Genomic DNA, 115343 nt, shown 5'->3' with positions numbered 1-115343 from the left:
ATTTGTCGGTTCCAAGCAGCGATTTATCAAAACTAGTTTTACTAGGACAAAAAGAAAAAACAACTATGACAAAAAACGCTTTCAATTATACATCTTTTTACGAAGAATCAAAGCTATAATGATTTCATCAGGAGGGAATCAAATGAATGAACGGATCCGAAGAATTCTCACACGATTGGTAAAAAAACCCGAGACAAAGATGGCAGAGTTAACCACATCACTTTCTTTAACAAGAAGACAGATTAATTATTCCATTAAGCAATTTAATGAGGAGTTACTTGAAAACGGTTTGCCTCAAATCAGGCGTAATCATATGGGAGATTTTATTATTCCTTTAGAAGTGTTACGAATGATTTCTCTTGAACAAAATAAAGAAGATTCTTCTGCCATGGTTACAATTTTCTCTGAATATGAGCGGATTGCCATCATGTTAAGTTATTTATGTACTAATACCGATTACATTGGCATGGATCATTTTACACAGCTCTTATCGGTAAGTCGCAATACGATTCAAGAAGATTTAAAGAAAGCGAAGCAGTTTGTTAGCAAATACGCCCTGTCCATTCACTATGATCGTCAAAGCGGTTATCAACTGCAAGGATTGGAAAGGAGAATCTTACAACTGCTCTCTGATTTAATTAAGCAGCATTCATTATTTCGTCTTGATGATATTAAAGGAAAATTGGCACCAACTATTCCTGAAGAAGAGGTTGTTCATTTGATACACAACATGGAGCAATTGCTTCATTTAAGGTACTCAGATGAATCTATTGATTATCTGCAATCAGCTGTAAGAATGACCTTGCAACGTGCAACTTCACCGATTGCTTCAAAAGATGAAATGGTACAAATAGAGATTCGAAAAACTCCAGAATATAAAGTTCTGACTATTTTGCTTCAAGATACACCTTGGTCCAGCATGTCTCCTAACTATCTTTCTTGGCTAGCTCTGCTATTTTTGACATCTAATATTTTTGAACGTAAGACGACTCAAGTATTTGATTCAGATAGTGAATTAAGATGTTTGATCAGTGAAATGGTTACAAGTTTTCAAAACCAAACACTAATTATGATTGAAGATAGAGAGGCATTTGAACGTCGGATTTTGGGCCATCTGCGTCCAGCGTGTTTTCGTATAAAATACAATTTGAGCTTGGGTATGTACTCCCTTGATAGCTTAGTTCAAGATAGCAACCATGCAATTTTGAAGGATCTTATGAAGGAGCTGATTGTTCCCACAGAAAACTGGTTAGGCCGAGCGTTTCCAAATGATGAGTTGGCACTTCTATCTTATTACTTTGGTTTTCAATTAATGAGTCCTCGTCAAATAGCAGCGCAATTACCAAGGGCAGTAGTTGTCTGTGCAAATGGGGTTATGGTTTCAAAACTGATGAGAGAAAATTTAAAAAAACTATTTCCCGAGTTGCATTTTTTAGCTTCATTTTCAGTAAGAGATTTTTATAAATTTGGAACGGATTATGACTTGGTTTTTACAACTACTGCATTAAACAGTGAATTACCGCAATTTATTATTGATCCTATCATGACTTATAAGCAGCAGATCAGTCTGCGATACCGTGTGTTAAAAGAGTTAGGATTAAATGAAGTAGACCGCTCAGTTGATGAGTTGTTTTCGGTGATTCGCACATATGCTCAAGTAAATGATACGAAACAACTAAGGGAAGAGTTAGAGTACTTTTTATTGAAGCAAAAGCAAGATTCACCTTTAGAAAATTTTAAAGCGTTACCATCATTGACTGATTATTTGAAACCCGATTTTATAAGAAGAACGTCAGAGAAGCTAACTTGGCAACAAGCAGTGAAATTTGCTTGCCATCCTTTGTTAGAAAATCAGATGATTACAGAGCTGTTTATTCAAGATTGTTTGGATCAAATCGAAGAACAAGGATACGCTGGGTATTTAGGGAGTCAAACGTGTATCCCGCATACAGCACCACAAAATGGCGTGTTAAAAGACGGGATAAGTCTATTGATTGCTGCTGAGCCAATCGCTTTTCCAAACGGTAAAAAAATCCATTTTACTTATCCATTATCGTTTTATGATTTGACGAAACATTTGAAAGCTGTGAATCAGTTAGCAGATATTAGTAATGATTCTACGTTTTTAAATCGTTTGAAGGAAAGTTCAGATACGAAAACAGCTTATCAGCTAATTAGACAAGTGACTTAGGAGGAAAACGATGAAAGTAGAAGATTACCCACGCTTTACGATTATTATGAGGGGTTACACATATGAACAAGCTTATGCAGTTTTAACGGCAATGAGTGGGCTTGAGAAAGAGTTTGCAGTTGAAATCACATTAAACACTTTAGGGGCTCTAGAACATATCAACAAGTTAAGCAAATTATTTGGTGAAACTATTCTCATTGGGGCAGGAACAGTAAGAACGTTACCTGACGCCCAAAAAGCCGTCGCAGCTGGGGCTCGTTTTTTATTAGGTCCCCATTGTTTTACGAAGCAAATAATGGATTTTGCAAGGAAAGAGCAAGTGCTCTCAGTACCGGCGGCAATGAGCCCTTCTGAGATCAATGAGATGTTTACAGATGGAGCGGATATCGTTAAAGTTTTCCCCGCTGCAGTTGTGACACCACGCTTTTTCACAGATGTGCAAGCTCCATTGGGCAAGCTACCTTTGATGGGTGTTGGTGGAATTTCGATTTCTAACGCCAAGGAATATTTTGACCATGGAGCGAGTTATCTTGGTTTAGGTTCCAATCTTTTTCAATCGCAAGACTTGCAAGCTGCTGACCCAGCAAAACTAGCGCTATCACTACAAAAATTAGCAACAGAGATTTAAGGAGGAAAACAAATGGAATTGCAACTGAACGAAAAACTAGTATTTCGAAATATAAAAGCAGGCAGTGATAAAGAAGTCCTTGCTTTTTTAGCGAATGAACTATACCAACGAGGCTATGTCAAAGAAGATTATATCGAAGCAATACAGTTACGCGAGTCCGAATATCCAACCGGTTTACCTTCGACACAGCCCGGCGTAGCAATTCCTCATGCAAATTTTGACTTGGTCAATCAAACAACTTTGGCGATTGCAACCTTAGAAACAGCTGTAGGGTTTCGCAATATGGAAGATAATCAAGTCATTTTACCTACTAAAATCGTTATCATGATGGCCATCGGTGAACCGCACGGCCAAGTGGAGATGTTACAAAAGATTGTCAGTATTATTCAAGATGAGCCACTTCGTGAACAAATGACGGCGGCGAATTCGGATCTAAAATTGCTAACATTATTAAAAAAGGCGATAGCCTAAAAAATAGGAGGAAATGAAAATGAAAAGAATTTTAATTGCTTGTGGGAATGGGATTGCGACTTCAACCGTAGTAGCATCAAAAGTGAAGGATTATCTGAATGAACATGGTGTTGAGGCTTCCACAACCCAAACCAAACTGATGGAAGTACCTAGTAAAGTTCAAGACTATGACTTGTTAGTGACAACTGGTCAATTTGAAGGTCAGACTGGTGAAGTTCCTGTGGTAAAGGGAATGCCTATTTTAACGGGAATTGGTTCTGAACAAACTATGGAAGAAATTTTGAATTATTTAAAATAAAAAAATTTAAGGAGAAAAAAGAATGAATTATGTAATGAATGTATTCAATTTCTTTATTGACGCTGGTCCTACAGTGATGCTTCCTGTCATTATTACAATTATCGGCATGATTTTCGGTTTGAAAATCTCAAGAGCATTTAAGTCTGGGCTAACACTAGGAATCGGATTTGCAGGGATTCGTCTGATTCTGGATTTTATGACAACCAATGTCGGACCAGCAGCCCGTGCTATGGTAGAGCGGACCGGCGTACAGCTGGATGCCTTGGACGTAGGATGGGGCTCAATCGCGGCGGTTACTTGGGCATCTCCAATTATTGCACTGCTTATATTTGCTATATTGATCGTTAATATCATCTTGTTGGTTCTCAAAAGAACTCAAACGTTGGATGTTGATATTTGGAATTATCATCATATGGCTATTGTTGGTGTAATGGTTTATTTTGTGACTAAGAACGTAGCGTTAGGTGTGGGCGCATCAGTTGTAATGGCAATTGTCACATTTAAAATGTCTGATTGGTCACAGCCTTTGGTTGAAGATTTTTTTGGAATTCCAGGGGTTTCATTACCCACGGTTTCAGCCTTATCTTCTTTAGTAATTGCATGGCCGTTAAACTGGCTTTTAGACCGCATTCCTCTTTTTCGAAATTCCAAGTTTACCATTAAGGATGCACAAAAATATTTGGGCTTCTTTGGGGACTCTATGATTATGGGCGGTGTCATAGGTATCGCAATCGGCTTTTTAGCTGGCTATGATATCACTCAGATTCTTCAATTAGGGGTTAGTATGTCTGCTGTCCTTGTTCTGATACCAAAAATGACCTCTCTTTTTATGGAAGGATTAATGCCTATTTCAGACGCAGCGCAAAAATGGTCTCAGAAGAAATTTAAAGGTCGCCGTTTATTTATTGGACTAGATGCAGCGGTTGTTGTGGGCAATCCAGATGTTATAACAACTGCACTGATTATTATTCCTTTAACAATTGCTATGGCTTTGGTCTTACCCGGAAATCGTGTGTTACCATTTGCCGATTTAGCTGTAGTTCCATTTCGAGTAGCAATGGTTGTTGCATTGACTAGAGGAAACTTGCTGAAAAACATTATTATCGGTTTAGTTGTCACAGCCTCTTTGCTTTGGTGTGGAACAGTCACTTCACCTATTCTAACCGAAATAGCCAAACAGGTAGGGATTGATCTTGGGTCCAGTGCCATGCTTATTTCTTCTTTTGCAGCAACTTCAATGATTCAAAGTTACCTGGTTTTCATTGCATTCACCTATGAACCGATGATTGGTATTCCAGTTCTTCTTCTAGGATTTGGCGGTGTATGGTATTTCTTTGAAGGAATCAAAAAAATTAATCGTGAAGCAGCAATTGAATAAAATATTGTCGAAAAAGAGGAGTAGATTGTTTTGAAAATTTCTAAAATTACAGTATATAAAGTAAAACCCCGCTGGATTTTTGTAAAATTGTCAACAGATGAAGGAATCGATGGCTGGGGAGAGATGATTTCTGGAACAAAAACCGAAACAGTTGTTGCAGGAGCTTATGAGGTAGGGGAAAGATTTCTGTTAGGACAAAACCCGTTTGAGATTGAGCGATTGTTCCAAGAAATGCACCGATCTTTCTTTCGTGGCGGCCCCATACATGGAACAATCGTTTCTGGTCTAGAGATGGCTTTGTGGGATATTAAAGGAAAAGCATTGAATGTTCCTATCTACGAACTATTAGGCGGTGCTGCTCGTGACAGAATCAAAGTATATTCTTGGATCGGCGGTGATCGTCCGGATGATGTCGCAGAGCAAGCACAAGATCGTGTTGACCGTGGGTTTACTGCAGTTAAAATGAACGCAACAGAGGAACTGCACTATATTGACTCTTATGTAAAGATAGAGGAAGTGGTGGAACGTGTCGCTTCGATTAGGGAACGCTTTGGTAATAAATTGGATATTGGAATTGATTTCCATGGGAGAGTCCACAAGCCGATGGCAAAAGTTTTAGCTAAGGCATTAGAACCTTATCATCCAATGTTTTTAGAAGAAGTTGTTCTTCCTGAGAATGAGGAACATTTTAAAGAAGTTGCCCAGCTTGTGGCAACGCCTTTAGCCACTGGGGAGAGACTGTATACTCGCTGGCAGTTTAAAACACTTTTTCAGCAAGGAGCAATAGATGTGATCCAGCCTGATGTGGCATTATGTGGAGGGATCATGGAAATGCGAAAAATAGCTGCCATGGCTGAAGCTTATGACGTGGCTGTTGCCCCGCACGCACCATATGGTCCCGTTGCTTTAGCAGCAACACTGCAAGTTGATTCTTGTACCCCAAATGTTTTTATTCAAGAGCAAAGCTTAGGAATCCATTACAATAAAGGCTTTGATCTGTTAGATTTTGTGAAAAACAAAGAAGTATTTCAGTATAAGGATGGCTATGTAGAAATACCAAGTAAGCCCGGTTTAGGGTTGGAGATGGATGAGGATAGAGTTAGAGATATTTCACAAGAAGGGTTGATTTGGACTAACCCTAAATGGAAGAACTATGATGGCACTATTGCAGAATGGTAGTCTGAAAGGAAGTTACTCATGGCGGAAGCAATTATGATCAACTTATTTTTACTCGTTCTGTTAGTGATACAACTCAAAGAGCAGCGCAAAATTCTTTTGCAGGCAAAAGCGAGCTCTATAAAAAAGGCAACTGCTTTCATTCTGTCTGCGCTTCTTTTCGTCATTTTTTGGCCAGATCAGTTGAGTGACCAGTTGAAATTGTTTGCACTGATCGGCTTAGTCTGTTTAGTTGGTTTTTCAAAAGAAGGCTTAGGAGCAGATCAGCTGATCAAACTGGGTGTTTTAAAAGGTGAATATGATCAATATACCGCAATAGAGATTGAACAAACAGTAAATAATCAAACTTTTGTAACCTTTTATAAAAGCAAAAATAGCCGCTTCTCGCTTTTATTTTCAGAGTCACCGCAAATCTTGGCAGAGTATTTTAGTTTATTGAAGAAGGAAGAGAAGCTAGTGTTTAAGGAAGAAGGATTGACGCAAAAGAAGCAAAGGAATACTAAAGTATCCCATTAATTTCGTTTGTGAAGAAGGACAAATTTAATAAATTGTGGTAATTCTTACTGATTTTAAGCAAAGACTAAAAATCAATCAGCTATATTTTTATTCACTATCGTCGGGTTATAAAAAAACTGGGAGAATGAACCATTCTCCCAGTTTTTTATCGTTTCGAAATCGCCGTGTGGGCATACGCCTCGATCAATGGAATGACTTCTAATTTTACTTTGTATTTGCGCTCTAGCGCAGTTTCGATGGTAAAAGTATCACTTTCTGTTTCAGAAATCGTTGCTAGAACACGATCTTCTTTCGGGGAAGCTTCGATCACGATCGTTTCTCCTGAAGATTGTTTGGCAGAAAATTTAGGGAATGCTGCGATTTTTTCAGCAAATGCTGAAAAAGTCATTGTGTCGTCAGCAGTATCAGCCATTGTTTCAGTTGCTTTTTCTACTTCTTTAGTTGATGCAGAGGTAGTCGGTGCAGCCGCTTCAGCTGGTGCTGATTCTTCCTTCACTTTCGCTGGTTCTTTTGCAGGAGCGGGTGCCGCACTTTCTTGCGGATTGGTCGGCAACCAGTAAGCAGCGATCTCATCGACTAAGTTATCGCTGAAACGATCAAGCAAACCAGCTTCTAAGCGTTGGATTCGTTTCACGACGATCTTGAAGTTCTCATCTAAAGGAACAGCGATTTTTTGTTCTTTTGGCGTTTCCTTCAACAATTCAATCAATAATTCCTCTTGGTTTTTAGGATTGATATACACAGTCGTCGGAAGGTCAAACTTATCTGCTGTTTTGCGCTCGATCGCTGTAAACAACTGTTGTCGAGCTGTTTCATAAGACGGGCGGAATTGTTGTTTCAATTTTGCTAATTGTTTCTTTTTCATAATCTTCTCCTCTCGATCACTATCGATTATAAGGAAAATTTGCAGAAAAGAACAGTGATTCTCATGAAAAAATACAAAAAAATTTATATACTTCCTGAAAAAAACACTAACGCTGCTAAAAAAGCGGCGCTGGTGTTTCTACTAGATCATTGATTTGATGGTACTTGGGCATCAGGACCAAAAGGTCATTTTCTCCAGTTGCGACTAAGTAGTTTTCCCAAAGAAAAAAGCGTGGTTCCCCAGTAAGTTTCTCGGTCAGCATCTGCTGATAGTCGCTGGTCGTCCATTGACGTGCTGGAAAGTGTTGGACTTTGTCTGGCCAAACGAGAAAAACAAAATCAGCATGTAAGGCTTTTTGAACAGCAGGGGAGAGGTGATTCAAATCAGTTTTTTTCATAGGCTTCTCCTTTATAGAGAGTGAAATTAAAACCCTGTCGTATCTGGATTGGTCGCTTTCCCAACCACACCATCTAATTGATCGATCGTTTTCATGTCCTCTTCAGATAGCTCAAAATCAAAGACGTGGATGTTTTCTTCGATCCGACTTGGTGTGACTGATTTTGGTAATGGCAAGAAACCATGTTGTAAAGACCAGCGTAATGCAACTTGAGCGATTGATTTTTGATGCTTTTCAGCTAATGCTTTCATTTCTGGTACATCAAAGATCTTCCCAGTACCTAATGGGCTGTATGCTTCAAGCAATACATCGTGTTCTTGGCAATAAGTCACGACTTCTTCTTGTAACTCGCCAGGTGCAAGGAAAATTTGATTGACCATTGGGAAGATAGTCGCTGTTTTTTTCAATTCTTCAAAATGATGTGGTAAGAAGTTGCTGACGCCGATCGCTTTGATTTTGCCTGCTTGATACAACTCTTCAAAAGCACGCCATGTTTCTGCGTTCGCTGTTTGCCAATTGTCGCGAAAAGCCACTGGATTTGGCCAATGGATCAAGAAAAGATCGATATAGTCTGTTTGTAATTTTTCTAAAGATTCTTCAAAAGAGGACATCACAAGATCATAAGAATGGTTCGCATTCCATAATTTTGTAGTCAAGAAAAGCTCTTCACGGGGAATGCCGCTTTCTTTGATCGCTTGACCAACACTGGCTTCGTTTTTATAGCCTTGTGCTGTATCAATATGGCGGTAACCTACTTCTAGTGCTTTTTTGACTGATGCTACGGCAACGTCGCCGTCTGGTGTTTGCCATGTGCCAAAGCCTAGCTCAGGGATGGTCACATTGTTTGATAACGTATAGCTGTTCATGTTCATTCCTCCGTTTTCTGTGATACTTCTAGTTTAGCAGACGAGGCAGGAATTTCCAATGATTGCACCTTTTAAAAAGAAAGCGAATGTTGAAGGAAAATGCCGATTCGCTCTTGTCAGTTCGCCTATTTATTTTGTACACTAGACAAATGGATAAGGAGCGTAACCAATGGATATTTATTTGAAACATGCGATTTTACACATTGTGGACCGTCAAACAGGCGATCCAGTTTTTTCTCAAGTTGAACTTGATTTAACAACGGAATACATTCGTGATTATTTGACGAAGAAAATACAGAAACTTGCTACACCGCAAACCAAAACAGGTCGTTTACTCGAAACTTCAACGATCGCTCAATTGGTCAAACAAGCACCAGACGACTTTATCGCAGCCAGTGAAGCGATCGTGCAACGCTGGTATGAAGCGTACAAGGAAAGTGAAGATGCGCCAAGTGCGGATGCGTTTGTCGTCTTATATGAATTAGATACAAGAATGCAGCTGGCTTTTTTGAAGGTCAATTATCAAGATGGCTATACGCATTTTATTGATAATGGGGAGGCTGGGATCGAAAATAATTTGATTTTGCATCGTGCCTTACTAGCTGGTAAAACCCAAAAGGCAGATGAAGGGATCACGATCGATGTGGAGAGCTTAGACTTTGAACTGATTGAAAAGAAATATAGCTTTTCAGGTGAAAAATACGCCTACTTTTCAACAAAAGTCATTGATGCCGAACCGATCCCATCTTTAGAAGAAAATGTCAAAGTCATCAAAAAAGTAGCCGAAAAAATTGGTCAGAAATTTGAAACACCCACCTATAACGTTGTTGCCGATTTGAAAGAAGCGGTCTACGATACGATCGAAGAGTCTGGTCATATCGATGTGAGTGAAGTGGCGCAAAAAGTCTTTAAAGACAATATTACTGCTCAGCTTTCATTTCAAGAAGAAGTGGTTGAAAAAGGATTCGTCAATCAAGCACCGATGATGCGGGATGTTCGTGAGATCTCGGAGAAAAAATTTGGTAAGCAAAAACTAAAACTATCGAATGGAATCGAATTGATCGTTCCTTTGGATGTTTACCGAGATCCGAATTTGATCGAATTTATCAATAACCCCGATGGCACGATTTCCGTAACGATCAAAAATGTAGAAGAAGTGATTAATCGGATGTAACAAGAGCTGCTTCTAAGCAGACGATGGCAAAACAAGTACAAAAAAGCGGCTCTTTGTCAATAATGAAAATGGGGCTGAAGAATCAATTCTGATTCATCAGGCCCATAAATTATAGAGCACAAAAAGCAGGGCGTCCTCATTTAGAAAGAGGACGGCCTGCTTTGTTACAGACGCTTGCTTGATAGCAGCAATTATTGAGGGGTCAACTTTTCAAGAGCCGCTTGAGGAACGTCTTCTTCAGAAACTTCTTCCCAACTTATAACGCCTTTGTTTGGATTGACCAATAGTTTCAAATAGGCGCCTTCTTTCAAAGGAGCGGAACGGTGTTCATTCATTTTGACCGTTTTGACGTCACCAGAGGCGCTGTAGGCTGTTTGTGTATAACGATAGATGTTTTCAACGACCCCCTCGTCACTGACTTCGGTATCGTGTTCCCCCGCATCGTTGATAACTGTATAGTAGTCACTTCCACCATAGTAATAGTCATAAGTAAGGAAGCAGCCGCCAAGAAAAATTGCTGTAAAAACCAGCGCTGCAATGATTTTCTTCACATTTCTCACCTCATCTTCTATTATTCATAAAAACCAGGCTTGCGTCCAATGGATCACAAAAAGCAAAGAAATTCTTAGGGATTAGCTGCCGAGACCTCTTGCTTGACTTTGACTAATTTTGACCTATAATAAGGGTAGATTTAAACTTACAAAAAATAAGTTAATCCTTATCTCTTTGGAAGCGTAAATCGCAAAAATATGATTCGAGTCAACCAACGACTCAACTTTCTCTAGGAGGGAAACAATATGGCAAAACAACATTATGATCGTAGCAAACCCCATGTCAACATCGGAACGATTGGACACGTCGACCATGGGAAAACCACCTTGACTGCTGCAATTACCACAGTTCTTGGGAAAAAAGGGCTTGCCAATCCGCAAGATTACGCAAGTATCGACGCGGCTCCTGAGGAACGCGAACGTGGTATCACAATCAATACTGCTCATGTGGAATATGAAACGGAAAAACGGCACTATGCCCATATCGATGCACCGGGACACGCGGATTATGTGAAAAATATGATTACAGGGGCTGCTCAAATGGACGGCGCAATCTTGGTCGTATCAGCGACAGATGGCCCAATGCCACAAACACGGGAGCATATTTTGCTTTCTCGTCAAGTGGGTGTGAAACATTTGATCGTCTTTTTGAATAAGACGGACCTTGTCGATGATGACGAGTTGATCGATTTAGTTGAAATGGAAGTCAGAGAATTGCTGACTGAATATGATTTTCCTGGCGACGACATTCCTGTGATCAAGGGCTCTGCGTTAAAAGCCTTGGAAGGGGACCCAGATGCTGAAGCAGCGATCTTAACGCTGATGGATACAGTAGATGAATATATCCCAACGCCTGAACGAGATACTGACAAACCATTGTTGTTACCGATCGAAGATGTCTTTTCGATCACAGGACGGGGAACCGTTGCTTCTGGTCGGATCGATCGCGGCATGGTAAAAGTCGGGGATGAAGTAGAAATCGTCGGAATCAAACCTGAAACACAAAAAGCAGTCGTGACAGGGGTAGAAATGTTCCGCAAAACGATGGACTTCGGAGAAGCTGGCGATAACGTAGGGGTATTGTTACGGGGCATCACCCGTGATGAAATTGAACGTGGCCAAGTGTTAGCAAAACCAGGTTCTATCACACCGCATACGAAATTCCAAGCGGAAGTCTATGTGTTGACAAAAGAAGAAGGCGGTCGCCATACCCCATTCTTTAATAACTATCGCCCACAATTTTATTTCCGTACAACGGACGTAACTGGGAATATCGTTTTACCAGAAGGAACGGAAATGGTGATGCCTGGTGACAACGTAACGATCGATGTGGAATTGATCCATCCGATCGCTGTAGAAAATGGAACGACCTTCTCGATTCGTGAAGGTGGACGAACAGTCGGTTCTGGTATTGTTACCACGATCGAAAAATAATGATGAGTGAAACAGTGCTTCCTTTGGAAGAAGCGCTGTTTCCTTTTTCTTGTCGAAAGATCGCCAATCCCTCGGTCAGCTTAGGATTGCTTGTTTTTTTCTAAATAATCTTGTGATTTTATTAAGGATTTTTTAGGAGAGAAAAAATTCTAGTCAGCCCGTCCATTTCATAGTACGATAGATTCTGACTTAGAAAAGATGGGATGTATTTGATGAGAAAAATTCGACGTTTCCTAGGATTTATACTGAAGCTGGCCCTCGTGCTGCTACTGATCGGGGCAGGGGTTTGGGTCTATCGAAACTACACGGCATTGAAAGCTGTCTATGCGTATGAAGAAGCAATCGCGCAACAGACGCAAGCCCACGACATCTCTGAATATCAGTCATTAGCCATGAGCATCATGCTGACGGAGTCAAAAGGACAAGGCAACGACCCGATGCAAAGTTCTGAAAGTGTTTATGGAAAACAAAATCAGTTCGATACGCCAGAACAAAGCATCGAACAAGGTGTTTCCTATTTAGCTGAGTTGATTGAAAAAGCCGAGCAAATGAACTGTGATCTTTGGACCGCCGTACAGGCGTATAATTTTGGTACAGATTATATTGATTATGTCGCTGCCCGAGGGGGAGTGAACACCTTAGAGTTAGCAGAAACATATTCCAGAGAGGTTTTATCTCCATTGTTAGGCAATGATACGGAACAAACCTATCGTTACTGGGGCATCCAATCCGTTTTTTATAATGGTGGTCACCTGTATCATAACGGCGGCAATTTATTCTACGCTGATTTAATAAAAATGAATCAATGGAAGATCAATGTTACGGCGCGTTTCTTTTCATAAGCGTTGTAAAATAACTGAAACAAAAAAGCTTGAAATACAAATAAAATATGGTAAAATCATTATGAGTGATTCTGTCTAATTATTCTTCGCACTGATATCTATTAGTGCGTTTTTTTACCTAGTAAACCGATGAATACTTACCAAATGGAGGTGAGTGGATGGCACGAATTCCTCAAACAGTCATTGACGACATTCGCGAACGTAGCAATATCGTCGATATCGTGGGACAGTATGTCCAGTTAAAGAAGTCTGGAAAAAATTATTTTGGTTTGTGTCCGTTCCATAATGAAAAATCACCTTCTTTTTCCGTTGCAGAGGACAAACAAATTTTTCATTGCTTTGGTTGTGGTCGTGGTGGAAATGTGTATGGTTTCTTACAGGAGCTTGAAGGCATCAGTTTTCCAGAAGCAGTCGTCAAAGTAGCAGAAATGAACGATATTCCTCTTGATCCGCAATATCAGCAGTCTGAAGGCATCAATGAAGCGACCTCACAAACGAGTCAATTGATTGCGTTACATGAAAAAGCCGCCGAAGTCTATCATCACATGTTGGTGAATACAGCTGCTGGACAAGAAGCGCTTGATTATTTATTAGATCGTGGATTGACGATGGCACTGATCGAAGAGTTCAATATTGGCTTTGCACCGAATGAACGCTCGTTTTTGGAGAAAGTTTTTTTGAATGAAAAAGCCAAAGCAGAGTTTTTTCCTGATACAGGACTCTTTGTTCAGCGCAACGATGGCTCACTGGCGGATCGCTTTTACCAGCGAATCATGTTTCCGATCCGCAATCCTCAGGGGAAAACGATTGGTTTTTCTGGTCGGTGGTTAGCAAGCGAAAAAGTCGGTGATCAAGACCAACCAAAATATTTAAATAGTCCTGAAACGATTCTTTTCAATAAACGCGAGGTTCTTTTCAACTTTGACAAAGCGCGACGAGCGATGCGTAAAGATGGTCAAGTGTATTTATTTGAAGGATTTATGGACGTGATCGCCGCTTGGCAAGCAGGGATCGAAAATGGGATCGCCTCGATGGGGACCAGCCTGACCAATCAGCAGATCGCTCACATCGAGCGAGTGGCACAAGAAGTGATTCTTTGTTACGATGGAGATAGTGCAGGGGTTGAAGCCACGAACCGTGGGATCGATCTTTTGCAAAACAATAGCCGCTTGAAATTATCTGTGGTTCGAGTGCCGGAACGGATGGACCCAGATGACTATTTGCGCAAATATGGGACAGAAGCTTTTTATAAATTAGCTGTACATGGGAAAGAAACCGTCTTTGCTTTCAAAATGGATTACCATCGAGCAAATCGAAATTTGGCCAATGAGAAAGAGCAGCTAGATTATGTCCAAGTCGTTTTAAAGGAATTACAGCGGGTGGATTCTTTGCTGGAGCAAGACCGTTATTTGACTCAGTTGTCCACAGAGTTCAACTTGAGCCGTGAGACCTTGCAGCAGCAGCTCAAGCAAAACCGGCAAGAGCAGCAGCCGCGGCAAGATGCACCGCCGCCAGCGCCAACAACCAATAATCCTATGGTCTTTACGCCGCCAACGCGGCAGCAACCCAAAACACAGGTAGAAAAAGCACAAGAATTATTATTGTACCGTTTGTTTCATGACAGTACGTTAAACCATCGCTTTCGAGCGAGTGGCATATCCTTTATCCATGATCGTTACCAACAGCTTTATCTGCTGTTTGATGCGTATATGGAAACAGAAGAACACTTTGTTTTAGCAAAGTTCTTAGATTTTTTAAAAGAAGATTCAATGAAAAAAATGGTGATCGATATTGCAGATCTTAAAGCTTCTGAGGAAGGGACTGAACAAGAATTTCAGGACATTCTGCAGGTATTTCAAAAGTCGGGCATTGCTGAAGAAATCAATCAAAAACGAATCCAGCAGCAAGAAGCAAGACAAAAAGGAAACCAGCAATTAGAACTTGAACTTGCGATCGAAATCATTGATTTGACCAAACGGTTGAAACAAGCTAAATAGCGAACTGAAAGGGGCTTTCTTTCATGGCAGAAGAAACAAAAAAAACGTATGACAAAGCAGTTGCCGAATACATCCGAGAAAACAAAACAAAGGGGCAAGTTGTTTACGATGACATTACGAATCGTTTAGCAACGCCGTACACTTTGGATGCTGATGCAATGGACAAATTAATTCAAAAACTGGAGGATTCAGGCATCAGTGTCGTGGATGAAAATGGAGAGCCTTCAGTCCATAGTCTAAAGAGCAATGAAAAACGACAAGAAACACAACCTCAAGAAGATCTGTCTGCACCAACTGGTGTGAAAATCAATGACCCCGTTCGGATGTACTTGAAAGAAATCGGTCGTGTGCCGTTATTGACCGCAGAAGAAGAAGTGGCGCTCGCATTGAAAATCGAAGAAGGCGATCAAGAGGCAAAACAGCGTTTGGCAGAAGCCAACCTACGTTTGGTCGTTAGTATTGCCAAACGTTATGTGGGTCGAGGAATGCAATTCCTTGATTTGATCCAAGAAGGAAACATGGGCTTGATGAAAGCCGTTGAGAAATTCGACTACCGCAAAGGGTTCAAATTCTCGACGTATGCGACCTGGTGGATCCGTCAAGCGATCACCCGTGCGATCGCTGACCAAGCGCGAACCATTCGTATTCCTGTGCATATGGTGGAAACCATCAACAAATTGATCCGTATTCAACGGCAATTGCTGCAAGACTTAGGGCGCGAACCGACACCAGAAGAAATCGGCGCAGAAATGGATCTGCCGACGGAAAAAGTTCGTGAAATCTTGAAGATCGCTCAAGAACCTGTTTCATTAGAAACACCGATCGGTGAAGAAGACGATTCTCATCTAGGTGATTTTATTGAAGACCAAGATGCCACAAGTCCAGCAGAGCATGCGGCTTATGAGCTGTTGAAAGAGCAGCTAGAAGATGTACTGGATACGTTGACTGACCGTGAAGAAAACGTGCTGCGCTTGCGTTTCGGAATCGATGATGGTCGTACTCGGACATTAGAAGAGGTCGGCAAAGTCTTTGGGGTAACGAGAGAACGGATTCGTCAGATCGAAGCAAAAGCATTACGGAAACTACGCCATCCATCTCGTTCAAAACAATTGAAAGATTTCTTAGAATAATCAAGGTTTATCGACTTTCCAAAGGAACCCTTTGGAAAGTCTTTTTTATTCAGATTCTGTCCTCTCGACACAAGATTGGTAAAGAACTTAATAAAAACGTAACCAAGCAAGTGTTGGCTAATTGCCAAGAATGTGATAAATTTAATTTTGTGCATCTGCATCAAAACGTAACAAACAACGAAGTGTCAAAAAAGACCCATTATTTGCTGGTCTAAAAAAAGAAGCAGTAGGTACAGCAAGCGTCTGATGAAAGAGGCGACTGCTTCATAAAAGGAAATGCAAAAAACAAAAGGAGTCAGTTTGAATCAATGAAGAAGACATGTCCTGAATGTGGATTTCAAGCAATAGAAGAAACACCCGTTTGTCCCAATTGCGGGTTCCAATGGAACCAGGCAAAGGAGAATGAACTGGAACCAACATCTGACTCTTCCGTTACGCCAGAAGAGCCACAGAATAAAAATGATGATATTCGCTGGTCAGACTTTAAAAACGTCCCGATCGGAAAAATGGAGGAGCACTTAGGTGATCGGCCATCCTCAAATGAAGAAACGATCGACCTCGCGCAGCAAGGGACTTTTTCCGATGAGCAACATGTAACCCCCACATCAGCCTCTAAGAAAGAAGCTGAGGAAAAAACGGAAGTAGAAAGTTCTAGCACAACGCAAGAGCATGCGACATCAGCCAGTGAGGAAGCAAGTGAAACCGATGCATTAAGTACGGAGGAACAGCATGACGCTGATATTTTGGCTGCTTATATCCGCCAACACAAACTTGATGAAGAAGAAAAAGCCGCTGCTCTAGAAGCAGAAGCCGCCACTGATGATTTGTCTGCTACTGAAGAAGAAAGTCAGGAACAAGCCAGTGAGGAACCTCTACTGATAAGGGAAGATGAACCAGTGACGGATCCAGTCATTGAAGAAGCGAAGAAGCAGCCAGAACCAGTGATCGATCCAATTCCTGAGCCGATCACCGCAGCGGATGAAGCACCGAAAAAGGCGACTACTGAAGAAAAAACGTCGACGCCTAGCGAAAAAAAGAAGAGTCCTCGCAAAGCACTCTATATTACAGCGGCTTGTTTATTAGTGGCAGCTGGTGGCGGTTGGGCGTATTACTATCAACAGCAGCAACAAGAAACAGCCCGAGAAACGCAACTGGCGCAGGAAAACCGTACACTCGATCAAATTGAAAATGAGCTGAATGATTTTTATACAAATGATGAACGAGTGTTCATTAAAAACGACAAAACATCAGAACAGCTGACGGCTGTGACGAATCAGTTGGCAGAGTTTCAAGACCATGAACGGTACGATGCCTTGTCACAAGAAGCTGCGACGATCGCTGACAAACTAGCAACTTTGACCGAGATCAACAGCTATTTTAGCAGTCCTGCCGTTGTGGAAGATCAATTGGAAGAAGTCTCATTGAAAGAAGCGGCTGCCGTCACAATGGCGAAGCGTGAGAACGGGGATGCCTTTGATGAGTTGATCAATCAAGCCATCGACATGGGACAAAAAGAGTTCAGTGCGATCGAGGAAGTTCAAAATGCGGTGAAGAGCATGGTGGCTTTAAGTGGTGATGGTGAAGCACCTGCAAGTGTCACCCGTGAGAACTACAATGCCTTGATGAAAAAAGTCCAAGCTTTACCGATCGATTCATTGGTGCAAAGTCTCACTGCTGATCTGCGCAAAGTCGATACTGCGTTGACGAAGCGTGAAACCGCTACGCAAGAAGCAGCGGCACAACAACAAGCGGCCCAAGAAGCAGCACAAGCGGCGGCTTCTGAGAACAACGCTTCCGCTTCGAGCGGCGGTTCTACAAGCGCTGCGACGCCTGCACAAAGCACGTCTGAAGAAGAGTATGTGCTTTCGCCAAATACGCCAACAAATACCAATAATCAGCCAATTATTCCAGCCCGTCAAAGTGATTTGAATGATGTAAACAATAGCGCTTGGGTGTGGGCAGATGGTGTCCAAGAAAAAATCATTGCCACAGCGATTGCCCGTGGTTACGTGGTTGATGGTGGTTATACTTTTGAACGCGTGCGGATCGTCAACGGCGAAGGGTATTACAATTTTTATGCGACAAATGCCCAAGGCAGCTTGCTTAAAGGAACGGATGATTCAGCGTTCCCGCTATACTTATTTACGGTAAACGCCAAAACTGGCTATTTCAGAGGCAATGGGAACGATCACACCGTTCGCTAAGTCTCCTGAGTCACTAGAAAACTTTCAGAGTTATTACATGCACATGTGAAAAATACTTGTTTCCCCTCCCTGTTTTCGATATGATGAAAGATAATCGTTCAAACAGGGAGGGTTTTTTGTGCAGAAAATAGAAAGATATGATCGCTTTGAAGATGGGGTCATTGCTTGTGTACCAACGATTCTTGGGTACTTAGGGATTGGTTTTGCGATGGGGGTCGTAGGAAAAGGTGTTGGGTTGTCGATTCTTGAAATTATTTTAATGTCTATTATTGTCTATGCAGGCAGTGCTCAATTTATTATTTGTGCATTACTCGCGATTCAAGCACCTTTCATGACGATCGTCGCAACCGTCTTTTTAGTGAATTTACGACATTTCTTAATGAGCTTATCAGTGGCTTCCTATTTTAAAAAGACTCCTTTGCTTTCTGCTATTGGGATTGGGACGCTTTTGACTGATGAGTCCTATGGCGTTTTGACGACGGCACTGCAACAAGACAAACCAGTCACAGCGAAATGGACCCATGGGTTGAACGTGATGGCGTATTTGAGTTGGATCTTCGCAACCTTTTTGGGCGGACTATTAGGCTCGTTTATTCCAGATCCAGAAGCGTTAGGCTTAGATTTTGCCTTGGTAGCCATGTTTGTTGGTCTTTTTTTATTTCAAGTAGAGCGACCCCTCAAGAAGAAAACCCAGCAAACGCTCTTAGTACTCGGGGCAGTTGTGGGGACATTGATTTTATTTATGCGTTTTTCTACTGCTGAGATCGCGGTAATTGCTGCGACATTGGCAGGATGTTTGGTTGGGACGGTGACACATCATGACTAATTTTGTTATACTAATGCTAGCATGTGGGTTGGTTACTTGGATTCCGCGGATCGTTCCTTTTTTATTTTCTAAAAAGCTCGTATTTCCGAAACCTTTCACCATCTTTTTGAGTTACTTGCCGTTGTGTATTTTGGCGGCATTGTTGGTTCAAAATTTGCTGATCTTTCGAGAAGGGCAATTTCCCATCTTGAAAGTCAAAGAAACTATTGCCTGTATCCCAGCATTGTTGGTGGGGTATTATACAAAAGATTTGATGAAGATCGTTATCACAGGCGTTATTGCTATGGCACTGCTGCGTTTCTTTTTCTAGCAACGGGCAGTTTTTATGAAGAAGGAGAGAATAGATGAAAGACTTATTAGCATCCGTATTTAGCGGATTGATCATTGATGAAAATGAACAGAATTATTTTGTTCAAAAAGGCGGGGTTACCTTCCGACTAGCCAAGGAAGAAGGCGAACATCATTTAGGTGAAGCCGTCGAAGGGTTTGGCTATCAAAACCAAAAGCAAGAAAATGTACTCACTACGAATATTCCGAAAAGCCGCAAAGGGCATTATGCCTTTGGTACAGTCACAGGAAGCCGTCGCGACTTAGGCGTTTTCGTCGATATCGGTTTAAAAGACAAGGACATGGTGGTTTCATTAGATGAATTGCCAACAATGCGGGAACTTTGGCCCAAAAAAGGCGATCGTTTGATGGTCAGCTTGCGCGTCGACGACAAAGAGCGTATATGGGCTTCGTTAGCAGATGAGAAAATCTTCAAGGCACTGAGTAAGAATGGTACGGAACAGATGAAGAATCAAGATGTTACAGGTACCGTGTATCGCTTAAAACTAGCGGGAACCTACTTATTGACGGATGATTTTTATATTGGCTTCGTCCACCCATCAGAGCGCTATCAAGAGCCGCGTCTTGGGGAAGTTGTCAAAGGACGAGTGATTGGGGTTCGTCCAGATGGGGTCTTGAACCTTTCGTTGAAACCAAGAGCTCACGAGGCGATTTCAAATGATGCCGCCATGGTCCTAACCTTTTTAGAACGAGCACCAGAAAATAAAATTCCTTTTACCGATAAATCAGCACCAGAAGAGATTTTACAAACGTTTGGTATTAGTAAAGGACAATTTAAACGGGCGTTAGGAACCTTGATGAAACAGCGTTTGATTGAGCAAAAAGATGGCTTTACGATTCTTGTTAAAAAACCTAATTGAGAATACTTGTTTCTTTCGCTGTTCTAATTTATAATGATTACAATGTTTGTCTTGGGTGATTCTCACTCAAATTAGAATCGTTATAAATTAGCGGCATACGGAGGCAACTATGAACACAACAGCAGCGTTAAAAAAGACCAAGAAACAATTGCACGAGTCGGGGTTCAAATTAACTCCTCAGCGAGAAGCGACGTTGTTGGTCTTATTAGAAAATGAGAAAGATCATTTATCCGCCGAAGAGATTTTCTTCTTTGTGCGCAAAAAAAATTCTGAGATTGGCTTAGCAACCGTCTATCGAACATTGGAGATTTTGACGGATTTGAAAATCGTCGATAAAGTCAGTTTTAATGACGGTGTCGCTCGTTATGACCTACGTAAAGAAGGCGCCAAACATTTCCATCATCACTTGTTGTGTTTGGAATGCGGCAATATCGAAGAGGTTGAAGAGGATCTGTTGGGCACAGTCGAAGAGATCGTCGAACAAAAGTACCATTTTTTAGTAAAGGATCATCGGTTGACATTTCATGGTGTCTGCCAAAAATGCCAAAACAAAGCCTAGTGTCTGTAGCTGGGTAATTTGAAAAAAATTTGTTATCACCCGAATGATAGTCAGATGGTTTCAATAGGAAGAGTGCCCTTTTTTCCAATTTGAAAGAAACCAAAAATTCTGCTATGATTCGGGTGTTTCCTTGGGCAAAAGATACGGTAGATGCCTCTTTTTTTGTTGGCAAGCTACTATCTAAACGAGCCAGAATTTGATATGATAAAAAAGCTGAAAGTAGAGGAAGCCCCATGAACGAACAAATTATTGATTATCTTCATTATTTGACCATTGAGCGCGGGCTATCCCAAAATACCCGTGCCAGCTACCAGCGGGATCTGCAACAGTATCTTGCGTTTTTACAAAAAAAACAAGTGACGCAGTGGCAACAGATCGACCGAGTGATCGTTTTGTCTTTTTTGCAAAGTTTGCAAGAGGCGGGAAAATCCTCGGCAACCGTGATTCGGATGGTTTCCAGTTTGCGAAGATTCCATCAATATTTGCGTCAAGAACGGTTGACAGATCATGATCCGATGCAGCATATTGATTCGCCGAAAAAACAGCAGAAGCTACCTGACACTTTGAGTTTGCAGGAAGTGGAGCGCTTGATCGAAACACCAGATACTCGAGCGGTGTTGGGCATTCGCGATCGAGCGATTTTGGAAGTGATGTATGCGACAGGTTTGCGCGTCAGCGAGTTGATCGGTTTGAAATTGAATGATTTGCATTTAAGTATGGGCTTGTTGCAAACAACCGGGAAAGGCGACAAAGAACGGATCGTCCCATTAGGGGATCTAGCGATTCAATGGATCGAAACGTATCTCAGCGATGCACGTCCGTATTTGACGAGAAAAACACCGGATGAAAGCCACCTGTTTGTAAACAACCATGGCAGGCAGCTGTCTCGTCAAGGAATCTGGAAAAATTTAAAAGCCTTGGTTCGACAAGCTGGGATCACCAAAAATGTGACTCCCCATACGTTGCGCCATAGTTTTGCGACTCATCTATTAGAAAACGGCGCAGATCTGCGAACGGTTCAAGAGCTGTTAGGACACGCAGATATCTCGACCACTCAGATTTACACGCATATAACGAAGAAACGGATGACGGAAGTGTACAAGCAGCACTTTCCGCGCGCCTAGAAATAGAGGATGGAATGGAAGAAATCAAAATAAAATTAGCTGTCTTTGAAGGACCGTTGGATTTGCTGCTTCATTTGATCAAAAAACTGGAAATCGATGTTTATGACATTCCAGTTGCAACCATCACCGAACAATACATGCAGTATATCCATGCCATGAAAATTTTAGAATTAGAAGTCGCTGGTGAATATTTAGTCATGGCGGCAACTCTGATGGCGATCAAAAGTCAGATGCTGTTACCGAAACAAGAGCTGATTGCTGAAGTGGAAGAGTACGAAGAAGATCCACGGGATATGCTGGTGGCACAGCTGCTAGAATACCGCAAATTTAAGTATGCAGCCGAGCAGCTTTCCGAAAAAGCGGAAGAGCGAAGTTTGTATTATACGAAAGATCCGATGGATGTCGATGAATACAAAGAGGAAGAAGATCAGTTAAGAGCCAATCAATTCAATACGATCGATCTCTTTTTGGCTTTTCAAAAAATGATCGAGAAAAAGAAAAATCGCCAAGTACTAGAAACCAAAATTTCTCCTGATGAAAGCACCATCGATGAAAAGATGGCGGCGATTCAGCTGGAGATGCAACATGTCAGTGCTAAAAAAGGCCGCAGCTTTGATTCGTTTTTTACGACCTACAATAAAACAGAAGTTGTGGTAACGTTTATGGCACTATTAGAATTAATGAAAAAAGGAACGATTCGAGTAGAGCAAACAGACAATTATGCGTCGATTCTGCTCTATCCAACAGGTAAAGAAGATGAGTAAATATAGTGAATTAGAAGCGATCTTATTCGTCGTCGGTGATGAGGGGATCGGACTTGAAGAATTGAGTTACTTAGTCAAAAGCAATACTGCCAGTGTCTATCAGCATTTGCAGGAACTAAATCAGCAATATGAAGAAAATGAACATACTGCGTTGCATATTCTTGAAGTGGGCAATCATTTTATTTTGACCACCAAGAAACAATTTGCCCCTTTATTGAAGAAATATGCTGAATCACCGATGGGCAGCTCGTTGTCGCAGGCCGCTTTAGAAACGTTGTCGATCATTGCTTACAAGCAGCCGATCACTCGGATGGAAGTAGAAGAGATTCGAGGCGTCCAATCTAGCGGATCGGTTCAAAAATTGGTGGCAAAACGACTGATTGAAGAAAAAGGCCGCGTTGACGGACCAGGACGAGCGATCCTATATGGTACGACGGAATACTTTATGGATTATTTTGGCTTAAAAAGTTTGGCTGAATTACCCGATATCCAATCCATGGAAGATGAACTTGAAGAAGATGCACCGTTTGATCTTTTTTACGACCGCTACAAACAAGCAGAAACAGAAGGAGAATGAAGATGGAACGTTTGCAAAAAGTGATTGCCCATGCTGGCATCACCTCAAGAAGAAAAGCTGAAGGATTGATAACCGAAGGCCGAGTGCGTGTCAACGGGCAAGTGATCAAAGAATTAGGGGTCCAAGTTAGCTCAAAAGATGTTGTTGAAGTCGATGGTGTACCAATCGAACAAGAACAACACGTCTATTATCTATTCTACAAACCTCGTGGTGTGATCTCAGCTGTAACGGATGATAAAAAGCGCAAAGTCGTTTTGGATTATTTTGCTGAAGTTCCTGAACGGGTGTATCCCGTCGGGCGCTTGGACTATGATACCTCTGGTTTGTTATTGCTGACAAATGATGGGGAATTGTCACAGACACTGATGCATCCGAAACACGAAGTCGACAAAGTGTACGTTGCCAAAGTCAAAGGGATTGCGGATAAAAAGCAGCTGCTCCCATTGACAAAAGGGATTCGGATCGAAGGCCGTAAGACGGCACCTGCTCGCTTTGAGATCTTGTCGACAGACCAAACGACGCAATCTAGTATTGTGCAATTGACGATCCACGAAGGACGCAACCATCAAGTCAAAAATATGTTAAAAGCAGTTGGTTTGCCTGTGCAAAAATTAAAACGGGAAAATTATGGTCCGTTAGATTTGAAAGGTCTTCGTCCAGGGGAATACCGAGAGCTGACGAAGAAGGAAGTCAGCCAGCTGAAAAACAGTGCAAAATAATTGAAAAGTATCTGAAAACGTAACTATTGTTAATTTTTAGATTTTGTGTATAATAGAACATGTAATAAATAGAATAAAGGTTCGTCTTCAGGGGCAGGGTGCAATTCCCGACCGGTGGTTATAGTCCACGACCTATTTCTTCGGAAATAGCTGAATCGGTGAAATTCCGATACCGACAGTACAGTCTGGATAAAGAAGATAGAGCGTATTTGATTTGCTTATGGCTATTTCGAATGCCCTCTTTTTTCCCTGTGGAAAAAAGAGGGCATTTTTTGTCTGGCGCCGACAAGAAAGCCGAGGAAATTTAATAGGTTCGTTTGAAGAGGAATCCTGAACTTAGGAGGATTTATACTGATGAACAACAAAACAAGAAAAATGGTGACAATCGCCATGTGTGCTGCTATGGGAACAATTTTGCAATTTATCGCTTTTCCGATTTTCCCAGCATTCAGCTTTTTAAAGATCGATTTTAGTGATATTCCCGTGATGATCATGATGTTTTTATTTGGTCCTTGGAGTGGGGTATTGACTGCTTTCATTCGTTCGGTGCTGCATTTGTTCTTATCTGGTTTTTCACCTGCTGATATGGTGGGGGATACGGCAAGCTTTTTAGCATCATGTGCCTTTACTTTGCCAATGTACTACTTTTTCCGCAAAGGTATTCACACCAAAAACAAAATGGTTGGTGTCATCAGCGGTATCTTGTCGGTAACGATTTTTATGAGTGTGGCGAACCTATTTGTGATCACACCGCTTTACCTGCGCTTTTTCGGGGTCACAGCCGATCAATTTTTAGGAATGTCTTTGCCGCAATATGTGGCGATCGGGATCTTACCTTTCAATTTGGTCAAAGGCGCAATCGTCAGTGCCGTCTTTTTAGCACTTCACGCCAAACTGCTGCCATGGTTGGCTCGTAAGCAGCCCCATCATTCTGCTATAGGAAAATAAAAAAATGAGCCGACTTGCTGTTGCAGACGAAAGGTCTGTCAATGGCAAGTCGGCTTTTTTTATTTTTCCATGATAATCGCACGGGTAGGGCATTTGCGATAAGCAGTTTTGACTTTTTCTTGTTGGTCTTCTATGATAAACTGTTGCCGAGCATTCGGTTCTTGGGCAAATAAAACGATCCCGTCTTCATCATAATCGAAGATCTCGGGGGCATAGATCGCACATAGGCCACAAGCAATGCAGCGCTCAGGAATAATTTTACAGCGTTGTGACATTTTTTAGTCCTTTCTGGAGGGGAAATATGGATTCTTTTATTTTAGCGCTGTTTTCTGATACTGACAAGCTGCGCCCATCAACACTTTATCAAATTCTCATTGGTAAGCGTACTAGCTCTGTCTTGAGTTATGCCTTTTTTTATGATCGCTTAGGTCTCTTTCAATCGTTGCCCCAGTTGAATGAGAAAGCGTATCAACAGACGCTCGCTAACTTGATCCAACGAGGGGCTCTAAGTCGAGATTCAGATGGTCTGCTGCTCAAAACGACCGCTAGAAACAGCCAGCAGCCAGGTGAACGATTGTTGCGTTATGCGAATTACTTTCGTTATGGACGAACGACGGAGGAGGCTTGGCGTTTTGTTCGGCTGCTGGTTCAAGCAGCTGCGTATCAAGGCGTGACCAATCAGTATATTCCCGTTGAAAACACGCCACTCTATACAGAACCTGTCCGTCAGCTGATCCGTCACAATCCTGACATCAAAAAGTGCCTGTATCAAGAGCTATCAGCAATTTTTGACCAGCTTCCCGCAGAAATGGCAGATTTTTTAGCGGGCACCTTATCTGGTCCAGATATTCTAGGGCAGGCGTTTTTTCAGCTTTTACCAGAAAATGTTCAAAGTAAGCCTTGGGACACTCTTTATGTAGGAGCTTCGATCCATCAATTTTTAACCTTGATCGAAAAAACGCCCCAGACGATCCTGTTTCGAGGATTGTCGCCTTTTCTGAAGAGAAATTTAAACCAAAGCATGGTGGAAAGCCGAGCATTGTTTTTGCGAGGCGATTCTGTCGAGCAGATTATGGAAAAAAGAAGGATCAAACGAGGAACTGTTAATGATCATTTGATTGAGTGGGCATTGCTTGATCCCACGTTTCCTTTTCAGCGCTTTGATACAGCGTTGTTGAAAAAGCTGCCAGAAGCTTCTTGGAAAAATAGCTATCAAGAATTACAGGCACTTCTTAAGACTGATTTTTTGACGATTCGTTTGTTACAGATTGCTCAGAAGCGGGGGATTCGATGTTAGAAGATGCACTGAATCAGTATTTTGGGTTCAAAACATTCCGCCAAGGACAAAAAGAAGTCATCGAAAGTGTTTTAGCACAGCAAGATACGTTAGCGATTCTGCCTACTGGGAATGGCAAAAGTCTGTGCTATCAGCTGCCAGGGTACCTAGTAGACGGGATCGTGATCATTATCTCGCCGTTAGTCTCTTTGATGGAAGATCAAGTCTACGGCTTACAAAAGCAAGGGGAAAAACGCGCGATTGCGTTTAATAGTCAATTGGACCTTGCCGATCGCCAGTATGTGATGCAGCATTTGCAGAAGTACAAGTTTTTGTTTTTAAGTCCAGAAATGATCGTACAAGAAGCTGTTTTGCATCAATTGGAACAGGTTAAGATCGCCATGCTCGTGGTGGATGAAGCCCATTGTGTTTCGCAATGGGGCATTGATTTTCGACCAGAGTACTTGCAGCTTGGTGAAGTAAAGAAACGCTTGAAGGCACCCGTCACATTAGCCTTGACGGCTACTGCAACAGCACAAGTGGAAGCAGACATACGGCAAGTATTATTAGCAAAGAACGCCAATGTCTACCGTTATTCGATGAACCGCAGCAATATCGGCTTGTTCGTAGAGCAAACGACAGACAAAGATGCGGCATTAGCAGACTATCTCAGCCGCTTAGGCGGGGCTGGGATCATCTACTGTTCCACAAGAAGCAAAGTCGAAGAAGTCTATAACAAACTGCGTCAGCGCTATTTGGTAGGCTATTATCATGGTGGTCTCGCTAGTGATCAAAGAAAAACGTTGCAGCAGCAGTTTTCTCAGAATAAATTAAAATTACTCGTTGCTACCAATGCCTTTGGGATGGGGATCAATAAGGAAGATATTCGCTTTGTGATCCATTATGATCTACCTGATTCGTTAGAGAATTACAGTCAAGAAATCGGGCGAGCTGGTCGTGATGGCAAACAAAGCAATGCGATTTTGCTTTATCAGGAACATGATGAGCAGATCCATTACTTCTTTCAGCGAGAAAATAAAGAAGAACGCCTTGCTTTAGAACGAATGGTTCAGGAGAAGAGGAAAGAACCCTTGACACCGTTGCAAGAAAAGTGGCAGCAAAAAATGAAAGAGTTGGGGACTTCCTTTTGGCTGGAAACATTAAAACGCAATGAACAGCAAAAACAAGAACAATTACAGAAAATGTTGGCTTATATTCATTTTACAGGTTGTCGCCGACAATTTTTACTGGCGCATTTCGGGGAGGAAGCCCAGGAGAATCCTTATTGTTGCGACAATGACGGGATCGAAATAGCGGGTGAAGAACAGCTGCCCGAGAAAAAGGAAGCCCATCATTGGCAGGAACGTTTAATAAAAATTTTTAAAGATATAAATTGAATCGTATTTTGTAGGACAGTTTTTATTTACCTATGGTATAATACATCGGAAGGAAACTAGGAGGGAATACGAGTGAGCAAGAAAGACAATGACTACAATTCAGAAAATCAAGAACCGTGGGAACAACCAATCTATGATACAGAATACGATGATTCTGCATCAAGATCCCAACAAAGAAAACAAAAGCGTGGGAATTCACTCTTTTTGACGATCGTTTTAGTTTTGCTTTTCTTGATCGTGGCAATTCCGGTTGGTGCCGGTATTTGGGTATTGAACCATAACAATGATGCCCCAACCACAGCAAGTTCGAGCAGTACTGTAGAAAGTACGACAGAGTCTTCAACAACCGAATCATCAACGACGGAATCATCCACTACGGAATCGACAAGTGAAACGAGTTCGTCAACAAGTGAATCAAGTTCTTCATCAAGTAGCAGTAGTTCTGCACCAGCTTCAACGACGCCATCAAGTAGTGAACCGGCGCAACAAGAAAACAATGCGGGACAAGAGAATACGCAAACTGATCAAGGTCAAGGCGCAACTGGTACCGAGGAATACACGACAGTCCAAGCTGGCGAAGGTCCTGAACAAGTGGCAGCCCGTACAGGCATCTCAGTTGAAACCCTATATCAATTAAATGGGATTGATCCAAACAACTACATGCTTTACCCTGGCGACACCTTACGAATTAAATAAAAAACCGCTTTGGCGGTTTTTTTTCTTGAAAGAAAGAAGCCAAGGTGGGCGATAAGCAGAAACGATGAAGGAATACACATCGTTGGGAAACGAGGAGTAAGAAAAATGAAAAAAATCAACATCGCTATTGATGGTCCTGCGTCATCTGGGAAAAGTACAGTGGCAAAAATCATCGCGAATGACCTGGGATTTATTTATACGGATACTGGTGCCATGTATCGAAGCATCACGTATTTAGCTTTAAAAACGGGCTGTTCACTTGAAGATGAAGCGGCGATCGCTGCTTTGATCGATCAATACCCCATCACTTTTGAACCGACTGAACACGGTCAAGAGGTCTTTGCAGGAGGAGAGCAAGTCACAGAAGCGATCCGTCAGCCAGAAGTAACCAACGCAGTTTCGAAGGTGTCGGCATACCCTGCGATCCGCGAAAAACTCGTCCAACAACAGCAGATGATCGCTAAAGATGGCGGTGTCGTGATGGATGGCCGCGATATTGGTACGGCGGTTTTACCACAAGCAGAAGTCAAGATTTTTCTGGTAGCAAGTGTGGAAGAACGCGCACAGCGCCGTTTTAAAGAAAATCAGCAAAAAGGGATCAAAACCGATTATGAGACGTTGAAAGAAGAGATCCAGCAAAGAGATTATCTGGATTCTCACAGAGAAGTCTCCCCTTTGAAACAAGCGGAGGATGCGGTTCGAATCGATACGTCTGGTTTAACGATCGAGCAAGTCGTCGAAGCAATCAAAAAAACCATCAAAGAAAAAATTGATTAACAAAAACAATGGGTGTTCCCCATTGTTTTTTTATTTTTCGAAACCAAAAGATGAAAGTGAGTAAGAAAACAGAGGTGAAAAGACTTTTTTAACGAAAAAACCGTAGTTTTTTAGGAAAATAAGAGAAATCGCTTTATTTTTTTTTCATTCTATTTTAAACTAAAAGATGTAGTGCAATTATTGCAGAATTGTTGGTTAGGAGGACATGAGAGATGACAGAATTTGAAAATAATCAGGTTGAGAGTGGAAATGAATCAATGGAAGCCGCTTTAGACAATTTCCAAGAAGTAAAAGTTGGAGATATCGTTAAAGGTGAGGTATTGGCCATTGAGGATAAACAAGCGATCGTAGGGATCGAAGGCGCCGGCGTTGAAGGCGTTGTTCCTGCAAAAGAATTATCAACTTTACCTGTTGAAGACATCAACGAAGCAGTCAAAGTTGGGGATGTCTTAGAATTGGTTGTGATTTCAGCAATTGGTAAAGACAAAGAAAACGGCAGCTATCTCCTTTCTAAACGTCGCTTAGACGCGAAAAAAGTTTGGGAAGATATCGAAAAAGATTTCCAAGAAGGAAAAATCATTGAAGCACCAGTCACCAACGTCGTTAAGGGCGGGTTAGTGGTTGATGTAGGTGTTCGTGGGTTTGTCCCAGCATCAATGGTCGAAGACCATTTTGTTGCGGATTTCGAAGATTACAAAGGGAAAACATTGACCTTCAAAATCGTTGAGATCGAGCCTTCAGAAAACCGTTTGATCCTTTCTCATAAAGCAGTTGTCGAAGCAGAAAAAGCAAAACAAAAAGAAGCTTTATTAGCTGATTTATATGAAGGACAAGAAGTAGAAGGAAAAGTAGCGCGTTTGACCGACTTTGGTGCCTTCGTAGACCTTGGCGGCATCGATGGACTTGTCCATGTCTCTGAAATTTCTCATGGACATGTTGGCAAACCGAGTGACGTTTTATCTGTTGGCGATACCGTCAATGTGCGTATCTTATCTGTTGATGCAGACAAAGAACGTGTGTCACTTTCGATCAAAGACACATTGCCTGGACCGTGGACCAATATTGAAGAGCAAGCGGCTGTTGGCAGTGTCTTGACAGGGACTGTTAAACGCTTGACAAGCTTCGGTGCGTTTGTGGAAGTCTTCCCAGGTGTTGAAGGGCTGATCCATATTTCACAAATCTCCCATAAACACATTGCGACACCACATGAAGTCTTACAAGAAGGTGATGAAGTGCAAGTGAAAGTGCTTGAAGTGAACCCTTCAGAACACCGAATCGCATTAAGTATCAAAGCATTAGAAAAAGCCGAAAACACCAATGAAACACAAGAGGTTTCAGAGGACGACTATCAATTGCCAGAAGAATCAACTGGTTTTACTATGGGTGATATCTTAGGTGATGCCTTAAAAGACAGCGACGAAGAGTAATTGTATGCCATCAGCTTATAACGATTCGATGTTTGAATTTGTTATAAGCTGGTTTTTTGTTTGCCAGGAAAGCTTGCAACTTTCCATGGCTTTAGGTAAACTAAGTAAGATTGAATACAAGAAGCAGCGTACAAGGACTGCTTTTTTAAATGGAGGGTAAAAAATGTCAAATCCAACAATAGCGATCGTTGGACGTCCGAATGTGGGGAAATCGACCATTTTCAACCGGATAGCTGGAGAACGAATTTCGATCGTTGAGGATACTCCAGGAGTGACCAGAGATCGTATTTATGCCACTGGTGAATGGCTAGGCCGTGAGTTTAGCGTGATCGATACAGGTGGGATCGATTTAAGTGATGAGCCGTTTATGGATCAAATCAAGCATCAAGCAGAAATCGCCATCGATGAAGCAGATGTCATTGTTTTTATTACGAGTGCTCGTGAAGGAGTAACCGATGCTGATGAGCTTGTGGCTCGTTTGCTGTACAAAAGCAACAAACCCGTGATTTTAGCCGTCAACAAAGTTGATAATCCCGAGATGCGTACCGACATCTATGAATTTTATGGTTTGGGTCTAGGCGATCCATACCCAATCTCAGGAAGTCATGGATTAGGGATCGGGGATGTTCTTGATGAAGCAGTCAAACACTTCACCAATGAAGCAGAAGAAGAAGATGATTCCATCATCAAGTTTAGTTTGATTGGTCGACCAAATGTCGGTAAATCCTCTTTGATCAATGCAATTCTAGGGGAAGAGCGAGTGATCGTTTCTGATATTGAAGGAACGACTCGTGATGCGATCGATACCCATTTTACCAGCGAAAGCGGTCAAGAGTTTACCATGATCGATACCGCCGGGATGCGTAAAAAAGGGAAGGTCTACGAGTCTACTGAAAAATACAGTGTGATGCGGGCGATGCGGGCCATTGAACGCTCAGACGTCGTCTTGATGGTCTTGAACGCCGAAGAAGGGATTCGCGAGCAAGACAAACGGATCGCTGGCTATGCCCATGAAGCAGGCCGTGGAATCATTATTGTTGTCAATAAATGGGATACATTGAAAAAAGAAACGAATACGATGCGTGATTTTGAAGAAGAAATCAGAGACGAATTCCAATATTTGGATTACGCGCCAATCATTTTTGTTTCCGCAGTGACGAAACAGCGCTTGAATAAGCTGCCGCAATTGATTGAAGAAGTCAGCATGAATCAAAACATGCGTATTCCATCTGCGTTGTTGAATGACGTCATTATGGACGCTGTGGCGATCAACCCAACCCCAACAGACAAAGGCAAACGTTTGAAGATTTTTTATGCGACGCAAGTAGCTGTCAAACCGCCAACTTTTGTTATTTTTGTCAACGAAGAAGAACTGATGCATTTCTCTTATGCACGTTTCTTAGAAAATCAAATCCGCAAGGCATTCACTTTTGAAGGAACGCCGATTCGGATCATTCCTCGCAGAAGAAAATAGAGATTTTATCATACTTTGTTTCTTTTTACAAAGAAATCTATCCTTTTCTAGAAAAATGGGAAAAAACCAAAAAAAACCCCCCTAAAAACGTTAAAATCCTTGATATTACAAGGTTCTTATGATAACGTTATATCAGAATATTGATGGTAATCAATATTTGACAAAAACCTTGGACCACTCAAGATTTTTGTTGATGCATGACATCAAAAAAAATATCAGGAGGTGAAACCATCCATGGCAAATAAAGCAGAATTAATCGAAAAAGTTGCAGCAGCTACTGACTTAACTAAGAAAGACGCAACTGCAGCAGTAGACGCTGTATTCTCAACAATTCAAGACGCTTTAGCTAACGGTGAAAAAGTTCAATTGATCGGCTTTGGTAACTTTGAAGTTCGTTCTCGTGCAGAACGCAAAGGACGCAACCCACAAACTGGTGAAGAAATCAAGATCCCTGCTAGCAAAGTACCTGCATTCAAACCAGGTAAAGCTCTTAAAGACGCAGTGAAATAATTGAGTCTTGTAGAAACCCTTGAGTAATCAAGGGTTTTTTCTTTTGTCTAACTAGGAACTGCCACTATGCAGGCGGATCGAATGGGAAAAGAAATGGTTATTATTGTCAGAAAATTCAAAAATATTTTTTGTTTTTCTTTTGCTCTAAAAAAAACAAGGGTTGCGGGCACACTTTAATTCTCAAGCAAGAATAATGGTGATTTAAAAGTCATTTTTATCAAAAGAAGCAAGCGATTAAATGACATCTAATGTGAGGAAGGGTTCCTTGGAATTGTCATTATTGAAAAAAAATTCAGAAAATTCGTTGACAAGTGTTTTTGCAAAGGGTATATTGGTAAACAATTACAAGAACGTTACTATTTCTAATGAAGGAGCCATTTTCTATGCGCAATTTTAATCAATATTTATTAGTCATTATTATTGATACCAGGACTTAGAACACGGAAGCAAAAATTATCCGTTTGTTTGAGTCCTATTTGCGTAAGTAAAATGGGATTCTGGCAAAGCATCCCAGTTTTTTATAACCGGGATGCTTTTTTTTATTCCAAAATGCAGGAGATGATGAGTGTGAGAAGTGATCAGATTAAAAAAGGGATCGATGCAGCGCCAGCTAGGAGTCTGCTCTATGCCACAGGACAAGTAAAAAATATCCATGACATGAACAAGCCATTTATTGCGATATGTAATTCCTATATCGATATTGTGCCTGGACATGTGCATTTACGGGAGTTAGCAGATATCGCTAAGGAAGCGATTCGTGAAGCTGGCGGCATCCCTTTTGAGTTCAATACGATCGGTGTGGATGATGGCATTGCGATGGGCCATATTGGCATGCGTTATTCGCTACCCAGCCGAGAATTGATCGCTGATTCCGCAGAAACCGTGATCAATGCTCACTGGTTTGACGGCGTATTTTATATCCCGAATTGCGACAAGATCACTCCTGGCATGATTTTAGCAGCGATGCGGACGAACGTACCGGGGATCTTTTGTTCTGGGGGTCCGATGAAAGCCGGTATTGATCCACGGGGCCACCAGATAACCTTGTCTTCCATGTTTGAAGCCGTGGGGACTTACAAGACTGGCAACATGACGAAAGAAGACTTTGAATTTATGGAGCAAAATGCCTGTCCGACTTGCGGTTCCTGTGCAGGGATGTTTACTGCCAATTCAATGAACTGTCTTTTAGAGATCTTAGGATTGGCAATGCCAGGCAATGGTACGATTCTTGCCGTATCTGAAGAACGACGAGAACTAGTTAGACAAGCCGCCTTTAAGTTGATGGATCTTGTTGAAAAACAAGTGAAACCTCGAGATATCGTGACCAAAGAAGCTATTGATGATGCCTTCGCTTTAGACATGGCGATGGGGGGTTCCACCAACACAGTGCTGCATACCTTAGCGATCGCCAATGAAGCTGAGATCGACTATGACTTAAGACGGGTCAATGAAATCGCTAAAAGAGTGCCTTATCTCTCAAAAATCGCGCCATCATCAGCCTATTCGATGCACGATGTTCATGAAGCTGGCGGCGTTTCCGCAATCATAAGGGAGCTTTGTGATATCGAGGGAGCGATTCATCCTGATCGACCGACTGTCACAGGCAAGACGTTACGAGAAAATGTCGCTGAAGCGAAGATCCACAACGAAGAAGTTATTCATCCCAAAGAAAACCCGTATAGTCCTGTGGGTGGTCTATCGATCTTGTACGGTAATATCGCCCCAGAAGGTAGTGTTATCAAGGTCGGTGGAGTCGATCCAAGTGTCCAAGTGTTCAAAGGCAAAGCGATCTGTTTTGATTCACATGATGAAGCAGTTGCTGCCATCGACAATCATACCGTACAAAAAGGACATGTTGTAGTGATCCGCTATGAGGGACCAAAAGGAGGACCAGGTATGCCAGAAATGTTGGCGCCTACCTCAAGCATCGTTGGACGTGGGTTAGGCAAAGATGTCGCCTTGATTACAGACGGCCGCTTTTCAGGAGCGACGCGGGGGATCGCAGTTGGACATATTTCTCCGGAAGCTGCAGCCGGTGGTCCATTAGGACTAGTCAACGATGGCGATGAGATCATTATTGATTTGCCAAATCGAACGCTAAATCTGCAAGTTTCAGAAGAAGAGCTTGCCAAGCGTGCGCAAGAACGACCGAAGTTTCGTTCAAAAGTGAAAAAAGGATGGCTTGCACGTTATACCGCTTTAGTGACCTCTGCCAATACGGGCGGGATTATGCGAGTACCTGATGAGGAGGAGTAGCAATGGAAAATATCGAGTATCAAGCATCGCATCTAAGGACTGGCGCACAAGTATTAGTGGACAGCTTACAAGAGCAAGGCGTCGAAATGATCTTTGGCTATCCGGGCGGCGCCGTCCTGCCGTTATATGATCAATTATATGATGCAGCGATTCCGAATATTTTGACGCGTCACGAGCAAGGCGCGATCCACGCCGCTGAAGGCTATGCCAAAGCTACTGGCAATGTTGGGGTCGTTTTAGTGACGAGCGGACCAGGTGCTACAAATGTCGTCACGGGCATTGCCGATGCTATGAGTGATTCCGTACCATTGGTAGTTATCACGGGACAAGTGGCGGTACCAGGAATTGGCAAAGATGCCTTCCAAGAGGCGGATATTCTGGGTATCACGTTGCCGATCACGAAGCACAACTACCAAGTCCGCTGTGTCGATGAGCTGCCAAAAGTGATCGCTGAAGCCTTCCATATCGCTTCCACAGGGCGAAAAGGACCGGTTGTCATCGACCTTCCGAAAGATATTACATTACAAGAAACCGCTGAAACCTGCTCATTGCCGATCACAAGGAAAAGTTATCAGCCGACGGCAGAGCCATCCCGTCTGCAAATCGAAAAACTGATGCAAGTCTTGGAAAAAGCTCAGCGACCAGTGGTACTGGCGGGTGCAGGCGTGATCGCTGCTGAAGCTGCAGCTGAACTAAATGCATTTATTGCCAAGTACAAGTTGCCGACAGTGACAACGTTGCTTGGCTTAGGCTTACTGCCAAGTGATCATCAATTTTTCTTAGGCATGGGCGGTATGCATGGCACCTATGCGGCGAACATGGCTTTATCAGAAGCCGATTTGATTATCAATATCGGCTCTCGCTTCGATGATCGCCTAGCAACGGCCGGCAGTCAGTTCGGCAAGCAGGCGATCGTTGCTCATATCGATATTGACCCAGTGGAGATCGGCAAGATCGTAACGACAAAGATCCCAATCGTCGGCGATGCCAAGGCTGCTTTGCAGCAAATGCTGCGGTACCCACCAACAAGAGGAACCTGGACGACTTGGTTGGATCTATGCCAAAAACGGAAAAAGGAAAAACCTTATCGCTATGATCGCACTCAGACACAAGAAATCAAACCACAAAAAGTCATCGAAGAAGTAGGGCGTTTGACCAAAGGAGAGGCTTACGTCATCACCGATGTTGGTCAGCATCAAATGTGGGTCGCGCAGTATTATCCTTTTCGCTTTCCCAAACAATTGATTACCAGTGGCGGACTAGGGACGATGGGCTATGGCATCCCTGCAGGAATCGGCGTTCAATTTGCTCATCCAGAAAAAATGGTCGTGGTGTTCGTTGGCGATGGTGGATTTCAAATGACGAACCAAGAATTTGCGATTTTGAATGAGTATGGCTTGAATGTCAAATTTGTGTTATTGAACAACTGCTCTTTAGGAATGGTTCGCCAATGGCAAGAAACATTCCATGGCAAGCGGCGCTCTGCCTCCGTTTTTGCGCAGCAGCCTGATTTTGTCAAACTGGCACAGGCTTATGGCATTGAAGGCTGTCGGATCGATGACCCAGAGCAACTGGTTGATCAATTGGCAGCAGCTTTTTCTCAAGCAGGGCCGCAGCTGATCGAAGTAATGGTCTCGCCATCTGAGCATGTGCTGCCGATGATCCCACCGGGGAAAGCCAATCATGAAATGATGGGGGTCTAAGGGGATGAAACGGGTATTAGCAGCAATCGTCCATAATGAAGCAGGTGTTTTGAGCCGTATCACGAGTGTCTTGAACCGTCGTCAAGTCAATATCGAGAGTATCTCTGTCGGTACGACAGAACGACCAGAGTTTTCACATATGACGATCATTGTCAACGTGAACGATTTGGCAGAAACAGAACAAGTGACTAAGCATCTGAACAAGCAGATCGATGTCTTGAAGGTTTCTGATATTACAGAAGTTCCTCATATCGAACGGGAGCTGGTGCTGATCAAAGTCAATGCGCCAACCACAAGCCGTTCGGAGATCCAAGCAGTGATCGATCCATTTCGAGCACACATTGTCGATGTGGCACTAAAAACAATCGTTGTGCAAGTTGCTGGCGATACGAAAAAGGTAGAAGCGTGCATCGAGGTTTTACGTCCATACGGCATCAAACAATTGGCACGGACGGGTGTCACTGGCTTTACAAGAGGGTAAGTGCAATTTTGAATTGCTTAAAATAAAGAAAGAATTCGGAGGAAACAAGTATGGTAAAAGTATATTACAACGAGGAAGTTACAGATAATTTAGGAGACAAGAAGATTGCGATCGTCGGCTACGGCTCTCAAGGGCACGCTCATGCGCAAAATTTACGGGACACAGGTCATGAAGTCTTTATCGGCATTCGTGAAGGAAAATCAGCGGAAGCCGCAAGAAACGATGGATTTGAGGTTTTCCCAGTAGCCGAAGCCGTTCAAAAAGCGGATGTAGTCATGATCTTGGCACCCGATGAGATCCAAGGATCGTTGTATAAAAATGAGATCGAACCGAATCTTTCTGCGGGCAATGCATTAGCATTTGCTCATGGTTTCAATATTCATTTTGATGTGATCGCGCCACCAAAAGAGGTGGATGTTTTTCTAGTTGCGCCAAAAGGACCAGGTCATTTGGTGCGTCGAACCTTTACCGAAGGGTTTGCGGTACCAGCCTTGTTTGCAGTTTATCAAGATGCGACTGGTAACGCACAAGCAACGGCTTTATCCTATGCAAAAGGCATTGGTGCCACAAGGGTCGGCGTTTTGGAAACGACCTTTAAAGAAGAGACCGAAACCGATCTTTTCGGTGAGCAAGCCGTACTTTGTGGCGGTTTGACCAGTATGATCGAAGCGGGCTTTGAAACATTGGTAGAAGCGGGGTACCAACCGGAATTGGCTTATTTTGAAGTTTGTCATGAATTGAAACTGATCGTTGACTTGATTTATGAAGGAGGCTTCAAAAAAATGCGCCATTCGATCTCGAATACGGCTGAGTATGGTGACTACGTTTCTGGTGCTCGGGTGATCACTGCACAAGCCAAAGAAAACATGAAAGCCGTATTGACAGACATCCAAAACGGCCAATTTGCGAAAGGATTCATTGAAGACAATCAAAACGGCTTCCCTGAATTCCATAAAATGCGTGAGGAAAACGGCAATCATCAAATTGAAAAAGTCGGCAGCGAGTTACGGAAAATGATGCCGTTTGTTGCGAAAGATTAGGAGGGACGCGTTTGTTGGTGACAGTTTCTGCAATCGAACAAGCCTACGAGCGACTGCGGGGAGCAGTTAGTCATACGCCGCTGCAGTATGATCGCTTTTTATCTGAGAAGTATCAAGCGACGGTCTTGTTGAAGCGAGAGGACTTGCAAAAAGTCCGCTCCTTCAAATTACGCGGTGCCTACTATGCGATCACCCAGGCAGATCCTGAACTGACTCGTCGTGGCGTCGTCTGTGCCAGTGCCGGAAACCATGCGCAAGGTGTTGCTTATACCTGTCAAGAACAGCAGATCCGAGCGGTTATTTTCATGCCGACAACGACGCCACAGCAAAAAATCGCGCAAGTCCTCTTTTTCGGTGGAGATTATGTCAAAATCGAATTGGTGGGAGATACGTTTGATGTGGCAGCCCAAGCGGCTAAACACTTTGCAAAAGAACAGCAAATGGCCTTCATTGCTCCCTTTGACGATCCTAATATTATCGCAGGACAAGGAACCGTTGCTGTGGAGATGCTGGCGGATGCTGAAAAAAAACAAGTAACGATCGATCTGGTCGTGGCAGCGATTGGCGGGGGCGGCTTGATCAGCGGAACCGCAGCCTATTTGAAAGAAAAGCAACCGAAGATAAAAGTTGTTGGAGCAGAACCTGTAGGGGCAGCCTCGATGCAAGCCGCCTTTGATCATCAAGGACCAGTGGCGCTGGAGCATATTGAAACCTTTGTGGATGGTGCAGCGGTCAAACAAGTCGGAGCTCAAACCTATGCCCATGCCAAACGCTATGTGGATCAATTGGTAGCTGTGGAAGAAGGCGCAATCTGTCAAACGATTCTGGAATTGTACAGCAAGCAAGCGATCGTCGCTGAACCAGCTGGTGCCTTGAGTGTGGCAGCTTTGGATCTGATCAAAGAGCAAATCAAAGGCAAAACAGTCGTCTGTATTGTGAGTGGCGGTAACAATGATAGTTCCCGTATGGCAGAGATCGAAGAGAAATCACTGATCTATCAAGGATTGAAACATTATTTTATCGTCAATTTCCCACAACGTCCCGGTGCGTTGAAGGAATTTGTTAGCCATGTATTAGGTCCCGATGATGATATCACTAGGTTTGAATATACAAAAAAAATCAATCGTGGAACAGGACCAGTAATGCTGGGAATCTTGTTGAAACACAAAAAAGATCTCCCCGCATTACTGTCACGAATTGAACAGTTTGACAAAAACTATATCAACCTTCAGCAAAATCAATCACTCTACTCACTTTTGGTTTAAGAAAAAACATGATTTTCCTTTGGAAGAAGAGGAAATCATGTTTTTTGCTTTTTATCGGATCGTTGAACCAATCACAGGAAAATACTTCCTAATCATTAGCGATTTAGTAGGTGTTTAAGCTCCTTCTTGTTATAATAGGAAGTAGTAGCAAAGGAGTGAGCCGATGGAAGCTGTTTTTTTCCGAAATGAACAAGAAACCCAAATTTCTTATGGTGAAACACTAGCATCGGTCATGAGAGAACAGTCGATCGAGCCGCAGCAGGTGATCATTTTGACGAATCAGCGCTATTATGACCGCTTTTCAGAAAAATTGACCCGCCTGTTTTTGCCACGAGAGGTCAATTGGTATATTTGTACCAATCAAATGTATTGCAACAACTTTAGTGAGTTTAAAGCTGCAATGGATTTCTTCGGCCGCTTTTCAAAACAAGAGCCGCTGCTGATCGTCGGTTTTGGGAATGAAGGCGTGTTGGCATTGAGCAGTTTTATCCACGCGACGTCGGTTCTGACGACACAGCTTTGGCTGATTCCCGTTTCCTTGCGGGCCTTAGCTAAAAGTGTGAAAGAAACAGCGATCGTTGTGAAAAAGCCAGATATCCCGATGCTGGAAAATCCTAATACACCCGAATTTGTTATTTACGATCAGACGATCGCAGAAAAACAGATCGATGGGAAATTGGTCGATTTTTTGACTCTGATTCGTTGTGGCGTGCTTGCCGATAGTGAGTTTTTAAAAGAGCTTTATCGAACTTATCCCAGTCATCAGGCGTTGATGAGACATTCGTTGGCTGCGTATACCGATCGGTTGATCCAACTATACCAGCAATCAGGCAGCGAATTGGAGGAGTTTGGCCAACTCTTTGCCGATGCTGCTTATCGAACGGAAAATGGGCACTTGCTGTCTGATGCGATGAAATTATTCTTTGGCTTTTTGTTTCATTTTATGTGGACCGTCCAGCAGCAGCAATTGACTGTCGATCTGCCCGTGTTCTGCCAATGGTTTGCCCGATTGGGTTTTCCTATCGAATTGCCCGAGTCTTTTTCATTAAGCGAATATTTCAGTCATGTACTGGAATTGCAGCAAAAAGAAAAAAAACTGTTATTTTTGGCAAAAGTTGGTACAATAGGGGGCAGAACAAAAATCGAGGAAAAAGATCTCGTCCAGACGATGGAGACTTATCAGCGATTAATCAATGAGATTCGAGGGGTTTAAATGGAAACATATAGTGAAAAAATGTTAAAAGCATTAGCCGCGGAAGAACTGGCTGAAGCACAATTAAATTTTACCGAAGCTCTGCAAAAAGATGATGATGAGACATTAGGCGCTTTAGGTGATGAACTATTGCAGATCGGCTTTTTGGAAGAGGCGAAAACGTTATTTGAAACCTTGCAGCAACGACATCCTGATAATGAAGCTTTGCTTCTTCCTTTAGCAGAAATTGCGATGGAAGAAGACCAGATCGAAACGGCTTTTGCCTATATTGATCAAATACCACCGACCAGTGAAGCGTATTTGCAAGCCTTGCTATTGAGTGCGGATCTTTACCAATTGATCGGTATCCCTGAAGTTAGTGAAGCCAAACTAAAAGAAGCGCAAAGCATTGTGCCAGATGAACCTTTGATACGGTTTGCCTTAGCTGAGTTAGCCTTTTCGACTGATCGCTATCAAGAAGCCGTTGACCTTTATCAAGGATTGCTGGAAGAAGAAATCACGGATATTTCGGGGATCTCGATCGTTGAACGGACTGGTACATCATTGAGTATGGCGGGCAAGTTTGAAGAGGCATTGGAATATTTTGAAGCAAGCCTAGAAGACGAACAGACCGATGAGCGTCTTTTTCAAACAGCTTTAGTCTATTTGCAGCTAAAAGAAAATGAACAAGCGATTCGCTACTTGCAGCAGTTGCGGGTCATGAATCCGCAATACCGTGCCTTGTATCTTTATCTTGCAGAAGCATTGCAAGAAGAAGAGCAGCTGGAAGAAGCGCAGCGTGTGATCGAAGAAGGGATTCATGAAGATCCATATCAAGTGGATTTCTATCATTTTGCTGCCGAGAATGCTTACCGACTTCATGACAGTGAAGCAGCAGAATCATTTTTACTAAAAGCATTGGAGACTGGTGACAAAGAAGATGATACGTTACTGACCTTAAGTAATTTATACTTGAATGAAGAGCGTTGGCAAGAAGCGATCTTGACCATCGAACGAATGGAAGACAATGAGCAGCCGCATGCCCTTTGGAATTTGGCGCAAGCGTATAATGCGCTGGAAGATTTTGACAAAGCAGCAAACTATTACGAAGAAGCCAATGCTGATTTGCACCATGAGCCAGCATTTATGAAAGAATATGGCATTTTCTTACGTGAAGAAGGGCGTTTACCTGAAGCACTTCATTTGCTGCAACATTATTTGGCGCATGAGCCAGGTGATTTAGAAGTACAGTCGATCGTGGAGGACTTATTAGAAAGATAGGTGAGAGAAATGAACATCAATGTACAAGAAAAGAAAAAGTTTCTTAATTGGTTAGTTTCGACCGTTTCCTTCAGCCGCCGAGAAGTCTCTTGGGTGTTAAACTATCTGGCGAACCATGAAGCGATCTTGACCAATGTTCATTTTGTAGAAGGGGCAGCCGCAGCCAAACGGGGCTTGAGTGTACGCAGTACAGAAATTGGGGGCGAACCGTTTGTCTTGAGCATCGAAGGGCAGACCTTTTATGACATTGATCAGATTTTTCATGAGATTCGCATGAATTGGAAACAACCCTTGTATCTTGAATGTCTCTTCCCAGATTCTTGGTCGCAATCCTTTTATTTAGCAGTTTTAGAAGACAATCCTTATGAACGTTGGAACGACCACTTGGATCAAGAAATGACCCAACATGTTACTCAGTATCTTGAAAAAGAAGAAACAAAAACCAAAATCGATACCTTGTATCGGCAAATCGATCTAGCCTTGGAAAATGGGGATCGTGATGCCTTCTTAGAACTTTCCGATGAAGTAAATCGACACTTGCTCCAGCAAAAAGAAGAAAGCCGGTAACAAGCAAAAAGCAGCCCTTTAACCGGGGCTGCTTTTTTCAGTCTCTATTTTGTTTTAGGAACAGCGGTTTTGCGCTGTAAGAACCGCGACTTAGGTCTTAAGTAGGTAAAGCCTTCACCTTCGACTTCATGGACATTAATGACAGAAACAAACGCTTGCGGATCAAAGTCATGAACGATGCGCTTGACTTCAGAAATCTCCCGCCCGCTGACCACCATATAAATGATTTGTTTCGACACTCTTGAGTAAGCCCCTTCGCCCTGTAAAAACGTGACGCCTCGTTCTAATTCATCCATTAAAACAGGAGCCATCTCTTCGCTGTGATTGCTGATCACTAAGATCCCTTTGGCTGAATAGCCGCCATCTAGGATCGAATCGATCACGCGCGTGAAGACATAAGAAAAAATCAAGGTATACATCATGCGGTTCAAATCTATATAAGTCAAAGAAAGCAACAGGACGAACACATCAAAGATCAAAAGCGAACGACCGATCGTCACCCCAAAGTTTTTCTCTAAAATACGTGCCAATACATCGACTCCGCCAGTCGTTCCCCCGACCTTGTAGACGATCCCACTACCGATCCCTGCAATCAAACCAGCCAAGAGCGCAACGATCAGCAGATCGTGCTGCAGATCGATCAACAGGGGAACACTCTGCCAAAATGCCAACCAAAAAGACAAACCAAAAGTTCCTAAAATCGTATACACTAATGAGCGTCGACCAAGAATTTTGCCACCGATCAAAATGATCGGAATATTTAAGATCAGTGTACTGATGGCAGGATTGATTCCCCATAAGGCTCGCAGGATCAAGGTGATCCCCGTCACACCGCCTTCTGCTAAGTCATTTGGGATATTTAGATAGACTAGACCGAAGCCATAGATACTTGTACCAAAAATAATCAAAACAATATCGCGAATCGTTCGCCATGAAAAAAATGCCCGCATCCTGTTTCCTCCGTTATTCAACTTCCACAAGTATCAATGTAGCACGAAATCATTGAATGCACAACAAATCCTGAAGGGGGCTCTATCTAGGCAGGCAGCCATTCTTTTGGTAAGATAAACGAGAAAGGGTGGAGAAAATGACAGAAAAACGTTCTTTGGCATCGATGCAAGAAGAAGTCGATGCGTATATTCAGCAATTCAAAACTGGCTATTTCAGCCCCCTCGCCCAAATGGCTCGTTTGACCGAAGAAGTCGGCGAATTGGCGCGAGAAGTGAATCACTATTACGGGGAAAAAAATAAAAAAAGCGATGAAGTTGAAAAAACAGTGGCAGAAGAACTCGGTGATGTACTCTTTGTGACGATGATCATGGCCAATTCACTAGACATCGACCTGACTGAAGTGTTTGAGGAAAATATGGCAAAATTCAATCAGCGGGATGCGTATCGTTTTGAAAGAAAAGATGGGAAAGTAAATGAAACTGACTAAACTACCAAAAGAATTTGCAGAAGCTGCACCGCTTTTAAAAAAAATCGAAGCCGCAGGCTATGAAGCATACTTTGTCGGCGGCAGCGTGCGAGACACGATCTTAGGCCAGCCGATTCATGATGTCGATATTGCTACCAGTGCATTTCCAGCCGAAATCAAGGCGCTTTTTCCTCGAACCATTGACATTGGCATCGAGCATGGGACGGTGTTGGTTTTGTGGGAGCAGGCGCAGTATGAGATCACTACGTTTCGAACGGAAGCAGCCTATCAAGATTACCGCAGACCCGACAAAGTGGATTTTGTCCGTTCCCTGAAAGAAGATCTAAAACGGCGGGACTTTACCATCAATGCGTTGGCACTTCAAGAAGATGGTGTCATCATTGATCTTTTCGATGGTCTGGCAGATATCGATAATCAAATCTTACGAGCAGTGGGTCACCCCCAGGAACGTTTCCATGAGGACGCCCTACGAATGATGCGGGGGCTGCGTTTTGTCAGTCAATTGGGCTTTGTTTTAGAAACAGAAACATTGGCTGCTATCCATGCGAATCATGCCTTGTTGGGAAAAATCTCTGTTGAACGGATCATGATTGAATTCGTGAAATTGCTGTTAGGCAATCATCGGAACCAAGCACTACGGGCGCTAGTAGAAACCGAATGCTATATCTATTGCCCAGGCTTGCGGGAATACGGTGAGGCGTTACTGCGGATGGCAGACCTGCCAGCGATCCCATTAGAAAACGAAACGGCGGCCTGGGTTTTGCTCATTGACCAAATGGGTTTAGCGCCAGAGGCAGTCCGCAGCTTTTTAAAAGCTTGGAAATGTTCCAATGACTGCATCCGCCAAGTACACACGGCTTATCAAGCACTGCTCGCGCGTCGAAACGGCGAATGGAATGACCTAGTGTTGTATCAGTTCGGTCTAGAAGCAACCTGTTTAGCCGAAGGATTATTGCGTTATGACAATCAGCCCAACGATCCAGCAAAAATCAGTCAGCGCTATCAGCAGCTGCCGATCCATTCACTGAAGGAGTTGGCGATCAATGGACGTGATTTACTACAAACGATCGATCGTTCTTCTGGTCCGTGGCTCAAAGAAGTCTTGACCGCTGCCGAAGCTGCAGTCATCACACGAAAAATCCCTAATGAAAAAGAAGCACTATTAGCGTTTGTCCAAGCGTATTTAGCAAAGGAGGGATAACTGAAAAATGGAAAGCAAAAAAGAATTTATCGTGGGACAGCAAGACACTGCGGCTGTTTTGGGTTCTGGGGGATTAGATGTTTTAGCAACCCCACGATTGGTAGCAATGGTGGAAAACACCTGTTGGGAAGCCCTTGAGCCTACTTTAGATAAAGGGTTTACTACCGTCGGTACAAAGTTTTCGATCAATCATTTGAAGCCTTCACCAGTTGGAGCGACAATCACAGTTCTTGTGCAGTGGGAAAAAGAACAGGGGCTCCAATTTCATTATCAGGTAATAGACGCGAAACAACAGATCATTGCCAATGGGACGCATCAACGAGCAGCAGTGGAAATCTCTCGGTTCATGAAAAAAGTCAACGAAAAACAAAGTTAATTTGTGTCCCGATGGCGACTATGTGTTAGAATTAAAGTGTATTACTAATAAAAAGGAGCGTTTTGTCATGGCTAGAGAAATGAAAGCTTTAAAATTTTATTTCCGTAATGGAGAAACATGGACGATTGAGCGCCGTTACATCGGTGACTTGTGGATCAAACAAATCACGACCAGTTTTGGCCGCATCCACGGAAGCGAATTTGTTGAGATTCATCCATGTGCTGGGTTCAAAATTGAAATCTTCCAAGAAGGCGATCATGTGGCAACGCATGACATCAACTTAGGTGGGCTTGAATTAGGGATGTTTGCCCGTGCGTTGAAATATGAAGATATCGAACGGATGGAAATTCTTTACCGTAACGGTACACCGGATCTTGTGTATTTCCCATATAAGGACAAAGATACGGAAGGATTGGATAACGTATACCAATCAACAAAAATCAGTGAGAAAACGAAGAGCCTTTATATCGTGATCGACCCGAACCAGACAGTCGATGATGTTTATAAAGAACATTTCGAAGAATAAGAAAAACGCAGAACCAGTTGGTTCTGCGTTTTTTTTAGAATGATTCTTGGAACATATCCGTATACTTTTTTAATAAAAGATAATCTTCGGCATATTCATCTTTTAAAACGATCGTATCGCCAAAGAAACTCTTACGCGCATGTTGGATGATACGATGCTGAATATCTTTTTCTAAAAGGTAATCGATCTCAGACTGTTTCAGGTTTTGTGCAGCAGTCGCCCGATTCTTTTCTAAATATTGCAGCAAATCGTACTCAAGGTGTCCCGCACCGTTGATGACTCGTTTGTATTCGATTTTGTCAATTTTCATCTGCTCACACTCCTTGCTATTAAAGTACCTTAGAAAAGAACAAAGGGGGAGGTGGGCGAATCGAAATTACATAAATCTTTAAAAAATGGACCGTTTGTTAATGTTATCTTAAGATTTGTCAGCAAAAAGGAAAGAAAAACGAATCAAGTGCCAGTATTTTTCGAACCATCAGCAAACGGTTCTTTTTCCTTTTGCGGATGGACGGGTCCTATATTAGCGATCCCATCTAGACCACCGGCATGTCCGCCGACTAATTTGCTGCGAGCAATGGCGCGAGCGCCTTTCATTCGGCTTGTGGCATGAACGATCGAAGTGAAGCCATATTTCTCACGAATCTTATCGATGATCAAATCTAATTTACGCTGGCGCAACTGCGCTTCTGCTTGCTCAAAAAGATCCAGCTGGACATTTTCTGTATAAACCAATTTTGAATAGGTAATACCAATGTGGCGAACGACTTGCCCCGTATAAAATTTTCGAAAGAGAAACAGGCAATGAGCCACAAGTTTGCGGGTATTGTCAGTTGGCGGGATCTTCATTTGTCGGGAAAAACCAGAGGCAGTTTCACCAAAGGCTACGCCGATGTAAACATTGATACAAGCGGTCTGACAATGATGACGGCGAATCCGAGCGGTAACTTGTTCCGCCATTTCCTTGATGACGATCTCGATTTCTTCTTGTAAATAATAATTGCGATGTAGGACTTGGCTATTGCCGTAGCTTTTTTCCATCACTTGTGGTGTCGGTTCAGATAAAATCGTGCGATCAATGCCATGGGCGTGATGATAGAGCTGCTCGCCAATGATCCCCATGCGACTGCGTAAAAGATCAGGACTGGCGTGAGCCAATTGCTCGATCGTTTCAATCCCCATCAAGTGCAGTCGTTTTTCTGTGCGCCGACCGATCCCCCAAAACTCTGTCATAGGGGCGATCTGCCAAACTTTTGTCGGTACATCGTCATAGGTCCATTCAGCGATCAAGGAACGATTGTGTTTGGATTCGTTATCTAAAGCTAGTTTTGCTAACAATGGATTATCGCCAATGCCGATGGTGACATACAATTTCGTTGTTTCGTAAATGTCTTTTTGAATTTGCTGGGCAATCAACCAACGTTTTTCTTCGCGAGAGATCGTTTTATCGGGAATGAAAAGATCCAGTGTACGGGTCAGATCCATCATCGTTTCGTCGATCGAATAGAGCAGCAAGTCGTCTTGTCCAACATATTTGCGAAAGACATTATTGACTTTGGTGTTTTCTTTGATATAAAAACTCATACGCGGCGATGCTTTGTACAAATCGGGATGTGTCGGCAGGTTGTCATTGCGAGTCACATTTGAAATCCCCAATACCGATTTTGCCTTGGGGGAAGCTGCTAAGACTAAGCCGTTACCAGTATTGTCAGAATGTGACATGACGACCAGCATCGCTTGGATAGGATCTAATCCACGAGAGATGCATTCGACAGAAGCATAAAAACTTTTGACATCGATAAATAAGATATCGCGTTTTGGCTCGAGCGCATAATTAAAACCACCCATTTTTATCACTCCTTACCGAAATTATACGAACGTTTGTTCTTTTTTGTCAAGCGAACAGGAGCGAATGAGGGAGATTTGTTTTTTTATAGAGAAGTTATTTTTGTTTTATAATGATGGGAAATGTTGGTTTATAAGGAATACATTCATTTCAGATTATCAGAATTCGATTGGACATACATACGGGGTTTTGTCTTTTTACCCGAAAAACGGATAAAAAAACAGCCGCTCCATTGGACCGACTGTCGTAGCTTAAATCAATTTTCGGCAGGTAGGGTTGCAAACAAACTTAAGAGATTGCCGTCTATATCTTTGACAATGGCATAGCGTTGCCCCCAAAAGGCAGACCAAGGTTCTTTGAAAGACTGATACCCGGCAGCAACGACTTTTGCATGAAGGGTATCAACTTCTTCAGGAGAATCACATAAAAAGGCTAGTTCAATCGTATCACCCACAGTCATTGGTGCATGTCCGTAGATCCCAGCAACCATCTGGCGGCTATTCAAGGAGATGCGAACCCCGTCGTTTGCTAATTCCATATAATCTTCTGAGTGCTGACCTAATGGCGTGAAGCCAAGTACTTGATAAAAAGCCAGTGCCTGTTCCATGTTTTTTGTGATAATACCGACCATATCTAGTTTCATTGTTTTCTTCCTTTCATGTGGGCGTTCTTTACATAACAGTCAATGCAGTTGCTAGCAATGAAGATCACCTCGTTTCTGTCAGACGGTAATGGTGCAATCGTTCAGCCAACGTACCAGTATGCAATTCAAATAAATGGTTGTCATCGTCATAAAAATAAATAGAAGCACCTTCGCCTTTGCTGCGGGAACGATCTTTTTCGATCTTCAATCCTAGTCCTTGGATGCGCGTAATCAAGGAATCGATTTGAGCTTGATCGATTTTAAAGGCAATATGGTTATACGTTTTTGGCAGCTTCTGGGAGGCATCCTCCATAACGGCAAGCCATAAGCCATCGATCAAAAAAAATTTTTCTGGGAAGTAAGAATGGGCCTGATCTTGACTATCATAAACTTCCTCTGCATCAAACAATGTTTCCAGCATCGTTGTTGTCTTTGCTAAATTCTGTACGATCAACGTGATATGGGAAATCTCCATCGCATCAACACTCCTTTGTTATGACGAAATAGGGGAAAGAGAAACAATCAGTATCAAAAGAAGCATTATGTTAGTGATTGTGAAATACCAAGAGGAAGAGCAGAACATAAAACAGTGCATCTGTTGCGCAAGGAATAAGTTTCTTCGTGTATTTTGTCCAAAAGAAGACATTTATTAATAAGAGGACAATCACCGTCGGTAGGCTAAAGGTCCAAGCAGGGTGTTTGATGAAAATGAAAAGCATATTTCCAATAAGAGCAAAAAGAAAAGCGCCATAAAACAGACGATAGTTACTAGGTAGATACGTAAAATTGCCAAGCATGGGTTCACCTCCTATAGGCAGTATAGCATGAAAGGGTCGGATGATACTCAAAGTATATTGAAAGGGCAGCTGGTTATATCAATTGTATCCATACTGAAATTTTCCATCTCGCTTCTCCTCTGGGAGTCACTCCGTATAGGGTGTGGTCGCTTTATTTGGCCGACAAAAATTCCTTCAAATTAATCTGGTTACCATATCTTTTCGAAGCTTCTTTATCTTTTTCTAATATTACGGAGGTTAAATCAATGTTAGCAACACTAGCAATAGCAATTGTGTAATGTAAAAACATCAGCAAGCTCTTTCTCAAGAGATGTATCCACTCCGTTTTTTCTTCCATTTGCTTGATTGAGGGCCTCAGCTACTTCTCCAATTTCTTCGACGAGTTTCATGAATAAACTTTCAGGTGTTCCTTTATCATTGTATTTATTTGACAGGTAATCTTGAATATCTTTGATTGATAAACTTTCCATTAAGCTCCTCCTCATTGAAATGAAGTTTTTTATTATCATTTATTAAAATCTTAGAAGTAGTATATTACTAGACAAAGTTTATAGCAACAGCTAATTGTAGTGGAAGAATTCGAAAAAAACATTGAAGAACAGATTTGGATCAAATACCAGTAAAATAGATCTGAAATTTTAGAGTATGTAGGTTTTAACCTCGTATAGGAGTGAATAAAATGAATGCAATTCAAAGCGGGGGCTATAAAAATAAGATGTCTTTGATTTTTGAGTTGTGCTTTTATCGCTATTGCAACGTGGTTTACTTTACTTATGAGAGAAACTATCCAGTGGAAGAAGTTTTGTTAGGTAAAGATTCTATTTATAACTTATTGACAGTTAATACAATTTTTACAGGGTTCTTGTATAGTACGCTTGGTAATATGGTTGAGTTTTCTGCCAGAGAAGATATTCAAGAATTAGACGCAGCTGGTTACATAGACTCTTGTTTTAGTCCTATGTACTTTGGTTTATTTTTCTTTCTTATTTCAATCTTTATAGAATTGCTTCTAGTGTTTTTTGATATAAAATGGCAATTGAATTTTTTTAATTATTTGCATCAGGCAGTTTATTAGGTTTATTTTTCTTTGCTAGAAGTACTTTGAAAATGCGTAAGAAAATTTGATTATTTTTTATTGATAAAGTGTCGAATCTATGTAGATGATGTAGAAATGACACAACTACTGTCAATATTGATAAAATCATATCTAAAAAGCCCTACCCTTAATTGGATAGGGCTTTTTTGCGTTTTTTTTACATGATGAAGGGGCAACTTACAGTTTACACTATAGGTGCTACTAGGATGTAAACAATATGTTGCTATTGTTTTTGAGGGAGATATGCGATAGTTATTGTATAAATAAATTAAATTGGCACATTATGAATAGAGGTGATATTTATGAAAAAAATACTGTTATTTTTATTGGCCATTTTGGTTATGGGATCTTGTGTGACTTATGCATACCAGATTCCGTATAAAAAATATGTTGCTGAAAAAGAATTATATCGATTACTTGAAAATGAACATGGCTTAAAGCCAGACGAAATCCATATTATTCAGGTAATTAAAGATATAAAAAGTGTGCGGGGAGGTGTAGATATTAGATTTACCATAAGAAATAGTCCTGTGACGTATAGCTATGATTATTCGGTTACAAAAAAGAATTGGATTCGTGGATATGTAGAAAGAGGCTATTACCATAGTACTGACCAAATATTTTTAGAAGAGGAATGATTATGAAAAAAATCATTTGGATTTTGGGCTTTATCGGAATTCTTACTGTCGTAGTATTTAATGGTGAAAAAGTAATCGCAGATGAGATGAAAGACTTTTTGAGTAAATATGCCTTGACCGGAGAAGACCTAGATAAGTTTGAGGAAAACGAGTTAAGACAGAACCAACAGCGATCATCAAAAATTTTGATTTAGAGACGTTACGAGATCAATATGAACAGTACCGAGAATTAGGAATTTTCGACGAAGAAGTAACGTTTGAGATATATGTCCAATTAGCTACCACGTCTCCACCGACAGATACGGTTGCACCAGAATTCCGAAGTGTCGCTGGAAACCCACAGGCGGGTGATATTTTAATTACGAACGGAACCTCTCTAGGAGGATTGACTGGCCATGGAGGAATTTTTTTAGGTACATTAGGTAATGGCGGGATTTTATCTATCCAAGGTCCGGGATATAAACCGGAAGTAATTGGGATTTTTGAATGGATGAGACGCTACAGCGGAACAAATAGGTGGACTAAGTTGTATCATCCGACCTCACAATACCGACCAACAGATGCGGCTCGATGGGCTAAGAATAACTATGAATTCAAAAACTATAGTTACGGAATCAATATGAAGATCTTTGAAAAGGATCCTACGTATTGTTCAAAAATTGTCTGGCAGGCATATTGGTACTCATCCGCGGCTGCTCAAGTGGGCGGAATGTATCAACCTTTGATCGCATCACCATATGAAGCTGCAAAGACAGACAAGCTGAAAGGAATTAAGTTTGATCGTTTAAAGACAACTCTACGTGATGGTGACGAAGAAATGGATATCGAAGAACGTCCGGAGCTTGAAAATGCGATGTTTATAAATGTTTCTTCCAAAACTAAGCCACAAGTAGTCAAGCGTGAAGATGGCATACTTGTAAAAACAGATAGCGCTGATGATGTCTATTCCGGAGTATATGCTATTGCTTCAATCAATTTCTATGCCTATAGCACGGCAGGGAATAAAGGAGTGACAGCAGGTCTAAATAACATTTTGACGACGTGTAAAGGAGACTTCCTTGGTGGGCGTGCAAATGCAGAATCAGACTTTGGTGATCTTGATTGGGATGACGAAGACGATAGTAACGATGATGACATGTTTGCATAAAAGTGAATAGGGGGCTTTTCAGCCCCCTTTACGAAAGGTATGTCTTTCTAAGGTATTTCATGGTTCTTATTAATTCAAATGCGATTTGCAACATTAAGGCCGAGAGCACTTCATCTGTAGAAAAATAATCTTTGGATCCATCAGAATAATTTACTTCCGCATCATAGTAATCATTTGTGGAGAGTGTATGGAGGAACTCATCTAGTTCTTTATCAAAGTGGGCTCCTCCTAGTTTATTGGCAACAAAAGTAACAAAATTTTTTCTCGAGTAGGTTTTATTATCAAGTGAGATAACAGGCGAATTCCACCAGATATCAAAAGTAGTCCATTCATATTTTTGTAAATTGGTGGCTTGATCTAAGATAGGTTTCATCTTTACTAATTTTGAAGCTTGATCTACCTTTGGCACAATCAAACCGAACAAATTAGCTGTTGGATAAACTGGGGAACTTGGATTCTGTTTAAGTGTTAAAGCCCAATAGTATTTATTTTTAACACCAAGTTGGGTTAGAAGACTTGTCGAGTGACTAGTATCATGGACGAGAGATCTTATTGTAGTCGCGAGTTGACGAGCTATAAATGTATGACCTTCCTCAATAGATGTACTTAAATGTTCTAATGACTTTAACGAGGTATCAAAATTAGTTATATTTTCGTTTCTTGTCACAGTGTGGGTCGGCATGGTACTCCTCCTTTAAAGTGTTTGAATTAATTATACCAAAGAAAGCGGTGAAGCGTTATCAAAACTCTGAATATTGATATTGAAACATACTCAGATGAAGATCTGACAAAAGTAGGCGTATACAGGTTTGCGGAGAGTCCAAACTTTGAGGTTTTGTTATTTGCATACTCAATAGATGACAGCGATGTCGAATGTGAGGATTTAACGATTAGTGAAATTCCCAGACACGTATTACAGGCTTTGACAGATAAAACTGTGCTCAAGATTGCCTTTAACGCGCAGTTCGAACGGATTTGCTTGTCGAAACATTTAGGAATTCCGTATTATTTGGATCCCAAGCAATGGCGTTGCACAATGGTGCATGCAAATGAGTTAGGACTACCAGCTTCGCTGGGACAGTGTGCAAAATATTTAAATATTAAGCAGAAAAAAGATACTCGTGGAACACAATTAATTAATTATTTCTCGAAACCTTGCAAACCGACTAAGGCGAATGGGATGCGGACGAGAAACCTTCCGGAGCATGATCCTGAAAAATGGCAAACATTTATCGATTATTGTGTCCAAGACGTTGTTGTAGAAATGGCGATAGCTGATAAACTGAATCAATTTCCTGTAAAGGAGAGTGAATGGGAGTTATATGCCCTTGACCAGAATATCAATGATCGAGGGACTGAAATTGATTGTGAGCTTGCCGTAGCAGCAGTTGAGATTATGGAAGATTTAACTGCTGAAAATATGGACGAATTGAAACGGATAACAGATCTAGATAATCTTAACAGCTTGAAACAACTTAAAGGATGGCTGGAAGCACAAGGAGCCCCTTTTGAGACACTTGGCAAAGATTTAGTGCTTCAGGCAGTAAATAGTGGGGATTTACCTGAAAACGTTACTCGTGTGAGTAGGGGGATTTTTTTGTCTCATTTAGTACTTCGATATAAATATTATGATAGTATTTTAGCATTTCTTGCGCACGTAATGAATCAGGATTTTTGACCTTAACTGACAGACTAAAAAACTTGTGTTTGAGTAACACTTTGTTTCTTGATTTTTTCACATAACCGTTTTGGTTTTTGTACATATTATCACTCCTCTGATAACATATACGCAGATAAATTTGGTACAAACTAGAATTCATCGAAGCAAAGCGTTAACAAGCCTTTAGGCATCGTGTATAATTAAATTTGGAAGTGCTAAAATTGGAGGTTTGCTCATGGAAGGGTTAGATGTTTCAATATATATTGATGATTCAGGTCAACTACATACGAATTACAAATCTGATTACTTTGTATATGGTGGATTTTGGTGTGAAACGAATAAAACGAACAATATAGCAGGAACATATTCAAGAAACATGAAACACATCTACAGAACAAAAGGCGAAATCAAAACGGATAGTATGTCTAACAAACATAAACGAAGAATACTTAGAAAAATTTTAAGAAATCATTATGGAGAAGTACATCCCATTTTTGTTGCAACATATATTCCTTTTGTAACAATTGATTTCTCAAATAAAGAGTCAGTTCAACTGCATAAAAACTATATTCTAAGAAGATTGATTGAAGATGTAATATCTGAAATTGCTGAATCTGGTAAAAAACTTGAACATTTGAATGTATACATAGATAATCAATCACAAACACAAGTAGCTAACCGAGATAATTTAGAAAAATATATTAAGAATTACTTTTCGGGAAATGGAAAATATTTGTTGAAGTCATTTACGACTACTGATGCTAATATAAGCGTTTCATTCTTGGAGTCAAAGAAATATAAACCTATGCAATTGGCTGACTTCTTTGCAAATACAAAATACTGTCGATATCAACACTCTTGTTTAGATGCTAAGGATATATACGAAGAATGCTCTATTGAACCGACTTGCAGGAAACATCCGAGATATTTTACTCTAAATATTGACTGATCGTTGAATTGATGGTATTCTTATGGTACAAGTTATTACTTGATAAACGGAGGATGAGCTATTCATAGTCAGTGCTAGGCACCTCTAATCTGTTGGCACCCTTTATGGGTGTTTTTTTCTTTTTAAGGAACATAATATACGTCGGAAAGTTAATTGTTTAAATTACTATTGGAGTTAACAGAAAAGAAAAACCTCTTACTCAGATTCGAGTAGGAGGACTTTTTTGCGTTCTGCGATCAATTGTTCTAATTCTGCCAATTCCTCAAGAGATGCGTTTTTGATGTAACCCTTAGCTCCAGATCGATTGCGGACATGCTTCATTTGTTCCTTGTTTTTTTCTTGCCATTTTCTCGATGCTTTAAGTTGGGCATCAGAAGTTTTCTTTCCAATCAACACTCGCACTCCTTCCTAAAAAAGTTGAATAAGTTTCATTACGATAGAGATGGCGATTAAAAGCACAAGTATCACCAAGGCGGAATTTAGAATTTTCCTTCTTTTCATATTCTTCGACATTAGATTCATTCCTTTCATTATGATATAATCAAAGGGAAGGGAGGGCTTTCGCCCTATCCCTAGTCGTTGAGAAGCTTGATTAGCAGTTCGAGTAACTTTTCAATTATGGCTAGTATCGCTAGTACTAAGCCAATTTTGATTGTTAGTTGCTCTTGCTTTTCAAGCTTTTCTTTTTCCCTTCGTTGTTTCCTCAATAATTTCAACTCCTTTCTATACTTTTATTATATATCGGATATATATAAATGTCAATGTTTTTTATTCAAAATAACGGAAAAAGTAGCCCAAAAATGACTACTTTAATTTGAGTTGTAAGGTGTTATATAGTAGAGAAAATTATGCTTACCTAAAACAAGATTGACGTAGAAGCGTACACAATCTTCCCCGAAAATTGATTCTTGAGATTCTGAGATAGAGTCTGGGAATTCAATCAAGAAAGTATTTCGATCAACATAGGCTTGCTCATATTGAGTAATAAGATTCATACCTCAAACCACTTCTGCTCAACGTAAAACGCTACGTTGTGGATCTCGTCATAGTGCACAAGAGTATCGTCTAAGTATATGCCTATATCATCATAGCCTTTTAGTATGCCTACCACATCCGGCTGAAACATATCATCGACAGTATAGTTGAGCTGTATAGCGAGCTTCTTACTTTTTGTGAATGCAATTTGCAAGAATTCATTTATTTCTTTTTCTGTCATTTCTGGCTTAGCAGGACAGGTGTATTTAAGTTCTTTTTCAATGCGTGCAATATCTGCAGTATGCTCGGATAAAAAAAATCCTACCCATTTGAGCTTTTTTCGGTCTACATAAGGTTTTATCATTGCCATGATTATCACTCCTCCTTACCCAAATAATAAGAACGTTTGTTCTCTTTGTAAAGCGAACAAGTTTATAAATTAATCATCAACATAATTAGCTGTTAGAATACATTAGGGTAGAGTAGAAGAAAAGTCCGTTCGTTGTGGGTCGATATGTGGGTCAAATTGTATTGATTCAAAAAAGAAGTTCGCAAACGCCTTGGTTATCAGCGTTTGCGAACTTCTTAAATAGCATTATTTTGTTTCGCGGTGTAAAGTAACTTTTCTTTCGCGTGGGCAATATTTTTTCTTTTCCAAACGATCAGGATTGTTACGTTTGTTTTTGTTTGATAAGTAGTTGCGTTCTTTACAAGAAGTGCACTCTAATGTGATGTTTACGCGCATGATTTTCCCCCCTAACGATACAAGAATCCTCTAAGAAATCTCTCAGACTAAAATATAATAGCATGTTTCGTGAGGGAATGCTAGCTTTTTCCTGAAATTTGTTAAGTAGTTTTACTTGACGAATTTCTTGAAACGCATTAGTCCAATTTGCTCTGGATATCTTCGATCATTTTGGTATAGGCGATCGGACCGTTGTAGAGCCAGCTTGATTCAGGGCCGAATTCCCATAAATGATTGTTTTTGACTGCATCAAGATTTTGCCAGACTTGTTCACTGAAAAAATCAGCGCCTTTATCACTATTTACTAAAATCAAGTAATCGGCATCCAATTCTGCTAATTTTTCCAGAGAAACGGCAGACCAATCAGCAGTGGCACTTTCACTGATTTCCGAAACCAGTGAGGGAACTTTAAAACCGAGTTCGTGATACAGCAGCTGACCGCTTGATTTTGTTTCTGAAACCATGAAGACAGAGTTATTGACCACCCATAAAACAGCGATCGACTTGCCTTGGATTTGATCAGCGTACGTTTCCTTGGTAGCAGCGACTAAGTCATCATAATCAGCTTCTACTTGGGCAGCTTGCTCTTCTTTGTGTAACACCTTTGCAATATCTGTCAGACGTTCCCGCCAAGTCACGTCCTCGCCATTTGTGACCACATAGGTCGGCGCGATTTTACTGTATTGATCATATTTGTCACCTTCCACCATGGAATTGCTATCCATCAGTAGCAGGTCTGGCTCAAAGCTCAAGACATCTTCAAAGGGCAGATCGTAGTTGATCCTTGGAACCTCCGCCAGTTTGTCTTGCAAGTATGCTTGATCACTGTCATTGCCGACGGTCCATTGAGCAACCGGTGTTACCTCTAAAGCGACCAAATAATCTTCCAAATAACTACCAATCACCCGCTGTGGGTTTTCGGGAACAGTGACTTCATTTCCCATAGCATCGGTAAAGGTTGTTGCTATTTCTGAAGAAGTAGTGGCTGATCCACTGCTATCCGTTGAGTCATTATTCGTGCTGCAAGCACCCAGTAGGGTAAGGGAGCAGGCAGCTAGCAGGGTAAGCCAAGTACTTCTTTTTGACCATTGTTTCATAGAAACACTTCCTCCTTTGTTACATGTTGAGCACTTATTATTTTAATTGAGAATAGTTCTCATTTGCTGATAGCTATTATCACGAAGAAACGCTCCTTTGTCAATCTTATTTTTTTATTTCCTTTTTTTAGAACTATTGACGAATAGTAGGATTACATTCATAATTGATAAGCATTATCAATCATTTATTTTGGGGACGAATATGGCGAAATTACGAACAGTTGACTTGAGTGTCGGCTATCAAAAACAAAAAATTGTGCAAAATCTAACAATTGAGATGCCAGAAGGGAAAATCATCGGCTTGATTGGTCCGAACGGCAGTGGGAAATCGACGTTTTTAAAGGCACTTGCCCGAATTTTACAGCCATTGTCTGGTGAGGTCCTCTTAGATGCACAAAACCTGCAAAACATCAAAACCAAAGAAGTAGCGAAAAAGATTGCGCTGCTCTCACAAGTTAGCGATTCATCGATTGGCTTGACGATTCGCGAAATTGTTTCTTATGGTCGTTTTCCCTATCAAAAAGGACTAAATAGTTTATCGGAACAAGATCTTGCGGCGATCGACTGGTCCTTGCAGGCAACGGGTTTGACAGCACTAGCAGATGAAACGATCAGCACGCTGTCAGGGGGACAAAAACAGCGCGTTTGGATCGCCATGGCACTTGCGCAAGATACGGATATCGTGATTTTAGATGAACCAACGACCTTTTTAGATCCAGCACATCAATTAGAAATTTTGCTCTTATTACAGCAAATCAATAAAACCTACGGAAAAACGATCATTATGTCGATTCATGACCTGAATCATGCCTCACGTTTTTCTGATTATATTTATGCATTAAAAGGTGGAGAACTGTTGGTCTCTGGTACACCAGAAACAGTGCTGACCAAAGAGTGGCTGCAGCGTTTGTTTGAGATCGACGCCATGTTAGGAACCTTTCCTAATAGCACAAAGCCATTGGTCTTGACCTATGAGTTAGGAGCCCAAGCATGAAAAAGTTTTCTTGGTTGCTGCTGCTTTTTAGCGGCTGCTTTATTATCTGTTTCTTTTTGGCGATCACCCAAGGCGCTGCAGACCTTTCCTTTGAAACGATCTGGCATGCTATCTTTGCTTTTGATTATGAGAATCAGCTGCATCAAGTCTTGCGCAATATTCGATTGCCCCGTGTGTTGGCTGCTTTTCTAGTAGGAAGTTGTTTTGCTGTTACGGGAGCTATCATGCAGGGAATTACGAAAAACGCTCTGGCAGATGGCGGTCTTTTAGGTGTCAACAGTGGGGCTGCGATGGGATTAGCGATCGCATTTATCCTATTTCCTAGTATTCAACCGAGTCAAGCGGCGCTATTTTCGTTTTTGGGTGCCTTTGTGGCAACTGCGCTGCTTTTTTTATTGACTCGCTATGCCAAATTGGGTATGTCACCTACAGGTTTGATTTTGGCTGGTGTGGCACTAAGTTCTTTTTTCTCAGCCATCAGTCAGACCCTGTCACTGCAATTTGATTTAAATCAAGAGCTAGCCTTTTGGTTTATCGGTGGTGCCGCAAATGTGACTTGGCAGCAACTGCGTTTTGTGGGCCCCATCTATCTGATTGCCATCGCTTTTGTGCTACGTCTAGGAAAAGCGTTGAATCTGTTAGCGCTAGGAGATGACACCGTCATTTCATTAGGCAAGCACCCGCATCTGATTCGGGCATCTGCCTTACTGTTAGTCGTAGTTTTGGCGGGAATGGCGGTTTCGCTTGTTGGACCGGTCAGTTTTGTCGGCTTAATGGTTCCTCATGTCGTGCGGGGAATGGTGGGCAAAAACTATCAACTGATTTTGCCTTTGACGATTCTTGGAGGAGGAACACTGGTGATGGCCGCTGATCTGGCTGGCCGCCTGATCAATCCGCCCTTTGAGACACCCTTTGGGATACTGATGGCATTGATTGGTGTGCCTTTTCTATTGATCAAGATACGGAGGGAAGGCTGATGAAAAAAACACTCTCTGTTTTTTTCCTACTGCTGATGGTCGCTTTTTTAGGAAGTGTCATGGTGGGAAAAACAATTTTATCCTTTCAGGCATTAGGGGCAATCTTTCAAGGAACGGCATCTTCGAGTCAAGTACTGACTTTTACTGAGTTTCGACTACCACGGGCTTGTCTAGCGCTGATCGCTGGTGGTGCCTTTGGTTTTTCTGGGTTTGTCTTGCAAGGAGTGACGAGAAATGAGTTGGCTGATGCAAGTATCGTAGGAATCAACAATGGGGCAGGGCTCTTTGTGATGATCTACTTGGGTTTTTATACCCAAGGATCGCAGCTTTTGCCTGTCGTTGGGATCATCGGTGGTTTATTAGCTGCTGTACTGGTCTATTTGATTGCCTATAAGCACCGCCAATTGTTATCGATGGAGCGAGTACTGCTGGCGGGAATCGCCGTCAATGCAGGGCTGGCGGCGGCTACCTTACTCTTTACGGTGGAATTATCAAAAGACCGCTATCGCTTTGTAACAGCGTGGCTTTCTGGTTCGATTTGGGGAACTTCTTGGCAGCAAATCACCAGTCTGCTTCCTTGGGTCATCGTATTGTCTGCCGCAGCTTTCTGGACCGTACCAAGGCTTAACTTACTTGGCTTTGGCGAGGAGCAGGCAATTAGCTTAGGGGTTTCTTTGACCCGTTTGCGGACGTGGTTTTTAGTGATCGCGGTTGGTTTAGCTGCCAGTACGGTTGGCTATACTGGTAATTTAGCCTTTGTGGGCTTATTGGCGCCTCATATCGCTAAGGGACTCATCGGCAGAGAATCTCGCAGTGCCTTTTTCTTAGCGGGAATGATCGGCAGTCTGCTAGTCTTAGTCAGTGATACGATCGGTCGTTTGCTATTGACAAGCGGCGAGATCCCAGCTGGTATCATCATTTCTATCGTAGGGGCACCGTACTTTGTCTTTTTGCTGATCCGACGTAAAGAAGGATGAGCAACTAGTCATGATCTTGTCAAGAAAACTGCGATTCTAGTTTGCTATTTGGACACAGTTTTTGGTACTATTTCTGAGAGGAGTGATCCAATGGAAAAACCAGTCATTAGAGAGCACATGATCCAAACATTAAAACAAATGCCAATCAAACAAAAGCAGCAGAAAGAAACGCTGATTTTGCAGTTGCTGTTTTCTTCTCAAATTTGGCAAACAGCTGAGTCAGTAGGTGTGATCCGTTCGTTGCCATTTGAATTTGATACAGCGGCTATTTTTGCTAAAGGATTTGAACAAAACAAACGAATCGCAGTGCCGAAAGCACAACAGAAAAAATTGCAGTTTTATCATGTGGAGCCGACAACACGTTATGAAGCGTCGGCATTTGGAGTTGAAGAGCCGATCAGTGAGCAAGAAGCCCATCACTTGGATTTGCTGATTGTTCCCGGTTTGGCGTTTTCTAAAAACGGCTATCGCATCGGCTTTGGCGGTGGCTATTATGATCGTTTCTTGTCAGCTTTCGATGGCAAGACCGTTTCTTTGGTCTTCGGAGAGCAATTCAACGATCAATGGACACCAGATGTATTCGACATCCCAATCGATAAAATCTATACGGATTCTCTTATTCGCACGTAAAGGAGCACGTCAATGAATTCTCAAATGAAAAGATGGCTGAATCAGCCGGTCTTCACGTATCTGTTTTTAGCTATCCAAACAATTGTGTTTATCTTAGGTTATTTTAGTCCCTCTATTCAATCAGGCGGGGTGATGTTTGGTCCGTTTGTCGTTTATTTAAATGAATATTGGCGTTTCGTTACCCCGATCTTTCTACATTTCGGTTTGGCTCATTTTGCGATCAATTCTGTGATTCTGTATTATATGGGGCAGCAAGTAGAAGCCATCTATGGTCATAGCCGTTTTTTTGCCTTGTATTTGCTAAGCGGCATCATGGGCAATACCATGAGTTTTGCCTTCAACCAAATAGGGGTTCAATCAGCAGGCGCTAGTACTTCTTTATTCGGACTTTTCGGGGCATTTTTGATTTTAGGTTGGCATTTTAGAAATGATTACCGCATCCAAGCAATGGTACGGCAATTTGCCCTATTCGTTGGATTGAACCTGGTTTTTGGGGTGTTTGATCAAACGATCGATATGTGGGGACACATTGGGGGGATCCTCGGTGGGTTATTGTTAGGGAATCTTTTGGCATTGCCAAAGAACTATGGAAAATATTCGATCCACACCAGAATCCTCTCTGGCGTACTCTTTGTTTTCTTATTGGCTATTTTTGTGATATATGGTTTTAAAAAATATTAATTACTTGTATAATAAGCAGGAAGTGGTTAAATGGAAACGTTATATGACGTACAACAATTACTGAAACAATTTGGTGTTTACGTATATGTCGGCAAGCGGATCTACGATATAGAACTGATGCAAATCGAGCTGAAAAACTTTTATGACAGTCGCTTGATAGATCGGGATGTATATCTGACTGCCCGGCGAATTCTTACGCGGGAGCATCGAATTGAAGAAAGCCGGGAGGAAAACAAGTGATGGACAAAAAAATCATCGGAATTGATTTAGGCGGAACAACGGTGAAATTCGCTATTTTAACGAGCGAAGGCGAGATTCAGCAAAAATGGAGTATTGACACCAATATTCTTGATGAAGGCTCACATATTGTGCCAGAAATCGTGGCATCGATCAATCATCGCCTAGAATTATATGGCTTACAGCCAGAAGCATTTATCGGTATTGGTATGGGGACACCAGGAAGTGTCGATCGTGACAAAGGAACCGTTATCGGTGCCTACAATCTGAACTGGAAAACACTTCAGCCAGTCAAAGAACTGATTGAAAAAGGCACAAAAATCCCCTTTGCCATCGATAACGATGCCAATGTAGCAGCTTTAGGTGAGCGCTGGAAAGGGGCAGGAGATAACAATCCTGATGTCATCTTTATCACACTAGGTACAGGTGTTGGCGGCGGTATCATCATGGAAGGGCAATTGCTTCATGGGGTTGCTGGTTGTGCTGGAGAAATCGGTCATATCACTGTTGATCCTGAAGGGTTTGAATGTACTTGCGGCAAACGTGGTTGTTTAGAAACGGTTTCTAGTGCGACGGGTGTTGTGCGAGTTGCTCGACAGTTGGCAGAAGAATATGCTGGCGATTCGGCATTGAAACAGCAGCTGGACAATGGGGAAGATGTTTCAAGTAAAGATATTTTTGAAGCGGCTCAAGCAAACGATCCATTTGGCTTGATGGTCGTTGATAAAGTGTGCTTCTACCTTGGGTTGGCATGCGGAAACTTAGGAAACACATTAAATCCATCGAGTATCGTTTTAGGTGGAGGCGTATCAGCAGCCGGTGAATTTTTACGTGAACGGGTTGCTGCCTACTTTGCTCAGTTTACCTTCCCACAGGTAACGGAAAGTACCGAAATCAAATTGGCAGAACTTGGGAATGATGCCGGTGTGATCGGGGCAGCATCATTAGCTTTGCAATTTGCAGCAAAAGCTTAGATGCCAAGCTGCTAGGCAATGATACATTCAAGCAGCATAAATCAAAAAAAGAATGATTGTTACAATAGAGAGGAATAGAAGAAATGACACCAATTATGTGGCTAAACTTGGTTTTGGGATTAATCATCTTAGCAATCGCTTTGAACTGGGCGTATTTTCAAATCATGGGACGCCGTTCAGCAACGATCATCTCAGAAGATGAATTCAAAGCAGGAATGAAGAAAGCCCAAGTGATCGATGTTCGGGAAAAAAATGAGTTTGACAGTGGACATATTTTAGGGGCGCGTAATATTCCCTTTACTGTTTTAACCAATTCCTTCAGCGCATTTCGTAAAGATCAACCGATCTACTTATATGACACGCGTAAATCGTTGAGTATTCGCGCAGCGAATAAATTACGTAAAGAAGGCTTTACCAATGTCTATATCCTAAAAGAAGGATATGAAGGCTGGAGCGGCAAGACGAAAAAGAAAAATAGTTTATAAAACAGAGAACTCAAGGCAAAAGAACACAAGCAAATTTGAATGAGTGACGAAACACCAAACGGAGTGTTTCAAGTAAGTCATTGTTCAATTTACATTGTGGGCTTTTGCCTTTATTTGAACTTAGGTCTATCAATAAGGAGAGTGTGCGTTGATCAAGCGAAAAAGAATTTATGAAGCGGCGGAAACGATAGATGGCTATCGGGTATTGGTGGATCGCATCTGGCCTAGAGGGATGAAAAAGGAAACAGCTCAGATCGATCTATGGCTCAAAGCAGTCGCACCAAGTACTGAATTGCGCAAATGGTTTGGGCATGATCCTGAACGTTTTGATGCGTTTAAAGACCGCTATCTACAAGAATTAGAGAAAGCGCCCGCTAAAGATGCCTTGGCACAGTTAAACGCGTTGGTTGCTGAACAAGAGACCGTTACCTTACTATACGGAGCGAAAAATGAAGAACAAAATCAAGCCGTGATTTTGCAGGACTTACTGGAGAAGGAAGAATGATTACCTAAAAGAGCCGCCAGCCTATTGAAGGCTGACGGCTCTTTTGTAGCAAATGATTAACGGGCAACGCTTTTACGCATCGCACGTTTCCGTTTTTCATCATGATCCGCTTGTTGTTCATCAATTGGATCAATCACTTGTTTCTTGACCGTCATAACAACACTTGCAGCTGCAGCAACCGTTGCGACTGTTCCTACTAAAAATCCTGAAAGAAATCGTTTCATCATTAAACACCTCGCCTTTAGTTATAGGTTCATTATGAATGAAAACGGAAAAAATATCAAAAAAAATCACTTTTGGGATTGAAAACGCTTGAAATAATTTAGTAAATATTTTACAATAAGTTTACTAAAAAGAAAGTGGGAGTGAGAGAAATGGAGCAATTGCAACAGATATTTATTGATAAATTTGGAACAGAAGGCACAGGCATGTATTTTGCACCAGGGAGAATCAACTTGATCGGTGAACACACGGATTACAATGGCGGTTATGTTTTCCCGGCGGCGATCACATTAGGGACGTATGCAGTAGCGCGAAAACGTGAAGACCAGTTGATCCAACTCTATTCAGAGAACTTTCCAGGAAAAGGCGTGATCTCCTTTTCGTTAGATGAGCTGGATTACCGAAAAGAAGATGATTGGACAAACTATCCGAAAGGAGTCGTTCGTTTCCTAAAAGAAGCGGGGCAAGTGATCGATCGAGGCTTTGACATCGCTTTTTATGGCAACATTCCGAATGGCGCAGGTCTTTCTTCTTCGGCATCGATTGAATTGCTGACGGGGGTTTGTCTAAAAGATCTCTTTGATTTAACCCTGACGACCTTGGACTTAGTTAAAATTGGCAAAAAAGTCGAAAATGAGTTTATTGGCGTTAACTCAGGGATCATGGATCAATTTGCGATCGGAATGGGTCAAAAAGACCATGCACTGCTTTTAGATACGAACACGTTAAACTATGAAGTCGTACCAGCGGCATTTGGCGATTATGTCGTAGCGATCATGAATACCAATAAGCGACGCGAATTGGCTGATTCTAAATACAATGAACGACGTGCAGAATGTGAAGAAGCATTGGCTCGTTTGCAAAAATCATTAGCCATTGATTCATTGGGCGCATTAGACGAAGCAACCTTTTTTGCAAATACAGCATTGATCGATGATCCACGCTTGATCAAACGGGCGAAACATGCGGTGACGGAAAACCAACGGACATTGAAAGCAAAAGCTGCTTTGACTGCTGGTGATCTTGAAGAATTCGGCCAGTTATTAAATGCCTCCCATGCTTCATTGCGAGATGATTATGAAGTGACAGGGCATGAACTAGATACACTAGTCGCAGCCGCTCAAGCGCACCCTGCTGTTCTAGGTGCGCGGATGACTGGTGCGGGCTTTGGCGGTTGCGGGATCGCATTGGTCAAAGCAAGTGAATGGGCTGATTTCGAAGCGTCAGTCAAAGCAGCCTATTTAGCAGAAATCGGCTACGCAACCGACATTTATCAAGCAAGTATTGATGATGGTGCACGAAAACTGTAGAATAAGAAACGATGAAGGAATGAAGAAAGAAGGCTGAAAATATGGCGATTTTAGTATTAGGAGGAGCCGGCTATATCGGTTCTCATGCAGTCGATCAATTGATCGAACAAGGAAAACAAGTCGTTGTCGTTGACAATTTGCTGACAGGACATCGCCAAGCGATCCATCCAGCAGCAACCTTTTATGAAGGAGATATTCGCGACAAAGCATTTTTACAATCGGTATTTGAAAAAGAAACGATTGATGGCGTGATTCACTTTGCTGCCAGCTCTTTGGTGGGAGAATCTGTGGAAAAACCATTGAAGTATTTCAACAATAATGTGTATGGGATGCAGGTCCTCTTAGAAGTGATGAAGGAACATCAAGTGAAACATATCGTCTTTTCCTCTACAGCAGCAACTTATGGGGAACCTGACCATAGTCCAATCACGGAAGAAACCCCAACAAATCCTAAAAATCCATATGGCGAAAGCAAGTTGATCATGGAAAAAATGATGCGTTGGTGCGATGAAGCTTATGGAATGAAGTATGTCGCATTGCGTTATTTCAATGTGGCTGGCGCAAAGTCGGATGCTTCGATCGGTGAAGACCATGATCCAGAAACACACTTAGTACCGATCATCTTGCAAGCTGCTTTAGGACAACGCAAAGAGGTAGCGATTTTTGGGGAGGATTACGATACTCCAGATGGTACTTGTGTCCGCGATTATGTCCATGTTGAAGATCTGATCGCTGCTCACCTGTTGGCATTAGAATATTTACAAAAAGGCAATGAGAGCAATGTCTTCAATCTAGGCAGCAATCATGGGTACTCTGTGAAAGAAATGGTGGAAGCTGCTCGCAATGTAACGAAAAAAGAGATCCCAGCCAGAGTGGCGCCTCGCCGTGCCGGTGATCCAAGTACCTTAGTGGCATCGAGTGAAAAAGCACGAAAGGTTTTAGGCTGGAAACCAGTCTATACCGATGTCGAAGCAATCATCGAGACTGCTTGGAATTGGCATGTCAGCCATCCAAATGGGTATCAAGGGCAGGAGGAATAACCAATGACGATCAGCCAAACAATCAGCGATTTCGTCACTTTAGCAATCAAGGCTGGCGGCTGGATGGAAATGGATCGTATTTATTTGCAAAACCGAGTACTAGCCATGATCGGGGAAGCTGTTTTTGAGCCCAGCGAAATTCGTTCTGTCGATCGGTCCTCCATTGATTTGATGGACGAGCTGGTGGCATGCGCTTTAAGCAATCAGCAAATTGGCGATTCTCACGCAGAAAGAGAAATCTTTGAAGCACAGTTGATGGACTTTTTGACGCCACCGCCTTCAGTAGTCAATGCTTTTTTTGCGCAGCATTATGCCAATGATCCTAAAGAAGCGACGGATTATTTCTTTGAGCTGTGCCGTCAAAATGATTACATCAAGACTCGGGCCATCGCAAAGAATATCGTGTTCCCAGTTGATACCGAATATGGGGAGATCGAGATCACGATCAATTTATCAAAACCTGAAAAAGATCCCAAGCAAATAGCGAAAGAAGGAGCTGCTGCTTCTGTAGATTATCCGAAATGTCTGTTGTGTTTGGAAAATGAAGGCTACCATGGACGAGTCAATTATCCAGCGCGGACCAACCATCGGATCATCCGTATGAATTTGGATAATGAAGCATGGGGCTTTCAATATTCGCCCTATGCCTACTACAATGAGCATTCGATTTTTCTCTCTTTAGACCATCGTCCTATGAAAATCAATTTGCAAACCTTCGCTCGCTTGTTGCAGATCATTGAAGTGATGCCGCATTATTTTGTCGGGTCCAATGCCGATCTGCCGATCGTTGGGGGTTCGATCTTGTCTCATGACCATTATCAAGGGGGACGGCACACGTTTGCCATGGCAAAAGCGCCGATCGAGCAACACTTTTCTTTAACTGGTTTTCCTGATGTCGCTGCGGGGATCGTGAAGTGGCCAATGTCGGTGATACGACTACAAGCGAAAAACAAACAAAAATTAGCCGCCGCTTGCCAATATGTGTTAGCCCAATGGCAACAGTACTCAGATCCAAGTGTTTCGATCAATGCCTTTTCAGAAGATGGAACGCCTCATCATACGGTGACACCGATCGCACGCAAGCAAGGAGAGCTGTTTGAAATGGACTTAGTCTTGCGGGATAATAATGTTTCCAAAGAACATCCTGACGGCATTTTTCATCCGCATCAAGAAGTGCAGCATATCAAAAAAGAAAATATCGGATTGATTGAAGTCATGGGCTTGGCAGTTTTACCGCCGCGTTTAGCTACGGAACTAGAAGAAGTGACTGCTTATCTATTGGATCAGCCCAATCAGATCGCGGCATACCATATTCCTTGGGCAGATGCGATCAAAGCCCAGCACCCAGAATGCAATGCCGATAACGTGTCGCAGATTTTACGTAATGCATTAGGGGAAGTCTTTACACAAGTATTGACGCATGCAGGTGTCTTCAAGCGAGACCAGACAGGGCAAGCGGCCTTTGCTCGCTTTATAGCTACTTTATAAAAAAGTTCCCCGCAAAAAAAGGAGGCTGGAAGATGGCAACGATCAAAGATATTGCACAACAGGCTGGCGTCTCGCCAGCCACTGTATCACGGGTGCTGAATTACGATTCAGAATTATCGGTCAGTTCTGAAACCAAAGAGAAAATTTTTAAAGCCGCAGAAGCACTCAATTACACAAAACATAAAAAGAAGAGTCAGCCAGAAACCAGTAGTATGCGCTTGATCCAATGGTTTGATACCGAGGAAGAATTAGCGGATCTTTACTACTTAGCGATCCGTATCGGGATTGAAAACAAAACCGAAGAATTAGGGATTCGTTTGCTGAAAGAACCCTACGAAGGATTGACTGATACCGCAGTCGATGGAACGATTGCACTAGGAAAATTCGATGATCACCAGATTCGACAATTGAAAAAAAGCCAAGCCAATTTGTTGATAGTCGATTTTGACGCATTGGCTCAGGGCGTCAATTCTCTGGTAGTGGACTTTCAACAAGCGGTGGATTTAGTGATCGATGACTTTATTGCAAAAGGCCACCAAAGGATCGGCTTGTTATCAGGCGTTGAGTTTACCAAGGATCATCACCAAGAAATCGAAGACCCTCGGCGCCGAATTTTTGAGGAACGGCTCCGTCGGTTGAAGCTGCACCACCCGCAATATCACCTCAGCGCACCGTTTACAGTAGAGGGCGGTTATGAGGCGATGAAAGAGTATTTGCAGCAAAACAAAGAGTTGCCAAGTGCTTTATTTGCTTCCAGTGATGCCTTAGCGATTGGCGCTATGCGTGCTTTGCAAGAAAAAAACATCAAGATTCCTGAGGAGATCGCAATTATCGGCTTCAACGATGTCAGTGTTGCAAAGTACGTCTTTCCGACGCTGTCAACCATCAAAGTTCATACGGAATGGTTGGGGGAGCTGGCAGTGACGACCTTGCTGGATATTATTACGAATGCAGCCCCCGTTCCTCGCAAAGTTACGATCGCAACGGAACTGATCACGCGCCAATCCTCCTAGCAACCAGTTGAATCACCGAAGGATGTCGTTACACACGTCAACTGAGTTTTAATGGAATAACAAAAAATGACTATCGTCTTACCCGAACCTTTAAACAGCCTCGTCGGTTTGCAGCTGCAGCCGTGCTTGCTTTTTTCAAAGGTTCGGGTATTGTTGTCCTATTGCTTTTTTTCTAAACGCAGGCATCTTTTTGGAGACTTGGTTGGGCATTTGATTAGAATATGGTAGAATATGAGAGAGTTTTTTGAATGGGGAGAAGATAGATGAAAACATTAGCGATTGATACCTCAAACCAGACACTGGCGGTTGCGGTGGTCGATGGTCAAGAAGTGTTGGGACAAAGCCAGACGATGGCGATCAAAAACCACAGCACAGCATTGATGCCTGCCATTGATGGATTGATGCAAGCGGTGGGGATGGCACCTAAAGAGCTGGAGCAAATCGTTGTTGCGAAAGGTCCTGGTTCGTATACAGGTTTGCGAATCGGCGTCACAACAGCAAAAACGCTGGCGCAAACATTGAACATCCCGCTGATTGGTGTTTCTAGTTTGAAAGCAGTCGCTGCCAATTGTGTGGGCGTATCGCAAGTGATCGTGCCGTTGTTTGACGCTCGCCGTCAAAATGTCTACGCAGGTGCCTACCAATGGCATAATGGGACCTTAGAAACAAGGATCAAAGACCAGCATATCTCACTGTCTGAATTATTGACCCAGTTAAAAGCAGTCGATGGTCAAGAAGTGCTATTTGTCGGCGCCGATACCATCAAATTTAAAGACATGATCGAGGCGGAACTGCCGACAGCCCATATCAATCAAGTATCGTTATGGAATTACCCGAATGGCGTTGTTTTAGCTGCTATTGCGAAAGAAGAAGCGCCGGTCGCTTCGATCCATGATTTTGTACCAGACTATTTAAAATTAGTTGAAGCCGAAGAAAAATGGTTAGCCTCGCATGAACCGGGAGTGGATGCCTATGTTGAAAAAATTTAAAACGATGACGGGAAAGCTGGCCCTTTTCCGTCAGATTCAATACCCAGAGCGTAAAAAAGAGATACGAGGGGAAATGTACGTTGTTCGTGAATTAGTCGGAGATGACATTAAAGAGCTGCTGCAGGTGGAGCGTCTCGTGTATGCGGGGGAACTGCCTTGGACCAAGAGCGCCTTTTTGTCAGAACTTTATTCACGGGTCAAACATCTTTATTTGGGCATCTTGCATAATGAGCGGATGATTGGGTTTATCGGGGTGCGGATTTTAGGCGCTGATGCCCATATCACCAATATCGCGATCATTCCTGATTATCAAGGAAAAGGGATCGGTTCTTTCTTGCTAGGAGAAATCGAACGTTATGCACGGAAAAACAAATGCGACCGTTTGACATTAGAAGTTCGCCTGGGCAATCGTGATGCGCAACGTTTGTATCGGACCCTCGGGTTTGTTTCACAGGCGATCAAAACGGCGTACTACACCGAAGGCAATGAAGATGCATTGGATATGGTGAAATTTTTAAATGACTAACGAACAAGCAGATCAAACGATCCCGACACCGCAAATGCTCTGGTCATTGGCAGATCAGAGCTATCCCTTTGGCTCGCCTTGGAATGTGCAGCAATTTCAACAAGATTTGCAAAACAGCAACAGTCGCTATTTGTTCCGTTATGGAAAAACCAATCAAGAGCTAATGGGGTTTCTCTGTTTTCAGCAAGTGCTGGATGAAGCAGAGTTGTTTAATGTAGCGGTTTTACCAGCGTATCAAGGTCGTGGTTTGGCGAAAGAATTGTTGGAGCAAATGGAATCGCTCGTGGAACAAACCGATGGTCGGCGCATCTATCTTGAAGTGCGTGTGTCGAATTTGCAAGCACAAGCTCTTTATTTACGTATGGGCTATACAGTCATCGGTCGTAGAAAAAAATATTACAGTCATCCAGAAGAGGATGCGTTGATTATGGAAAAGAAAGTAGGCGGACAAAAATCAAATGAATGAATTGATTTTAGCCATTGAAAGCAGTTGTGATGAAACCAGTGTGGCAGTGATTAAAAACGGCGACACCATTTTAAGTAACATTGTTGCTTCGCAGATCAAGAGCCACCAGCGCTTCGGCGGTGTCGTACCAGAAGTCGCTAGTCGTCACCATGTCGAACAGATTACTTTGTGCATCGACGAAGCATTGACCCAAGCCAACACACAACCAGAAGAATTATCAGCCGTGGCTGTCACCTATGGTCCAGGGTTGGTTGGGGCACTGTTGATTGGGCTTTCTGCAGCGAAAGCCTTTGCGTGGGCCCACAGCTTACCGCTGATTCCGGTCAATCACATGGCAGGACATATTTATGCAGCTCGCCTAGTGAAGCCATTGGTTTTTCCTTTAATGGCATTATTGGTCAGCGGCGGCCACACCGAATTGGTGTATATGGCAGAAGATGGTTCTTTTGAGATCATCGGAGAAACGAGAGATGATGCCGCTGGTGAAGCCTATGACAAAGTTGGTCGAGTTCTCGGTTTGCCTTATCCTAGTGGGAAAGAAATTGATCGCCTTGCACATCTAGGTAGTGATACGTATCACTTTCCTCGAGCAATGATGCAAGAAGATAATTTTGATTTTAGTTTCAGTGGCTTGAAGAGTTCCTTTATCAACTTTGTGCATAATGCACAGCAAAGAGAGGAAGCTTTGTCAGTAGAAAATCTAGCAGCTAGTTTCCAAGCCAGCGTTGTCGAAGTCTTGGTTCACAAAACGTTGCGGGCGTGCCAAGCTTATCCTGTAAACCAGCTGATCGTTGCTGGGGGAGTCGCGGCGAATCAAGGCTTGCGTGACGCTTTACAAAAAGCGATGCAGGAATTGCCGGAAGTGGAATTGTTGATTCCACCGTTGCGTCTTTGCGGAGATAATGCGGCCATGATTGGAGCTTATGCCCATGTTGCGTTGAAAAAGCAACGCTTAGCAGATCTTTCATTGAATGCTGATCCAAGTGTCAGCTTTGCCCATACGATTTCTTAAGATGATTGCACCTAAGATCCGTTCTTAGGTGTTTTTTTTGGTTTCTTTATGAGCAAATAGAAGATTTTGTTGTATTTTATTTCATAATTTGATATTATCATGTATAATTATTAGTTAATTGAAGGGCGGGTATGCAATGACATCGGTTTTTAAAGGACGCAGTTTTTTAGCAGAAAAGGATTTTACAAAAGAAGAACTACAATATTTGATTGATTTTTCCCAGCACTTGAAAGGGATGAAGGCCAACAATCAACCACATCGTTATTTAGATGGCAAAAACATTGCACTTTTGTTTGAAAAGAATTCGACACGGACGCGAGCAGCCTTTACGGTTGCAGCGGTGGATCTGGGGGCACATCCGGAATTTTTAGGGGCCAATGATATTCAGTTGGGGTCTAAAGAATCTGTTGAAGATACCGCCAAAGTATTCGGCCGCATGTTCGACGGGATCGAGTTTCGCGGCTTTAGTCAACAGGTTGTCGAAGATCTGGCCAACTATTCAGGTGTACCTGTTTGGAATGGCTTAACGGATGACTGGCATCCAACGCAAATGATTGCTGACTTTTTAACCATTCAAGAAAACTTTGGTGAGCTGACTGGCTTGACCATCGCATACTGTGGGGATGGGCGCAACAATGTCGCTAATTCTTTATTAGTGACCAGTGCGATTTTAGGGGTCAATATTCATGTCGTCACCCCGAAGGCCTTGCAGCCAGAAGCAACCATCATCGCACAGGCACAAGCCTATGCCAAGCAATCGGGCGCAAAGATTTTGGTGACTGATGATGTGGATCAAGGTGTTCTAGGCGCTGATGTCGTGTATACCGATGTTTGGGTATCAATGGGTGAAGAAGAAAAATTCCAAGAGCGGATTGAACAGCTGCTGCCGTATCAAGTCAACCAATCGTTGATGAAAAAAACACAAAACGATCAAGTGATTTTTATGCATTGTTTGCCAGCATTTCATGATGATCAGACCACCTATGGCAAAAAAGCAGCGCAGGCGTATGGAATTTCTGAGATGGAAGTCACTGATGAGGTCTTTCGCAGTAAGTATGCCCGTCAATTTGATCAAGCCGAAAATCGTTTGCACTCAATCAAAGCGATCATGGCAGTGACTGCTGGAGATTTATTTATTCCTAAAGTATAAAATAATTTTTTTTGAAAATGCCAAAATCTCGCTAGCCAAACAAACATTTCTTTGCTATACTTTCTGGGAAGTAAATAGCCTTGATTTGATGAAACAAGAGAAGTAGCGATTCGAGTATCAGTTAGCGAGTTCGGGGTGGTGGAAGCCGAATTGATCAGATTGTGAAACGCACTTGTGAGAATTTGCCAAGCAAACGGAATTCTGCCGTTATCAGAAAAAAGTGGGTCCGAAAAGGACAATCAGAGTGGTACCGCGGGAAATCTCGTCTCTAGTGCATGTTATGCGCTAGAGGCTTTTTTGTTTTTATCAATCATTTCTTGCATGAAAAACATACAGCTGTTTGCTTGCTTCAAACAACTTTTCATCAAAACATGGGCTCAGTCATTATAGGAGGGATACTATGAATAACAAAGAAATCGTCGCACAAGCCATCCATCAAGTAGTAAAAGAAGATCTATCGATCGAACAAGTTCAGCAATTACTGGAAAATCCAAAGTCAGCTGACCATGGGGATGTGGCATTCCCAGCCTTCTCGCTAGCAAAAGTCTATCGGAAAGCGCCGCAGCAAATTGCCGCAGACTTATCAGAAAAAATCGATCAAGCGTCTTTTGAAAAAATTGAAGTGGTCGGTCCATATTTAAACTTCTTTATGGATAAAAAAGCAATCTCTGCCCACGTCTTAGAGATGGTTCTCAAAGAAAAAAATCATTTTGGCGATCAAACCATCGGCAATCAGCAAGCAGTACCCATCGATATGTCTTCACCCAATATTGCCAAACCCATCTCAATGGGGCATTTGCGTTCCACTGTGATCGGTAACTCGATCGGCTTTATTTTAGAAAAAATCGGTTACCAGCCAATTCGCATCAACCATTTAGGCGACTGGGGCACACAATTTGGGAAATTGATCGTGGCCTATAAAAAATGGGGGTCAGAAGAAGCGGTCAAAGCGGAACCAATCAACGAACTGTTGCGTTTGTATGTTGATTTTCATGAAGCTGCCGAGACAGATAAACAATTAGAAGATGATGCGAGAGCTTGGTTCAAGAAACTAGAAGATGGTGACCAAGAAGCAATGGATTTATGGCAATGGTTCCGTGATGAATCATTAAAAGAATTCAATAAAATCTATGATATGTTGGAAGTTTCCTTTGATTCATTGAATGGCGAAGCTTTCTATAATGATAAAATGACAGAAGTCGTGGAATTATTAGAGGAAAAACACTTGCTGAAAGAAGACCAAGGGGCAGAGATCGTTGATTTGGCTGCGTATGACTTAAATCCAGCCTTGATCCGCAAATCCGATGGTGCGACCCTTTACATCACCCGGGACATGGCTGCTGCATTGTACCGCAAACGGACCTACAATTTTGCCAAATCATTGTACGTGGTAGGAAATGAGCAAAGTTATCACTTCAAGCAGTTAAAAGCTGTTTTGAAGGAAATGGGCTTTGAGTGGGCAGATGATATGACCCACGTACCATTTGGGTTGATCACCAAAGATGGGAAAAAATTATCTACGAGAAAAGGGAAGATCGTTCTTTTAGAAGAAGTATTGAATGAAGCGATCGATTCAGCGAAAGAACAAATCACTGAAAAGAACCCAACCCTTGAAAACAAAGAAGAAGTTGCAAAACAAGTCGGTGTCGGGGCAGTCGTTTTCCACGACTTGAAAAATGACCGTTTGAATAATTTCGACTTTACGCTAGAAGAAGTTGTCCGTTTTGAAGGAGAGACCGGACCCTATGTGCAATATTCTCATGCCCGTGCCATGAGCATTCTTGAAAAAGCCGACTTTGATCCTGCTGCTGTCAGCAGTTTGTCATTGGCAGATACTGAGAGCTGGGAAGTCATCAAACTGATTCAGCGCTACCCAGAAACCGTGCTGCAAGCAGCAGAAAAATATGAACCATCCGTCATTGCTAGACATGCCATCAAATTGGCACAGGCCTTTAATAAGTATTACGCCAATGTGAAAATCTTGGCTGAAGATGCGGAAAAAGACGCACGTCTGGCTCTAGTTTATGCAGTAACGACCTTATTAAAAGAAGATTTACGGTTGCTTGGTTTACATGCACCCGACAAAATGTAACAAAAAAAGCTGTGTCCTTGTTTCGACAAGGACACAGCTTTTTTGTAGTAAAATACAGATAGGTCACATTTGTTCGGTGTCTTATAAGACCGCGTGGTTTCTGATAAATTGATAAAAAGTTTCGGCATCTTCGTCGCTGCGGGAAATCACCGCTACTGTATCAAAGCCCGCCAACGAGCAAACTTTTTCTGGCATAGTCACTTCATCGATCGCAGCCGAAAGCAAAGGCGCATTGTCCGCAACGGTATGGATCAACGTCATAAATTGCACACGATCTACTTTAGTGACAACGTCTTCGATCATCTGTATCAAACGCTGCTCTTCTTCTTTTTCATCTTCTGACGATTGCATTCCTTGAAAAATGACAAACTTCGTCTGACCTGTTTCATCGGGCACTTTCACGATTTTCAAATCACGAATATCGCGAGAGATGGTCGCTTGCGTGGCGGAGACGCCTTGGGCTTCCAATTGCTGCAATAATTCTTCTTGCGTGCGTACAGTATGTTCAGTAATGATTTGTCTAATAAGTAAATGGCGATCAGCTTTTCGCATAGGTAAACTCCTTTAAGCATGATTGATTAAGTCAGCCTTATCATAGCAGATAAAGCCGAAAAAACCTAGATATAATAAGAAAAGAATTAGAACGTTAAAAAAAAGCTGGACCACGAATCGTAGTTTTTCATTTGAATCAGTTGCATTTCTTTTTTAGCTACTGTATACTGTTTAAGGCGTGAGTTTTTCACGTCAATCCCACATCTTGTTCCATCTGCGAAGCGGTGCTGATCGATTCAGTTCTTCAAGGAGTAAAAGAGCAAGAGAGGAAAACAAAAAAACCAAATTGGAGGAAACACAACATGGCAGTAATCTCAATGAAACAATTACTAGAAGCCGGCGTACACTTTGGTCACCAAACTCGTCGCTGGAACCCAAAAATGAAGAAATATATCTTCACAGAAAGAAACGGCATCTACATCATTGATTTGCAAAAAACAGTGAAATTAGTAGACGCAGCTTACGACTACATGAAAAATGTTGCTGAAGAAGGCGGCGTTGCATTGTTCGTAGGTACTAAAAAACAAGCACAAGAAGCAATCAAAGAAGAAGCAATCCGTTCAGGTCAATACTATGTTAACCATCGTTGGTTAGGTGGAACTTTGACAAACTGGGAAACAATCCAAAAACGTGTTGCTCGTTTGAAACAAATCAACAAAATGGAAGAAGATGGCACATTTGCTGTTCTTCCTAAAAAAGAAGTCGTTGGCTTGAACAAAGAGCGCGAACGTCTTGAAAAATTCTTAGGCGGTATCGCTGATATGCCAAGAATTCCAGATGTAATGTACGTTGTTGACCCACGTAAAGAACGTATCGCGATCCAAGAAGCACGCAAATTAAATATCCCGATCGTAGCTATGGTCGATACAAACTGTGATCCAGACGAAATCGATGTTGTTATCCCATCAAATGATGACGCTATTCGTGCCGTTAAATTGATCACTGCGAAAATGGCAGATGCTTTCATCGAAGGTAACCAAGGCGAAGACCAAGTAGCAGAAGAAGATTTTGCTGCTGAATCAACAGAAAACGCAACTTCAATCGAAGAAATCGTTGATGTTGTCGAAGGCGACAACGCATCAGCTGAATAATAAATGATGGAGCTGTTTCAAAGGCTAGGCGCCAAGCCTCACTCTCCTTTGAAACAGCTTTTTTTAAAGACAAGCAATCTTGTTTAAAAACATTTAGGAGGAAACAAAAAATGGCAGAAGTAACAGCTAAATTAGTAAAAGAATTACGCGATATGACTGGTGTAGGAATGATGGACGCAAAACGTGCATTAGTTGAAGTAGAAGGCGACATCGAAAAAGCCGTAGACTTATTACGTGAAAAAGGTATGGCAAAAGCTGCGAAGAAAAACGACCGTATTGCTGCTGAAGGTTTAGCATCTGTAGCGATCAACGGCAACACAGCAGCAATCGTTGAAGTGAACTCAGAAACTGACTTCGTTTCTAAAAACGAAATGTTCCAAGACTTAGTAAAAGAAATCGCTGAAGTAATCGCAGCAAACAAACCAGCTGATATGGATGCTGCTTTAAAATTAGAAACTTCTAAAGGCACAATGGATGCTGCGTTGATCGAAGCAACACAAGTAATCGGAGAAAAAATCAGCTTCCGTCGTTTTGAAGTTGTTGAAAAAGATGACAATGCTGCTTTCGGCGGTTACCTACACATGGGCGGACGTATTGCTGTATTGACTGTTCTTGAAGGAACAACTGACGAATCAGTTGCGAAAGATGTTGCAATGCACGTTGCAGCGATCAACCCTCGCTACGTGAACGAAGCACAAATCTCTCAAGAAGAATTGGATCATGAAAAACAAGTCTTGACAGAACAAGCATTGAACGAAGGCAAACCAGCGAACATCGTTGAAAAAATGGTTGAAGGACGCTTGAAGAAATTTAAAGCAGAAATCGCTTTGGTTGACCAACCATTCGTTAAAGACCCAGATATGACGGTTGAAAAATATGTTGCATCAAAAGGCGCAACTGTGAAATCTTTTGTCCGCTTTGAAGTCGGCGAAGGTATCGAAAAACGCGAAGACAACTTCGTTGAAGAAGTAATGAGCCAAGTGAAAAAATAATTCTGTTCCTTGAACAGATGGGAACGCATGGAAGTGCGCTCCCTTTTTTTAAGCAAAAACGGTTTTTAAAGAAATAGTGTAGATAATTTTCAACGAAAGAGCACCAATATGCTACAATAGTATTGGAGAATGTACGGAGGAATCATGATGGGCAAACCAAAATATCAACGTGTTGTATTAAAATTAAGTGGTGAAGCATTAGCGGGTGACGAAGGCTTTGGGATCAAACCACCGACGATCCAAGAGATCGTTAAAGAGATCAAGGAAGTCCACGAATTAGGCGTACAGATGGCGATCGTGGTCGGCGGCGGAAACATTTGGCGTGGACAAATCGGCGCGCAAATGGGGATGGAAAGAGCACAAGCTGATTACATGGGCATGTTAGCGACTGTGATGAATGCTTTAGCATTACAAGACACGCTAGAAAATGCTGGTGTACCAACGCGTGTCCAAACTTCGATCGAAATGCGTCAAATCGCAGAGCCTTATATTCGTCGCAGAGCAGAACGTCACTTAGAAAAAGGGCGGGTCGTCATTTTTGCAGGCGGAACCGGAAACCCTTATTTCTCAACTGATACGACCGCAGCCTTACGGGCAGCTGAAATCAACGCTGATGTCATTTTGATGGCGAAAAACAATGTTGATGGCGTCTACTCAGCAGATCCTAAAACGGACCAAAGTGCTGTGAAATTTGAAGAATTGACCCATTTAGAAGTCATTTCTAAAGGATTGCAAGTAATGGATTCAACCGCAAGTTCATTAAGTATGGACAACGATATTCCATTAGTCGTATTCAACTTGAATGAGCATGGAAACATTCGCCGCGCCATTTTAGGTGAACATATTGGAACGACAGTAAGGGGGAAATAACATGGCTGACAAAATTTTAACAGAAGCAAAAGACAAAATGAAAAAAGCAGCAGAAAACTTGCAGCGGGAATTAGGACAAATCCGTGCTGGCCGCGCGAACGCGAGCATCTTAGACCGCGTAATGGTTACTTACTATGGTGTACCAACACCCTTGAACCAAATGGCTTCAATTACGATTCCAGAAGCAAGAATTTTGATGATCACACCTTTTGACAAAACAATGATCCAAGAAGTAGAAAAAGCTATCATGCAAAGTGATATTGGTATCACGCCTGCCAATGACGGAACAGTCATTCGTTTGGTGATTCCTCAATTAACGGAAGAACGTCGTAAAGAATTAGCCAAAGACGTGAAAAAAGAAGCTGAAAATGCGAAAATCGCGGTCCGTAACATTCGCCGTGATGCGATGGAAGCTTACAAGAAACAAGAAAAAGCTGGCGATATCACAGAAGATGATTTGCGTGAATCTGAAAAAGAAGTGCAAACTGCTACAGATAACAGCATCAAAGAAATCGATGCGATCGCAGCTGAAAAAGAGCAAGAGCTACTTGAGGTTTAAAAGGAATGACGAAGAGTCGCTTCAGCGGCTCTTTTTTTATGGTCGAAAGTGCCGTATGTACTTGAATATCACGGCTGTTTTTTTGTTTTTTCTTAATATGGAAATCTTTTCTTGGTTTTCATAGGCAAGAAATCTGATTATTGTTATAATGTAAAAGATGAATTTCAAGAATTGGAAGAGGAGCGAATACGATGCTGCGTTTTTTTCCACAAAAAGACAAATATATCAAAGAAGCGGCTGAACATGAATTTGATCCATCACTGCCGATTCCCCAACACATCGCGATCATTATGGATGGCAATGGCAGATGGGCGCAAAACCGGCGCTTGCCAAGAGTAGCTGGTCACAAAGAAGGCATGGAGACGGTAAAAAAGATCACGAAACATGCTTCACACCTTGGTGTGAAAGTATTGACTCTTTATGCGTTTTCAACAGAGAATTGGAAACGGCCAAATGAAGAAGTGGACTTTTTGATGCAACTGCCCGTCGACTTTTTCGACACGTTTGTTCCTGAGCTGATCAAAGAAAATGTTCAAGTCAAAGTGATGGGGTTCACGGAATCTTTACCCGAACACACACAAGAAGCGGTCAAGCGAGCGATTGACCAAACCAAAGATAATACTGGGATGATCTTGAATTTTGCTTTAAATTACGGCAGCCGCGCAGAAATTTTGACTGCGGTCCAAGCCCTTTATGAAGAGCTTGCAGCTTCAGAGAAAGCCCTGCCCAAGCTCACGGAAGACATGCTGGCGACACATTTGATGACTGGTTTTTTGCCAAACGCGTTACGTGATCCTGAATTGGTGATTCGCACGAGTGGCGAAGAACGTATCAGCAACTTCTTGTTATGGCAGATTGCTTACAGCGAATTATTCTTTACGAAAGCGCTCTGGCCTGATTTCGATGCTGCTTTACTAGAAGATGCGATCGGGAGCTTTCAACAACGAAACCGGCGTTTTGGCGGTTTGAAAACGAAGGAGGAAGAAGAGTGAGACAACGTGTAATCACTGCGGTCGTCGCATTAGCCTTTTTCCTGCCAATTATTTACGTTGGCGGCATTGCCGTCGAATTGCTGGCAGCAGCGATGGCAGGGATTGGTGTTTATGAATTATTTCGGATGAAAGGACTAGCTGTTTTCAGTTTTGAAGGAATTCTTTCAATCATCGGTGCGGTGATTTTAGTTTTACCTCAAGAACGCTGGTTTTTCTTTTTGCCAGAGGGCACAGATAAAAGTGCCTTGTATTATGTAATCGTCCTTTTATTACTAGGGATCGCGGTTATTTCTAAAAATACGTATACTATCGATGAAGCTGGTTTTCCAGTGATCGTCAGCTTATATACGGGTGTCGGTTTTGAACGTTTCTTGACGGCACGTTCAGCAACAGATGGCTTAGTCGTTTTAGTTTTCGGTCTGTTTATCGTGTGGGCAACAGATATTGGGGCTTACATGGTGGGACGGCGTTACGGTCAACGAAAATTATGGCCAGAGATTTCCCCTAATAAAACGATCGAAGGGGCCCTAGGCGGGATTGCTGCTGCGGTGGTCGTAGCCGGTTTGTATCTGCTAGCATTTCCAGGGAAAGATTATTTTGGACATGGTAGTGCCATCATGATCTTATTGACGGTCCTCTTTTCGATCGCTGGTCAATTCGGGGATTTAGTGGAATCGGCAATCAAACGTCATTATGGCGTGAAGGATTCAGGCAATCTTTTGCCAGGACATGGCGGGATCTTGGATCGCTTCGATAGCATGCTGTTTGTGTTTCCAATCATGTATTTATTCGGTGTTTTTTAGAAATTATTTAGAAGTGCAGGCTTGGCTTGCGCTTCTTTTTTTAAATTCTTGTTACAACGGGAATGTGAGTTCCTCAACGGGAATCGGTGTGATAAAATAAGGAAAGGCTGCCCTGAATGAGAGGGATGCTGTGAAAGAGAGGAACGAGCATGAAAACGATACTTGTATTTATCATTATCTTTTCCGTAGTGGTAGTGATTCACGAGTTTGGACACTACTTCTTTGCAAAACGGGCAGGTATTTTAGTAAGAGAGTTTGCCATCGGTATGGGGCCTAAATTGTTCGCGCATCAAGCGAAAGATGGGACGACCTACACGATTCGGATGCTGCCATTAGGCGGGTATGTCCAAATGGCGGGCTGGGGTGAAGATGAAACAGAATTAACACCAGGTATGCCAGTCTCCTTGGTTCAAGATGCAACTGGCAAAGTTATCAAAATCAATACGAGCAAAAAGATCCAATTGCCGCAAGCGATCCCTATGGAAGTGACCGACTTTGACTTGGAGGAGAAGTTGACGATCACAGGGTTCATCAATGGCAATGAACAAGAAGCGATGACGTACGCTGTGGATCATGATGCAACGATCATCCATGAAGATGGCGTTGAAGTTCGGATCGCACCTAAAGACGTTCAATTCCAGTCCGCAAAGCTTTGGCAGCGAATGCTGACGAATTTTGCTGGACCGATGAACAACTTTATTTTATCCTTGGTCTTATTCACTGGGTTGGTGTTTGCACAAGGTGGTGTTGCGAATCAAGATGCAACCATCGTGACAGGAATCGAAGCAGGAACACCGGCAGCTGAAGCAGGGCTGCAAAATGGCGATGAAATCTTAGCTGTCGAAGGTGTCGATGTTTCTAACTGGTCAGAATTAACGACTGAGATCCAAAAGTACCCAGATACTCAGATTGCTCTAGCAGTCAAACGAGGATCAGAAACACTTGATTTGACGGCAACTCCTGCGAGTCAAGAATCAGGGGAGACCACGATTGGTTTCTTAGGGATCACCGCTTCCTTAAAAACTGGGATCGGAGATATCTTACTGGGCGGCTTGCAAACGACCATTGACAATTCACTGGTGATTTTTAGAGCAGTCGGCAACTTGATTGCCCAACCAGATATCAATAAATTGGGTGGACCGGTAGCGATTTTCCAACTGTCTTCTCAAGCTGCATCGCAAGGGGGAACAACGGTGATCGCGATGATGGCGATGATTTCTATCAACTTGGGGATCTTTAATTTATTACCGATTCCTGGATTGGATGGCGGTAAGCTGGTTTTAAATATTTTAGAAGGTTTGCGAGGCAAGCCAATCAGCCAAGAAAAAGAAGGCATCATTACTCTGATTGGGTTTGGGTTTTTGATGCTGCTGATGGTTCTCGTTACCTGGAATGATATCCAACGTTTCTTCTTTTAAAAATAAGACGCACAAGCAAATCAATTGTTGATCGGGTGAACATGATTTTTTGTAGCAAAGGAGAAAAAAATGAAACAGTCAAAATGTTTGATTCCGACATTGCGGGAAACCCCCAGCGATGCGGAGACGTTAAGTCATCAACTGTTAGTTAGGGCAGGGTATATTCGACAAGTGGCGGCAGGCATTTATGTTTACTTGCCGCTAGCACAAAGGGTGTTAGAAAAGATCAAGCGGGTCATCCGTGAAGAATTGGCACAAATCGATGCCGTAGAGATGGCGATGCCTTCTTTGCTTCCGTATGAGCCATGGAAGGAGTCAGGACGTGCCTCATTGTATGGTGAATCCTTGTATCGATTAACAGATCGAAATGAACGAGAGATCGTTTTAGGACCTACTCATGAAGAGCCGTTTACGACATTGATCAAAAACGAGATCACGTCTTATAAACGGCTGCCATTGAGCTTGTATCAGATCCAAACGAAATATCGGGACGAAAAGCGGCCGCGTTTTGGATTGATCCGCAGCCGTGAATTTATCATGCAAGATGGCTATTCCTTTCATGCCGATGAAGCCAGCTTAGATCAAACCTATAATCGTTACGAAATGGCTTATCATGCAATATTGAAACGCTGTGGGATCGAGTATCGGGCCGTGGTCGGGGACAATGGCTTGATGGGTGGCAGAGATTCGAAAGAATTTTTGGCATTGTCGGGGATCGGCGAAGAGCTGATCTGCTACTCGACCGAAAGCGATTATGTCGCCAATTGGAAATTAGCAACCAGTCAATACATCGCCAAAAAATCTCACGAGACCTATTTAGAATTACAAAAAGTCGTTCAGGATGAGCCTTTAACGTTAGAGGAGCTGGCGCAGGCATACGAAACAGACTTGCAAAAAATCGTTCAAGTATCTTTATTACTCGTTGACGAGCAAGTCATTATGGTGTTATTACGAGGCGATCACAGCCTCAATGAAACAAAGGTCAAGCATTACTTAGCCGCTGATCAAGTGAAGGTGCTGACTGTTGAGGAAGCGGAGTCTTATCTGACGAGTGAGACGCAGCTGCGCAGTCCCATTGCGCTTGCTGATTCGATCCAGTTGTACGCCGATCAGCATGTCCAAGATATGGCGAATCTGATCGTTCCAGCGGCAGAAAAACAAAGCTATTATCTCAATGCGAATGTGGGGCGTGATTTTCAACCATTAGCCTTTGCCGATTTTCGCTTGGTTCAAGAAGGTGATCCTTCCCCAGATGGAAAAGGAACCTTAACCTTTACGCGAGGAATCGAAGTTGGCCATATCTTCAAGTTAGGAACCAAGTACAGTGAGGCGCAAGAAGCGACGGTTGTCGATGAAAACGGCGATGAGCAACCAATCATCATGGGCTGTTATGGGCTGGGGATTTCTCGGCTGCTTTCAACGATCGTCGAACAATACGGCAATGAGTTTGGGATCGATTGGCCCCAAGAAATTGCCCCATTTGATGTGCATATCATTCAAACGTCGATTGAAGATAGCTATCAAAATGCCTTAAGTGAAGAGGTAGAAGAAATGATGAACCAAGTCGGCTATCAAGTGCTGGTAGATGACCGCAATGAACGTGCAGGGGTCAAATTTGCAGATGCCGATTTGATTGGCTGTCCGATTCGCTTGACTATCGGTAAAAAAGCCGTAGAAGGCATCGTGGAGATCAAAATCAAGCATACTGGTGCGACCGTTGAAGTGAGAAAAGAAGAAGTCGCTTCGACCCTGACGATTTTGTTAGCCAATCAGGAATAAACAGGAACGAACAAGAATGAATAGCAGATCGAGAGAGGAAATCCTTTCTCGATTTTTTAATGAAAATGAGGGCAAAAAGAGGTATACTAGTGAGTACTGAGAAAAGGAGGATCTTCAATTGTCAAAAGAAAGAGAGACCTTTGAGATATTATTAGACCAAATTGCAGCTGCCCCAAATCTTCGGCAGCATCCGTTGATGCAGACTGCCCAAATCAAACAAGTGACCGTGCATCGACAATCAAAAGCGTGGACGTTTTATTTCCAATTTGAACGTTTATTACCGGTGATGGTGTATCAGTCTTTTAAACAACATATTGAATTGGCGTTTAAAGAGATTGCGGAAGTTCGTATCATCATTGAAGCTCAAGATGGTTCCTTTGATGAGCAATTCATTCAAGAATATTGGCCATTAGCGTTAGCCAATCAAAATTGTGATCGACCACTGGTTCATCAAGTGATCAAAAACCAAATGCCTGTGCTGCAAGAGAACAAAGTGATTTTGCCAGTCAACAATGATGCGGTCATCACGATTTTGCAGCAGCAGTACTTGCCGATCATTGAGGAAAATTATAGTACCTTCGGCTTTCAAAAATTTCGGATCTTGCCGCAGCTAGACCAAGAGCAAGCGGAGGCGGCCTTAAAAGAACTTGAAGCACGCAAGGAAGAGCAAACAGCAGCGTTCCAACAACAAGCTGCTGAGAACTTGATGGCTCACGAGCAACGCAAAAAAGAAGTCAAAACAGTCGAATTTGACGGACCAATCGCTTTGGGACGTAATATTCCTGCCGATGAACCTGTGACACCGATGATCAATATCATTGAGGAAGAACGTCGGGTCACGATCCAAGGCTATGTCTTTGATAAAGAAGTCCGAGAACTGCGCTCAAAACGGAAGATTTTGATCTTAAAAATCACCGACTATACGTCATCGTTTAGTGTGAAAAAATTCTCCAACAATGAAAAAGATGAACAAGTCTTTGATGCCATCGCCAAAGGTAGTTGGGTCAAAGTACGCGGTAGCGTCCAAGAAGATACCTTCATGCGAGATCTTGTTATGAATGCGCAAGATTTGCTGGAAGTTAAACACGAAGCTCGCAAAGACTATGCACCTGAAGGCGAAAAACGGGTCGAACTCCACCTGCATTCCAATATGAGTACGATGGATGCCACCAACAACGTGGCGGATTTTGTCGCTCAAGCAGGCAAATGGGGCCATAAGGCGATTGCGATCACCGATCATGGTGGAGCGCAAGGGTTCCCTGATGCCCATCATGCAGGAGAAAAGGCTGGTGTTAAAATTCTTTACGGTGTGGAAGCCAATATCGTGGATGACGGCGTAGCGGTTGCCTACAATCCTCAGCCTGTTCCACTGACCGATGCTACTTATATCGTGTTTGACGTGGAGACCACTGGGTTGTCTGCAGTATACGACACCATCATTGAGTTGGCTGCTGTGCGGATGCATAAAGGCAACGTGGAGGCATCCTTTGATGAATTTATCGATCCAGGTCATCCGTTATCGCGAACGACCGTAGAACTGACGGGAATCACCGATGAAATGGTTCGCGGGTCAAAATCAGAAGAAGAAGTCTTACGTTTGTTTCGTGAGTTTTCTGAAGGAGCCATTTTAGTTGCCCACAATGCGTCATTTGATATGGGCTTCTTAAATACCAGTTATCGAAAATACGGTATTCCAGAAGCGGAAAATCCCGTCATTGATACATTGGAACTCGCTCGTTATTTGTATCCAGAGTTTAAGCGATTCGGTTTAGGTGTCCTTTCCAAAAAATTCGGTGTCAGCTTAGAACAACATCACCGAGCGATCTACGATGCGGAGGCAACCGGTCATTTAGCATGGATCTTTGTCAAAGAAGCAATGGAAAAACATGAGATGCTGCTGCACGAAGAGTTGAACCGACACGTGGGGGGCGAGAACTCCTACAAAGCAGCTCGACCTTTCCATGCCACGATCTTGGCTCGAACACAGGCAGGATTGAAGAATTTATTCAAGTTGATCTCGATGTCGAATGTGAAGTACTTCCATGATAAAGTCCCACGAATCCCACGTTCAGAATTGGTGAAATTGCGGGAAGGATTGTTAGTCGGAACCGCCTGTGATAAAGGAGAAGTCTTTGTCGCAATGATGCAAAAAGGGGTCGATGCAGCACGAGAACTTGCCAAGTTTTATGACTACATCGAAGTCATGCCCAAAGCAGTTTATGCCCATCTTTTGGAAACGGAACTCGTGAAAAGTGAAAAAGACCTAGAAGACATCATTCGGAATCTGGTAAAAATGGGGGAAGAGTTAGGGAAAATTGTTGTGGCTACTGGGAATGCCCATTACCTAAACGAAGAAGACGCCATTTATCGCAAGGTCTTGATCAATTCCATGGGAGGCGCCAATCCGTTGAATCGTCATAGCCTACCAGACGTGCACTTCCGTACTACGGATGAGATGCTGACCGCTTTTCAATTTTTAGGTCCGGAAGCGGCGAAAGAAATCGTGGTGACGAACCCGAATAAAATCGCCGATCTTTGTGAAAAAGTCATTCCGGTAAAAGATGATCTGTATACACCAAAGATTCCCGGATCAGAACAAGAGATCACCGACTTAAGTTACAACCGTGCCAAAGAGTTATACGGCGATCCATTACCAGAGATCGTGGAAAAACGTTTGAAAAAAGAGCTTGATTCGATCATTGGGAACGGCTTTTCCGTGATCTATTTGATCTCACAAAAACTCGTTCATAAAAGCAATGAAGACGGCTATCTAGTAGGGTCACGGGGATCAGTCGGTTCTAGTTTCGTGGCAACCATGACGGGGATCACTGAGGTCAATCCATTAGCTCCTCATTATTATTGTCCCGATTGCCAGTATTCGGAGTTTTACGAAGACGGTTCGTATGGTTCTGGTTATGATATGCCAGAGAAAAAATGTCCAAAATGCGGCACCCGTCTGAACAAAGATGGCCACGATATTCCCTTTGAAACGTTCCTTGGTTTCCACGGCGATAAAGTACCCGATATCGATTTGAACTTCTCAGGGGAATATCAGCCAGAAGCCCATAACTATACGAAAGTACTCTTCGGTGAAGAATACGTCTATCGTGCAGGAACGATCGGTACCGTAGCCGATAAAACAGCCTTTGGTTTCGTAAAAGGCTTTGAGCGCGATCATAATCTTCATTATCGAGCAGCCGAAGTCGATCGCCTGGCAAAAGGTGCCACAGGCGTCAAACGGACGACTGGTCAGCACCCGGGGGGGATCATCGTTATTCCCGACTATATGGATGTTTATGATTTCACCCCGATCCAATACCCAGCGGATGATCAAAATGCGGAGTGGAAAACGACCCACTTTGATTTCCATTCGATTCATGACAATATCTTGAAGCTGGATATCCTCGGACACGATGATCCGACAGTCATTCGGATGCTGCAGGATCTATCAGGCATCGATCCTAAAACGATCCCTACCGATGATCCAGAAGTGATGCGTATTTTTGGCGGCACGGATGTGTTAGGTGTGACCGAAGAGCAGATCTATTCGAAAACCGGCACATTAGGCATCCCAGAATTTGGTACCCGCTTTGTGCGGGGGATGCTGGATCAAACCCATCCATCAACCTTTGCTGAACTCCTGCAGATCTCTGGTCTTTCCCATGGTACCGATGTATGGTTGGGCAATGCCGAAGAACTGATTCGTCGCGGAGATGCCAGTCTAGCAGAAGTAATCGGCTGTCGGGATGATATCATGGTGTACTTGATCCATGCTGGCTTAGATGACGGGATGGCCTTTAAAATCATGGAGACGGTTCGTAAAGGGCAATGGAACAAGATCCCTGACGACTTGCGGGACACTTACTTGCAAGCGATGCGGGAGAACAATGTCCCTGAATGGTATATCGATTCTTGTTCGAAGATCAAGTACATGTTCCCGAAAGCCCATGCGGCGGCGTATGTTTTGATGGCGTTGCGGGTGGCTTACTTTAAAGTGTACTTCCCAATTCTCTATTACTGTGCTTATTTCTCTGTCCGAGCAGACGACTTTGATCTGATTGCCATGTCAAAAGGAAAAGATGCCGTAAAAGAACGGATGCAAGAAATCAATGACAAGGGAATGGATGCGTCAACGAAAGAAAAAAATCTGTTGACGGTTCTGGAATTAGCCAATGAAATGCTGGAGCGCGGCTATGAATTCGGGATGATCGATCTGTATAAATCCGATGCAGAAAATTTCGTGATCGATGGGAAAAAATTGATCGCACCGTTCCGAGCAGTACCGAGTTTAGGGCTGAACGTAGCGAAACAAATCGTGGAAGCACGAAAAGATGGTCCCTTCTTATCGAAAGAAGACCTCGCCAATCGCGGGAAAGTATCTAAGACGTTGATTGAATACATGACGGATAACGGTGTTCTAAAAGATCTACCAGATGAAAATCAGTTGTCGTTGTTCGATATGTTGTAAGCCAACGGCTGTCCACTTAAAAAATAAGCCCATCATTGCAGCATCTAGTATAGCTAGTTTCTGCATGATGGGCTTTTTTGTCTTGTTTGTTAAATCGACCTAAGCAGTCACAATCTGGCGAAAATCAGAAAAATCGTGATCTATAGTGACAAATCATAAGGGGAGTTGCCGTTCGGACAGCGAATCAATCGAACCTTTACCATACAAAGAGAAGAAAAATACTCGTTACCGAAAGAAGCGAATGCCTTTGGTAACGAGTATTTTTCGACAAAGTTCGTTAACTAGCTAAAAAAAGAAAAAAAGCAAAACAGGCAGATACACCATGTACAGTAATACGGAATAGCCTAGACATGAAGTTGCAAATTCTTCATCCCCTTGGTAGTTTCGTACAAGGATCGGGACAGAGTTTTGGACGGGCATAGAGGCTTGAATAATAAACACAGAAAGCATCAATTCAGGAACAGGGATGATTCTGCTTAATAGCCATACAACGAGAGGCGAAAGAATGAAGCGACCAAACAGGACACCAGCAATGTCTTTGGTCATTCGCAAGTTCTTGAGCCCGCCAAAGTACACGATGATCCCGATAATAAACATTGATAGAGGCGTCGTTAAATCTGCTAGGTAGCTTCCAAGCCCATCAACAAAGGAGGGCAGTGGTAATGTGAACAGCATCCAGATCAAGCCGATAATGAAACCAATCAAGGCTGGCGAAAAAATCTTTTTTAGCATGACCAATGGATGAAAGGAAATGCGGGCTTCGCCGAAATCGGGGTTATCTTTTGCTAACTCAAAAATACCGATGGTCCAAAATAATGTCGTATTTACGATGTAGTACAATAACACATAGGGAACGGCTTTTTCACCAAAAATGGCTAAATTGATCGGTAAGCCGATGAAGATCGTATTGGAAAAGGTAAACATGGCGGAAAATGCCCCATGGTGTTTGGTTTCAACTTGCGCGAAACGGCGCCATAAATAACCGGCGAAGTAAGTGATCATCATGGAAAGTAAAGGGATGATCATCCCGGAAACTAATGAGAGAAACTCGTCTTTCGTAAAGTTTTTAATGATCGTCAAAAACATATTGGCGGGTAATGAGACATTTAACACCAGTTTTGAAAACGTATCGGCGGTTCGATTAGAAAACCATTGTTTGTAAGACAACCAATAACCGATAAACATGAGACTGAAAATGACAAAAATATTGATATATGCTTGAAACATGCGCTCACCTCTCATTTACTATAGCGAAAGGCAATAGAAGAAGCAACTGATTCCCATTTGAAAACAACAAAAAACCAAACCGCCCAATGAGCGATTTGGTCAAGAATTACTTCCGTTGTTGCTTGCCAGCGTTACGACCTTTTCCGTTAGGCTTTGTCGTGTTCAACGCTTTTTTGACAGCTTCTGTTTTTTCAGGCGTTACGTCTTTACGAGGCGTAACTACCGTTTTAGGCGGATTTGCTTTCATTTCCGCTTCGACTTGGGCACGAATTTTTGGTTTCATGATGACATTCGTGATAAACGTTTGGATACAACTGAAGACCCCACCAACTACCCAGTAAAGTGTCACACCAGCTGGTGCACTCATGGACATGAAAACGATCATCAATGGAGAAACGATCAACATGGTTTTCATCGTTTTTTTCTGTTCTTCAGGAATCCCGATGGTTGAGATATATCCTTGTGCCAAGTAGGAAAGACCAGCAATCGCCACAAAGAGGATGCTTGGGTCGCCTAATGATACGCCAAAGAATTCAGAGTTTTGGATTCCTTGTGTGTAACGAGCGGTGAAATAAAGAGCAGAGAAGATCGGCATCTGAATCAGCAAAGGGAGACATCCGATACCGCCAAACATACTGACGTTGTTTTCAGAGTAAATTTTTTGCATCTCCGCTTGCGCTTGCATTTGTTCTTCCCGAGTGGTTGCTTTTTTCAAATTGGCTTGCGCAATATCCACTTGAGGTTTCAGAAACTGCATTTTTTCACTTTGAACCATCGTTTTTCGAGACTGATGGATCCCTAATGGTAAGATAATGACACGGACAACGATCGTTACGGCGATGATCGCCCAGCCGTAAGACCAGTTGAAGTTTTCAACGAGCATCGTGATCATATCCCCTAATGGTTTCACCAAAAAGCGATAAATCATTCCTGTTTCTTTCGGCGTACCATCAGCATTGGTACTGACACAGCCTGATAATGCTAATAACAGGCCAAATAATCCTGATGAAAGCAGCCATTTATTCATTTTAGACATTCTATTCTTCCTCTTCACAATAAATTTAGACAAAAATAACTATACTAAAAAAGACCGACTATTTCAATGTACAAAGAGAAATTCATTGAAAAATCAATCTTTCGACTTAGAAAACATTCAATTGTTAATAGTAAACTACTTCAAAACTCCTACGCTCTTTGATGTCATCGTCTGGTTGGATGTCGATCTGATTTACTTTCCCAGCGGGTGAAGGAGAATCCTTAACCCCAGCAACAAAGGCATCGATGGCTTTGTCATCGCCAATTGCTTCAATCGAAACAGAACCATCCGCTTCGTTTTTTACAGATCCGGTGACGCCCAACTGATCGGCAAGCATTTTTGTGGTATAACGAAAGCCGACGCCTTGGACACGTCCTTGCACATGGATTCGTAGTTTCTTCATGGACAATCCCTCCTCTGCTTTATATGATAGCGTTTTTTCAGTAAAAGAACAAGTTAGATCGATTGACTCATGCTATAATGAATCGAGGTGACAAGATGAAAGAAATTCAATCGAAAAAAAATACCTTTATCAAGGAAATCAAAAAACTAACACAAAAAAAACATCGGACACAAACCAATAGCTATTTGATCGATGGCTGGCATTTGGTGCAAGAAGCATTGCATGCACAAGTACCCATCAAAGCATTGTTGGTGACCCCGCGAGGGTTAAGTGAAGCCAATGGGCAACTCGATTATTATCAGGAAGAAAGCTATTTGATCACAGAGGAGATCGCAGCGATGCTTTCTGATTTGCCAACACCACAAGGGATTTTTGCCGTGGTGGAAAAGCAAGAACAAGACTTACAGACACTGACGGGCAATTGGCTGATTTTAGATAATGTGCAAGATCCTGGAAACGTTGGCACCATGATTCGAACAGCGGATGCCGCTGGATTCAGCGGGGTTTTTCTCGGCGAAGGAACAGCCGATCTCTACAGCACCAAAGTCTTGCGCAGCATGCAAGGTAGCAACTATCATCTGCCGATCGTAGAAGGAGCGATCCCGCCATTTTTAAAGCAGCTGCAGGCAGCTGGTGTGGCGATTTATGGTACCGAGTTAAACAAAGAAGCAGTCCCTTATACCGAGCTTCCTAAAGAACAAGCGGCTGCCTTCATTTTAGGCAACGAGGGGCAAGGGGTCAATCAGGAACTGTTGGCATTGACCGATAAAAATCTATATATTCCTATCTATGGTCAGGCGGAATCATTGAACGTCGCCATTGCGGCAGGTATTTTGATGTATTTTGCTGTCAGCTAGATTTTTAAGGAACTGTTAAACTATTTGAATCTATTGCACCTCACCTAGAAACTTGCAGGAATAGGTGCTATACTTTGTCTTGTAACAATCAAGCAGATCAAAAAAGGTGGCAGACAAAAATTTATGACAGAAAAATGGCAAGAAGATAGCGAATATATGTCTTACGTGGCTGACCTGTTAGAAACAGAAGCTGTAAAAAAATTAGCCAATTTTGTGCAGCATATGAACTCCACACGTTTGGAACATTCGATCAGCGTCTCTTATTATAGTTACAAATTGGCCAAGAAATGGGGCGGCGATGCTCGTGCAACAGCTCGTGCAGGACTCCTTCATGATTTATTTTATTACGATTGGCGTACTACAAAGTTTGACGAAGGTACCCATGCGTACATGCATCCACGAATCGCAGTAAAAAATGCCGAAAAAATCACTGAACTTAGTGATCTTGAAAAAGATATCATCTTGAAACATATGTGGGGAGCAACGATTGCACCACCACGCTATAAAGAAAGTTATATCGTCACGATGGTGGACAAATATTGTGCGATCAAAGAAGCATCAGAACCCCTTACAGACAGCATGAAAGAAAAATGGCAACAACGCTTCTGGAAGAAACATCGCACGATTCAATAAGAAAAAAGTTCTTCGAACCAACTGGTTCAAAGAACTTTTTTTGTTTGTTTAGCCAAAAATAAGTTGGAGGATCGCTGCTCCTGCATAGAGAATCAGTAAGGTGATCAATACCGTTAAATGTCGTCTTTTGTGCATAAAAAGGATTGCCACAAATTCTCTTAAAAAGGCATTCGGTAAATAGTAAAAGGCAGTAGGTGCTCCGATACCATCCGCTTTAAGTTGGGCTTGATCTGCATAGAGACCAGCACGAAAAATATGGTAATTGTTTGAGGCAAAGATTGCTTTGTAGCCGTTTGGCTTAAGCGAATCCATGATTTCTTTCGAAAATTTCATGTTTTCATAAGTAGTCGTGGAATTTGTTTCCACTAAAATCTCACCTTCTGGTACGCCTTGGGCAATCGCATATTCTTTCATAGCAACAGCTTCCGGCAGCTGCTCATCGCTTCCTTGTCCGCCTGACATCAGTAATCGAGGCGCGGTTTTTTTCGCTTTAAATTGCGATTCGTAGAACGAGATCGCTGTATTGATGCGTTTTGCCAATAAAGGGGAGACCGTGGTGCCATTCAAAAGGCCTGCACCTAAGACGATGATAAAATCCTGATTATAGCGAGGATGGTTGAACTGATAAATGACTGAAATGGATAAAAAGTTCAAAAAGACTACAAACAGATACAAAAGACTTAGGGGAACAATGCCGAATAAGGTTCGGATCCAATCTGGGAAAAAGTGCAAAAGGGTATCTGAAAATAGTAAAACGGTCAAAACCACCGCTAAGATCAGGGTTAACAAATTGGCGATCGATCGCGATTCTCTTCGTAGTACGATAATGGAATTCCAGTAAAGAAAGACCACGAGTGTTGCCAAACCGAATAATAGTACAGCAACGAAGATTGCCAGTAAAACAGCGAGTAGACCACCTACGAGTATGTCTTGGGTTCGGTATAAATTAATGACTAAGTAGCCGCCAAAAGCCAGCACGAACAAATTAAAAAGCAAGCCATTTACAAGTTGGTGCTTGTTGCGCCGATAAGAAAATAAAAAAAGGCCGGCGAAGGCGACGGGTATCAGAATAAAGAAACTACCTGTCCGTAATTCTGAGACAGCTAAATAAATTAGCAGGGCTAGAATCGTCCAACAACATTCAAAAAAGAAAATATCCGGATCATCTTTTTTCTTGCGCCATTTCTGAACGACGATCACGCCCGACACATAGCTGATGGCAAAAATCAGCAATTGCGTAAAATCCATGTTTTTCACTCCTTTAACGATACACTTAGTATACCGAAAAATGGCAGAAATTGCTTGTTGCTAAGGTCAAAGTTGCTGAATTTCTTGCAATTCGCTAAAATGAAGGAAAGAAGGAGGAAGGAACATGCAATTAGGTGAAGTGATTCGCGTCGAACGACCCGCTTTTTATGTGATTGGAAAAGAGGGCAAGGGGTTAGCAGAAGAAGGTGCTTCTTGGGTACCAGCGCTCTGGGAACTTGCAACAAAGGATTTTGAAGAGATCGAATTTCTCGTAAGTGATCAAAAGGCAGAAGAACTGGAATTTTGGGGCTTGATGAGTGATGGCACCAATTGGTTAGAGCCTTGGCAAGAAACCGGTCGCTACTTGGCAGGCGTTCAAGTCCAGACAGAAAATTTTCCTCCTGTCGGTTGGGTCCGTTGGGAAATGCCCGCAATGACCTATCTCGTTGTAAAAACAGATGAAAAAAACTTAACGATGATGACTGAAAAAATGCTGATGGAAATTTTACCAGAAAACAACGTCCAGTTGTCAGCAGCCATCCAAGAAAGGTATCTTCCTCATTTTAAGGAAGGGGAAGTTGAATTGTTTTTCCCTGTAGAACCATTGGCAACAGCAACGGTGGAAACAGTAGAATAAAAAAAATCTGTCCGAGAAGCAGTCTTTGCTTCGGACAGATTTTTTCGTTTAGGTTAAAAAAGATTACTGAAAAAGTTGGACACGCCGCGCCAAGCACGAACAAAGATGTTGGCTTTTTCCACTGTTTGTGTTGTGATCAATCCTGCAGTCTCGTCATGATCGGAATCATCAATATAACCAAGCGTATCAGCTGGAATCGAAGCACTTACGGTACCAACTTCTGTGCCCTCAGTCAATGGCGCTTGCAGGGCAGAATCACGATAATGCTCATTAAAGTCAATGGTTGTTTCAAAGGCGGTGGCATCCATATCTCCACGTACCCATAAGGTCAAACCTTGATTTAAGGCAACGGGCACACTCAATTCTTTCCCATCTTTGACTGCAACCGTCTGGGTATCTTCTAGTTGCGCATTTTCTGGTAAAATCTCTACTTGTTCCCAAGCGTCAAACGAGTAATCCATCAAACGGCCTGTTTCAATAAAACGAACACTAGGATTTTCTGCATGACCATTGACGTTTAGCACCACGGTGATGATTCGTTGGCCATCTTTAACGGCGGTTCCGACAAAGCAGGCGCCTGCCATATCTGTCGTACCAGTCTTCAGACCGTCGACACCATCTTTCGTATTCGTAAAACCTGGAAGCATCCAGTTCCAATTGACCATCTCGACAGGCGAGTAGGAACCTTCACCAAATTGTTTCGTTGAAAGGCTGGTTACTTCCAAAACATCTGGAAAGTCTTCTAACAAATGACGGGCAATCAATGCCACATCTTTTGCGGATAGTTCGTTTTCATCAGTTGAAGTTGATCCTGGGTAAATATTTTCCCCAAGATAAGCATTGTTCAAGCCAGAAGCATTGACGATTTTTGCATCGGTGATGCCCCATGATTGCACTTTTTCTTGCATTAAATCCACAAAGGCACTTTCAGACCCAGCAATCAGCTCCGCGAGCGCGACGATTGCAGCATTTGCAGATTGGATATAACTGGCATCATACAAATCTTTTACTGTATAGGTAACGTCTTGATGCAAAGGGACATTTGATAAGTTAGGGGACACGCTGAGATTAGCGGCATAATCGGAAATCGGCACAGGATCATCCCAAGCGATCGTTCCTTGTTCTACTTGCTCAGCGACAAGGTAGAGGCTGATGATCTTGGTGATGGAGGCAATACCCATGGCTGTCTCGCCATCTTGATCATACAACACTTTCCCTGTGTCAAAATCAATGGAGTAGGCGGCTTTGGCGTCAATCGAAAAATCTTGGATCTCTTCGATGCTCATTGCTGTATCATCAGCATATGAAACGAGGGGGATGCCGACAGCAGCAAAGAGGATTGCCAAAGCAGCAACGAAGGAATACCCGAACTTGGTTATTTTCTGCATATATGTAGTAGCTCCTTTTAAGTTGTATCTAAGCAAAAATTTTAACAAAGAGTATCCGCTGTTGCAATACTCTAAGAGAAAACTTAGCATTTAATTGCGAGAAGACCGCTCAAAGGGGGAATGGGCGTTGGTAAACCATTTCAACCTAGAAGACCTAAGGGCAAAAGACAGCAAAAAAAACTTGCCTTCCTATTTAATAAAGAAGACAAGTTTTTCTGAATTGACATCGGGTCAAACGATTTCACTTAGCGACGATTGGAATGGATTCTCGGGTTTTGGTTTTGGGCTCTGACGGGAACTTTCACTGCTCTCGTTTCTTGTTGCATGGCCAATTTTGCTAAAATGAATGTCCCAGCTAGTAACGCAGCTAAAGCAAAGATGGAAAAGAGTGAAATAAAGGTCGTTAACATAAAAATCCCTTCTTTCTGTTTAAAATAAATGTGGAAGGTAGGAATCGAACCTACACCTTAATCTATGAACGATCAAACATCACTCAACGGAACACCTTGTTCAACCACTTGTTAAGTTAATGATAGCATGGATTGCCAGGAAATGCTGATAAAAAGTCTGAGAATTGACCGAAGAAAATGTGAAGAAAACATGAACTCGATCTTCTCATGTCCCTTAGGCGATTTTTGTCAAAGAATAGTGGCAATCTTCTGCTTCATCATATAAAGTAATAACGGAGCCTTTTTGTTCCAGAACTAAATGATAGCCAAATGTGTCCAGTAACACTAATCGCATCGGAGTCAGTTCAACAATGGAAACAGGCAACGGTTTGCCTTCGATGGTCAATGAATAATCATTGGCAATTTCTAAAATGACATCTTCTTTTGTCTTTGAAGTAAAACGCCAATTTCCAATGAAATTTTGGCGGTTTTCATTTTTTTGTTTTTCCTTTCGCAACAGCAAGGAGCTGACCACGCCCGTTGCTAGAGATAAACCAATCAATAGAGACCTTTTCTTCATTTATACACGTCCTATCACTTACGATTCATCTAGTTGCACCTTGTGAACAAGATGCCCGCTTCTGCACACTAGAAAATAATTGCCATAAGTATACCATGAGAAGGTAAAAAAGCATGGTACTTTAGTTTGAAGTTTAGAAGTTTTTATCAAAATATGCTATGATTCAAAAGAGCAGGTGAGAAAATGAATTATCCGAATACCCTCTTAGCCACGTTTCTCGTTCGCGACAACCGATTCATTGCCCGATGTCTAGTCGATGGGCAAGAAGTGATCGTCCATGTGAAAAATACGGGACGAGGAAAAGAACTATTGCACAAAGGGGCACTCGTGACCCTCCAATATTGGGACAATCCGAAACGTAAAACCAATTACGATTTGATCTCAGTCAAGAAAGAAGACCAATGGATCAATATTGATAGTCAAGTACCCAATCGGTTAGGCTATGAAGGCCTTTTGGATGGCACGATCCAGTTGCCAAATATCAAAGGGAAAATTGCCCTCTTGCGGCGTGAAGTCGTCTATGGGATGTCTAAGTTTGATCTTTATTTTGAAACAGACGAACAAGAAAAAGGGTTTATAGAAATTAAAGGGATGACACTTGAAAACAAGCAAATCGGCGCTTTCCCAGATGCGCCAACGATTCGCGGCTTGAAACACGTCAATGAATTGATCCATGCCAAAGAAGCAGGCTATTATGCGGCGGTTTTGTTCATGATCCAATTTGAAGTGGTGCAAAGCGCCACGATCCATCGACAGATGCAGCCGGATCTGGCCGATAAGATCGCTGAAGCGCAAAGCAAAGGTGTCGAAGTGTTTGCTTATAATTGCCAGGTAAACCAAGGGATGATCGCGGTCAAAGAACCGATCCCTTTTGATTTGAACGTCGAATTTGACGACCCCAATCTATAGAAGAAAGAAGGAAAACACATGATTCATTTAGGGATTATCGGCACAAATTGGATCACCGATCAATTTGTACAAGCAGCCCACGAAACCAAACGGTATCAATTGGTAGCCGTATACTCAAGGAAATTAGCCACAGCGCAACGCTTTGGGGAAAAATACGGGGACATCGAATATGCGACCGATTTGGCCACTTTTTTTGGCTTAGCTCATATGGACACGGTCTATATCGCTTCTCCGAACAGTTTGCACTTTGAACAAGCCAAGCAAGGTATTTTGGCAGGAAAAAATGTCATTGTGGAAAAGCCAGCCTTTTCAACGCCTGAGGAAATGGCGGAGATCATTGACCTAGCAAACCAACAACAGGTTTTATTCTTTGAAGCAGCTCGCAACATTCATGAAGCGAGTTTTTCAACCGTAGCCGAATTCTTACCGACACGCGGTGCCATTCTTGGGGCGAACTTTTCTTATATGAAATACTCGTCTCGTTATGACGCTGTACTAGCTGGGGAGGAACCAAATATCTTTTCTCCACATTTTTCTGGCGGAGCTTTAGCCGACTTGGGTGTGTATCCAGTATATGCGGCGGTCGCTTGGTTTGGTAAACCGCAGGACGTTCATTATTTTGCCCGCAAATTACCGACCGGTGTAGATGGTATCGGGACTGCTGTGCTACGCTATGCTGATTTTGATGTCACGATCCAAACAGGCAAAATCGCTGATTCAGAGTTACGATCAGAAATTTATTTTGAAGACGGGACATTAGATTTGAATGCCGTCAATGCTATTGAAGAAGCCGCATTTTATGAGCGAAAAACAAAACAAACCCAGGCATTAGCAGTCGCTGCTTTAGACAATCCGATGATCGAAGAAGCGCAAGACTTTGCAGACATCATCGAAAACAAAGATGATCCTAAACAAGGACAACGCTATGAGGAATGGGTGGAACTTGCCCGCAGTGTCAATGAAACCGTCTCGTTGATGCGTAAGCAGGCCGACATCATTTTTGATGCAGATAAAAAATAAGGAATGGAACATTTATGACAGTATTTGAATTGACACAATTGCCAGACGTCTGGCAGGAAAAATGGCAAGCGGCAGGATATCACGCACCGTCCTTGATCCAAGAAAAAACCTTTGGTCCTTTAAAAGACGGCGCGTCTGTCATAGGAATCTCACCGACTGGTTCAGGTAAAACCTTGGCGTATCTCTTGCCATTGTTAACGAAGGTTGAAAAAAAGCAAGGCAATCAGCTGTTGATTTTGACTTCTTCACAAGAATTAGCGATGCAAGTCACAGAAGTAGCAAGGGAATGGGCCCAAGCCATTGGTTTGACCGTTCTGCCGCTAATTGGCGGCGCAAGTACAAAACGCCAAGTGGAAAAACTAAAAGACAAACCCGAGGTCTTGATCGGTACCCCAGGCCGTGTGTTAGAGTTGATCAAAGCCAAAAAAATCAAGACCCAGCAGCTGCAATCGTTGGTATTGGATGAAGTTGACCAATTATTGAAAGAGGGTGCCTTCACCCTGGCAGCTAAGATCAATCAAACATTACCAAAACAAATCCAGCGTAGTTTCTTTTCAGCAACCGCGAACGAAGTGATCGATGAGATTCGACCATTCGTGTCAAAAGAGCCGCTGATCATTGATGTTACCCAAGAAGATCAGAGCAAAGGTGTCATCCATCATTACTATTTGAACTATCCGCAACGACGAATCGTGGATGCTTTAAGACGCTTTGCTCATTTACCAAACTTTCAAGCCTTGGTTTTCTTCAATGAATTAAGCACAATGGGGAATGCGGAAGAAAAGCTATTGTTTCATGGCTTGCCGGTGGCCTCTCTGGCATCTGATCAAAACAAACTTGCACGAAAAGGTGCATTAGAGAGCTTTCGTCAAGGAAAACTAGTGGAACTATTGACAACCGATGTCGCCTCTCGCGGCTTAGATGTCGTGGATCTGCCTTACGTAATCAATACAGAAGTCCCTTTAGAAAAAGAATCCTATTTACACCGCGCAGGACGCGTTGGAAGAATGGGCAAAGAAGGAACTGTCGTTACGATCGTTCAAGACCATTCGTTGAAGGATTTGAAAAAAATCGCGAATCAATTGTCCATAGAACTCAAGGAAGTCTATCTACATGGGGGACAGTTACACACAGAAGCACCTGTTGTCGAAAAAGAAAGCAAGAAAGAAATGAAAACAGCAAGTGTGCAGAAAATTTCCAAGAAAACGCCTGAAAATTTACACACTCCTGTTAAAAAGAGCAAGAAAAAGACGAAAAAGCAAAAAGACAAAGGAAAAAGACGCCATTGAGCGTCTTTTTGTGTTACCATTAACGTTGTTTATTATTAGTGTGTAAAAAAATGAGGAGGCTATCGAATGAATTCGCGAAAAGAAGAGATTTTTCAAACGATCGAACTGCATAAGCAAGGGTTGACCGCAGTTGATGTCGCTAAAATCTTACAAATCGATCGCAGCAATGCAAGCCGTTATCTCAGTGAGCTTTATAAAGAAAAGAAAATCGGCAAACGTTCCGGCCGTCCGGTTGTTTATGAGCCTTTAGAAGAAACGGTCCATGTGGATGTTTCCTCTGAAGTTAGTTTTGAAAGTCTGGTTGGAGTCCAAGCTTCCTTGAAAGTAAGTATCCAGCAAGCCAAAGCGGCGATCTTATATCCGCCTAGAGGACTCCATACCATTATTTTTGGTGAGACAGGTACGGGTAAATCCTTATTTGCCGAATGTATGTATCACTTTGCGGTTGAATCAAATATGTTAGAAAAAGATGCCCCATTCGTGTCCTTTAACTGTGCGGATTATGCACAAAATCCGCAGTTGTTGTTTGGTCACATCTTTGGCATCAAAAAAGGCGCCTACACTGGTGCCGCAGAAGATAGTCCGGGGTTGATGGCAAAAGCCGATGGCGGCATCCTGTTCTTAGATGAGATCCATCGACTGCCGCCAGAAGGCCAAGAAATGCTCTTTACCTTCATTGATAAAGGGATCTACCGTCCATTAGGGGAAAGTAATCAAGTTCATGAAGCCGCCGTGCAGATCATCGGTGCCACCACGGAATCATCAGAAACCTTTTTAACGACCTTCAATCGGCGAATTCCCATGGCTATTACTTTGCCAAATGTGGAAAGTCGTTCCTTAGATGAACGGTATGAAATCATTTCGTTGTTTATCAAGCAAGAGGCGACCCGTCTGAACCAACGAATCGATGTCGAACGAGATGCGATATTGGCCTTTATGCTCTATGATGCAGAAGGCAACATTGGTCAAATCAAGCGCGACCTTAAACTCGTCTGTGCCAAAGCATTTTTGCATTATCGAACCTATGGAAAAAAACACTTGCTGATTCGAAAAGGCGACTGCTCCTTGCAAGTTCAAAAAGGCTTGCTGAAGATCAAAGAAATGTCGGAACGCTTGGATCGGTTTTTGGATGGCAAAGGCGACTTTCTAAGTTTTGAACCTGGCGACCCAGATGTCGTCTGGTCTCGTGATCCACAACGGAATATGCAAGTGTATAACGAGATCGAAGAAAAAGTCAGCTCGCTGATTGAAACGGGCGTAGCCAATGTCGATCTGGAAAATTTGATCTCTAAAGATGTCGATGCGTACTTTGAAAAGTATGTCGAAGAATTGATCCAAAATCCCGTTCATAAAGAACTGATTCCAGAAGACATTTGGAAACTGACAAATGTTCTTTATGATCTAGCTGGGCAAAGATTGTCTCGAACCTATAGTGAAAAAGCCCGCTTTGCCTTTGCACTGCATCTGCAAAGTACACTGGAACGTGTCAAGGAAGGACATATGATCGTTCACCCAGATTTGAATACAGTCAGAAAAAACTTGAAATCCGAGTTCCAGGTGGCAATGGATCTATCGACCATTATCGAAGAAGAACGCCATGTCGAGATCCCCTTCGATGAGATCGGCTTTATCAGTATGTTTTTAGCGATTCAAGTCAAACAACCCTCGCAGCTGCCCCTTGAAAAAGTCGAGATCATTGTCTTGATGCACGGCAAGGCGACTGCCAGCAGTATGTTGGAAACGGCACAAGAGCTGCTTGAAACCGACCACGGCAAAGCGATGAATATGTCTTTAGATATGGAAGTCGGTCAAATGTATGAGCAGCTATTGAACTATGTCACTGACAATAAGGAAAAGATGAGCAACGGCTTATTGCTTTTAACTGATATGGGTTCCCTCAATTCATTTGCGAATTTGATTTCTGAAGAGACCGGGATTCGTACGAAAGCCATCTCGATGGTCAGTACGATGATCGTCTTAGAGGCTTTGCGAATGGCGGAAAGTGGCCGAAGTTTAGAAGACATTTATCAAAACATTCAGCGTTCTTTTGAAACCATCGTGCAAGAACAGTTCCGCACAGTTCGCGAAGCGAAGGGGAATAAAAAAGCAGTCATCGTCACTTGCTTTACTGGAGAAGGTGTCGCTGCCAAACTTTATCAACGAATTTATCCCGTCGTCGATCAATCAAAAGTCGAGATCATTCAAATGCAATTTATTGAAAAAGAAACCTTCAAGAAACATATTGATGGCTTGCTAGAAGAATATGAGATCAAAGCCATTGCGGGCACCGTCGAGATCGATTATCAAAATATCCCGTTCTTTTCCGCCTATGATGTCTTTGATGACAATCGGTTGAATGTGCTGAAGCGGATCGTTTCAGATGAAGTGCCGATCGAAAAAATCGTACGTTCATTAGAAAATACTTTAACGCATGTGGGGTCCGTCTATCATCTGATCGAAAGTCTACAACGAATCGTTCATCAAATTCAAAATCAATTGCATGTGATTGTTGAACCTACCGTTGATGCGGGCTTAGTGGTTCATTTAGCCTTTCTAGTGGAAGGTTTATTGAAGAAGGAACATTCTCGTACCTTCCCCAATTTGGCGGCCTTCCAAAAACGCTATCGTATCGAAACAGATGTGTTGCGAACTCATTTATTGCAGATAGAGAAAAACTATCAAATCAAAATCTCTGAAGATGAGATCGCCTATTTAACACAAATGTTCTTAGAAAATGAAATAAAAAGTTATGATGAATCCGCACACAATATTAGTGTGTAATGAAAAATTCGTGAGTGTGCAAAAGAAAAATTGGTTCAGACCATTGATATATAAAGGTCTGGACTTATTTTTTTTTTGGCACGCTTTTTGCTTTATAGTAAAGTGTAACTTACAACAGAAAGGAGCGGATACGCGATGGCGAAAAAAACGATTATGCTTGTTTGTTCAGCAGGGATGAGTACCAGTCTATTGGTGACGAAAATGCAAAAAGCAGCCGAAGCAAAAGGAATGGAAGCAGATATCTTTGCTGTTTCAGCTTCAGAAGCCGACCAACATTTGGAGTCGAAACCAGTCGATGTTCTATTATTAGGACCACAAGTACGATTCATGAAATCACAATTTGAACAAAAGCTAGCACCAAAAGGCATTCCTTTGGACGTGATCAACATGGCAGACTATGGCATGATGAACGGCGAAAAAGTATTGCAACAAGCAGAAACATTAATGAACTAAGATTTTTAGGATCGAAGTGTAAGGAGGATTTTTAAAGATGGATGAGCAAAATTTGGAAGCCATTATGGGATTGATCATGTATGGTGGTAATGCAAAAAGTGACGCAATGGAAGCAATCGCGGCAGCAAAAGAAGGGGACTTCGAATTAGCTGACCAAAAAATCAAAGATGCTGAAGCATCTCTTGTGGAAGCGCATCATTCGCAAACAGGATTATTGACACAAGAAGCGCAAGGCAATCATATGACCGTGACATTGTTGACAGTGCATTCACAAGATCACCTAATGACGTCAATCGCATTTACCGATTTAGCGAAAGAAATCATTGATGTCTATCGACGTCTAAATAACGAATAATCTTTGAACGGATAGAAGTAGTTATTGTCGATGAATCAAAAAATCTTCTTTGACGAATAGAACTTATAGGAGGAATTAAGAATGGATGGATTAACAAGTTGGATGGAGAGACACATTCTCCCAGTTGCAGCTAAAATTGGTGCGCAAAAGCATTTGGTTGCTTTGCGGGATGCCTTTATCGGAATGATGCCAGCAACGATGGCTGGGGCAATTGCAGTATTATTGAACGCCTTCATGCGTGATTTTCCAAACACTTATCTAGGTGCGGACAATGCAATCACCAAATTTTTCACACCAGTGATTGCCGTCAACGGATTAGTTTGGACAGGTACCTTAGCAATCATGGCGGTTATCTTCTCAGCATCTTTTGGGTATAATTTAGCAAAGGCTTACAATGTTGATGCACTATCAGGTGCGTTGGTTTCTTTAGCAGCATTTATTATGGGTATTCCACAATCAGCTTCTCTTTCTTTAGCATTAGAAGAAGCACTACCAACCAACGTAGTAGACTTGATCAACAGCACAAGTGCTACATCAGGATTTGCAGCAGATGGTTCAACGATCAGCGCTGCTGGCTGGGGCTATTTCCCATTTAGTGCTTATATGGGCGGCTCAGGATTGTTCACCGCAATCATCTTTGGTTTCGTTTCAGTTATTATCTTTGCAAAATTGATGCAAAAAAATATTATTATCAAAATGCCAGATTCAGTGCCACCAGCAGTTTCTCGTGCTTTCGCAGCAATTATCCCAGGGATCGCCGGGCTATATGCATCAGGTTTGATTTACTACCTATTTGAACGTTTCGTTGGAATGCCAATTATTGACTGGATCTCCGAATCGATCCAAAAACCATTATTGGGTCTTTCTCAAGGATACTTTGCCGTATTTATCATTGTATTGCTTGTCCATGTTTTGTGGTTCTTTGGCTTACATGGTACAAATATCATGGGACCCGTTTTACAATCGATTTACGGTGTGGCCATGGTTGAAAATACCAATGCTTACCAATTAGGGGAAGCAGTTCCTTATAAATGGGTAGCAGGTTCGTTCGAAGCGTTTGTTTGGCCTGGTGGAGCAGGTGTGACTTTAATGCTCTTGATCGCAATCTTGCTATTTTCTAAACGTGCCGACTACAAGACAGTTGGTAAACTAGGGATTGGACCTGGTTTGTTTAACATCAATGAACCAGTAATGTTTGGTCTACCGATCGTGTTGAACCCATTGTTTATCATTCCATTTATTGTTGCACCATTAGTTACAGCGACAATTGCTTACTTTGCAACAACATTAGGCTTAGTTGCACCAGTTGTGGTAAATGTGATCTGGGTAATGCCAACGATCCTAAGTGGCTTCTTGGCTACCGGTGGGGACTGGCGTGCAATCATCTTGACGATCATTAATTTGGCTGTAGCTTTATTGATCTGGGCACCATTTATTATTGCTGCCAACAAAATCAATCCAGCAGACCAAGAGAACTAATCAAACGAAGCAAACGTTCTAGATGGGTGATTTCACCCATCTAGCTATCTTTTTTAGGAGGAGAAAAAATGATTATCGTAAATTCCGCAATGCAGCAAGACAACATCAAAGCATTACTTGAGTCTTTGTCAGAAGATGAGATCAAGTATACCTTCAAAGAAAAAAAAGGGATTCAGTTGATTTTTGAAACAACGGCAGATGACAAAGAAAAAGCAGTGAAGCTTGCCAAGGACGCAATCAAAAATACCGATTGGGGCCGAGTACTATACTTCAACGTCGTTAGTCAATAGTGAGGTGATATCATGTTTAAAAATGGATTGTTTTTTATAAGTATCGGTAGTATGTTATTTATATACAGCGCCAATGCGCAGTCAGGTGAATACCACTGGGTGAATCTCATCACGTCAGTCATTCTAATGGCTATTGGAGGAATCATGGCTTCAATTGGACACAAATGCAACAAGAAAGACAAGGAGGCGCAAGATGGAAATCACTAAAAAAATGAATGTACCCGCTGACTTTTTATATAAAACGATCATCGATTCCGTTTTACATGATATTAAACAAGCGACAGATCAAACGTTGACAGAAGACCAATTAGAAGGCTATAGTTATCTAAAACAATTTTATAAAGATAGCAATGCCAACATAACGATTGAAACAGTCAAGAAAAACCAAGCCTATGCGTTCCAAACGGCGACGAAAAAAAATACCTTCCGTGTACACTATCAAATTGAAGCGATAGATGACGCGCATTGCACCTTGCACTATGAAGAAAAAATGACTTCTGAAGGAATGATCCAACAATTGAATGACATGCTCTTAGGCACCATTCTAGGATATTTCAAACGCAAGCAATTTAAAAAAATGTTGAGTATGATGGAAGAAGCATATTAAGGGGTCGACTGACGCCTTTTTTGCGTTTCTTGCGTGTTTTCAAGTAGAGGAGATGAAGGAATGACAGATGTCAAAAAAATGACCGAATTCGGTTCGCAAGAAGTACTGGAATTGGTTTCTTATGCCTTTCAGTGGGAGTTGAATGAAACAAATATCAAGCGCTATCGCAAGCTTGCGGAGAATTCATGGAATTATGGTTCCTACGACGAGGATGGAAAACTAGCGAGCCAAATCATGGCAACGATTTTTGATGTGAATTTTCATGGAACGACCTATCCAATGGCAGGGATCGGTTTTGTGGCTTCTTATCCAGAGTATCGCAGCCAAGGTCGAATCGATCGGATCATGAAACAAATCATTAAAGATTGCTATGAACAAAAAATCGTTCTGTCCTATCTGGCACCTTTCTCCTTTGCGTTTTATCGCAGATATGGGTATGAATATACCTTTGAACGCACCGTTTATGAAGTTGATGCGCATCAATGGCCCGATGGCAAGAAAGTGAACGGAAGGATTCAACGCATGAATTGGGAGGAAGCACAGCCGATCATTCACGAGATTTATCATCAATTGCCTCGCCATCAAAAAGGTGGGCTGATTCGCCAAGCCTGGTGGGAAGAAATCAAGTTTGTTTTGCGCAGACCGTATACGTTTGCGATTTATCGCAATGAAGCGGGCGTTCCTGAAGGGTATTTGATCTACTTTGTTGAAGGAGGACGCTTTGATATTCAAGAGTGGGGCTATTTGACCGCTGACGCGTATCAAGGATTCAATCGGTTTATCGTTTCCCATGCAGATTCAGTAGCGCAGATCCATTATCGACCAGGGTTTGATGGGGAAGTCCTGCAAGTAAATGCAGCCAAACCATTGGCTCACTACCAAGTGCGCCCAGACATGATGGCAAGAGTCGTCGATGTGGAAGGGTTTCTAACAAGCTATCCATTTACGTTGAAAAAAGCTGGTCGTTTTGCCATAGAAATTCAAGGGGATGAATATGCCCCATGGAATAATGGGTGTTATGAAGTGACGATCGAAAACGCTCAGCATCATGTCACGAAAACGACCGCCACCCAGCTGCCAAAAGCAACCTTGACGATTCAGCGCTTTGTGCAACTGTTTTTGCAGGCGCAATCCCTTGATTCCTTGGTCTTTTTCCAGCAAATGGAAACGGAGAAGGAAGCTGCAGTGATGATTCAGGAAAACTTACCAGACGGAAAGCCGATTCTGGAAGATTATTTCTAAGCAAATCGAGGCAGAGGTATTTGCTTTCCAACAAAAAAAAGATTCCTTAATAATAAGGAATCTTTTTCTTCAAAAAACGTTCCCTGCCGGAATCGAACCAGCAACTAATCCTTAGGAGGGACTTGTTATATCCATTTAACTAAGGGAACACAATAGCTATATTTTACCTGTTATTCGTGTTTCTCGCAAGATGAGAAGGAAAAGAAAGGAAGAAAAACATGGTCAAACGATTGATAAGTGCAAACTATAGTGAAATCAAAGAAATGTCGGTGCAAGAATTGAAACAATCTATTAAAGCGAGCGAAGGACGAGTGATCGTCTGTGAAACGGTGGTTCAAACCATGCCGCAAGCTGGCGACATCACCAACGCAGAAGTCGCGGCAGCTTTTGGGGCTGACTTGATTTTGTTGAATGGCTTTGATTGTTATCGTCCAGCTATTTTTGGGATGCCTGGTATCACATTGGAGCAGCTGCTTGATCCTACACAGCCCATTGAAAATCCGATTCCTCAACTAAAACAACTGATTGGACGACCTGTCGGCATCAATCTTGAGCCGATCCCAGCTACGACGGAAATGATGAGTGAAAAGATCAGCATCAGTCAAGGCCGAACAAGTTCGGTTGACACCATCAAAAAAGCCCAAGAACTCGGGGTGGACTTTCTTTGCTTTACAGGCAATCCTGGAACGGGTGTGACCAACCGAGAAATCGCTAAAGCAGTAAAATTGGCAAAAGAACATTTCTCTGGGTTGATCATCGCTGGAAAAATGCACAGTGCCGGCTCAGATGAACCTGTGGTTGATCGAGAAGCCATCATTTCTTACGCTGAAGCTGGAGCAGATATTTTGTTACTGCCTTCCGTTGGCTCGATTCAAGGCTTTCTAGAAAAGGATCTGATCGACGCTGTTCAAATTGCCAAACAATATGACTTATTGACGATGTCAGCGATCGGAACGAGTCAAGAAAGCGCGCGTCCAGAAACGTTGCGACAATTAGCCGTTATCAACAAAACTTGTGGGGTCGATCTGCAGCATATTGGTGATGCCGGCTATGGCGGCATGGCACCGACCGAAAATATTTTCGAAACATCGGTTGCAATTAGAGGCATGCGCCATACGATCAATCGTGTCGGACGTTCAATCAACCGTTAAATCAGAAAAAATTACTAGCGAAGGAAAACGGAGAATCGTTCTGCTTCGCTTTTTGCATTTTTTTCGCTAAGTTAGAAAGAAAGGAGGAAACACAAAATGAAACAAGCATTGATCATTTACGGAGGTTGGGAAGGACACACCCCAAAAGAAACCAGTCAGTTTTACCAAACGTTGCTGGAGTCAGAAGGATATCAGGTGACACTCGCCTCAGATTTTGAACCTCTCTATCATAAAGAAGAATTAAAAAGGCTGGATCTGTTGATCATGAATTGGACGCGAGGAGAATTGCCTGATGAGCCGCTGCAAAATGTCACTCAGGCTGTAGCAGAAGGGTTAGGATTAGCAGGCGTTCATGGCGGCTTTGCCTCGGCTTTTCAAGCCAGTAAAGGCTGGTTGTTTCTGACTGGCGGCTGTTTTTTGGCACATCCTGGTGGATTGGAAACGACCTATAGCATCGATCTTACGACAGATCACTATATTACGGCAAATACTCAATCGATCCCTCAGTTGACGACGGAGCAATACTATTGTCTGGTTGATCCAGCCGTCACTGTGTTAGCTACCTCAACATTTGCCGCTAAAGATCATCCGAATGCAGCTAACCAAGACGTCATACTGCCAATGATGTGGATCAAAAAATGGGGCAAGGGCAGAGTCTTTTTCCAATCCGTTGGACACAGTCTAAAAGAGCTAGAAGAGCCCACCATTCAGACTTGGACCAAACGAGGCTTTCTATGGGCCACCAGAAATACCTTGGCTGATCCGCTGAAAAATAGCCAGTATAGTGAGTAATCAGAAAAACGAATGAAGAAATAAACGCGTGCAATCGTTTTACTTTATGGAAGAAAATAAGCATGGTACACTTTATTTGTATTTGATTAAGCAGGAGGTAATGTGGAATGGGAAAATTTGGAAAAAGTTTTTTATCGCAGGTAATATCTGACGGAATCAAAGGACCATTTGTCACGATCATGCTCAATACGCATGTCGGCCACCAGAATGTCGAAAAGGATCAAATCAAATTTAAGAACTTTGCCAAAGATGCGAAGCGCCGCTTTGAAAAGAAATACCCAGAACATTCTTGGGATCTTTTTCAAACGAAAATTGATGAACTGCTTGCAGATCAATCATTTTGGCGTAACAGTACAACGAGTGTGGCGGTGATTATCACACCAGAAGATGTACTGGTCCATCGGTTAAGTATTCGTGTGGATGATCAATATTATGTAGGGGAAACCCCGTATGTATTAGCTGTCATCAAAAACGCACAATTTAATTACCCATTTTATCTCTTAGCGTTGAATCGCGATTCAATGCAAGTCTATCAAGTTGAAAACAATCAAGTGCGTGAAGTCGAGTTGCCAGAAGAGGCACCGACAACGATCGAAAAAGCGCTGGGGGAAGAAATCACTGGCGGCGGCAACTTTAATTACAGTGCCCAAGGTGGCCCTAACTCAGGGGGAGAAGGCGTCGCTTATCACGGCTTTAGTGCCAAAGATGAAGAAGTCGAGATCGATCACGTCAACTACTACCAAGCAGTTGATGCATTTTTTAAAAATGATTATTCAAACGAAGAGCATTTACCAATGTATCTTTTTGCTTTACCAGAAAATCAAACCCTGTTTAAAAAAGTGGCAAAAACGAACTTTTTCAAAGCAGAACCAAGCATTTCCTCTTCACCAGCATCGTTATCTTTGAAAGAGATCCAAACGTGTACGCAAAAGCTGATTGCGGAGTTGACACAAAAAGAAGTTGGGGAATACGGCAAGCTGTTGGATCGGAAATTTATTGACCAATTGGTTGATATCGTACCTGCAGCTAAAGAAGGCAGGATCGCCAATCTGTTTGTAGCGACTTCCAATCTCGCCGATGGGTTTGGAGAAGATCCTGACACGGAATACGATCGTCGCCAAGTGTTAAATACGCTGGCAATCGATGTTTTAGAAAATGGCGGCGAGGTATCTATTTTGGAACAAAAAGATGCCCCAGGAGAAAAAAGTTTGACTGCGATTTTGCGCTACTAAACACAGTTGCGTCCTTCGTAAATAAATCGTTTCCAAAAAAGAAAAGACTGTTGCAGATCTTTAGTGCAGCAGTCTTTTTGCGAATTATAAAAAAATAAAGGCGTTTTCATTTTTTTTGATTTTCTATTAGTCATAAAGAAGATAATGTGCTATAATACAAAGTGTAGTTTTTGTTACGGTAAATTATGGTAGCTTGTTTCATCTTAAACATCTTCCACATTTTCACCTTATACAAGTAATTGCAAAATATGTGTATAAACACAAGGAGGATTTTTATTATGGAAACAGGTACAGTTAAATGGTTTAACTCAGACAAAGGTTTTGGATTCATCACTGCAGAAAACGGTAACGATGTATTCGTTCATTTCTCAGCTATCCAAGGCGAAGGCTTCAAAACTTTAGAAGAAGGTCAAGCAGTGACTTTCGATATCGAAGACGGACAACGTGGCCCTCAAGCGACTAACGTTAACAAAGCGTAATTTGTGAATGCCTTTTAAGAGCAGCTTAGCTGCTCTTTTTTTTTGTGCGCGTGATATTTGCTTGCGGAGAAAGTAGTTGTTATACTCTTAGAAAAAAAGGAGGCAGACTGATGGGATTGAATGAATTTATTCTTGGATTGGCTAATTTAGAAAAAATCCAACGAGCACCTGGATTTTTTAAGTTTACCGAGCACAGCGTGGCCGCTCATTCGTTTCGAGTAACCATGATTGCCCAGACCTTAGCCGATATCGAAGAACAAGCGGGAAATCAAGTCGATTGGCAAATTCTTTATGAAAAAGCCTTGAACCATGATTACACGGAACGTTTCATCGGCGACATCAAAACGCCAGTCAAATATGCAAACAAAGAATTGCGGGCGATGTTATCAACCGTTGAAGAAAAAATGACCGATGCCTTCATCGAAGAAGAAATCCCCCAAAGCTTTCAAGCGACGTATCGCAGACGCTTGGCGGATGGCAAAGACAACAGCCTTGAAGGACAGCTGTTGGCAATTGCGGATAAGATCGATCTTTTGTATGAGTCTTTTGAAGAGATCTCAAAAAGCAACCCCGACAAAGTGTTCAAAGAAATGTTTCGTGAAGCGGTTTTGACGGTCAAAGCGTTTCAGCATCGTCCATGTGTGACCTATTTCTTTGAAGCCATTTTTCCCGAGTTATTGAATGCAGATTTTTATGGCAAGACTGCTTTTTTAGAAGAAATCGCAGCTTTGGTGGAAAAATAAACAAAAAGAAAAAACGAAAAATCAAGAAATGATCCATCTTACAGGTTTTACTTGAAACAAGTGAGGGGAGCAGGTTTGATTTTTCGTTTTTTTGTTGTATTAAAGCAAAGATTCCGCTCCATCAATATAGACTTCCGTTCCAGAAATATTGCCCGCAGCCTCTGAAGATAGAAAAAGCACAAGGTTGGCGACTTGTTCTGGCACGCCTGTTTCTTGTTTTAATGGTCGAGAACGTTCTGGATATTTGACGGGGATCTCAACGCGAGCAACCTCTTCTTCAATTTCTGTGCTGGCATCGATATTCGTTGCGATCGCCCCAGGGCAGATGGCATTGACCCGAATATTATAACCAGAAAGTTCCAGCGCAGCCATTTTTGTAAAGGCGACTTGACCTGCCTTAGATGTACTGTAAGCAGTTGCACCAAAATTGCTGAAGATGCGGTTTCCATTGACTGAACTCGTGATGACAATGCTGCCGCCGTTTGCTTTCATAAATGGGATCGCAGCTTTGACGGTAATAAAGGTACTGCGTAAATTTGTGTTGATTGTCTGGTCCCATTCCGCCACCGTCAATTCTTCGATCGGTGTCCAAGTACCGTTGATGCCGGCATTGACGTGAAGTACATCGAGACCACCTAGTTCTTCCACAAGACCACTCATCGCTTCTTGCAGCTTCTCTGCTTCAGTGACGTCAACGGCACGATAGTGGGTTTGTGCGTCATAGTCAGCAAGAAACTCCTGCAGCTCCTCTTCGTTGCGATCAATCAACCCAACAAGAGCACCCTGGGCTAGAAATTGTTCTGCCACCGCTTTTCCAATCCCTGAAGCAGCCCCCGTTACAATCACTCGTTTGTTTTTGAAATCATTCATTTTTTTCGCCTCCTTAGAGTAAATTATAAAAAAGATCTCTTTTTTTGTCGAAAAAAGCGATCAGCGACGAGTGACAAATTCCTTTGGCTGATAAATACGGATACTAGATAGTAAGGTTCTTCTTCCTGCGAACCCTCGTATCCGATGGGAAAACAGATGTAATCGCCATTGATTTTGTAGTATAATGCAGACAGTGTGCAAGGAGGAATACAATGAAACCCATATACGCTGTGGTGGATCTTGAAACAACAGGAACCGATTCGACGATTGATCGAATTATTCAATTTGGCTGCGTCTTAGTCCAAGATGGCAAGATCATTAATCGTTTTGCCGCAGATATCAACCCTGACCGCAGAATTTCTAAGCAAATTCAACGATTGACACACATCACAAACCAGCAAGTAAGCAAAGCGCCTTATTTCGAAGACATAGCTGACACGATCTACAACTTACTCAGCAATACGATTTTTGTGGCGCATAACATTTATTTTGACTATCATTTTTTAAGCAATGAATTTGTTCGTTGCGGTCTGCCGCCTTTATCGATTCCAGGGATCGATACGGTGGAATTGGCGCAAGTGTTTTTGCCGACAGAAAGCAGCTTTCGCTTAGGTGATCTGGCAGACAGCATCGGCTTTCGTCATGACAACCCGCATCAAGCCGATAGTGATGCAGAAGTGACCGCAGCATTATTTTTATACATTGAAGCAATCATGCGACAGCTACCACGGACGACTCTTAAACAGATTGCGCTTTTAAGCGGTCAGATGGGGATGCAAACGAGTGAGTATATTCACGGAATTTTGAAAGAAAAAGGACCAGAGTTGGCGGAAGATTTCGAAGTGATCGACGGCGTCGTCCTGCGAAAAAAAACTGTTCCGCTTTTTGAAGCCACGCATTTTCAAGAAACGTATCCGAAAGTAAAAACGGAAAAAGAACAGCGCTTTGGCGAGCACTTGATCTATCGGAAACAACAAGCACGTTTGATGAATGCGGTGTATACGCATTACACCCAACCAGAGAAAAATTTGATTATTGAAGCAGAAACGGGGATGGGAAAAACCATCGGTTACTTGTTTCCAGCCGCTTATTTAGCGACGCCAGAAAATCCATTGATCGTTAGCACCTCATCGATTCTTTTACAAAATCAGATCATTAGCAAAGACATTCCATTGGTGAACCAAGTACTGCAGCAGCCTTTGCAAGCGGTCTTGGTCAAAAGCCATCGTCATTACATTGATTTGCAGCGCTTTAAAGCGACGCTGGATCAACCGATAGAACAAAAGCAATACGCCCAATATCAGATGGGGATCTTAGTCTGGCTGACCAAAACAGAAACAGGTGACTTTGATGAATTGAATTTAGTTCGTCTTGATCATCCTTTATTTACCGACATTCGCCATCGCGGGGTCGACTTTTTAGCCAAAGATCAACCCTTCTATGAACAAGATTTTGTTCGACATTTATATCGGCGGATGGCGCAAAGCAATGTTTTGATCGTCAATCATGCCTTTTTAATGCAGGAAAACCGACGGGCGCAGCCACTGTTGCCAACGAGTGATTATTTGTTGATCGATGAAGCCCAACAGTTGCCGCAGCAAGCAGAAGGATTTAGTCAACATGTCTTTGACTCTGCTCATTTCAAGCGGCAGTTTTTACAGCTGAATGAAGAAGGACTATTGGAAGAAATTGCCCAGGTCATTACCGAGGACGATTTTTTGCAACGGATGTTCTCGTTGTATCGAAATGCATTGTCGGTTTTGGTCGAAACACAAGAACAGTATTTTCGCACCTTATTGATCGATGCCCCAGAATTACAAGTCGTTCAGCATCATGACCTCTATGATGGGTCATTAGAGCAGGACAAGCTACATCAAAAATTGAGTCTCTATTATCAGGAAATCAATGAGATTCAACAGCAGCTGCGTCAGCGATTCGAGTTGACCAATGATCGGTGGTATGCAAGACAACGGATCGTGATTGCCCGTTTATTTGATTTCTTTAGTCAAATGGACGCACAGGAACAAACAGTGACCGCGTGGTTAACTTGGTGGCATCCTCGTTACGTTCATTGGCTGAAAAAGCATCCCCAGTCAGGAAATGCTGTGATTGAGTTAGCTGATCTAGAAGGACATTCGATCGTGGAGAGCACATGGTACCAACGCTATCAGCACATCATTTATCTAGGGGGGACATTGAAGATCCCAGGCAACAAAGAATATTTTGCCCATCAGATCGGCTTGACGGATGTGCCAGTCAAAACGATTCCTGCCTTTTATGATTACAGCAAGCAAACGCGACTGTATGTAATCAAAAAAGGTCTCTCGATCCAACAAGCATCAGCTGCCGAATACGCGGATTATTTAGTCGAAGCGTTGGTCCCGATTTTGTTTGACAATCCGCAACCAGCGCTTGTGTTGTTTACGGCGCACGAAACTTTGAAAAATGTCTATGATCGATTGAATAAAAAAGCCCTGCATTATGGCAGAGAAATCGTTGCTCAAGGGACTGGCGGAACCCGTGAGAAAATCTTAAAGAAATTTTTATTAGCGGAAAATGGTATCTTATTAGGGACTAGCAGTTTTTGGGAAGGGATCGATTTACCAGGACAGGCACTGAAGATCGCTGTGGTGACCCGATTG

121 protein-coding genes, 1 tRNA gene, 1 pseudogene, 1 riboswitch and 1 other annotated feature (1 of these 125 cut by a window edge) are annotated in these 115343 nt (G+C 42.4%); of the genes and pseudogenes, 95 read left to right on the top strand and 28 right to left on the bottom strand.

Annotated features, from left to right (window positions below):
• Positions 1 to 142 precede the first annotated feature (142 nt).
• From IGI82_RS12500 to IGI82_RS12470, 7 genes are read left to right on the top strand one after another with little or no spacing between them, the layout of a single operon-like run.
• Entirely contained in the window at positions 143 to 2191 is a 2049-nt protein-coding gene (locus tag IGI82_RS12500) for a BglG family transcription antiterminator (RefSeq protein ID WP_438842295.1), read from the top strand.
• A gap of 10 nt (positions 2192 to 2201) precedes the next feature.
• Positions 2202 to 2819, top strand: a complete 618-nt coding sequence (locus IGI82_RS12495; protein ID WP_115232583.1) for a bifunctional 4-hydroxy-2-oxoglutarate aldolase/2-dehydro-3-deoxy-phosphogluconate aldolase — start codon at positions 2202 to 2204, stop codon at positions 2817 to 2819.
• 12 nt (positions 2820 to 2831) lie between these two features.
• The gene (locus tag IGI82_RS12490; RefSeq protein ID WP_438842294.1) at positions 2832 to 3290 is read left to right on the top strand and encodes a PTS sugar transporter subunit IIA; all 459 of its coding nucleotides are present in this window, start codon (positions 2832 to 2834) and stop codon (positions 3288 to 3290) included.
• A gap of 19 nt (positions 3291 to 3309) precedes the next feature.
• Positions 3310 to 3588 (top strand): PTS sugar transporter subunit IIB, encoded by a 279-nt coding sequence (locus IGI82_RS12485; protein ID WP_005229267.1) that lies wholly within the window; start codon positions 3310 to 3312, stop codon positions 3586 to 3588.
• Positions 3589 to 3610: 22 nt separating this feature from the next.
• Positions 3611 to 4966, top strand: a complete 1356-nt coding sequence (locus tag IGI82_RS12480; RefSeq protein ID WP_060792349.1) for a PTS galactitol transporter subunit IIC — start codon at positions 3611 to 3613, stop codon at positions 4964 to 4966.
• Between the two features lie 30 nt (positions 4967 to 4996).
• Positions 4997 to 6145, top strand: coding sequence for a galactonate dehydratase (gene dgoD / locus IGI82_RS12475; RefSeq protein WP_005231910.1), 1149 nt, complete (start codon positions 4997 to 4999; stop codon positions 6143 to 6145).
• A gap of 18 nt (positions 6146 to 6163) precedes the next feature.
• Positions 6164 to 6658: a hypothetical protein gene (locus IGI82_RS12470; RefSeq protein WP_142973571.1), complete on the top strand. Its 495-nt coding sequence runs from the start codon at positions 6164 to 6166 to the stop codon at positions 6656 to 6658.
• Positions 6659 to 6803: 145 nt separating this feature from the next.
• On the opposite strand, the gene IGI82_RS12465 is transcribed toward IGI82_RS12470, so the two are convergent.
• The 3 genes from IGI82_RS12465 to IGI82_RS12455 form a co-directional block, all read right to left on the bottom strand.
• Complete coding sequence (locus IGI82_RS12465; protein WP_431383275.1) at positions 6804 to 7523, bottom strand: hypothetical protein; 720 nt, start codon at positions 7521 to 7523, stop codon at positions 6804 to 6806.
• A gap of 115 nt (positions 7524 to 7638) precedes the next feature.
• Complete coding sequence (locus IGI82_RS12460; RefSeq protein WP_015510084.1) at positions 7639 to 7920, bottom strand: hypothetical protein; 282 nt, start codon at positions 7918 to 7920, stop codon at positions 7639 to 7641.
• A 26-nt stretch (positions 7921 to 7946) separates the two neighbouring features.
• Positions 7947 to 8792 carry an aldo/keto reductase gene (locus IGI82_RS12455; RefSeq protein ID WP_005229282.1) on the bottom strand — a complete coding sequence of 282 codons (846 nt, stop codon included), beginning with the start codon at positions 8790 to 8792 and terminating at the stop codon, positions 7947 to 7949.
• 163 nt (positions 8793 to 8955) lie between these two features.
• Between IGI82_RS12455 and IGI82_RS12450 the strand changes: the two genes are divergently transcribed.
• Positions 8956 to 9960: a nucleoid-associated protein gene (locus IGI82_RS12450; protein WP_005229284.1), complete on the top strand. Its 1005-nt coding sequence runs from the start codon at positions 8956 to 8958 to the stop codon at positions 9958 to 9960.
• A gap of 191 nt (positions 9961 to 10151) precedes the next feature.
• On the opposite strand, the gene IGI82_RS12445 is transcribed toward IGI82_RS12450, so the two are convergent.
• A complete protein-coding gene (locus IGI82_RS12445; protein WP_015510082.1) occupies positions 10152 to 10511 on the bottom strand; it encodes a YxeA family protein in 360 nt (119 codons plus the stop codon).
• Between the two features lie 246 nt (positions 10512 to 10757).
• Here IGI82_RS12445 and tuf point away from each other — a divergent pair, with 246 nt between their 5' ends.
• The 14 genes from tuf to IGI82_RS12375 all read left to right on the top strand — a co-directional run bounded on the left by tuf (position 10758) and on the right by IGI82_RS12375 (position 24843).
• Positions 10758 to 11945: an elongation factor Tu gene (gene tuf / locus IGI82_RS12440; protein WP_005229289.1), complete on the top strand. Its 1188-nt coding sequence runs from the start codon at positions 10758 to 10760 to the stop codon at positions 11943 to 11945.
• Between the two features lie 212 nt (positions 11946 to 12157).
• Positions 12158 to 12787: a lysozyme family protein gene (locus IGI82_RS12435; RefSeq protein ID WP_005229291.1), complete on the top strand. Its 630-nt coding sequence runs from the start codon at positions 12158 to 12160 to the stop codon at positions 12785 to 12787.
• A 158-nt stretch (positions 12788 to 12945) separates the two neighbouring features.
• Positions 12946 to 14784, top strand: a complete 1839-nt coding sequence (gene dnaG, locus IGI82_RS12430) for a DNA primase (protein WP_015510081.1) — start codon at positions 12946 to 12948, stop codon at positions 14782 to 14784.
• A gap of 23 nt (positions 14785 to 14807) precedes the next feature.
• Complete coding sequence (rpoD, locus tag IGI82_RS12425) at positions 14808 to 15914, top strand: RNA polymerase sigma factor RpoD (RefSeq protein ID WP_005229298.1); 1107 nt, start codon at positions 14808 to 14810, stop codon at positions 15912 to 15914.
• 308 nt (positions 15915 to 16222) lie between these two features.
• Positions 16223 to 18118 carry a cell division site-positioning protein MapZ family protein gene (locus IGI82_RS12420; protein WP_438842293.1) on the top strand — a complete coding sequence of 632 codons (1896 nt, stop codon included), beginning with the start codon at positions 16223 to 16225 and terminating at the stop codon, positions 18116 to 18118.
• A 118-nt stretch (positions 18119 to 18236) separates the two neighbouring features.
• Positions 18237 to 18944: an AzlC family ABC transporter permease gene (locus IGI82_RS12415; RefSeq protein ID WP_081116294.1), complete on the top strand. Its 708-nt coding sequence runs from the start codon at positions 18237 to 18239 to the stop codon at positions 18942 to 18944.
• Positions 18937 to 19254 (top strand): AzlD domain-containing protein, encoded by a 318-nt coding sequence (locus IGI82_RS12410; RefSeq protein ID WP_015510078.1) that lies wholly within the window; start codon positions 18937 to 18939, stop codon positions 19252 to 19254. The genes IGI82_RS12415 and IGI82_RS12410 overlap by 8 nt, the downstream gene beginning before the upstream one ends.
• 34 nt (positions 19255 to 19288) lie before the next feature.
• Positions 19289 to 20152, top strand: coding sequence for a CvfB family protein (locus tag IGI82_RS12405; RefSeq protein WP_015510077.1), 864 nt, complete (start codon positions 19289 to 19291; stop codon positions 20150 to 20152).
• 109 nt (positions 20153 to 20261) lie between these two features.
• On the top strand, positions 20262 to 20711 hold the full coding sequence (gene fur / locus IGI82_RS12400) for a ferric iron uptake transcriptional regulator (protein WP_015510076.1): 450 nt from the start codon (positions 20262 to 20264) through the stop codon (positions 20709 to 20711).
• 233 nt (positions 20712 to 20944) lie between these two features.
• Complete coding sequence (gene xerD, locus IGI82_RS12395) at positions 20945 to 21835, top strand: site-specific tyrosine recombinase XerD (protein WP_128488653.1); 891 nt, start codon at positions 20945 to 20947, stop codon at positions 21833 to 21835.
• A 14-nt stretch (positions 21836 to 21849) separates the two neighbouring features.
• Positions 21850 to 22599, top strand: a complete 750-nt coding sequence (locus IGI82_RS12390) for a segregation/condensation protein A (RefSeq protein WP_005229314.1) — start codon at positions 21850 to 21852, stop codon at positions 22597 to 22599.
• A complete protein-coding gene (scpB, locus tag IGI82_RS12385) occupies positions 22592 to 23176 on the top strand; it encodes an SMC-Scp complex subunit ScpB (protein ID WP_005229316.1) in 585 nt (194 codons plus the stop codon). The genes IGI82_RS12390 and scpB overlap by 8 nt, the downstream gene beginning before the upstream one ends.
• A gap of 2 nt (positions 23177 to 23178) precedes the next feature.
• Positions 23179 to 23895 carry a pseudouridine synthase gene (locus IGI82_RS12380; RefSeq protein WP_010749231.1) on the top strand — a complete coding sequence of 239 codons (717 nt, stop codon included), beginning with the start codon at positions 23179 to 23181 and terminating at the stop codon, positions 23893 to 23895.
• A gap of 79 nt (positions 23896 to 23974) precedes the next feature.
• A riboswitch (FMN riboswitch) is annotated at positions 23975 to 24099 on the top strand.
• A gap of 150 nt (positions 24100 to 24249) precedes the next feature.
• Positions 24250 to 24843 (top strand): ECF transporter S component, encoded by a 594-nt coding sequence (locus IGI82_RS12375; protein ID WP_010749232.1) that lies wholly within the window; start codon positions 24250 to 24252, stop codon positions 24841 to 24843.
• A gap of 59 nt (positions 24844 to 24902) precedes the next feature.
• Here IGI82_RS12375 and IGI82_RS12370 read toward each other — a convergent pair whose 3' ends face one another.
• Entirely contained in the window at positions 24903 to 25118 is a 216-nt protein-coding gene (locus tag IGI82_RS12370; protein WP_005229322.1) for a ferredoxin, read from the bottom strand.
• 26 nt (positions 25119 to 25144) lie between these two features.
• Here IGI82_RS12370 and IGI82_RS12365 point away from each other — a divergent pair, with 26 nt between their 5' ends.
• The 15 genes from IGI82_RS12365 (at position 25145) to IGI82_RS12295 (ending at position 42185) form a co-directional block, all read left to right on the top strand.
• Positions 25145 to 26140 (top strand): helix-turn-helix domain-containing protein, encoded by a 996-nt coding sequence (locus IGI82_RS12365; protein WP_115232579.1) that lies wholly within the window; start codon positions 25145 to 25147, stop codon positions 26138 to 26140.
• Complete coding sequence (locus IGI82_RS12360; protein ID WP_010749234.1) at positions 26134 to 27516, top strand: RecQ family ATP-dependent DNA helicase; 1383 nt, start codon at positions 26134 to 26136, stop codon at positions 27514 to 27516. The genes IGI82_RS12365 and IGI82_RS12360 overlap by 7 nt, the downstream gene beginning before the upstream one ends.
• A gap of 72 nt (positions 27517 to 27588) precedes the next feature.
• Positions 27589 to 28212, top strand: coding sequence for a LysM peptidoglycan-binding domain-containing protein (locus IGI82_RS12355; protein WP_015510072.1), 624 nt, complete (start codon positions 27589 to 27591; stop codon positions 28210 to 28212).
• A gap of 105 nt (positions 28213 to 28317) precedes the next feature.
• Complete coding sequence (gene cmk / locus IGI82_RS12350; protein WP_010749236.1) at positions 28318 to 28989, top strand: (d)CMP kinase; 672 nt, start codon at positions 28318 to 28320, stop codon at positions 28987 to 28989.
• A gap of 212 nt (positions 28990 to 29201) precedes the next feature.
• Positions 29202 to 30416, top strand: coding sequence for a 30S ribosomal protein S1 (gene rpsA / locus IGI82_RS12345; RefSeq protein ID WP_005229333.1), 1215 nt, complete (start codon positions 29202 to 29204; stop codon positions 30414 to 30416).
• Between the two features lie 163 nt (positions 30417 to 30579).
• On the top strand, positions 30580 to 31890 hold the full coding sequence (gene der / locus IGI82_RS12340; protein WP_005231911.1) for a ribosome biogenesis GTPase Der: 1311 nt from the start codon (positions 30580 to 30582) through the stop codon (positions 31888 to 31890).
• Between the two features lie 234 nt (positions 31891 to 32124).
• Complete coding sequence (locus tag IGI82_RS12335) at positions 32125 to 32400, top strand: HU family DNA-binding protein (RefSeq protein ID WP_003126821.1); 276 nt, start codon at positions 32125 to 32127, stop codon at positions 32398 to 32400.
• 567 nt (positions 32401 to 32967) lie between these two features.
• Complete coding sequence (ilvD, locus tag IGI82_RS12330) at positions 32968 to 34656, top strand: dihydroxy-acid dehydratase (protein ID WP_008381045.1); 1689 nt, start codon at positions 32968 to 32970, stop codon at positions 34654 to 34656.
• A gap of 2 nt (positions 34657 to 34658) precedes the next feature.
• Positions 34659 to 36359 (top strand): biosynthetic-type acetolactate synthase large subunit, encoded by a 1701-nt coding sequence (gene ilvB / locus IGI82_RS12325; protein WP_087627770.1) that lies wholly within the window; start codon positions 34659 to 34661, stop codon positions 36357 to 36359.
• Positions 36360 to 36363: 4 nt separating this feature from the next.
• A complete protein-coding gene (gene ilvN / locus IGI82_RS12320) occupies positions 36364 to 36840 on the top strand; it encodes an acetolactate synthase small subunit (RefSeq protein ID WP_438842292.1) in 477 nt (158 codons plus the stop codon).
• Between the two features lie 50 nt (positions 36841 to 36890).
• Complete coding sequence (ilvC, locus tag IGI82_RS12315; protein ID WP_005229350.1) at positions 36891 to 37880, top strand: ketol-acid reductoisomerase; 990 nt, start codon at positions 36891 to 36893, stop codon at positions 37878 to 37880.
• An 11-nt stretch (positions 37881 to 37891) separates the two neighbouring features.
• Entirely contained in the window at positions 37892 to 39145 is a 1254-nt protein-coding gene (gene ilvA, locus IGI82_RS12310; RefSeq protein ID WP_087627769.1) for a threonine ammonia-lyase IlvA, read from the top strand.
• Positions 39146 to 39308: 163 nt separating this feature from the next.
• Positions 39309 to 40358, top strand: coding sequence for a hypothetical protein (locus IGI82_RS12305; RefSeq protein ID WP_438842291.1), 1050 nt, complete (start codon positions 39309 to 39311; stop codon positions 40356 to 40358).
• Entirely contained in the window at positions 40359 to 41618 is a 1260-nt protein-coding gene (locus IGI82_RS12300) for a tetratricopeptide repeat protein (RefSeq protein WP_005229356.1), read from the top strand. It begins immediately after the preceding gene.
• Positions 41619 to 41627: 9 nt separating this feature from the next.
• Positions 41628 to 42185 carry a YpiB family protein gene (locus IGI82_RS12295; protein ID WP_005229358.1) on the top strand — a complete coding sequence of 186 codons (558 nt, stop codon included), beginning with the start codon at positions 41628 to 41630 and terminating at the stop codon, positions 42183 to 42185.
• Positions 42186 to 42229: 44 nt separating this feature from the next.
• On the opposite strand, the gene IGI82_RS12290 is transcribed toward IGI82_RS12295, so the two are convergent.
• Complete coding sequence (locus IGI82_RS12290; protein WP_128432492.1) at positions 42230 to 43135, bottom strand: YitT family protein; 906 nt, start codon at positions 43133 to 43135, stop codon at positions 42230 to 42232.
• A gap of 137 nt (positions 43136 to 43272) precedes the next feature.
• Here IGI82_RS12290 and IGI82_RS12285 point away from each other — a divergent pair, with 137 nt between their 5' ends.
• From IGI82_RS12285 to IGI82_RS12270, 4 genes are all read left to right on the top strand, one after another.
• The gene (locus IGI82_RS12285; protein ID WP_005231912.1) at positions 43273 to 43623 is read left to right on the top strand and encodes a nucleotide pyrophosphohydrolase; all 351 of its coding nucleotides are present in this window, start codon (positions 43273 to 43275) and stop codon (positions 43621 to 43623) included.
• Complete coding sequence (locus IGI82_RS12280; RefSeq protein ID WP_005229364.1) at positions 43610 to 44824, top strand: CCA tRNA nucleotidyltransferase; 1215 nt, start codon at positions 43610 to 43612, stop codon at positions 44822 to 44824. Before IGI82_RS12285 ends, IGI82_RS12280 begins: the two co-directional genes overlap by 14 nt.
• Before the next feature lie 7 nt (positions 44825 to 44831).
• The gene (locus IGI82_RS12275) at positions 44832 to 45200 is read left to right on the top strand and encodes a thioesterase family protein (protein WP_005229366.1); all 369 of its coding nucleotides are present in this window, start codon (positions 44832 to 44834) and stop codon (positions 45198 to 45200) included.
• Between the two features lie 67 nt (positions 45201 to 45267).
• The gene (locus IGI82_RS12270; RefSeq protein ID WP_005229368.1) at positions 45268 to 45726 is read left to right on the top strand and encodes a hypothetical protein; all 459 of its coding nucleotides are present in this window, start codon (positions 45268 to 45270) and stop codon (positions 45724 to 45726) included.
• A gap of 34 nt (positions 45727 to 45760) precedes the next feature.
• On the opposite strand, the gene IGI82_RS12265 is transcribed toward IGI82_RS12270, so the two are convergent.
• The 6 genes and pseudogenes from IGI82_RS12265 to IGI82_RS12240 form a co-directional block, all read right to left on the bottom strand.
• On the bottom strand, positions 45761 to 46036 hold the full coding sequence (locus IGI82_RS12265) for a hypothetical protein (RefSeq protein ID WP_005229370.1): 276 nt from the start codon (positions 46034 to 46036) through the stop codon (positions 45761 to 45763).
• A gap of 143 nt (positions 46037 to 46179) precedes the next feature.
• The gene (locus tag IGI82_RS12260; RefSeq protein ID WP_438842290.1) at positions 46180 to 47574 is read right to left on the bottom strand and encodes a Y-family DNA polymerase; all 1395 of its coding nucleotides are present in this window, start codon (positions 47572 to 47574) and stop codon (positions 46180 to 46182) included.
• A gap of 254 nt (positions 47575 to 47828) precedes the next feature.
• A complete protein-coding gene (locus tag IGI82_RS12255; RefSeq protein WP_438842289.1) occupies positions 47829 to 48215 on the bottom strand; it encodes a VOC family protein in 387 nt (128 codons plus the stop codon).
• 64 nt (positions 48216 to 48279) lie between these two features.
• Positions 48280 to 48690 (bottom strand): FosX/FosE/FosI family fosfomycin resistance hydrolase, encoded by a 411-nt coding sequence (gene fosX, locus IGI82_RS12250; protein WP_144809619.1) that lies wholly within the window; start codon positions 48688 to 48690, stop codon positions 48280 to 48282.
• A gap of 70 nt (positions 48691 to 48760) precedes the next feature.
• Positions 48761 to 49012, bottom strand: a complete 252-nt coding sequence (locus tag IGI82_RS12245) for a hypothetical protein (protein WP_428220757.1) — start codon at positions 49010 to 49012, stop codon at positions 48761 to 48763.
• A gap of 151 nt (positions 49013 to 49163) precedes the next feature.
• Positions 49164 to 49482 (bottom strand): annotated as a pseudogene (locus tag IGI82_RS12240) (MazG nucleotide pyrophosphohydrolase domain-containing protein).
• 209 nt (positions 49483 to 49691) lie between these two features.
• On the opposite strand from IGI82_RS12240, the gene IGI82_RS12235 reads away from it, so the two are divergent.
• From IGI82_RS12235 to IGI82_RS12220, 4 genes are all read left to right on the top strand, one after another.
• Positions 49692 to 50087, top strand: coding sequence for a hypothetical protein (locus IGI82_RS12235; RefSeq protein ID WP_438842288.1), 396 nt, complete (start codon positions 49692 to 49694; stop codon positions 50085 to 50087).
• A 323-nt stretch (positions 50088 to 50410) separates the two neighbouring features.
• On the top strand, positions 50411 to 50746 hold the full coding sequence (locus IGI82_RS12230; protein ID WP_144809624.1) for a DUF3139 domain-containing protein: 336 nt from the start codon (positions 50411 to 50413) through the stop codon (positions 50744 to 50746).
• Between the two features lie 2 nt (positions 50747 to 50748).
• The gene (locus IGI82_RS12225) at positions 50749 to 50940 is read left to right on the top strand and encodes a hypothetical protein (RefSeq protein ID WP_144809626.1); all 192 of its coding nucleotides are present in this window, start codon (positions 50749 to 50751) and stop codon (positions 50938 to 50940) included.
• Positions 50941 to 51131: 191 nt separating this feature from the next.
• A complete protein-coding gene (locus IGI82_RS12220; protein ID WP_438842287.1) occupies positions 51132 to 51893 on the top strand; it encodes an ssDNA-binding protein in 762 nt (253 codons plus the stop codon).
• Positions 51894 to 51921: 28 nt separating this feature from the next.
• On the opposite strand, the gene IGI82_RS12215 is transcribed toward IGI82_RS12220, so the two are convergent.
• Positions 51922 to 52575 carry a hypothetical protein gene (locus IGI82_RS12215; RefSeq protein WP_144809628.1) on the bottom strand — a complete coding sequence of 218 codons (654 nt, stop codon included), beginning with the start codon at positions 52573 to 52575 and terminating at the stop codon, positions 51922 to 51924.
• Positions 52576 to 52632: 57 nt separating this feature from the next.
• Here IGI82_RS12215 and IGI82_RS12210 point away from each other — a divergent pair, with 57 nt between their 5' ends.
• Positions 52633 to 53571: a ribonuclease H-like domain-containing protein gene (locus IGI82_RS12210; RefSeq protein WP_438842609.1), complete on the top strand. Its 939-nt coding sequence runs from the start codon at positions 52633 to 52635 to the stop codon at positions 53569 to 53571.
• A 217-nt stretch (positions 53572 to 53788) separates the two neighbouring features.
• Positions 53789 to 54502 (top strand): DUF3800 domain-containing protein, encoded by a 714-nt coding sequence (locus IGI82_RS12205; RefSeq protein ID WP_438842286.1) that lies wholly within the window; start codon positions 53789 to 53791, stop codon positions 54500 to 54502.
• Positions 54503 to 54697: 195 nt separating this feature from the next.
• Here IGI82_RS12205 and IGI82_RS12200 read toward each other — a convergent pair whose 3' ends face one another.
• The 4 genes from IGI82_RS12200 to IGI82_RS12185 all read right to left on the bottom strand — a co-directional run bounded on the left by IGI82_RS12200 (position 54698) and on the right by IGI82_RS12185 (position 57319).
• The gene (locus tag IGI82_RS12200) at positions 54698 to 54898 is read right to left on the bottom strand and encodes a hypothetical protein (protein WP_144809633.1); all 201 of its coding nucleotides are present in this window, start codon (positions 54896 to 54898) and stop codon (positions 54698 to 54700) included.
• A gap of 595 nt (positions 54899 to 55493) precedes the next feature.
• Complete coding sequence (locus IGI82_RS12195; protein WP_438842285.1) at positions 55494 to 55847, bottom strand: hypothetical protein; 354 nt, start codon at positions 55845 to 55847, stop codon at positions 55494 to 55496.
• A 225-nt stretch (positions 55848 to 56072) separates the two neighbouring features.
• Positions 56073 to 56222 carry a 50S ribosomal protein L33 gene (gene rpmG / locus IGI82_RS12190; RefSeq protein WP_005229384.1) on the bottom strand — a complete coding sequence of 50 codons (150 nt, stop codon included), beginning with the start codon at positions 56220 to 56222 and terminating at the stop codon, positions 56073 to 56075.
• A gap of 137 nt (positions 56223 to 56359) precedes the next feature.
• Entirely contained in the window at positions 56360 to 57319 is a 960-nt protein-coding gene (locus tag IGI82_RS12185; RefSeq protein WP_087627762.1) for an ABC transporter substrate-binding protein, read from the bottom strand.
• A 202-nt stretch (positions 57320 to 57521) separates the two neighbouring features.
• Between IGI82_RS12185 and IGI82_RS12180 the strand changes: the two genes are divergently transcribed.
• The 9 genes from IGI82_RS12180 (at position 57522) to IGI82_RS12140 (ending at position 63779) form a co-directional block, all read left to right on the top strand.
• Complete coding sequence (locus IGI82_RS12180; protein ID WP_015510060.1) at positions 57522 to 58313, top strand: ABC transporter ATP-binding protein; 792 nt, start codon at positions 57522 to 57524, stop codon at positions 58311 to 58313.
• Positions 58310 to 59290, top strand: a complete 981-nt coding sequence (locus IGI82_RS12175; RefSeq protein ID WP_074933082.1) for a FecCD family ABC transporter permease — start codon at positions 58310 to 58312, stop codon at positions 59288 to 59290. The genes IGI82_RS12180 and IGI82_RS12175 overlap by 4 nt, the downstream gene beginning before the upstream one ends.
• Positions 59290 to 60267, top strand: a complete 978-nt coding sequence (locus tag IGI82_RS12170) for a FecCD family ABC transporter permease (RefSeq protein WP_087627760.1) — start codon at positions 59290 to 59292, stop codon at positions 60265 to 60267. The genes IGI82_RS12175 and IGI82_RS12170 overlap by 1 nt, the downstream gene beginning before the upstream one ends.
• 90 nt (positions 60268 to 60357) lie before the next feature.
• Positions 60358 to 60897, top strand: coding sequence for a 5-formyltetrahydrofolate cyclo-ligase (locus IGI82_RS12165; protein ID WP_010749307.1), 540 nt, complete (start codon positions 60358 to 60360; stop codon positions 60895 to 60897).
• Positions 60898 to 60909: 12 nt separating this feature from the next.
• Positions 60910 to 61578: a rhomboid family intramembrane serine protease gene (locus IGI82_RS12160; RefSeq protein WP_005229393.1), complete on the top strand. Its 669-nt coding sequence runs from the start codon at positions 60910 to 60912 to the stop codon at positions 61576 to 61578.
• Positions 61579 to 61608: 30 nt separating this feature from the next.
• Positions 61609 to 61818: a YqgQ family protein gene (locus IGI82_RS12155; RefSeq protein WP_005229394.1), complete on the top strand. Its 210-nt coding sequence runs from the start codon at positions 61609 to 61611 to the stop codon at positions 61816 to 61818.
• Positions 61818 to 62789, top strand: a complete 972-nt coding sequence (locus tag IGI82_RS12150; RefSeq protein WP_005229395.1) for an ROK family glucokinase — start codon at positions 61818 to 61820, stop codon at positions 62787 to 62789. Before IGI82_RS12155 ends, IGI82_RS12150 begins: the two co-directional genes overlap by 1 nt.
• 83 nt (positions 62790 to 62872) lie before the next feature.
• A complete protein-coding gene (locus IGI82_RS12145) occupies positions 62873 to 63274 on the top strand; it encodes a rhodanese-like domain-containing protein (protein WP_005229396.1) in 402 nt (133 codons plus the stop codon).
• A gap of 148 nt (positions 63275 to 63422) precedes the next feature.
• Complete coding sequence (locus IGI82_RS12140; RefSeq protein ID WP_375819383.1) at positions 63423 to 63779, top strand: DUF488 domain-containing protein; 357 nt, start codon at positions 63423 to 63425, stop codon at positions 63777 to 63779.
• 56 nt (positions 63780 to 63835) lie between these two features.
• On the opposite strand, the gene IGI82_RS12135 is transcribed toward IGI82_RS12140, so the two are convergent.
• Positions 63836 to 64003, bottom strand: coding sequence for a DUF3042 family protein (locus IGI82_RS12135; protein ID WP_017144401.1), 168 nt, complete (start codon positions 64001 to 64003; stop codon positions 63836 to 63838).
• A gap of 150 nt (positions 64004 to 64153) precedes the next feature.
• Here IGI82_RS12135 and IGI82_RS12130 point away from each other — a divergent pair, with 150 nt between their 5' ends.
• The 10 genes from IGI82_RS12130 (at position 64154) to argS (ending at position 75087) form a co-directional block, all read left to right on the top strand.
• Positions 64154 to 65311, top strand: coding sequence for a galactokinase (locus IGI82_RS12130; RefSeq protein WP_438842284.1), 1158 nt, complete (start codon positions 64154 to 64156; stop codon positions 65309 to 65311).
• Between the two features lie 41 nt (positions 65312 to 65352).
• The gene (gene galE / locus IGI82_RS12125) at positions 65353 to 66351 is read left to right on the top strand and encodes a UDP-glucose 4-epimerase GalE (RefSeq protein WP_005229400.1); all 999 of its coding nucleotides are present in this window, start codon (positions 65353 to 65355) and stop codon (positions 66349 to 66351) included.
• Positions 66352 to 66354: 3 nt separating this feature from the next.
• A complete protein-coding gene (gene galT / locus IGI82_RS12120) occupies positions 66355 to 67839 on the top strand; it encodes a UDP-glucose--hexose-1-phosphate uridylyltransferase (protein WP_438842283.1) in 1485 nt (494 codons plus the stop codon).
• Positions 67840 to 67871: 32 nt separating this feature from the next.
• Positions 67872 to 68852, top strand: coding sequence for a LacI family DNA-binding transcriptional regulator (locus IGI82_RS12115; protein ID WP_438842282.1), 981 nt, complete (start codon positions 67872 to 67874; stop codon positions 68850 to 68852).
• A 263-nt stretch (positions 68853 to 69115) separates the two neighbouring features.
• Positions 69116 to 69841 (top strand): tRNA (adenosine(37)-N6)-threonylcarbamoyltransferase complex dimerization subunit type 1 TsaB, encoded by a 726-nt coding sequence (tsaB, locus tag IGI82_RS12110; RefSeq protein WP_010749312.1) that lies wholly within the window; start codon positions 69116 to 69118, stop codon positions 69839 to 69841.
• The gene (rimI, locus tag IGI82_RS12105; protein ID WP_142968309.1) at positions 69825 to 70367 is read left to right on the top strand and encodes a ribosomal protein S18-alanine N-acetyltransferase; all 543 of its coding nucleotides are present in this window, start codon (positions 69825 to 69827) and stop codon (positions 70365 to 70367) included. The genes tsaB and rimI (IGI82_RS12105) overlap by 17 nt, the downstream gene beginning before the upstream one ends.
• Positions 70360 to 70833 (top strand): ribosomal protein S18-alanine N-acetyltransferase, encoded by a 474-nt coding sequence (rimI, locus tag IGI82_RS12100; protein ID WP_438842281.1) that lies wholly within the window; start codon positions 70360 to 70362, stop codon positions 70831 to 70833. The genes rimI (IGI82_RS12105) and rimI (IGI82_RS12100) overlap by 8 nt, the downstream gene beginning before the upstream one ends.
• Complete coding sequence (tsaD, locus tag IGI82_RS12095) at positions 70826 to 71845, top strand: tRNA (adenosine(37)-N6)-threonylcarbamoyltransferase complex transferase subunit TsaD (RefSeq protein WP_438842280.1); 1020 nt, start codon at positions 70826 to 70828, stop codon at positions 71843 to 71845. The genes rimI (IGI82_RS12100) and tsaD overlap by 8 nt, the downstream gene beginning before the upstream one ends.
• A 136-nt stretch (positions 71846 to 71981) precedes the next feature.
• A complete protein-coding gene (gene argF, locus IGI82_RS12090; protein ID WP_438842279.1) occupies positions 71982 to 72995 on the top strand; it encodes an ornithine carbamoyltransferase in 1014 nt (337 codons plus the stop codon).
• Positions 72996 to 73074: 79 nt separating this feature from the next.
• Positions 73075 to 73268: a binding site (T-box leader), on the top strand.
• Between the two features lie 127 nt (positions 73269 to 73395).
• Positions 73396 to 75087, top strand: coding sequence for an arginine--tRNA ligase (argS, locus tag IGI82_RS12085; protein ID WP_438842278.1), 1692 nt, complete (start codon positions 73396 to 73398; stop codon positions 75085 to 75087).
• Positions 75088 to 75168: 81 nt separating this feature from the next.
• Here the strand turns inward: argS and IGI82_RS12080 are convergent, their stop codons facing one another.
• Positions 75169 to 75639, bottom strand: coding sequence for an arginine repressor (locus IGI82_RS12080; RefSeq protein WP_005229424.1), 471 nt, complete (start codon positions 75637 to 75639; stop codon positions 75169 to 75171).
• A 302-nt stretch (positions 75640 to 75941) separates the two neighbouring features.
• On the opposite strand from IGI82_RS12080, the gene rpsB reads away from it, so the two are divergent.
• The 9 genes from rpsB (at position 75942) to IGI82_RS12035 (ending at position 88611) form a co-directional block, all read left to right on the top strand.
• Positions 75942 to 76730, top strand: coding sequence for a 30S ribosomal protein S2 (gene rpsB / locus IGI82_RS12075; protein WP_005229426.1), 789 nt, complete (start codon positions 75942 to 75944; stop codon positions 76728 to 76730).
• Positions 76731 to 76840: 110 nt separating this feature from the next.
• Positions 76841 to 77722, top strand: a complete 882-nt coding sequence (tsf, locus tag IGI82_RS12070; protein WP_005229432.1) for a translation elongation factor Ts — start codon at positions 76841 to 76843, stop codon at positions 77720 to 77722.
• A 147-nt stretch (positions 77723 to 77869) separates the two neighbouring features.
• A complete protein-coding gene (pyrH, locus tag IGI82_RS12065) occupies positions 77870 to 78592 on the top strand; it encodes a UMP kinase (RefSeq protein WP_005229433.1) in 723 nt (240 codons plus the stop codon).
• Position 78593: 1 nt separating this feature from the next.
• Entirely contained in the window at positions 78594 to 79151 is a 558-nt protein-coding gene (gene frr / locus IGI82_RS12060) for a ribosome recycling factor (protein ID WP_005229434.1), read from the top strand.
• Between the two features lie 191 nt (positions 79152 to 79342).
• Positions 79343 to 80143: an isoprenyl transferase gene (locus IGI82_RS12055; protein WP_413146491.1), complete on the top strand. Its 801-nt coding sequence runs from the start codon at positions 79343 to 79345 to the stop codon at positions 80141 to 80143.
• On the top strand, positions 80140 to 80946 hold the full coding sequence (locus IGI82_RS12050; RefSeq protein WP_010749318.1) for a phosphatidate cytidylyltransferase: 807 nt from the start codon (positions 80140 to 80142) through the stop codon (positions 80944 to 80946). The genes IGI82_RS12055 and IGI82_RS12050 overlap by 4 nt, the downstream gene beginning before the upstream one ends.
• A gap of 149 nt (positions 80947 to 81095) precedes the next feature.
• On the top strand, positions 81096 to 82364 hold the full coding sequence (gene rseP / locus IGI82_RS12045) for an RIP metalloprotease RseP (RefSeq protein WP_438842277.1): 1269 nt from the start codon (positions 81096 to 81098) through the stop codon (positions 82362 to 82364).
• A gap of 69 nt (positions 82365 to 82433) precedes the next feature.
• Positions 82434 to 84143, top strand: coding sequence for a proline--tRNA ligase (locus tag IGI82_RS12040; RefSeq protein WP_438842276.1), 1710 nt, complete (start codon positions 82434 to 82436; stop codon positions 84141 to 84143).
• A 118-nt stretch (positions 84144 to 84261) separates the two neighbouring features.
• Positions 84262 to 88611, top strand: coding sequence for a PolC-type DNA polymerase III (locus IGI82_RS12035; RefSeq protein ID WP_086295594.1), 4350 nt, complete (start codon positions 84262 to 84264; stop codon positions 88609 to 88611).
• Between the two features lie 285 nt (positions 88612 to 88896).
• Here IGI82_RS12035 and IGI82_RS12030 read toward each other — a convergent pair whose 3' ends face one another.
• From IGI82_RS12030 to IGI82_RS12020, 3 genes are all read right to left on the bottom strand, one after another.
• Entirely contained in the window at positions 88897 to 89838 is a 942-nt protein-coding gene (locus tag IGI82_RS12030; protein ID WP_438842275.1) for an AEC family transporter, read from the bottom strand.
• A 106-nt stretch (positions 89839 to 89944) separates the two neighbouring features.
• The gene (yidC, locus tag IGI82_RS12025) at positions 89945 to 90874 is read right to left on the bottom strand and encodes a membrane protein insertase YidC (protein ID WP_010749323.1); all 930 of its coding nucleotides are present in this window, start codon (positions 90872 to 90874) and stop codon (positions 89945 to 89947) included.
• 124 nt (positions 90875 to 90998) lie between these two features.
• On the bottom strand, positions 90999 to 91277 hold the full coding sequence (locus tag IGI82_RS12020) for an acylphosphatase (RefSeq protein ID WP_438842274.1): 279 nt from the start codon (positions 91275 to 91277) through the stop codon (positions 90999 to 91001).
• Positions 91278 to 91372: 95 nt separating this feature from the next.
• Here IGI82_RS12020 and IGI82_RS12015 point away from each other — a divergent pair, with 95 nt between their 5' ends.
• Positions 91373 to 92134 (top strand): TrmH family RNA methyltransferase, encoded by a 762-nt coding sequence (locus IGI82_RS12015; protein WP_438842273.1) that lies wholly within the window; start codon positions 91373 to 91375, stop codon positions 92132 to 92134.
• A 123-nt stretch (positions 92135 to 92257) separates the two neighbouring features.
• Entirely contained in the window at positions 92258 to 92767 is a 510-nt protein-coding gene (locus IGI82_RS12010) for an HD domain-containing protein (RefSeq protein WP_005229452.1), read from the top strand.
• Positions 92768 to 92815: 48 nt separating this feature from the next.
• Here IGI82_RS12010 and IGI82_RS12005 read toward each other — a convergent pair whose 3' ends face one another.
• Positions 92816 to 94015: a YdcF family protein gene (locus IGI82_RS12005; RefSeq protein WP_016610745.1), complete on the bottom strand. Its 1200-nt coding sequence runs from the start codon at positions 94013 to 94015 to the stop codon at positions 92816 to 92818.
• 124 nt (positions 94016 to 94139) lie between these two features.
• Here IGI82_RS12005 and IGI82_RS12000 point away from each other — a divergent pair, with 124 nt between their 5' ends.
• Complete coding sequence (locus tag IGI82_RS12000) at positions 94140 to 94652, top strand: GyrI-like domain-containing protein (RefSeq protein WP_438842272.1); 513 nt, start codon at positions 94140 to 94142, stop codon at positions 94650 to 94652.
• Positions 94653 to 94705: 53 nt separating this feature from the next.
• Here IGI82_RS12000 and IGI82_RS11995 read toward each other — a convergent pair whose 3' ends face one another.
• The 3 genes from IGI82_RS11995 to IGI82_RS11985 all read right to left on the bottom strand — a co-directional run bounded on the left by IGI82_RS11995 (position 94706) and on the right by IGI82_RS11985 (position 97009).
• Positions 94706 to 96040 (bottom strand): serine hydrolase, encoded by a 1335-nt coding sequence (locus tag IGI82_RS11995; protein WP_087627745.1) that lies wholly within the window; start codon positions 96038 to 96040, stop codon positions 94706 to 94708.
• Positions 96041 to 96285: 245 nt separating this feature from the next.
• Positions 96286 to 96450, bottom strand: a complete 165-nt coding sequence (locus IGI82_RS11990) for a hypothetical protein (RefSeq protein ID WP_438842271.1) — start codon at positions 96448 to 96450, stop codon at positions 96286 to 96288.
• 214 nt (positions 96451 to 96664) lie between these two features.
• Positions 96665 to 97009, bottom strand: a complete 345-nt coding sequence (locus IGI82_RS11985; RefSeq protein WP_016610747.1) for a DUF4828 domain-containing protein — start codon at positions 97007 to 97009, stop codon at positions 96665 to 96667.
• 183 nt (positions 97010 to 97192) lie between these two features.
• On the opposite strand from IGI82_RS11985, the gene sfsA reads away from it, so the two are divergent.
• The 11 genes from sfsA to IGI82_RS11930 all read left to right on the top strand — a co-directional run bounded on the left by sfsA (position 97193) and on the right by IGI82_RS11930 (position 107434).
• On the top strand, positions 97193 to 97918 hold the full coding sequence (gene sfsA, locus IGI82_RS11980) for a DNA/RNA nuclease SfsA (RefSeq protein ID WP_060792906.1): 726 nt from the start codon (positions 97193 to 97195) through the stop codon (positions 97916 to 97918).
• Between the two features lie 18 nt (positions 97919 to 97936).
• Positions 97937 to 98938: a Gfo/Idh/MocA family protein gene (locus IGI82_RS11975; RefSeq protein ID WP_438842270.1), complete on the top strand. Its 1002-nt coding sequence runs from the start codon at positions 97937 to 97939 to the stop codon at positions 98936 to 98938.
• A gap of 14 nt (positions 98939 to 98952) precedes the next feature.
• Positions 98953 to 100227 (top strand): DEAD/DEAH box helicase, encoded by a 1275-nt coding sequence (locus IGI82_RS11970; RefSeq protein ID WP_115232561.1) that lies wholly within the window; start codon positions 98953 to 98955, stop codon positions 100225 to 100227.
• Between the two features lie 66 nt (positions 100228 to 100293).
• Complete coding sequence (locus IGI82_RS11965) at positions 100294 to 103008, top strand: sigma 54-interacting transcriptional regulator (RefSeq protein ID WP_438842269.1); 2715 nt, start codon at positions 100294 to 100296, stop codon at positions 103006 to 103008.
• 135 nt (positions 103009 to 103143) lie between these two features.
• A complete protein-coding gene (locus tag IGI82_RS11960; protein ID WP_005229471.1) occupies positions 103144 to 103461 on the top strand; it encodes a PTS sugar transporter subunit IIB in 318 nt (105 codons plus the stop codon).
• Positions 103462 to 103498: 37 nt separating this feature from the next.
• Positions 103499 to 103816, top strand: a complete 318-nt coding sequence (locus IGI82_RS11955) for a PTS lactose/cellobiose transporter subunit IIA (RefSeq protein ID WP_005229473.1) — start codon at positions 103499 to 103501, stop codon at positions 103814 to 103816.
• 81 nt (positions 103817 to 103897) lie between these two features.
• Entirely contained in the window at positions 103898 to 105295 is a 1398-nt protein-coding gene (locus IGI82_RS11950) for a PTS sugar transporter subunit IIC (RefSeq protein ID WP_081116262.1), read from the top strand.
• Between the two features lie 68 nt (positions 105296 to 105363).
• Entirely contained in the window at positions 105364 to 105585 is a 222-nt protein-coding gene (locus IGI82_RS11945; RefSeq protein WP_005231914.1) for a hypothetical protein, read from the top strand.
• 12 nt (positions 105586 to 105597) lie between these two features.
• Entirely contained in the window at positions 105598 to 105792 is a 195-nt protein-coding gene (locus tag IGI82_RS11940) for a hypothetical protein (RefSeq protein ID WP_438842268.1), read from the top strand.
• Positions 105779 to 106192 (top strand): DUF3284 domain-containing protein, encoded by a 414-nt coding sequence (locus IGI82_RS11935; protein ID WP_005229481.1) that lies wholly within the window; start codon positions 105779 to 105781, stop codon positions 106190 to 106192. The genes IGI82_RS11940 and IGI82_RS11935 overlap by 14 nt, the downstream gene beginning before the upstream one ends.
• A gap of 60 nt (positions 106193 to 106252) precedes the next feature.
• Positions 106253 to 107434 carry a GNAT family N-acetyltransferase gene (locus IGI82_RS11930; protein ID WP_142973176.1) on the top strand — a complete coding sequence of 394 codons (1182 nt, stop codon included), beginning with the start codon at positions 106253 to 106255 and terminating at the stop codon, positions 107432 to 107434.
• Positions 107435 to 107511: 77 nt separating this feature from the next.
• Here the strand turns inward: IGI82_RS11930 and IGI82_RS11925 are convergent.
• A tRNA-Arg gene (locus IGI82_RS11925) sits at positions 107512 to 107583 on the bottom strand.
• Between the two features lie 69 nt (positions 107584 to 107652).
• Between IGI82_RS11925 and IGI82_RS11920 the strand changes: the two genes are divergently transcribed.
• The 5 genes from IGI82_RS11920 (at position 107653) to IGI82_RS11900 (ending at position 111831) form a co-directional block, all read left to right on the top strand.
• Positions 107653 to 108585, top strand: a complete 933-nt coding sequence (locus IGI82_RS11920; RefSeq protein ID WP_438842267.1) for a DUF7916 family protein — start codon at positions 107653 to 107655, stop codon at positions 108583 to 108585.
• 96 nt (positions 108586 to 108681) lie between these two features.
• Positions 108682 to 109377: a ThuA domain-containing protein gene (locus IGI82_RS11915; protein ID WP_087627740.1), complete on the top strand. Its 696-nt coding sequence runs from the start codon at positions 108682 to 108684 to the stop codon at positions 109375 to 109377.
• A gap of 107 nt (positions 109378 to 109484) precedes the next feature.
• Positions 109485 to 110609, top strand: a complete 1125-nt coding sequence (locus tag IGI82_RS11910) for a baeRF6 domain-containing protein (protein ID WP_087627739.1) — start codon at positions 109485 to 109487, stop codon at positions 110607 to 110609.
• A gap of 278 nt (positions 110610 to 110887) precedes the next feature.
• Positions 110888 to 111088, top strand: coding sequence for a cold-shock protein (locus IGI82_RS11905; protein ID WP_003126918.1), 201 nt, complete (start codon positions 110888 to 110890; stop codon positions 111086 to 111088).
• 110 nt (positions 111089 to 111198) lie between these two features.
• Positions 111199 to 111831, top strand: a complete 633-nt coding sequence (locus IGI82_RS11900; protein WP_010749341.1) for an HD domain-containing protein — start codon at positions 111199 to 111201, stop codon at positions 111829 to 111831.
• 99 nt (positions 111832 to 111930) lie between these two features.
• Here IGI82_RS11900 and IGI82_RS11895 read toward each other — a convergent pair whose 3' ends face one another.
• Complete coding sequence (locus IGI82_RS11895; RefSeq protein ID WP_015510036.1) at positions 111931 to 112701, bottom strand: SDR family oxidoreductase; 771 nt, start codon at positions 112699 to 112701, stop codon at positions 111931 to 111933.
• Between the two features lie 212 nt (positions 112702 to 112913).
• Here IGI82_RS11895 and IGI82_RS11890 point away from each other — a divergent pair, with 212 nt between their 5' ends.
• Positions 112914 to 115343 carry the 5' portion of a helicase C-terminal domain-containing protein gene (locus tag IGI82_RS11890; protein WP_438842266.1) on the top strand. It continues 327 nt past the right edge of the window, so 2430 of the gene's 2757 nt are visible here — the first part of the coding sequence; its start codon is at positions 112914 to 112916; its stop codon lies off the right edge, out of view.

It is taken from the genome of Enterococcus sp. AZ067, from assembly GCF_051715005.1.
Lineage (GTDB): Bacteria > Bacillota > Bacilli > Lactobacillales > Enterococcaceae > Enterococcus_D > Enterococcus_D casseliflavus.
The sequence above is the reverse complement of the archived record's forward strand: the minus strand, read 5'-3'. Positions and strand labels throughout refer to the sequence as shown.

Coding starts and splice junctions, on each gene's coding strand:
- IGI82_RS12500 (WP_438842295.1), top strand. CDS start 143: ATGAATGAACGGATCCGAAGAATTCTCACACGATTGGTAAAAAAACCC.
- IGI82_RS12495 (WP_115232583.1), top strand. CDS start 2,202: ATGAAAGTAGAAGATTACCCACGCTTTACGATTATTATGAGGGGTTAC.
- IGI82_RS12490 (WP_438842294.1), top strand. CDS start 2,832: ATGGAATTGCAACTGAACGAAAAACTAGTATTTCGAAATATAAAAGCA.
- IGI82_RS12485 (WP_005229267.1), top strand. CDS start 3,310: ATGAAAAGAATTTTAATTGCTTGTGGGAATGGGATTGCGACTTCAACC.
- IGI82_RS12480 (WP_060792349.1), top strand. CDS start 3,611: ATGAATTATGTAATGAATGTATTCAATTTCTTTATTGACGCTGGTCCT.
- IGI82_RS12470 (WP_142973571.1), top strand. CDS start 6,164: ATGGCGGAAGCAATTATGATCAACTTATTTTTACTCGTTCTGTTAGTG.
- IGI82_RS12465 (WP_431383275.1), bottom strand. CDS start 7,523: ATGAAAAAGAAACAATTAGCAAAATTGAAACAACAATTCCGCCCGTCT.
- IGI82_RS12460 (WP_015510084.1), bottom strand. CDS start 7,920: ATGAAAAAAACTGATTTGAATCACCTCTCCCCTGCTGTTCAAAAAGCC.
- IGI82_RS12455 (WP_005229282.1), bottom strand. CDS start 8,792: ATGAACATGAACAGCTATACGTTATCAAACAATGTGACCATCCCTGAG.
- IGI82_RS12450 (WP_005229284.1), top strand. CDS start 8,956: ATGGATATTTATTTGAAACATGCGATTTTACACATTGTGGACCGTCAA.
- tuf (WP_005229289.1), top strand. CDS start 10,758: ATGGCAAAACAACATTATGATCGTAGCAAACCCCATGTCAACATCGGA.
- IGI82_RS12435 (WP_005229291.1), top strand. CDS start 12,158: ATGAGAAAAATTCGACGTTTCCTAGGATTTATACTGAAGCTGGCCCTC.
- dnaG (WP_015510081.1), top strand. CDS start 12,946: ATGGCACGAATTCCTCAAACAGTCATTGACGACATTCGCGAACGTAGC.
- rpoD (WP_005229298.1), top strand. CDS start 14,808: ATGGCAGAAGAAACAAAAAAAACGTATGACAAAGCAGTTGCCGAATAC.
- IGI82_RS12420 (WP_438842293.1), top strand. CDS start 16,223: ATGAAGAAGACATGTCCTGAATGTGGATTTCAAGCAATAGAAGAAACA.
- IGI82_RS12410 (WP_015510078.1), top strand. CDS start 18,937: ATGACTAATTTTGTTATACTAATGCTAGCATGTGGGTTGGTTACTTGG.
- IGI82_RS12405 (WP_015510077.1), top strand. CDS start 19,289: ATGAAAGACTTATTAGCATCCGTATTTAGCGGATTGATCATTGATGAA.
- fur (WP_015510076.1), top strand. CDS start 20,262: ATGAACACAACAGCAGCGTTAAAAAAGACCAAGAAACAATTGCACGAG.
- xerD (WP_128488653.1), top strand. CDS start 20,945: ATGAACGAACAAATTATTGATTATCTTCATTATTTGACCATTGAGCGC.
- IGI82_RS12390 (WP_005229314.1), top strand. CDS start 21,850: ATGGAAGAAATCAAAATAAAATTAGCTGTCTTTGAAGGACCGTTGGAT.
- scpB (WP_005229316.1), top strand. CDS start 22,592: ATGAGTAAATATAGTGAATTAGAAGCGATCTTATTCGTCGTCGGTGAT.
- IGI82_RS12380 (WP_010749231.1), top strand. CDS start 23,179: ATGGAACGTTTGCAAAAAGTGATTGCCCATGCTGGCATCACCTCAAGA.
- IGI82_RS12375 (WP_010749232.1), top strand. CDS start 24,250: ATGAACAACAAAACAAGAAAAATGGTGACAATCGCCATGTGTGCTGCT.
- IGI82_RS12370 (WP_005229322.1), bottom strand. CDS start 25,118: ATGTCACAACGCTGTAAAATTATTCCTGAGCGCTGCATTGCTTGTGGC.
- IGI82_RS12365 (WP_115232579.1), top strand. CDS start 25,145: ATGGATTCTTTTATTTTAGCGCTGTTTTCTGATACTGACAAGCTGCGC.
- IGI82_RS12360 (WP_010749234.1), top strand. CDS start 26,134: ATGTTAGAAGATGCACTGAATCAGTATTTTGGGTTCAAAACATTCCGC.
- cmk (WP_010749236.1), top strand. CDS start 28,318: ATGAAAAAAATCAACATCGCTATTGATGGTCCTGCGTCATCTGGGAAA.
- rpsA (WP_005229333.1), top strand. CDS start 29,202: ATGACAGAATTTGAAAATAATCAGGTTGAGAGTGGAAATGAATCAATG.
- der (WP_005231911.1), top strand. CDS start 30,580: ATGTCAAATCCAACAATAGCGATCGTTGGACGTCCGAATGTGGGGAAA.
- IGI82_RS12335 (WP_003126821.1), top strand. CDS start 32,125: ATGGCAAATAAAGCAGAATTAATCGAAAAAGTTGCAGCAGCTACTGAC.
- ilvB (WP_087627770.1), top strand. CDS start 34,659: ATGGAAAATATCGAGTATCAAGCATCGCATCTAAGGACTGGCGCACAA.
- ilvN (WP_438842292.1), top strand. CDS start 36,364: ATGAAACGGGTATTAGCAGCAATCGTCCATAATGAAGCAGGTGTTTTG.
- ilvC (WP_005229350.1), top strand. CDS start 36,891: ATGGTAAAAGTATATTACAACGAGGAAGTTACAGATAATTTAGGAGAC.
- IGI82_RS12305 (WP_438842291.1), top strand. CDS start 39,309: ATGGAAGCTGTTTTTTTCCGAAATGAACAAGAAACCCAAATTTCTTAT.
- IGI82_RS12300 (WP_005229356.1), top strand. CDS start 40,359: ATGGAAACATATAGTGAAAAAATGTTAAAAGCATTAGCCGCGGAAGAA.
- IGI82_RS12295 (WP_005229358.1), top strand. CDS start 41,628: ATGAACATCAATGTACAAGAAAAGAAAAAGTTTCTTAATTGGTTAGTT.
- IGI82_RS12290 (WP_128432492.1), bottom strand. CDS start 43,135: ATGCGGGCATTTTTTTCATGGCGAACGATTCGCGATATTGTTTTGATT.
- IGI82_RS12285 (WP_005231912.1), top strand. CDS start 43,273: ATGACAGAAAAACGTTCTTTGGCATCGATGCAAGAAGAAGTCGATGCG.
- IGI82_RS12280 (WP_005229364.1), top strand. CDS start 43,610: ATGAAACTGACTAAACTACCAAAAGAATTTGCAGAAGCTGCACCGCTT.
- IGI82_RS12275 (WP_005229366.1), top strand. CDS start 44,832: ATGGAAAGCAAAAAAGAATTTATCGTGGGACAGCAAGACACTGCGGCT.
- IGI82_RS12270 (WP_005229368.1), top strand. CDS start 45,268: ATGGCTAGAGAAATGAAAGCTTTAAAATTTTATTTCCGTAATGGAGAA.
- IGI82_RS12265 (WP_005229370.1), bottom strand. CDS start 46,036: ATGAAAATTGACAAAATCGAATACAAACGAGTCATCAACGGTGCGGGA.
- IGI82_RS12260 (WP_438842290.1), bottom strand. CDS start 47,574: ATGGGTGGTTTTAATTATGCGCTCGAGCCAAAACGCGATATCTTATTT.
- IGI82_RS12255 (WP_438842289.1), bottom strand. CDS start 48,215: ATGAAACTAGATATGGTCGGTATTATCACAAAAAACATGGAACAGGCA.
- fosX (WP_144809619.1), bottom strand. CDS start 48,690: ATGGAGATTTCCCATATCACGTTGATCGTACAGAATTTAGCAAAGACA.
- IGI82_RS12245 (WP_428220757.1), bottom strand. CDS start 49,012: ATGCTTGGCAATTTTACGTATCTACCTAGTAACTATCGTCTGTTTTAT.
- IGI82_RS12235 (WP_438842288.1), top strand. CDS start 49,692: ATGAATGCAATTCAAAGCGGGGGCTATAAAAATAAGATGTCTTTGATT.
- IGI82_RS12230 (WP_144809624.1), top strand. CDS start 50,411: ATGAAAAAAATACTGTTATTTTTATTGGCCATTTTGGTTATGGGATCT.
- IGI82_RS12225 (WP_144809626.1), top strand. CDS start 50,749: ATGAAAAAAATCATTTGGATTTTGGGCTTTATCGGAATTCTTACTGTC.
- IGI82_RS12215 (WP_144809628.1), bottom strand. CDS start 52,575: ATGCCGACCCACACTGTGACAAGAAACGAAAATATAACTAATTTTGAT.
- IGI82_RS12205 (WP_438842286.1), top strand. CDS start 53,789: ATGGAAGGGTTAGATGTTTCAATATATATTGATGATTCAGGTCAACTA.
- IGI82_RS12195 (WP_438842285.1), bottom strand. CDS start 55,847: ATGGCAATGATAAAACCTTATGTAGACCGAAAAAAGCTCAAATGGGTA.
- rpmG (WP_005229384.1), bottom strand. CDS start 56,222: ATGCGCGTAAACATCACATTAGAGTGCACTTCTTGTAAAGAACGCAAC.
- IGI82_RS12185 (WP_087627762.1), bottom strand. CDS start 57,319: ATGAAACAATGGTCAAAAAGAAGTACTTGGCTTACCCTGCTAGCTGCC.
- IGI82_RS12180 (WP_015510060.1), top strand. CDS start 57,522: ATGGCGAAATTACGAACAGTTGACTTGAGTGTCGGCTATCAAAAACAA.
- IGI82_RS12175 (WP_074933082.1), top strand. CDS start 58,310: ATGAAAAAGTTTTCTTGGTTGCTGCTGCTTTTTAGCGGCTGCTTTATT.
- IGI82_RS12170 (WP_087627760.1), top strand. CDS start 59,290: ATGAAAAAAACACTCTCTGTTTTTTTCCTACTGCTGATGGTCGCTTTT.
- IGI82_RS12165 (WP_010749307.1), top strand. CDS start 60,358: ATGGAAAAACCAGTCATTAGAGAGCACATGATCCAAACATTAAAACAA.
- IGI82_RS12160 (WP_005229393.1), top strand. CDS start 60,910: ATGAATTCTCAAATGAAAAGATGGCTGAATCAGCCGGTCTTCACGTAT.
- IGI82_RS12155 (WP_005229394.1), top strand. CDS start 61,609: ATGGAAACGTTATATGACGTACAACAATTACTGAAACAATTTGGTGTT.
- IGI82_RS12150 (WP_005229395.1), top strand. CDS start 61,818: ATGGACAAAAAAATCATCGGAATTGATTTAGGCGGAACAACGGTGAAA.
- IGI82_RS12145 (WP_005229396.1), top strand. CDS start 62,873: ATGACACCAATTATGTGGCTAAACTTGGTTTTGGGATTAATCATCTTA.
- IGI82_RS12135 (WP_017144401.1), bottom strand. CDS start 64,003: ATGAAACGATTTCTTTCAGGATTTTTAGTAGGAACAGTCGCAACGGTT.
- IGI82_RS12130 (WP_438842284.1), top strand. CDS start 64,154: ATGGAGCAATTGCAACAGATATTTATTGATAAATTTGGAACAGAAGGC.
- galE (WP_005229400.1), top strand. CDS start 65,353: ATGGCGATTTTAGTATTAGGAGGAGCCGGCTATATCGGTTCTCATGCA.
- galT (WP_438842283.1), top strand. CDS start 66,355: ATGACGATCAGCCAAACAATCAGCGATTTCGTCACTTTAGCAATCAAG.
- IGI82_RS12115 (WP_438842282.1), top strand. CDS start 67,872: ATGGCAACGATCAAAGATATTGCACAACAGGCTGGCGTCTCGCCAGCC.
- tsaB (WP_010749312.1), top strand. CDS start 69,116: ATGAAAACATTAGCGATTGATACCTCAAACCAGACACTGGCGGTTGCG.
- rimI (WP_142968309.1), top strand. CDS start 69,825: ATGTTGAAAAAATTTAAAACGATGACGGGAAAGCTGGCCCTTTTCCGT.
- rimI (WP_438842281.1), top strand. CDS start 70,360: ATGACTAACGAACAAGCAGATCAAACGATCCCGACACCGCAAATGCTC.
- tsaD (WP_438842280.1), top strand. CDS start 70,826: ATGAATGAATTGATTTTAGCCATTGAAAGCAGTTGTGATGAAACCAGT.
- argF (WP_438842279.1), top strand. CDS start 71,982: ATGACATCGGTTTTTAAAGGACGCAGTTTTTTAGCAGAAAAGGATTTT.
- argS (WP_438842278.1), top strand. CDS start 73,396: ATGAATAACAAAGAAATCGTCGCACAAGCCATCCATCAAGTAGTAAAA.
- IGI82_RS12080 (WP_005229424.1), bottom strand. CDS start 75,639: ATGCGAAAAGCTGATCGCCATTTACTTATTAGACAAATCATTACTGAA.
- rpsB (WP_005229426.1), top strand. CDS start 75,942: ATGGCAGTAATCTCAATGAAACAATTACTAGAAGCCGGCGTACACTTT.
- tsf (WP_005229432.1), top strand. CDS start 76,841: ATGGCAGAAGTAACAGCTAAATTAGTAAAAGAATTACGCGATATGACT.
- pyrH (WP_005229433.1), top strand. CDS start 77,870: ATGGGCAAACCAAAATATCAACGTGTTGTATTAAAATTAAGTGGTGAA.
- frr (WP_005229434.1), top strand. CDS start 78,594: ATGGCTGACAAAATTTTAACAGAAGCAAAAGACAAAATGAAAAAAGCA.
- IGI82_RS12055 (WP_413146491.1), top strand. CDS start 79,343: ATGCTGCGTTTTTTTCCACAAAAAGACAAATATATCAAAGAAGCGGCT.
- rseP (WP_438842277.1), top strand. CDS start 81,096: ATGAAAACGATACTTGTATTTATCATTATCTTTTCCGTAGTGGTAGTG.
- IGI82_RS12040 (WP_438842276.1), top strand. CDS start 82,434: ATGAAACAGTCAAAATGTTTGATTCCGACATTGCGGGAAACCCCCAGC.
- IGI82_RS12030 (WP_438842275.1), bottom strand. CDS start 89,838: ATGTTTCAAGCATATATCAATATTTTTGTCATTTTCAGTCTCATGTTT.
- yidC (WP_010749323.1), bottom strand. CDS start 90,874: ATGTCTAAAATGAATAAATGGCTGCTTTCATCAGGATTATTTGGCCTG.
- IGI82_RS12020 (WP_438842274.1), bottom strand. CDS start 91,277: ATGAAGAAACTACGAATCCATGTGCAAGGACGTGTCCAAGGCGTCGGC.
- IGI82_RS12015 (WP_438842273.1), top strand. CDS start 91,373: ATGAAAGAAATTCAATCGAAAAAAAATACCTTTATCAAGGAAATCAAA.
- IGI82_RS12010 (WP_005229452.1), top strand. CDS start 92,258: ATGACAGAAAAATGGCAAGAAGATAGCGAATATATGTCTTACGTGGCT.
- IGI82_RS12005 (WP_016610745.1), bottom strand. CDS start 94,015: ATGGATTTTACGCAATTGCTGATTTTTGCCATCAGCTATGTGTCGGGC.
- IGI82_RS12000 (WP_438842272.1), top strand. CDS start 94,140: ATGCAATTAGGTGAAGTGATTCGCGTCGAACGACCCGCTTTTTATGTG.
- IGI82_RS11995 (WP_087627745.1), bottom strand. CDS start 96,040: ATGCAGAAAATAACCAAGTTCGGGTATTCCTTCGTTGCTGCTTTGGCA.
- IGI82_RS11990 (WP_438842271.1), bottom strand. CDS start 96,450: ATGTTAACGACCTTTATTTCACTCTTTTCCATCTTTGCTTTAGCTGCG.
- IGI82_RS11985 (WP_016610747.1), bottom strand. CDS start 97,009: ATGAAGAAAAGGTCTCTATTGATTGGTTTATCTCTAGCAACGGGCGTG.
- sfsA (WP_060792906.1), top strand. CDS start 97,193: ATGAATTATCCGAATACCCTCTTAGCCACGTTTCTCGTTCGCGACAAC.
- IGI82_RS11975 (WP_438842270.1), top strand. CDS start 97,937: ATGATTCATTTAGGGATTATCGGCACAAATTGGATCACCGATCAATTT.
- IGI82_RS11970 (WP_115232561.1), top strand. CDS start 98,953: ATGACAGTATTTGAATTGACACAATTGCCAGACGTCTGGCAGGAAAAA.
- IGI82_RS11965 (WP_438842269.1), top strand. CDS start 100,294: ATGAATTCGCGAAAAGAAGAGATTTTTCAAACGATCGAACTGCATAAG.
- IGI82_RS11960 (WP_005229471.1), top strand. CDS start 103,144: ATGGCGAAAAAAACGATTATGCTTGTTTGTTCAGCAGGGATGAGTACC.
- IGI82_RS11955 (WP_005229473.1), top strand. CDS start 103,499: ATGGATGAGCAAAATTTGGAAGCCATTATGGGATTGATCATGTATGGT.
- IGI82_RS11950 (WP_081116262.1), top strand. CDS start 103,898: ATGGATGGATTAACAAGTTGGATGGAGAGACACATTCTCCCAGTTGCA.
- IGI82_RS11945 (WP_005231914.1), top strand. CDS start 105,364: ATGATTATCGTAAATTCCGCAATGCAGCAAGACAACATCAAAGCATTA.
- IGI82_RS11940 (WP_438842268.1), top strand. CDS start 105,598: ATGTTTAAAAATGGATTGTTTTTTATAAGTATCGGTAGTATGTTATTT.
- IGI82_RS11935 (WP_005229481.1), top strand. CDS start 105,779: ATGGAAATCACTAAAAAAATGAATGTACCCGCTGACTTTTTATATAAA.
- IGI82_RS11930 (WP_142973176.1), top strand. CDS start 106,253: ATGACAGATGTCAAAAAAATGACCGAATTCGGTTCGCAAGAAGTACTG.
- IGI82_RS11920 (WP_438842267.1), top strand. CDS start 107,653: ATGGTCAAACGATTGATAAGTGCAAACTATAGTGAAATCAAAGAAATG.
- IGI82_RS11915 (WP_087627740.1), top strand. CDS start 108,682: ATGAAACAAGCATTGATCATTTACGGAGGTTGGGAAGGACACACCCCA.
- IGI82_RS11910 (WP_087627739.1), top strand. CDS start 109,485: ATGGGAAAATTTGGAAAAAGTTTTTTATCGCAGGTAATATCTGACGGA.
- IGI82_RS11905 (WP_003126918.1), top strand. CDS start 110,888: ATGGAAACAGGTACAGTTAAATGGTTTAACTCAGACAAAGGTTTTGGA.
- IGI82_RS11900 (WP_010749341.1), top strand. CDS start 111,199: ATGGGATTGAATGAATTTATTCTTGGATTGGCTAATTTAGAAAAAATC.
- IGI82_RS11895 (WP_015510036.1), bottom strand. CDS start 112,701: ATGAATGATTTCAAAAACAAACGAGTGATTGTAACGGGGGCTGCTTCA.